Annotated in this window: 96 protein-coding genes (2 of these 96 running past the window's edge); 52 read left to right on the top strand and 44 right to left on the bottom strand. The window is 58.8% G+C overall.

Going from position 1 to position 115,343, the window contains the following annotated elements; genetic code table 11:
• From JWZ97_RS10960 to glgB, 8 genes are all read right to left on the bottom strand, one after another.
• Window positions 1-371: the 5' end (the start) of a FecR family protein gene (locus tag JWZ97_RS10960; RefSeq protein WP_205428918.1), read on the bottom strand. Its footprint begins 604 nt before the window's first position; only the first 371 of its 975 coding nucleotides appear in the window; it begins with the start codon at window positions 369-371; its stop codon lies off the left edge, out of view.
• Window positions 372-531: 160 nt separating this feature from the next.
• On the bottom strand, window positions 532-1,059 hold the full coding sequence (locus JWZ97_RS10955; protein ID WP_205428916.1) for an RNA polymerase sigma factor: 528 nt from the start codon (window positions 1,057-1,059) through the stop codon (window positions 532-534).
• A gap of 168 nt (window positions 1,060-1,227) precedes the next feature.
• Window positions 1,228-2,919, bottom strand: coding sequence for a hypothetical protein (locus tag JWZ97_RS10950; protein WP_205428914.1), 1,692 nt, complete (start codon window positions 2,917-2,919; stop codon window positions 1,228-1,230).
• 130 nt (window positions 2,920-3,049) lie between these two features.
• Entirely contained in the window at window positions 3,050-3,673 is a 624-nt protein-coding gene (locus JWZ97_RS10945; protein WP_205428912.1) for a urate hydroxylase PuuD, read from the bottom strand.
• Window positions 3,674-4,040: 367 nt separating this feature from the next.
• Window positions 4,041-5,093: a hydrolase gene (locus JWZ97_RS10940; protein WP_240342315.1), complete on the bottom strand. Its 1,053-nt coding sequence runs from the start codon at window positions 5,091-5,093 to the stop codon at window positions 4,041-4,043.
• Window positions 5,094-5,120: 27 nt separating this feature from the next.
• Entirely contained in the window at window positions 5,121-5,969 is an 849-nt protein-coding gene (locus tag JWZ97_RS10935; RefSeq protein WP_205428910.1) for a type II and III secretion system protein, read from the bottom strand.
• Entirely contained in the window at window positions 5,966-7,453 is a 1,488-nt protein-coding gene (gene glgA / locus JWZ97_RS10930) for a glycogen synthase GlgA (protein ID WP_205428909.1), read from the bottom strand. Before glgA ends, JWZ97_RS10935 begins: the two co-directional genes overlap by 4 nt.
• Entirely contained in the window at window positions 7,450-9,702 is a 2,253-nt protein-coding gene (gene glgB / locus JWZ97_RS10925; protein WP_371822624.1) for a 1,4-alpha-glucan branching protein GlgB, read from the bottom strand. Before glgB ends, glgA begins: the two co-directional genes overlap by 4 nt.
• A 101-nt stretch (window positions 9,703-9,803) precedes the next feature.
• On the opposite strand from glgB, the gene glgC reads away from it, so the two are divergent.
• Both glgC and malQ read left to right on the top strand, forming a co-directional pair.
• The gene (gene glgC, locus JWZ97_RS10920) at window positions 9,804-11,075 is read left to right on the top strand and encodes a glucose-1-phosphate adenylyltransferase (protein WP_205428907.1); all 1,272 of its coding nucleotides are present in this window, start codon (window positions 9,804-9,806) and stop codon (window positions 11,073-11,075) included.
• 115 nt (window positions 11,076-11,190) lie between these two features.
• A complete protein-coding gene (gene malQ / locus JWZ97_RS10915) occupies window positions 11,191-12,681 on the top strand; it encodes a 4-alpha-glucanotransferase (RefSeq protein ID WP_240342313.1) in 1,491 nt (496 codons plus the stop codon).
• Between the two features lie 19 nt (window positions 12,682-12,700).
• On the opposite strand, the gene JWZ97_RS10910 is transcribed toward malQ, so the two are convergent.
• Window positions 12,701-13,630 carry a hypothetical protein gene (locus JWZ97_RS10910; protein ID WP_205428905.1) on the bottom strand — a complete coding sequence of 310 codons (930 nt, stop codon included), beginning with the start codon at window positions 13,628-13,630 and terminating at the stop codon, window positions 12,701-12,703.
• Between the two features lie 61 nt (window positions 13,631-13,691).
• Window positions 13,692-14,123 carry a hypothetical protein gene (locus JWZ97_RS10905; protein ID WP_205428903.1) on the bottom strand — a complete coding sequence of 144 codons (432 nt, stop codon included), beginning with the start codon at window positions 14,121-14,123 and terminating at the stop codon, window positions 13,692-13,694.
• Between the two features lie 205 nt (window positions 14,124-14,328).
• Between JWZ97_RS10905 and groES the strand changes: the two genes are divergently transcribed.
• The gene (gene groES, locus JWZ97_RS10900) at window positions 14,329-14,619 is read left to right on the top strand and encodes a co-chaperone GroES (protein ID WP_205428901.1); all 291 of its coding nucleotides are present in this window, start codon (window positions 14,329-14,331) and stop codon (window positions 14,617-14,619) included.
• 47 nt (window positions 14,620-14,666) lie between these two features.
• On the top strand, window positions 14,667-16,304 hold the full coding sequence (gene groL, locus JWZ97_RS10895; RefSeq protein WP_205428899.1) for a chaperonin GroEL: 1,638 nt from the start codon (window positions 14,667-14,669) through the stop codon (window positions 16,302-16,304).
• Window positions 16,305-16,441: 137 nt separating this feature from the next.
• Here the strand turns inward: groL and JWZ97_RS10890 are convergent, their stop codons facing one another.
• Together JWZ97_RS10890 and JWZ97_RS10885 are read right to left on the bottom strand one after the other, a co-directional pair.
• Complete coding sequence (locus tag JWZ97_RS10890; RefSeq protein WP_205428898.1) at window positions 16,442-17,248, bottom strand: hypothetical protein; 807 nt, start codon at window positions 17,246-17,248, stop codon at window positions 16,442-16,444.
• Window positions 17,249-17,596: 348 nt separating this feature from the next.
• On the bottom strand, window positions 17,597-19,525 hold the full coding sequence (locus JWZ97_RS10885) for a hypothetical protein (protein ID WP_205428896.1): 1,929 nt from the start codon (window positions 19,523-19,525) through the stop codon (window positions 17,597-17,599).
• A gap of 551 nt (window positions 19,526-20,076) precedes the next feature.
• On the opposite strand from JWZ97_RS10885, the gene JWZ97_RS10880 reads away from it, so the two are divergent.
• The 3 genes from JWZ97_RS10880 (at window position 20,077) to JWZ97_RS10870 (ending at window position 22,830) form a co-directional block, all read left to right on the top strand.
• Entirely contained in the window at window positions 20,077-20,895 is an 819-nt protein-coding gene (locus tag JWZ97_RS10880; RefSeq protein ID WP_205428894.1) for a DNRLRE domain-containing protein, read from the top strand.
• Between the two features lie 161 nt (window positions 20,896-21,056).
• Window positions 21,057-21,932, top strand: a complete 876-nt coding sequence (locus tag JWZ97_RS10875; protein ID WP_205428887.1) for a VPLPA-CTERM sorting domain-containing protein — start codon at window positions 21,057-21,059, stop codon at window positions 21,930-21,932.
• Between the two features lie 52 nt (window positions 21,933-21,984).
• A complete protein-coding gene (locus JWZ97_RS10870) occupies window positions 21,985-22,830 on the top strand; it encodes a DNRLRE domain-containing protein (RefSeq protein WP_205428877.1) in 846 nt (281 codons plus the stop codon).
• Window positions 22,831-23,018: 188 nt separating this feature from the next.
• On the opposite strand, the gene JWZ97_RS10865 is transcribed toward JWZ97_RS10870, so the two are convergent.
• Window positions 23,019-23,822, bottom strand: coding sequence for a sulfite exporter TauE/SafE family protein (locus JWZ97_RS10865; protein ID WP_205428867.1), 804 nt, complete (start codon window positions 23,820-23,822; stop codon window positions 23,019-23,021).
• 249 nt (window positions 23,823-24,071) lie between these two features.
• Between JWZ97_RS10865 and JWZ97_RS10860 the strand changes: the two genes are divergently transcribed.
• Window positions 24,072-24,281, top strand: a complete 210-nt coding sequence (locus JWZ97_RS10860) for a molybdopterin-binding protein (protein ID WP_205428865.1) — start codon at window positions 24,072-24,074, stop codon at window positions 24,279-24,281.
• Window positions 24,282-24,417: 136 nt separating this feature from the next.
• On the opposite strand, the gene JWZ97_RS10855 is transcribed toward JWZ97_RS10860, so the two are convergent.
• The 8 genes from JWZ97_RS10855 to JWZ97_RS10820 all read right to left on the bottom strand — a co-directional run bounded on the left by JWZ97_RS10855 (window position 24,418) and on the right by JWZ97_RS10820 (window position 33,235).
• Entirely contained in the window at window positions 24,418-25,224 is an 807-nt protein-coding gene (locus tag JWZ97_RS10855) for a hypothetical protein (RefSeq protein ID WP_205428864.1), read from the bottom strand.
• A 56-nt stretch (window positions 25,225-25,280) separates the two neighbouring features.
• On the bottom strand, window positions 25,281-27,551 hold the full coding sequence (locus JWZ97_RS10850; protein WP_205428862.1) for a cytochrome c peroxidase: 2,271 nt from the start codon (window positions 27,549-27,551) through the stop codon (window positions 25,281-25,283).
• A gap of 19 nt (window positions 27,552-27,570) precedes the next feature.
• Window positions 27,571-28,446 (bottom strand): hypothetical protein, encoded by an 876-nt coding sequence (locus tag JWZ97_RS10845; RefSeq protein WP_205428860.1) that lies wholly within the window; start codon window positions 28,444-28,446, stop codon window positions 27,571-27,573.
• A 46-nt stretch (window positions 28,447-28,492) separates the two neighbouring features.
• Window positions 28,493-29,329, bottom strand: coding sequence for a hypothetical protein (locus JWZ97_RS10840; protein ID WP_205428858.1), 837 nt, complete (start codon window positions 29,327-29,329; stop codon window positions 28,493-28,495).
• A gap of 162 nt (window positions 29,330-29,491) precedes the next feature.
• Window positions 29,492-29,899: a group III truncated hemoglobin gene (locus tag JWZ97_RS10835; protein WP_205428856.1), complete on the bottom strand. Its 408-nt coding sequence runs from the start codon at window positions 29,897-29,899 to the stop codon at window positions 29,492-29,494.
• Window positions 29,900-30,230: 331 nt separating this feature from the next.
• Window positions 30,231-31,106 carry a hypothetical protein gene (locus JWZ97_RS10830; RefSeq protein WP_205428854.1) on the bottom strand — a complete coding sequence of 292 codons (876 nt, stop codon included), beginning with the start codon at window positions 31,104-31,106 and terminating at the stop codon, window positions 30,231-30,233.
• 654 nt (window positions 31,107-31,760) lie between these two features.
• The gene (locus JWZ97_RS10825) at window positions 31,761-32,495 is read right to left on the bottom strand and encodes an ABC transporter ATP-binding protein (RefSeq protein WP_205428852.1); all 735 of its coding nucleotides are present in this window, start codon (window positions 32,493-32,495) and stop codon (window positions 31,761-31,763) included.
• Window positions 32,492-33,235 (bottom strand): ABC transporter permease, encoded by a 744-nt coding sequence (locus tag JWZ97_RS10820; protein WP_205428843.1) that lies wholly within the window; start codon window positions 33,233-33,235, stop codon window positions 32,492-32,494. The genes JWZ97_RS10825 and JWZ97_RS10820 overlap by 4 nt, the downstream gene beginning before the upstream one ends.
• 161 nt (window positions 33,236-33,396) lie before the next feature.
• On the opposite strand from JWZ97_RS10820, the gene JWZ97_RS10815 reads away from it, so the two are divergent.
• From JWZ97_RS10815 to JWZ97_RS10805, 3 genes are all read left to right on the top strand, one after another.
• Entirely contained in the window at window positions 33,397-34,887 is a 1,491-nt protein-coding gene (locus JWZ97_RS10815) for a cell wall metabolism sensor histidine kinase WalK (protein ID WP_205428841.1), read from the top strand.
• 125 nt (window positions 34,888-35,012) lie between these two features.
• Window positions 35,013-35,462: a hypothetical protein gene (locus tag JWZ97_RS10810; protein WP_205428839.1), complete on the top strand. Its 450-nt coding sequence runs from the start codon at window positions 35,013-35,015 to the stop codon at window positions 35,460-35,462.
• Window positions 35,459-36,817 (top strand): sigma 54-interacting transcriptional regulator, encoded by a 1,359-nt coding sequence (locus JWZ97_RS10805; RefSeq protein WP_205428837.1) that lies wholly within the window; start codon window positions 35,459-35,461, stop codon window positions 36,815-36,817. Before JWZ97_RS10810 ends, JWZ97_RS10805 begins: the two co-directional genes overlap by 4 nt.
• Before the next feature lie 217 nt (window positions 36,818-37,034).
• Here JWZ97_RS10805 and JWZ97_RS10800 read toward each other — a convergent pair whose 3' ends face one another.
• Complete coding sequence (locus JWZ97_RS10800) at window positions 37,035-37,244, bottom strand: cold-shock protein (protein ID WP_205428827.1); 210 nt, start codon at window positions 37,242-37,244, stop codon at window positions 37,035-37,037.
• 399 nt (window positions 37,245-37,643) lie between these two features.
• Complete coding sequence (gene speA / locus JWZ97_RS10795; RefSeq protein ID WP_205428825.1) at window positions 37,644-39,527, bottom strand: biosynthetic arginine decarboxylase; 1,884 nt, start codon at window positions 39,525-39,527, stop codon at window positions 37,644-37,646.
• Window positions 39,528-39,599: 72 nt separating this feature from the next.
• Here speA and speE point away from each other — a divergent pair, with 72 nt between their 5' ends.
• The gene (gene speE, locus JWZ97_RS10790) at window positions 39,600-40,454 is read left to right on the top strand and encodes a polyamine aminopropyltransferase (protein WP_205428815.1); all 855 of its coding nucleotides are present in this window, start codon (window positions 39,600-39,602) and stop codon (window positions 40,452-40,454) included.
• A gap of 106 nt (window positions 40,455-40,560) precedes the next feature.
• Window positions 40,561-41,574, top strand: coding sequence for a GTP 3',8-cyclase MoaA (gene moaA, locus JWZ97_RS10785; protein ID WP_205428813.1), 1,014 nt, complete (start codon window positions 40,561-40,563; stop codon window positions 41,572-41,574).
• Window positions 41,575-41,588: 14 nt separating this feature from the next.
• Here the strand turns inward: moaA and JWZ97_RS10780 are convergent, their stop codons facing one another.
• From JWZ97_RS10780 to JWZ97_RS10755, 6 genes are all read right to left on the bottom strand, one after another.
• Window positions 41,589-42,590, bottom strand: a complete 1,002-nt coding sequence (locus tag JWZ97_RS10780) for a TraB/GumN family protein (protein WP_205428811.1) — start codon at window positions 42,588-42,590, stop codon at window positions 41,589-41,591.
• Between the two features lie 51 nt (window positions 42,591-42,641).
• On the bottom strand, window positions 42,642-43,070 hold the full coding sequence (locus JWZ97_RS10775) for an ATP-binding protein (protein ID WP_205428802.1): 429 nt from the start codon (window positions 43,068-43,070) through the stop codon (window positions 42,642-42,644).
• Window positions 43,048-43,422 carry an STAS domain-containing protein gene (locus JWZ97_RS10770; protein ID WP_205428801.1) on the bottom strand — a complete coding sequence of 125 codons (375 nt, stop codon included), beginning with the start codon at window positions 43,420-43,422 and terminating at the stop codon, window positions 43,048-43,050. The genes JWZ97_RS10775 and JWZ97_RS10770 overlap by 23 nt, the downstream gene beginning before the upstream one ends.
• Complete coding sequence (locus JWZ97_RS10765) at window positions 43,419-43,832, bottom strand: gamma-glutamylcyclotransferase family protein (protein ID WP_205428799.1); 414 nt, start codon at window positions 43,830-43,832, stop codon at window positions 43,419-43,421. Before JWZ97_RS10765 ends, JWZ97_RS10770 begins: the two co-directional genes overlap by 4 nt.
• Window positions 43,829-44,266 (bottom strand): hypothetical protein, encoded by a 438-nt coding sequence (locus JWZ97_RS10760; protein WP_205428797.1) that lies wholly within the window; start codon window positions 44,264-44,266, stop codon window positions 43,829-43,831. The genes JWZ97_RS10765 and JWZ97_RS10760 overlap by 4 nt, the downstream gene beginning before the upstream one ends.
• Window positions 44,267-44,345: 79 nt before the next feature.
• A complete protein-coding gene (locus JWZ97_RS10755; protein ID WP_205428795.1) occupies window positions 44,346-44,990 on the bottom strand; it encodes a DUF2231 domain-containing protein in 645 nt (214 codons plus the stop codon).
• A gap of 324 nt (window positions 44,991-45,314) precedes the next feature.
• Between JWZ97_RS10755 and phoU the strand changes: the two genes are divergently transcribed.
• The 12 genes from phoU (at window position 45,315) to JWZ97_RS10695 (ending at window position 57,414) form a co-directional block, all read left to right on the top strand.
• Entirely contained in the window at window positions 45,315-46,043 is a 729-nt protein-coding gene (gene phoU / locus JWZ97_RS10750) for a phosphate signaling complex protein PhoU (RefSeq protein ID WP_205428793.1), read from the top strand.
• A gap of 66 nt (window positions 46,044-46,109) precedes the next feature.
• Window positions 46,110-48,479, top strand: coding sequence for an outer membrane protein assembly factor BamA (bamA, locus tag JWZ97_RS10745; RefSeq protein WP_205428791.1), 2,370 nt, complete (start codon window positions 46,110-46,112; stop codon window positions 48,477-48,479).
• A gap of 140 nt (window positions 48,480-48,619) precedes the next feature.
• Window positions 48,620-49,138, top strand: a complete 519-nt coding sequence (locus JWZ97_RS10740; protein WP_205428789.1) for an OmpH family outer membrane protein — start codon at window positions 48,620-48,622, stop codon at window positions 49,136-49,138.
• Between the two features lie 52 nt (window positions 49,139-49,190).
• Entirely contained in the window at window positions 49,191-49,622 is a 432-nt protein-coding gene (fabZ, locus tag JWZ97_RS10735) for a 3-hydroxyacyl-ACP dehydratase FabZ (protein WP_205428787.1), read from the top strand.
• A gap of 5 nt (window positions 49,623-49,627) precedes the next feature.
• Window positions 49,628-50,398, top strand: a complete 771-nt coding sequence (gene lpxA / locus JWZ97_RS10730) for an acyl-ACP--UDP-N-acetylglucosamine O-acyltransferase (RefSeq protein WP_205428785.1) — start codon at window positions 49,628-49,630, stop codon at window positions 50,396-50,398.
• Between the two features lie 3 nt (window positions 50,399-50,401).
• Window positions 50,402-50,983, top strand: coding sequence for a ribonuclease HII (rnhB, locus tag JWZ97_RS10725; protein ID WP_205428783.1), 582 nt, complete (start codon window positions 50,402-50,404; stop codon window positions 50,981-50,983).
• 30 nt (window positions 50,984-51,013) lie between these two features.
• A complete protein-coding gene (locus tag JWZ97_RS10720) occupies window positions 51,014-51,649 on the top strand; it encodes an MOSC domain-containing protein (RefSeq protein WP_205428781.1) in 636 nt (211 codons plus the stop codon).
• Window positions 51,650-51,767: 118 nt separating this feature from the next.
• Window positions 51,768-52,127: an MbcA/ParS/Xre antitoxin family protein gene (locus JWZ97_RS10715; RefSeq protein ID WP_205428779.1), complete on the top strand. Its 360-nt coding sequence runs from the start codon at window positions 51,768-51,770 to the stop codon at window positions 52,125-52,127.
• Window positions 52,124-52,879, top strand: coding sequence for an RES family NAD+ phosphorylase (locus tag JWZ97_RS10710; RefSeq protein WP_205428778.1), 756 nt, complete (start codon window positions 52,124-52,126; stop codon window positions 52,877-52,879). The genes JWZ97_RS10715 and JWZ97_RS10710 overlap by 4 nt, the downstream gene beginning before the upstream one ends.
• Window positions 52,880-52,988: 109 nt before the next feature.
• Window positions 52,989-53,228, top strand: a complete 240-nt coding sequence (locus JWZ97_RS10705; protein ID WP_205428776.1) for a CopG family ribbon-helix-helix protein — start codon at window positions 52,989-52,991, stop codon at window positions 53,226-53,228.
• Window positions 53,218-53,502 carry a type II toxin-antitoxin system RelE/ParE family toxin gene (locus tag JWZ97_RS10700; RefSeq protein WP_205428774.1) on the top strand — a complete coding sequence of 95 codons (285 nt, stop codon included), beginning with the start codon at window positions 53,218-53,220 and terminating at the stop codon, window positions 53,500-53,502. Before JWZ97_RS10705 ends, JWZ97_RS10700 begins: the two co-directional genes overlap by 11 nt.
• A 117-nt stretch (window positions 53,503-53,619) precedes the next feature.
• The gene (locus JWZ97_RS10695) at window positions 53,620-57,414 is read left to right on the top strand and encodes a hypothetical protein (RefSeq protein WP_205428772.1); all 3,795 of its coding nucleotides are present in this window, start codon (window positions 53,620-53,622) and stop codon (window positions 57,412-57,414) included.
• Window positions 57,415-57,479: 65 nt separating this feature from the next.
• Here the strand turns inward: JWZ97_RS10695 and queF are convergent, their stop codons facing one another.
• A complete protein-coding gene (queF, locus tag JWZ97_RS10690) occupies window positions 57,480-57,869 on the bottom strand; it encodes a preQ(1) synthase (protein WP_205428771.1) in 390 nt (129 codons plus the stop codon).
• A gap of 200 nt (window positions 57,870-58,069) precedes the next feature.
• Between queF and smc the strand changes: the two genes are divergently transcribed.
• The 4 genes from smc (at window position 58,070) to ligA (ending at window position 64,867) form a co-directional block, all read left to right on the top strand.
• On the top strand, window positions 58,070-61,582 hold the full coding sequence (smc, locus tag JWZ97_RS10685) for a chromosome segregation protein SMC (RefSeq protein WP_205428769.1): 3,513 nt from the start codon (window positions 58,070-58,072) through the stop codon (window positions 61,580-61,582).
• 8 nt (window positions 61,583-61,590) lie between these two features.
• Complete coding sequence (locus JWZ97_RS10680; protein ID WP_205428760.1) at window positions 61,591-62,334, top strand: cell division protein ZipA C-terminal FtsZ-binding domain-containing protein; 744 nt, start codon at window positions 61,591-61,593, stop codon at window positions 62,332-62,334.
• A gap of 97 nt (window positions 62,335-62,431) precedes the next feature.
• Complete coding sequence (locus JWZ97_RS10675; protein WP_205428758.1) at window positions 62,432-62,806, top strand: hypothetical protein; 375 nt, start codon at window positions 62,432-62,434, stop codon at window positions 62,804-62,806.
• A 30-nt stretch (window positions 62,807-62,836) separates the two neighbouring features.
• A complete protein-coding gene (gene ligA / locus JWZ97_RS10670) occupies window positions 62,837-64,867 on the top strand; it encodes an NAD-dependent DNA ligase LigA (protein ID WP_205428756.1) in 2,031 nt (676 codons plus the stop codon).
• A 112-nt stretch (window positions 64,868-64,979) separates the two neighbouring features.
• Here the strand turns inward: ligA and JWZ97_RS10665 are convergent, their stop codons facing one another.
• Window positions 64,980-66,338 carry a DegQ family serine endoprotease gene (locus tag JWZ97_RS10665; RefSeq protein WP_205428754.1) on the bottom strand — a complete coding sequence of 453 codons (1,359 nt, stop codon included), beginning with the start codon at window positions 66,336-66,338 and terminating at the stop codon, window positions 64,980-64,982.
• A gap of 227 nt (window positions 66,339-66,565) precedes the next feature.
• Here JWZ97_RS10665 and JWZ97_RS10660 point away from each other — a divergent pair, with 227 nt between their 5' ends.
• Window positions 66,566-68,677, top strand: coding sequence for a cyclic nucleotide-binding domain-containing protein (locus JWZ97_RS10660; protein ID WP_205428752.1), 2,112 nt, complete (start codon window positions 66,566-66,568; stop codon window positions 68,675-68,677).
• Between the two features lie 97 nt (window positions 68,678-68,774).
• Here the strand turns inward: JWZ97_RS10660 and rpmG are convergent, their stop codons facing one another.
• Entirely contained in the window at window positions 68,775-68,930 is a 156-nt protein-coding gene (gene rpmG, locus JWZ97_RS10655; RefSeq protein ID WP_205428750.1) for a 50S ribosomal protein L33, read from the bottom strand.
• Window positions 68,931-68,941: 11 nt separating this feature from the next.
• Window positions 68,942-69,178 (bottom strand): 50S ribosomal protein L28, encoded by a 237-nt coding sequence (rpmB, locus tag JWZ97_RS10650; RefSeq protein ID WP_205428748.1) that lies wholly within the window; start codon window positions 69,176-69,178, stop codon window positions 68,942-68,944.
• A 119-nt stretch (window positions 69,179-69,297) separates the two neighbouring features.
• Between rpmB and gshB the strand changes: the two genes are divergently transcribed.
• The 13 genes from gshB to JWZ97_RS10585 all read left to right on the top strand — a co-directional run bounded on the left by gshB (window position 69,298) and on the right by JWZ97_RS10585 (window position 85,316).
• A complete protein-coding gene (gene gshB, locus JWZ97_RS10645) occupies window positions 69,298-70,248 on the top strand; it encodes a glutathione synthase (RefSeq protein WP_205428746.1) in 951 nt (316 codons plus the stop codon).
• A complete protein-coding gene (locus tag JWZ97_RS10640; protein WP_240342312.1) occupies window positions 70,245-71,117 on the top strand; it encodes an energy transducer TonB in 873 nt (290 codons plus the stop codon). Before gshB ends, JWZ97_RS10640 begins: the two co-directional genes overlap by 4 nt.
• Before the next feature lie 45 nt (window positions 71,118-71,162).
• Window positions 71,163-71,729 (top strand): YqgE/AlgH family protein, encoded by a 567-nt coding sequence (locus tag JWZ97_RS10635; RefSeq protein WP_205428744.1) that lies wholly within the window; start codon window positions 71,163-71,165, stop codon window positions 71,727-71,729.
• Window positions 71,722-72,210 (top strand): Holliday junction resolvase RuvX, encoded by a 489-nt coding sequence (gene ruvX, locus JWZ97_RS10630; protein ID WP_205428737.1) that lies wholly within the window; start codon window positions 71,722-71,724, stop codon window positions 72,208-72,210. The genes JWZ97_RS10635 and ruvX overlap by 8 nt, the downstream gene beginning before the upstream one ends.
• A complete protein-coding gene (gene pyrR / locus JWZ97_RS10625) occupies window positions 72,203-72,733 on the top strand; it encodes a bifunctional pyr operon transcriptional regulator/uracil phosphoribosyltransferase PyrR (RefSeq protein ID WP_371822623.1) in 531 nt (176 codons plus the stop codon). Before ruvX ends, pyrR begins: the two co-directional genes overlap by 8 nt.
• Window positions 72,730-73,710 (top strand): aspartate carbamoyltransferase catalytic subunit, encoded by a 981-nt coding sequence (locus JWZ97_RS10620; RefSeq protein WP_205428727.1) that lies wholly within the window; start codon window positions 72,730-72,732, stop codon window positions 73,708-73,710. The genes pyrR and JWZ97_RS10620 overlap by 4 nt, the downstream gene beginning before the upstream one ends.
• Window positions 73,707-74,888, top strand: a complete 1,182-nt coding sequence (locus tag JWZ97_RS10615; RefSeq protein ID WP_240342311.1) for an amidohydrolase family protein — start codon at window positions 73,707-73,709, stop codon at window positions 74,886-74,888. Before JWZ97_RS10620 ends, JWZ97_RS10615 begins: the two co-directional genes overlap by 4 nt.
• A gap of 526 nt (window positions 74,889-75,414) precedes the next feature.
• A complete protein-coding gene (locus JWZ97_RS10610) occupies window positions 75,415-75,792 on the top strand; it encodes a hypothetical protein (RefSeq protein WP_205428725.1) in 378 nt (125 codons plus the stop codon).
• 391 nt (window positions 75,793-76,183) lie between these two features.
• Window positions 76,184-77,260, top strand: a complete 1,077-nt coding sequence (locus JWZ97_RS10605; protein ID WP_205428723.1) for a hypothetical protein — start codon at window positions 76,184-76,186, stop codon at window positions 77,258-77,260.
• Between the two features lie 54 nt (window positions 77,261-77,314).
• Complete coding sequence (locus JWZ97_RS10600; protein WP_205428721.1) at window positions 77,315-79,165, top strand: long-chain fatty acid--CoA ligase; 1,851 nt, start codon at window positions 77,315-77,317, stop codon at window positions 79,163-79,165.
• Complete coding sequence (locus JWZ97_RS10595; RefSeq protein WP_205428720.1) at window positions 79,162-80,310, top strand: SDR family oxidoreductase; 1,149 nt, start codon at window positions 79,162-79,164, stop codon at window positions 80,308-80,310. Before JWZ97_RS10600 ends, JWZ97_RS10595 begins: the two co-directional genes overlap by 4 nt.
• 80 nt (window positions 80,311-80,390) lie before the next feature.
• Window positions 80,391-83,684 (top strand): non-ribosomal peptide synthetase, encoded by a 3,294-nt coding sequence (locus JWZ97_RS10590; protein ID WP_205428718.1) that lies wholly within the window; start codon window positions 80,391-80,393, stop codon window positions 83,682-83,684.
• 447 nt (window positions 83,685-84,131) lie between these two features.
• Window positions 84,132-85,316: a glycosyltransferase family 4 protein gene (locus tag JWZ97_RS10585; RefSeq protein WP_205428716.1), complete on the top strand. Its 1,185-nt coding sequence runs from the start codon at window positions 84,132-84,134 to the stop codon at window positions 85,314-85,316.
• A 1,318-nt stretch (window positions 85,317-86,634) separates the two neighbouring features.
• Here the strand turns inward: JWZ97_RS10585 and JWZ97_RS10580 are convergent.
• Together JWZ97_RS10580 and prsT are read right to left on the bottom strand one after the other, a co-directional pair.
• On the bottom strand, window positions 86,635-87,441 hold the full coding sequence (locus JWZ97_RS10580; protein WP_205428715.1) for a PEP-CTERM sorting domain-containing protein: 807 nt from the start codon (window positions 87,439-87,441) through the stop codon (window positions 86,635-86,637).
• Window positions 87,442-87,774: 333 nt separating this feature from the next.
• Window positions 87,775-90,570: an XrtA/PEP-CTERM system TPR-repeat protein PrsT gene (gene prsT / locus JWZ97_RS10575; protein ID WP_205428714.1), complete on the bottom strand. Its 2,796-nt coding sequence runs from the start codon at window positions 90,568-90,570 to the stop codon at window positions 87,775-87,777.
• A 1,900-nt stretch (window positions 90,571-92,470) separates the two neighbouring features.
• Here prsT and JWZ97_RS20360 point away from each other — a divergent pair.
• The 4 genes from JWZ97_RS20360 (at window position 92,471) to JWZ97_RS10555 (ending at window position 96,150) form a co-directional block, all read left to right on the top strand.
• A complete protein-coding gene (locus JWZ97_RS20360; protein WP_371822622.1) occupies window positions 92,471-92,986 on the top strand; it encodes a winged helix-turn-helix domain-containing protein in 516 nt (171 codons plus the stop codon).
• Window positions 92,895-93,317, top strand: coding sequence for a transposase (locus tag JWZ97_RS10565; RefSeq protein ID WP_371822621.1), 423 nt, complete (start codon window positions 92,895-92,897; stop codon window positions 93,315-93,317). The genes JWZ97_RS20360 and JWZ97_RS10565 overlap by 92 nt, the downstream gene beginning before the upstream one ends.
• 248 nt (window positions 93,318-93,565) lie before the next feature.
• Window positions 93,566-94,792: an FtsX-like permease family protein gene (locus JWZ97_RS10560; RefSeq protein ID WP_205428712.1), complete on the top strand. Its 1,227-nt coding sequence runs from the start codon at window positions 93,566-93,568 to the stop codon at window positions 94,790-94,792.
• Window positions 94,793-94,938: 146 nt separating this feature from the next.
• Entirely contained in the window at window positions 94,939-96,150 is a 1,212-nt protein-coding gene (locus JWZ97_RS10555; protein ID WP_205428711.1) for an ABC transporter permease, read from the top strand.
• Between the two features lie 191 nt (window positions 96,151-96,341).
• Here the strand turns inward: JWZ97_RS10555 and JWZ97_RS10550 are convergent, their stop codons facing one another.
• Window positions 96,342-97,046 carry an outer membrane lipoprotein-sorting protein gene (locus JWZ97_RS10550; protein WP_240342581.1) on the bottom strand — a complete coding sequence of 235 codons (705 nt, stop codon included), beginning with the start codon at window positions 97,044-97,046 and terminating at the stop codon, window positions 96,342-96,344.
• Window positions 97,047-98,299: 1,253 nt separating this feature from the next.
• Here JWZ97_RS10550 and JWZ97_RS10545 point away from each other — a divergent pair.
• Together JWZ97_RS10545 and JWZ97_RS10540 are read left to right on the top strand one after the other, a co-directional pair.
• Complete coding sequence (locus JWZ97_RS10545) at window positions 98,300-99,037, top strand: ABC transporter ATP-binding protein (RefSeq protein WP_205428709.1); 738 nt, start codon at window positions 98,300-98,302, stop codon at window positions 99,035-99,037.
• 219 nt (window positions 99,038-99,256) lie between these two features.
• Entirely contained in the window at window positions 99,257-100,660 is a 1,404-nt protein-coding gene (locus tag JWZ97_RS10540) for a DUF1302 family protein (RefSeq protein ID WP_205428708.1), read from the top strand.
• Here JWZ97_RS10540 and JWZ97_RS10535 read toward each other — a convergent pair.
• The 3 genes from JWZ97_RS10535 to JWZ97_RS10525 form a co-directional block, all read right to left on the bottom strand.
• Window positions 100,633-101,412 carry a PEP-CTERM/exosortase system-associated acyltransferase gene (locus tag JWZ97_RS10535; RefSeq protein WP_205428706.1) on the bottom strand — a complete coding sequence of 260 codons (780 nt, stop codon included), beginning with the start codon at window positions 101,410-101,412 and terminating at the stop codon, window positions 100,633-100,635. The genes JWZ97_RS10540 and JWZ97_RS10535 overlap by 28 nt on opposite strands.
• Window positions 101,413-101,690: 278 nt before the next feature.
• Complete coding sequence (locus JWZ97_RS20355) at window positions 101,691-101,804, bottom strand: hypothetical protein (RefSeq protein ID WP_371822620.1); 114 nt, start codon at window positions 101,802-101,804, stop codon at window positions 101,691-101,693.
• A 933-nt stretch (window positions 101,805-102,737) separates the two neighbouring features.
• The gene (locus JWZ97_RS10525; RefSeq protein WP_205428699.1) at window positions 102,738-103,418 is read right to left on the bottom strand and encodes a PEP-CTERM/exosortase system-associated acyltransferase; all 681 of its coding nucleotides are present in this window, start codon (window positions 103,416-103,418) and stop codon (window positions 102,738-102,740) included.
• A 763-nt stretch (window positions 103,419-104,181) separates the two neighbouring features.
• On the opposite strand from JWZ97_RS10525, the gene JWZ97_RS10520 reads away from it, so the two are divergent.
• Window positions 104,182-105,003: a hydroxymethylpyrimidine/phosphomethylpyrimidine kinase gene (locus tag JWZ97_RS10520; RefSeq protein WP_371822487.1), complete on the top strand. Its 822-nt coding sequence runs from the start codon at window positions 104,182-104,184 to the stop codon at window positions 105,001-105,003.
• Here JWZ97_RS10520 and recJ read toward each other — a convergent pair.
• The 4 genes from recJ to alaC all read right to left on the bottom strand — a co-directional run bounded on the left by recJ (window position 105,000) and on the right by alaC (window position 110,837).
• Entirely contained in the window at window positions 105,000-106,754 is a 1,755-nt protein-coding gene (gene recJ, locus JWZ97_RS10515; protein ID WP_205428688.1) for a single-stranded-DNA-specific exonuclease RecJ, read from the bottom strand. The genes JWZ97_RS10520 and recJ overlap by 4 nt on opposite strands.
• 10 nt (window positions 106,755-106,764) lie before the next feature.
• Window positions 106,765-108,216, bottom strand: a complete 1,452-nt coding sequence (thrC, locus tag JWZ97_RS10510) for a threonine synthase (protein ID WP_205428687.1) — start codon at window positions 108,214-108,216, stop codon at window positions 106,765-106,767.
• Window positions 108,217-108,279: 63 nt separating this feature from the next.
• Complete coding sequence (locus tag JWZ97_RS10505) at window positions 108,280-109,590, bottom strand: homoserine dehydrogenase (protein ID WP_205428685.1); 1,311 nt, start codon at window positions 109,588-109,590, stop codon at window positions 108,280-108,282.
• 62 nt (window positions 109,591-109,652) lie between these two features.
• Window positions 109,653-110,837, bottom strand: a complete 1,185-nt coding sequence (alaC, locus tag JWZ97_RS10500; RefSeq protein WP_205428684.1) for an alanine transaminase — start codon at window positions 110,835-110,837, stop codon at window positions 109,653-109,655.
• A 283-nt stretch (window positions 110,838-111,120) separates the two neighbouring features.
• Here alaC and recD point away from each other — a divergent pair, with 283 nt between their 5' ends.
• Complete coding sequence (recD, locus tag JWZ97_RS10495) at window positions 111,121-112,971, top strand: exodeoxyribonuclease V subunit alpha (RefSeq protein ID WP_205428682.1); 1,851 nt, start codon at window positions 111,121-111,123, stop codon at window positions 112,969-112,971.
• Here the strand turns inward: recD and JWZ97_RS10490 are convergent, their stop codons facing one another.
• Window positions 112,972-114,174 carry an ammonium transporter gene (locus JWZ97_RS10490; protein WP_205428680.1) on the bottom strand — a complete coding sequence of 401 codons (1,203 nt, stop codon included), beginning with the start codon at window positions 114,172-114,174 and terminating at the stop codon, window positions 112,972-112,974.
• A gap of 200 nt (window positions 114,175-114,374) precedes the next feature.
• On the opposite strand from JWZ97_RS10490, the gene JWZ97_RS10485 reads away from it, so the two are divergent.
• Window positions 114,375-115,343, top strand: the beginning of a protein-coding gene (locus JWZ97_RS10485) for a DEAD/DEAH box helicase (RefSeq protein WP_205428678.1). Its footprint extends 3,363 nt past the window's final position; only the first 969 of its 4,332 coding nucleotides appear in the window; the start codon lies at window positions 114,375-114,377; the stop codon falls past the right edge of the window.

Genomic DNA, 115,343 nt, shown 5'->3' with positions numbered 1-115,343 from the left:
CCGCGCGGGACCGTATAGCGGTCGTGAGTACCATACCAGCCGTCGGGGGAAAAAGCCGTCAGTCCTGCCACGAGCATTACGGTGGCCGCCATAGCCAGCCCGGCGTAACGCTGGGCCCGGTCGCGGCGGGCCGGTGGACGATGGCGCAGAGCCTCCCGGCGGACAGCCAGGTCGGCGTCGCGGAAGCTGTCCAGCCAGTCCAGGCGCGCCGAAATTTCGGCATAGGCGGCGCGATGTGCGGGGTCTTGCGCCAACCACGCCGCCAGCGCGCGCCGGTCCTGATCCGAACCGTCGTTCGAGGCGCGTATGGCCCATTCGATAGCTTCGTCTCTAAGCTCGTCGGAAATGGGGGAGTGGGGGGAAACTGTCATGCTGCCAACTGTCTTCTGGACGGATGAACGAACGGCCTCATGGAATAAGACGAACTCGCGGACCTGTCCCGCCAGGCGGCGCCCGCATCGCCGAACCCGTGCCGATCTCGGCTATGGACGGCCGACCCGACGGAAGGCTTATTTTCCCCGGTCCAGGCCGCTAGCCAAAGTTTTTGTGCTTGAGGAGATGGCGCAGCGCCGTTGCGACGTGGCGTTCGGAGCCGCGCACGGAGATGCCCAGGCGCTCGGCGATTTCGCCGTGCGACAGGCCTTCGATGCGGCGGAGTACGAAGGCGTAGCGGGTGGTTTCCGGCAATTCCTGCAACATGCGGCTCAGGCGTTCGAGGTCTTCCTGCCGGCTCCAATAGACTTCCGGCGTGGGATCAGCCGCGGGCGCTTGCTCCAGTTCGTCCGCTTCGTCCTCATGGTGTGCGACCTCGTGCCGGTAGCGGGCCCTCAGGACTTGCCGGCGGTGGTGGTCGACGGTGAGGTTCGAGGTGGTTTGAAAAAGAAAGGCGCGCAGGTTGTCGATGGATTCCGGTTCGGGGTGCTGCAGCAAGCGCAGGTAGGCGTCCTGCACCAGGTCCTCGGCGCAGTCCACCCCGGAACGCTGTCCGGCGAACGCCAGCAACTCCTTGCCATGTCGGCGGAACAGAAAATCGAAAAGATGATGTCTTCGGGTCGGCATGAGTCTGGCCGGAGCGGCTTGCTTGGGTCAGCACCAAGCAATACTCGTTCCCGGCGTTGCCACAGCCGCTCGCCTACGACCTTAGCGCATGAGGCCTGCTCGCTTTCGGCCATTTCCCGCGTCGGCGTGCGCCATATGCCGCAGCTCGTGCGGCCGGCCGCTCCTTCCCTACAAGCGTTCCAGATTCAGGGTTCGCATGTCTCCCAGCCAAGCCTGCTGCAGCCGTTGCCGGGTGGCGGCTGCCTGGGGCTGGTCGTCGCGCAGTTCGTAGACCTTGGTCAGCGCATACAGCGCCCAGCCGTTGTTGGGCGTGTTTTCCAGGGCGGTTTTGAGTACCTTTTCCGCCCGGGTCAAGTCGCCCGAGAGCAGAAATAGGGCGCCCAGGCTTTGCCTCACCGGGTAATACCAGTAAGGCGGTTCGGAATAATGGAGTTTGTCCTCCAGGGCGACGGCCCGCTCGAATTGCCGGACGGCCCCCGGCAGATCCTTGCGAGCCTGCGCGATGCGTCCGTTCAGCACATGCTGGGCGAGCTGCAATATGTCCTTGGCCGGTATCCCGCCGGCAGTCAAGTCGGCAAATTCGTTCTGCCGCGCCAGGTCGGCGATCGCTTGGGCTTCGGACTGGGCCGCGCGCGCATCGCCGTCGAGAACCCGGCCCACGCCGCGCGCGTAATGCCAGATTGCCCGCACGTAGGGGAATTCGGCGCCGGGATCGGCGAGGCCCAGCAGGGTTTGCGCGTCGCTGAATTGGGCGTGGGCGAAATAGGGCGCGGTCTTGATCGGCTGGACCCAGGCGATGTTCCGGGCCGCCGCGTCGGACACGATGCGTTCGAGCTTGTGGGCGGCGGCGATGGCGGTGGCGCCGTCGCCGGCCATCTGCGCGGATACCATGAGCGAGTGCACGTTGTGAGGATAATAAGCCAGCGGATAAATGCCTGTCGGATTGGAACGGGCGATATAGGCTTCATCCGCGAGGACCGCCTGCTTGTTCGCTTCCAGCGCTTCCCGGTACAGGCCGGCACGGAAAAAAGTGTGAAACGGCATGTGCACCAGGTGTCCGGCCCCGGGCATCAGCTTGCCCAGGCGCCGCGCGTAGGGCAGGGCTTTCTGCGGATCGCTGGAGGCTTCGGTGAGGTGGATGTAGTAGTGGATCGCGCCCGGGTGGTCCGGCGACCGCGCCAACACCTTCTCCAGCAATCCGATGATCTCGGCCGTACGGCCCTTGGCCTGGGAACCGCCCGCTTCCCAATAGTCCCAGGGTTGCAGGTCCATCAGCGCTTCGGCATACAGAACCGCGATTTCATCGTCGTCGGGATAATCCGCCGCGACCTGGCGCATCGCATCGGCATAGGCCTGGTCCAGGGCAGGGCGCTCGCCGTGTCCGTAGCGGGCCGCCAGGGCCTGAATCAACGCCCGTTCCTTGGCGCTCGCCTTGTCGGCAAGCGCTTGCGCCTTGTTGATCGCCTCCGACGCCGGGGCGATGGAGGCGGAGTCCATGGGGGCGTTGATGTTGGGGCCCTGCACCAGTGCCGCGCCCCAGTAAGCCAGGGCGCAATCCGGGTCCAGCGATTGCGCCTTGCGGAACGCCAGCAAGGCTTCGGCATGGTTGAAGGCATAGGCCAGGCGCAGTCCCTGGTCGAAATATCGCTGCGCCAGGGCCACGGAAGTCGTGACCGGATAGTGAAGATTACCCAGGTTGTCTGCGAGGACCGGTTCGGCAGCCGTGCCCGCGGCTGTCCCCGGTATCAGGCGGCCGAACGGCCCGACCTCGGTTTTCGCAGGTTTGTTTGCGCTGTCGGCCCAGGCCAGGTTGACGGCGAGGACCAGCCCTGCCGTGATGTAGCGAGTGTATGGCCTCATGATCGAATTTCTCCTGTGTTGCCGATCGCGCGGAAATTCGTCACGCGAGAGGCTTGCGGAATGCGAGCAGGCCGCCCGGATCGGGTGGTAGGAGGAGCGGAGCCGCTCCTCCGTGCTCATAATGCGGACATCAGCCGGCGTTTTGCGCCGCCACCATGAAATAAAGCATGGGGATGGATAACGCGGTGTTGAAACGGCTGGTGAGCATGGCGATGCGCGCCGCGGCTTTTTTCTCGTCGTCGGTGGCTTCCACCAGGCCCAAGGCCTTTTTCTGGTTGGGCCAGATGATCATCCACACGTTGTAGGCCATGATCAAACCCAGCCACATGCCGACGCCGATGTAGGTGGTCGAGCCGCCTTTCAGCAGGCCCAGCAACAAGGCCTGGACGACGTAACCCTGCAAGGTGGCGACGATCAAGCCGGTGACCAGGGTGGACAGGGCCGCCCAGCGGAACCAGAACAGCGCGGTCGGCGCGATGACCTTGCCAATGGCCGGTTTCTGCTCGTCGGGTATCTTGGGCATGGAGGGAATCTGCACGAAATTGAAGTACCACAGCAGGCCTATCCACATCACGCCGGAAATGACATGCAGCCAGCGGAAGAAGAAGGAGGCCCAGCTCAGGTTGAGCTGTATGCTGCCGGTGACGAACGCCAGCAGGGTGACCAGTATCGCGCCGAAAATGAGCGCGCGTTCCAGTTTGTCGAGTCCGAACTTACCTAGGCTTTCGATGAGCTTGATGATGACACTTCGCATGGCGAGTTCCTCCTGAGGATGGATTGTTTATTGTTGTTTCATAACAGCCGGAAATACGAGTGGACAGTTTGCAATAGCCCCGCTGGGGGACGTCGACCATCCTGACATAATCCCGTTGGGCTGGCCACAATTAGGGAACGGAGGCTGCCTCCGGCCGCCGTAAGCCGCAGCGAACCAGGGCGGAAAAGAGGAACCCCCGTTTCTAATAGGGGAAACGCATGAAGCTGGAGAAGCTTGTTTTCGGTTTTTCATCGGGGAAATCGACCGGCCGGAATGGCGCCATGATTTCCATTGGTTCGCGGCCATCGTGCTCAACCTGTTCACCACCGTGCTGGCTGTGGCGGACTCTGTTTTCCGGGACGCGGCGCTAGCGGTCGCGCTCAGCGCTGGCAGGGAGGTGTTGATCCAGGAAGTGGACGATGCGCGCGTCCAGCCAGTAGTGGGGCATGAGTCCGCCGCGCCGGCCCATGAAGCCCACGTGGCCGCCGTGCCGGCTGATTTCCAGCTGAACCGAGCGGGCGCATTCGTCGGCGTTCGGGATGGCATCGGCGGGCACGAAAGGATCGTCCTCGGCATGGAGCACCAGCGTGGCGGTGCGAATATGGCGGATAAAGGGCCGGCTGCTGCAGCGGGCATAATAGTCGGCGGCATCCCGGAAACCGTACAGGGGTGCGATGACGCGGCCGTCGAACTCCCAGAACGAGCGGGCGTCCGACAGGTCGCCGAGCGCCCTGAGCTTGCGCGCTTCCTCGCGGTTTCCGCTCCGTTCGAGATAATGCAGCTTGGCCGCCAGATAGTCGCGCAGTTCGGTCAGCAGGCGATCGCGATATAGCCTCGAAAACCCCGTATCCATGCGGTCCGCGCAGCGGTTCAGGAGGAAGGGCACGGAAACGGCGACGGCGGCCCGCAAGTCCGGCTGGCGTTCGCCCAACCATTTCAGCAGGACATTGCCGCCCAGGGAAAATCCCACCGCGCCGATCGGGAGGCCGGGATGCCTGACTCTGACCTGCTCATACAAATGGTGCACATCGTCCGTGTCGCCCGAGTGATAACAGCGCGCCAGCCGGTTGGGCGTTCCGCCGCAGCCGCGAAAGTTCAGCGCGACGCTCGAATAGCCCCGGCGGATGAGCGCCTGCTGCAGGCTGCGGATATAAACCGAGTTCGAACTGCCGGTGAGCCCATGCAGGAGCAGAATCACGCCCCGCTCGGGATGGCCGGCCCAGTCCAGGTCGACGAAATCGCCGTCTGGCGTTTCCAGACGGTCCCGTCGCCGGTTCAGGCGGGGCGGATGACGGAACAAGGACGATGCCAGGGTCTGCAAATGCGGATTGGCGAGTCCCCGGGCAGGAAGAAAGGGAGTAGGGGCGTGGTGGGCCGAATCGGAATGGGACATGCGAGCGTGGGCGGTCGCGCGGTTCACGCCGGCCGTTCCGCACAGACCGGGTCTTTAGCGACCCGCATCCAGGTCGTCCACTCGGATGAAGATCTTGCGGGTATCGCTGCGGGTCGAATAGCCGTGGCCCAGCAAGCCGTTTTGGGACCGTTCGGCGGAGCCGATCTCGCCGCCCAATTCCACCCATTCGCCGATCCTGGCCTGCAGGGTGGTCCGCGCGCTTTGGCTTTCGATGATGCCGCCGCCGCGCCGGCTGAGCCGGTCGGACCAGGGTTCGATATCCAGGTTGACCCGTCCGTCGCCGGTCAGGCGGGGTGTGACGGCGAAGCCGGTACTCACGTCGCGGTATTCGATGCCCTGGTTGAGGATCACGCCGCCATAGCCCGGGCTCGCATATTGGCCGCCGGGCAAGGGGATCTGCTCGCCGAACTGGATGTGGGCCGGCTGGCCTTCCAGGGCCTGAACCCGCTGGGTATTTTCTCCGGTTTCGCGGGTTTCGGTCTGGTAGACATGGCCGCGTCCGCCGATCTGTACGTCGGCGGGTCGACGCGGGTCGATCTGGATGGCGACATTGGCGCGTGCGTTGAGCCCTTCGCGCGTGAGGCCCATGCCTTGGGCGACGGTGATCATCAGCCGATGCTGGATGCGGTCGAGTTCGCCTATCAGGGCGCCGATTTCGGCCAATTTGCCCGGACTGGCCTTGACGATCAGGCCGGCGCGGCTGGGTATGACGGCATCGCCGGGTTCCAGCAGGGGCTGGACGATGGCGGCGATCTCCTCCGGCAGGCGGTGGCGCAGTTCTATCGTCGCCAGCTCCCGTTCTTGCGCATGGCTCACTCCCGGCACCGGACCGATCAGCAGGACCAGCAGGAGTCCACTGAGCCGGGCCGGGTATCGCTTCACGCGAGGGCCCCCCGGGCGAGCATGGAATGGCCGAGCGCCTGGCAGTCCTGTTCGGCCAGGGCGTAGACCGCCTCGTATTGGCGGGCGCTCTTGTGCCAGGAGAAGTCCTTGTTCATGCCCGTGCGTTGTATCTGTTCCCAGACCGGCTTGTCGTGAAACAGCTCGAGCGCCCGGTATACGGCTTGCAGCAGGGCCTCGTGCTTGGCTTCGGCGAAGGCGATGCCGCTGGCGGTGCCCGCGGCGAGGTTTTCCGCGCTGGCATCCTCCACCGTGTCGGCCAGACCGCCCACGCTGCGCACGATGGGCGCGGCGCCGTAACGCTGGCTGTACATCTGGTTGAGTCCGCAGGGTTCGAACCGTGAAGGCATGAGGAACAGATCCGCGCCCGCCTCGATCAGATGGGCCAGGGCCTCATCGTAGCCCAGGGTCAGGGCGATGCGGTCGGGATAAAGCCGTGTCCATTGCTCGAGCGCGTGCTCGTATTTGCGCTCGCCGCTGCCCAGGATCACCAACTGCAGCGGAAGTTCCAGGAGCTGGGGCAGGACGTCGATGACCAGGTCTATGCCTTTCTGCTGCACCAGCCGGCCCACCAGGGCGATGACCGCGACCTTGGCATCCTGCGCGAGGCCGGAACGCTTCTGCAGCGCGGATTTGACCCGTGTCTTGCCGCTCAGGTCGCTGGCTTCGAACGGGTGGGGCAGGTAAGGGTCGCGGGCGGGATCCCAAGCCTGTTCGTCGATGCCGTTGAGGATGCCGTGCAGCCGGTCTTGGCGCTGGGCCAACAGTCCTTCCAGACCGCAGCCGAATTCCTTGCCCTGGATCTCCCGCGCATAGGTGGGACTGACGGTGCTGATGCGGTCCGCGTAGACCAGGCCGCCCTTGATGAAGGAAAGCTGGTCGTAGAATTCCAGCGCGTGGTGGGACCAGAATCGCTCCGGCAGGCCTAGTTGCCTGAACATGGCGCGCGGGAAGTTCCCCTGGTAAGCCAGGTTGTGGATGGTGAACACCGTGGCCGGGCGCTTGGGCTCGTCGCCCAGCAGGGCGGGAACCAGGCCGGTCTGCCAGTCGTTGCAATGGACGATGTCCGGCTTCCAGCGGAAGCCGACCCGGTTCATGGCCACTTCCACCGCCACTCGCGAGAGCAGGGCGAAGCGTTCGGCGTTGTCGGTCCAGGACTTGCCCTCGGGGCTCAGGTAGGGGTTGCCGGGGCGGTCGAAGGTGCCGGGATGGGCGACCAGCCAGATCGGCACGTCCGAGCCGGGCAGCAGGCCTTCGAGGATGTCGAGCTGGCTATGAGCTTGCGGGACGTGGTGGGCGTGCAGCGGCCCGAGGCTCGCCAGGGTGTCGGCGTAGGCCGGCATGAGGATGCGCACGTCATGCCCGAGCGCCTTGAGCGCGATGGGCAGACTGCCGGACACATCGGCCAACCCGCCGGTTTTCATGAGCGGGTAGGCTTCGCTGGTGACGAAGAGGATCTTGGTCATTCTTCTTCGATGTCGGGTTCCTGCTCGTCCGTTAGCGTGGGTAGCGCCTTGAGGCGCAAAACGACGCCGCCCAGCGGGGGCAGGGTCATGACGATGGAATGGGGGCGTCCCATCCATTCCTTGGGATCCGATTGCAGCTCGACGTTGCCCATGTTGCTGCCGCCGTAGTATTCCGAGTCCGAGTTGAAGATTTCCTCGTACAAACCTTCTTCGGGTACGCCGATGCGGTAATTGGGGCGCGGGACGGGCGTGAAATTGAATGCGGCGACGACGAATTCGTCGCCGCTGCGGCGGATATAGCTCAATACCGATTGCGGCGCGTCGTGGCAATCGATCCACTCGAAGCCCTTGGGTTCGAAGTCCAGGTCGTGCAGGGCTTCGGTTTCGCGGTACAGGCGGTTGAGGTCGGCGACCAGTTTCTGCACGCCGCGGTGGTAGGGGTAATCCACCACGTACCAGTCCAGCGCACGGGCGGCGTTCCATTCCGTTCCCTGGCCGAATTCGCAGCCCATGAACAGCAGCTTCTTGCCGGGATAGGTGTACATGAGGGTGTAGAGCAGCCTCAGATTGGCGAAGCGCCGCCATTCGTCGCCTGGCATTTTCGACAGCATGGATCCCTTGCCGTGCACGACCTCGTCGTGGGAGAAGGGCAGGATGAAGTTTTCCGTGAAGGCGTAGAGCAGGCCGAAGGTGATCTGATCGTGATGGTAGTGGCGGTGGATGGGATCCTTGCTGAAGTAGACGAGGGTGTCGTGCATCCAGCCCATGTTCCATTTCATCGAGAAGCCCAGGCCGCCGGTCCAGGTGGGACGGGTGACCTGCGGCCAGGCGGTGGATTCCTCGGCCATCACCAGGGTGCCGGGATGCTGCTGATGGGTGACGGTGTTGAGTTCGCGCAGGAAGGCGATGGCCTCGAGATTCTCGTTGCCGCCGTATTTGTTGGGGATCCAGTCTCCCGCTTCGCGCGAATAATCCAGATACAGCATGGACGCCACGGCGTCCACGCGCAGGCCGTCGATGTGGAACTCCTCCAGCCAGAACATCGCGCTGGCGATGAGGAAGTTCTTCACCTCGTTGCGGCCGAAGTTGTAGATCAGGGTGCCCCAGTCGCGGTGTTCGCCGAGGCGCGGGTCCTCGTGCTCGTACAGCGGAGTGCCGTCGAACCAGGCCAGTCCATGCGCGTCCTTGGGAAAGTGTGCGGGAACCCAGTCGAGAATCACGCCGATGCCGTTTTTGTGACAGTAGTCGACGAAGTAGCGGAAATCGTCCGGCGTGCCGAAGCGGCTGGTCGGAGCGAAATAACCGGTGGTTTGATAACCCCAGGAGCCGTCGAACGGGTGTTCGGTGATGGGTAGCAGTTCGATGTGGGTGAACCCCAGATCCTTGACGTATTCGACCAATTGCTGGGCCAGCTCGCGATAAGTCAGGAATCCGCCGTCGTCGTCCAGGCGCCAGGATCCCGGATGCACTTCGTAAATGGACAAGGGCGTGTGCAGCCAGTCGCGGGTCTTGCGCTCGTCCAGCCAGGCTTGATCGCGCCAGGCGTAGGCCGTTGCCGGTTCGATGATCGAGGCGTTGTTGGGGCGCACTTCGAAACGCTGGCCGTAGGGGTCGGTCTTCAGGTGTATGGTGCCGTTTTGACGGTTGCGGATCTCGAATTTGTACAAGGTGCCGGCCGGCAGTTCAGGAATGAACAGCTCCCATACTCCGCTGCCTCCGCGTACGCGCATGGCGTGGGCGCGGCCATCCCAGCCATTGAATTCGCCGACCACGCTGACGCGTTCGGCATTGGGTGCCCAGGTGGCGAACAGTGTCCCTTTAATTCCGTCGACCGTGTGCGGGTGCGCGCCGAGCACGCGGTAGATGTGCCAGTGCTTGCCTTCGCCGAACAGGTGGATGTCGAAGTCGCCGATCTGCGGCGGGAAGGTGTAGGGGTCGATGTGACTCCGTTCCTCGCCGTCCTTGCCCACCCAGTGCAGGCGGTAGTGCTGGGGCAGGGTGTCGTTGTGGCCCAGGTTGCCTTCGAACAGGTCGGTACCGGGGATGCGATGCAGTTCCGGTCCCTGTTCGCCGACCCGGGCAGTTTCGGCCTGCGGCAGGATGGTCCGGACGACGTTGCCGCCGTGGCCGCGGTGTTTGCCCAGCACGGCGAACGGGTCGTGATGGCGCGCTAGTACGATACGTTTCAGTTCGGGATCCAACCCGCCGATGTCCTGATTTTCGGTGGCCACACGCTGAGTGTCGTTCAGGTTCACTTTGTTCAACCTCTAAGGTTAGAATGCCCGGGAATCGAGGGGCATGGTAGCAAACAGCCTCCCGCTTGTCTGTCCTGCACCCGAAGGAGTTTGCTATGCCAGAGTCCATGCACTCGTCCCGTTTTGTCAGCCGGCTCACTCGGCACACATTGGCATTGATCTTGGCGGGTGGGCGAGGTAGCCGACTGCATAAGTTGACGGAATGGCGGGCCAAGCCGGCGGTGCCTTTCGGCGGCAAGTTCCGCATCGTCGATTTTCCCCTTTCCAACTGCCTGAATTCGGGCATACGCCAGATCGGCGTGCTGACCCAGTACAAGGCCGACTCGCTGATCCGCCACATCCAGCAAGGCTGGAGTTTTCTGCGCGGCGAGTTGGGCGAGTTCGTCGACATCCTGCCCGCCCAGCAGCGCCTGCAGGAAAGCTGGTATGCCGGTACGGCCGATGCGGTCTACCAGAACCTGGACATCTTCCGCCAGCGCGATCCCGAATACATCCTGATTTTGGCCGGCGACCATATCTATAAGATGGACTACGGCTTGATGCTGGCTTACCACGTGGAAAACCAGGCTGACCTGACCATAGGCTGCATGGAAGTCCCCCTGGAGGAAGCCAAGGCCTTCGGCGTCATGCACATCGACGACGAGAAGCGCGTGCGGGCCTTCGAAGAGAAGCCCGATCATCCGCCCGCCATGCCCGATCGTCCCGATCATGCCTTGGCCTCCATGGGCATCTACATCTTCAATACCGGCTTCCTGTTCGAACAGCTCATCAAGGATGCCGATACACCCGGCTCCAGCCACGATTTCGGCAAGGACATCATCCCCGATGTGATCAAGAAATACCGGGTTTTCGCCTATCCCTTCCGCGATGTGCAGAGCGGCGTGCAGGCCTACTGGCGCGACGTGGGCACGGTGGACGCCTATTGGGCGGCCAACATGGAGCTGATCGGGGTCAACCCCGAGCTCAACCTGTACGATACCGAGTGGCCGATCTGGACCTACCAGGCCCACACGCCGCCGGCCAAGTTCGTGTTCGACGACGACGACCGCCGCGGCTTGGCGGTGGACTCCATGGTTTCGGGCGGTTGCGTCATTTCCGGCGCCGAGGTGCGTCATTCCCTGCTGTTCTCCAACGTCCGGGTCAACTCGTATTCCAAGGTGAGCGATTCGGTGATCCTGCCCGAGGTCAATATCGGTCGCCATTGCCGCATCACCAAGGCGGTGATCGACAAAGGCTGCAAGATTCCGCCCAACACCGTGATCGGCGAGAATCCGGAAGAAGACCGCGAGCGTTTCCACGTCAGCCCGTCGGGCGTGGTGTTGGTGACACCGGATCAGCTGGGCCAGCGCGTGCATTACGCGCGTTGATCCGCGTAACCGCCGACGATGCGAGCCGCTCGGCTCGTCCCGCAGAGACCGATCCTCCATCGGGGGTGGCCCAGCCATCCCCGGCTCCCACTCCCAAGCAAATCGACACACCGACGTGACACGAGCGCAGAGCATACTTGACCAAAGGCGCGCGGGCGTCCTGCTGCACATTACTTCCCTGCCCGGTGGAATCGGAAACGGTGATCTGGGCCACGACGCCCATGCCTTCGTGGACCTGCTGGCCGATGCCGGGGTGACCGTCTGGCAGACACTGCCGGTGGGGCCCACGCACGAGGACGGCTCGCCTTATCAATGCATGTCGGCCCACGCGGGCAGTCCGCTGCTGATCAATCTGGAATGGCTGGTCGATCGAGGGTGGCTGCCCGAACTGAGCGGGCCGGCGGAGGACGAGACGCCGGAAAGTTACCGCTATGCCCGCTTGCATGAGGCTTTCAAGGGCTTCAAACGCCATGTCGAAGACCCGTATTGGCCGGCTTACGGCGAATTCATCCGCGAGCATGCCGGGTGGCTGGAGGATTTTTCCCTCTACACGGCCTTGCGCGAGGAGTTCGCGCACCAGTCATGGCAACAATGGCCCGCGCCGTTGCGCGATCGCCAGTCGGCCGCGCTGGAGGCCGCCCGCGTGCGCCTGGCGGAGTCCATCGCGCGCAGCAAGTTCGAGCAGTTCGTGTTTTTCACCCAATGGAAAGAGTTGCGCGATCATGCGAGGGGACGCGGCGTGATCCTGTTCGGCGACATGCCCATCTTTGTCGCCAGCGACAGCGCCGACGTGTGGGCCCGCAAGGAAGACTTCGATCTCGACGAGAACGGCCATGCGCGCGTGGTCGCAGGTGTGCCGCCCGACTATTTCTCCGCCACCGGGCAGCGCTGGGGCAATCCTCATTACAACTGGGCCCGCATGCAGGCCGATGGTTTTAGCTGGTGGACGGAGCGCATGCATAGCCAGTTGGAGTTGTACGACTGGGTACGCATCGACCATTTCCGCGGCTTCGAGGCCTATTGGGAAATCGCCGCCGATCAGGAAACCGCCATGCACGGCCGCTGGGTCAAGGCGCCCGGCAAGGAGTTGCTGAAGTCCTTGTTCAGGGCTTTCCCGGGCAAGGGCCTGCCTCTGGTTGCAGAGAATCTGGGCATCATCACCCACGAAGTGGAAGCGCTGCGCAACCGTTTCGCCATACCCGGCATGCTGATCCTGCAGTTCGCTTTCGACGGCGGTCCGGGCAATCCCTACCTTCCGCACAACCACGCGGAAAACAACGTCGTGTACACCGGCACTCACGACAATGACACTACGCTCTCCTGGTACGAGGGCTTGAGCCCCGATCAGCAGCGCTACGTCTACGAATACCTGGGACGGCCCGAAATACGCATGCCGCTGGCGTTGATGCAAGCCGCGCTGGCGTCGGTGGCGCGCTTGGCTTTGCTGCCCATGCAGGACGTGCTGGAACTGGGGCGCGAACATCGTATGAATACGCCCGGTACGGTAGGCAACGGCAACTGGCGCTGGCGTTTCCATTGGGAGCAGGTGACCGACGATAAAATTTCTCGCCTGCGCCAGATGATAGGAATGTATGGCCGGGGCTGAACCCCGGCTCCCCTGACGCTCAGCGCTCGGCTTCGGCCAGGATGCGGCGGATGGCGTCGGATTGCTCCGCCAGCGCGGCCCGTTCGGCGCTGGTCGGCACCGGTTCGGCCTCCTTGCCCTGTGCGTAAGCCGGCGCCATGGCCATGGTGGCGATGGGCTGGAAGAAGGTCGCCGTCAGGCTATACGCGAACACCAGGGCAAACACATGGCGCCAATAGCCGATCTGCACCGGCAGGTCGGAAACCGCCCAGTCGATCGGATACAGCAGCAGCGCGTACAGCGAGATGAATCCCAGCAATTCGAACACCAGACACTGCAGGCGTTGACGCAGCAGGCGGTCGAATTGCCGGGCCAAACGCAACACGCCGCCGCGAGCGGATATCCAGGGGTTGTTGCTGGCGTTGTCGGCGCAATGAGCGGCCAGGATGGCCAGGGCGTCGGCTAGGACGATGCGTCCCGTGATCCAGGCCAAGGGCTTGCCGGCCGGATTCGCCTGCAAGCGGTAGACGAAGCCCGAGTAGTGCGCGGGAAGCGCGCTTAGCGCAGTGGCCAAGGTGTCTTTCAAGGGGTAAAACACCGCGCCCTTCTCGAAACGGTCGGCAGCCGCCCGTTTGGCCTGATCGACCTGCGCCCAACCGGCCGGCAGGTTGGCACCCCTCAGTTGCTCCGCCATCAGGGTCAGATGACCCGCCTCTACCTTGAACAGCAGTTCGGCCCGCAGTTTGTGCAACAGCAAGGCCGCGCCCGCGAATCCAAGCACCGCACCGACATTGGCGAAGGCCGCCGGGTTTTTGCTGAACGAGGCGAAAGCGATGAACGTGCCGGCTCCGCCCAGCGCGCCGAACAGGAGTGCCAAGGCGCCACCCAACAAGGTGATCAGGCGGTAGAGTACGAAAGGCATGGCGCTTTCGATGGCGCGGGTGGCGGCCAACAGGCTGAATTCCGGCATGAGCCTACTCCTCGGGTGCTCGCGTGACTGAACGAAGGCGGCCGGTGGGCCGCCCTTGGTTTTATTTCTTACCCACCGGCTTCAGGAAGCAAGCCGAGGCGGCCTGAGCCTTGGCCTCCTTCAGGGCATTGCGCAGCTTGGCCGATTGTGGCGGATCGCGGAATTCCGCCGCGCGCTCACCCGCCGCGCCGAAGTTGTACGTGAAGGTCTGGGCCTGGGCATAGTCCTCATGCCCCAGCTTTTCCGCCACCTGGTCCGCCGCGCAGGCGCAGTGATAGATGTTGTCCCGGTTCTGCAAACCGCCCGGTTGTTCTTGCGCGCATTCCAACACGAATTCCACCCGGGTCAGGGTCGGGTAGTCGTTGGCCGGTTTGCTCTCGGCAGCCGCTGCCGCGTCGGCGGCCGGAGCGGTCGTCTTGGGCGTGGATGCCGCGCAGGCGCTCAACAGTAGCGACGCGAGGACGGGAAGCAGATGGGGCGTGAGTCGTTTCATGAGGTCTGAGTTCCTTGAGTCATGGCTAGATCGAAGCCGGAGGATGATAGCCAGCGACTCGATGGCGCGCAATTCGGGCGGAGCCTTGCTTGACAAGCCTGCCTTGCCGGGTATTATTAGCACTCGCTCGCGTCGAGTGCTAATAATACCGATGGTTCGGGGTCTCGACGCAAACGTCCCGATTAAAACAATACAGGAGAAATCGATGGCTATTCGTCCGTTACATGACCGCGTGATCGTGAAGCGCCTGGAAGAGGAGCGCACCACCGCAGGTGGCATCGTCATTCCCGATTCCGCCACCGAAAAGCCCACGCGCGGTGAAATCATCGCGGCCGGCACCGGCAAGGCGCTGGACAACGGCCAGGTACGTCCGCTACAGGTCAAGGTCGGCGACAAGGTGTTGTTCGGCAAGTATGCCGGCACCGAGCTGAAGCTCGAAGGCGAGGAAATCGTCGTATTGCGCGAAGAAGACATCATCGGCGTGATCGAAGGCTGATCGGCCTACTACCCCCAGTTCATTCCAGATTCATATAGGTAACAAAAATGGCAGCTAAAGAAGTCAAATTCGGCGACGACGCACGTGCCCGCATGGTCCGCGGCGTCAACATCCTGGCCACCGCGGTGAAAGTCACCCTGGGTCCGAAAGGCCGCAACGTGGTGCTGGAAAAGAGCTTCGGCGCTCCCACCGTGACCAAGGACGGCGTATCCGTGGCTAAGGAAATCGAGCTGAAGGACAAATTCGAAAACATGGGCGCCCAGATGGTGAAGGAAGTCGCTTCGCAGACTTCCGACGTGGCCGGCGACGGTACCACCACCGCCACCGTGCTGGCTCAGTCCATCCTGAACGAAGGCCTGAAGGCCGTCGCCGCCGGCATGAACCCGATGGACCTCAAGCGCGGCATCGACAAGGCGGTAACCGCCGCCGTCGAAGCCGTCCACGAGATGTCCGTGCCCTGCGCCGACAGCAATGCGATCGCCCAGGTCGGTACCATTTCCGCCAACTCCGACGAGTCCATCGGCAAGATCATTGCCGAAGCGATGGACAAGGTCGGCAAGGAAGGCGTGATCACCGTCGAAGACGGCTCGGGCCTGGAAAATCAGCTCGACATCGTCGAAGGCATGCAGTTCGATCGCGGCTACCTGTCGCCCTACTTCATCAACAACCAGCAGAGCATGAGCGCGGAACTCGAAAACCCGTTCATCCTGTTGTACGAAAAGAAGATCTCCAACATCCGCGAAATGCTGCCGGTGCTGGAAGGCGTCGCCAAGGCCGGCCGTTCGCTGCTGATCATCGCCGAGGACGTTGAAGGCGAAGCGCTGGCCACCCTGGTGGTCAACACCATGCGCGGCATCGTCAAGGTCGCGGCCGTCAAGGCTCCGGGCTTCGGCGACCGCCGCAAGGCCATGCTGGAAGACATCGCCATCCTGACCGGTGCCACCGTGATCTCCGAAGACGTCGGCCTGAGCCTGGAGAAGGCTACCCTGGCCGAGCTGGGCACCGCCAAGAAGGTCCAGGTCAGCAAGGAAAACACCACCATCATCGACGGCGCCGGCAGCCACGAAAACATCGCAGGTCGTGTGGCTCAGATCCGCAAGCAGATGGAAGACACCACCTCCGATTACGACCGCGAGAAGCTGCAGGAACGTCTGGCCAAGCTGGCTGGCGGCGTCGCCGTCATCAAGGTCGGTGCGGCGACCGAAGTCGAAATGAAGGAAAAGAAAGCCCGCGTCGAAGACGCGCTGCACGCCACCCGCGCAGCCGTTGAAGAAGGCATCGTTCCGGGCGGCGGCGTCGCCCTGATCCGGGCTCTACAGAAGATCAAGGATCTGAAGGGCATCAATCACGATCAGGACGTCGGCATCACCATCGCCCGTCGCGCGATGGAAGAACCGCTGCGTCAGATCGTCACCAATGCCGGCGACGAGGGTTCCGTGGTGCTGAACAAGGTGGCCGAAGGCACCGGCAACTTCGGCTACAACGCCGCCACCGGCGAATACGGCGACATGGTCGCTTTCGGCATCCTGGATCCGGCCAAGGTCACCCGCAGCGCGTTGCAGAACGCCGCTTCCGTGGCCGGCCTGATGATCACCACCGAAGCGATGGTGGCCGAGGAGCCGAAGGAAGAAGCCGCAGGTCACCCCGACATGGGTGGCATGGGCGGCATGGGCGGTATGATGTAAGCCGTCCGAACGTCCGTCGGGCATAAGAAAGCCCCATCCCTGCAAAGGGGTGGGGCTTTTTTTCGCGTTATCGGTTTGCCTATGGCCGACCGTCCCTTGGCCTCAAGGGGGCTTCCGCGTGAGTCCGATGTCGCTTTTCAGGGCGTGTAGTCAATTACCAGGATCGGGCCCGTCCCTACCGAGGGGGACTGCAGTTGCGCCTCCTTGCTGTAGAAGGCCCGGAAGGTCGTCGATGACGATTCGTCGTCGTTGATGAGTATCCAGCCGTAGTTGCTGGAAGGGCTGCTCAACCACGCCTGCACATCGCTCACCATGTTTGCGTGCGACCAGGAATAAGTGGTGTTGAGCGTCTGGCTCACCGTCGTGGAGGCGCTGATCGTGCTGCTGTAATCACCGCCGGCCGTGCTCCAGGTGGGCGACGAATAGGAATAGGCATTCCAGGTCGCGTCCGTGCTATTGGCGGCAAACCCTCCACCGGTTCCGCCTATCGACGTGTAACCGCTTCCGGTTGATCCTTCTCCCCACATTCCGCTAGTGACCTTGTGCAGCTTGATCACTCTCGGTGTGGTGTCTCCACCACCCCCACCGCCGCCACCACCACCACCAGCGGATCCGGCGACTTTCCCCAGCACCAATTGCAGGGTGACGCTGTTGATCGACGAGGCGCCGGACAGGGCGCCACCCAAGACGTTCGTGTCGTAACCGGCCACGTCGAAATAGATGAGTGCCCGCCGTGGCGAACTGCCCCCGTTGCCTCCGGCAAAGATGCCGGGGCCGGCTCCATTACTGTTGTTGACGTTGTCCTGAAAAATGGAGGAGTCCTTAAGATAAACACCACTCCCGGTTGTTGCATAGATATAGGCCGTATCGGCGTGGGCTCCTATCGGCTGTAATAGCGATAAAGAGACGAGTGATGCGCCGGTAAAACTTGCCTGTTTGAACATGGGAATACTTCCTGAAGATGGGTGAAGAAAAATTTGCTACTGAGAAGAGCGATACCAAAAATACCTTCTGCCTTCCTTTTTATCTGTCCTGGTAATGCCCTCCTTCCGCTCTTGCGGTGTCCTATGATCGCTGCGCCTATCCCGCTCGCGAGTTGTGGTCGAGAGCACCCGCTCCGGGGTGCTCTTTAATCAGTGCGGATTTATTAACCCGGCCCAAATATGTCATTGTGGGAGCGGCCTTCAGGCTGCGATCTTCGCGGGCTAAAGCCCGCTCCCACAAATAACTAACCAGGGATATTTGGGGCCGGTTTAATAGCGTGGCGTGCGTCATCACCGCTGAAGCATCCGTCACATGGAAACAGGGCCGCCCTTGCGCCGCGTAAATCCGGCCAAGCCCGCGAGCGCGCTGCCGAAAAGCCAAGCGGCCGCAGGCACCGGTACCGGCGCGACGCCGCTCACTGCGTAGCCGCTGAAGCCGGTGACGGCGAAGCTGGCAAATCCGTTTTCATATGCCAGGTCCGTGTTCGCATACTTGTCCCAAGTGGCACCGTTGAAGTGCCAGACCGCGAGGTCGAGGAAGCGCTGTCCTGGACCGACCTCGAGCGACAGGTATGTCGGATCACCCTGCGCATAGCCGGTGGCGGAAAAATTCCACGCACTCAATATCGCCTTATCGGGATCGAGTAATCCTTGCAGCGAGTTCAACTGGCTGCCGCCCATGAGCGACGCGGTCAAACCGAGGTCGGTGGGGGCGCTGGCCGCCTGGAAACTCGCACCGACGGCTTGGCCGCTGGCGGTATCGGTGATCAATAGCCGCTGCGTGGTCGACAGGTCGATCGTTTTCTCCACTCCGGCCGTGCCGGCCGCGGCCGTCGAAACACCGACCGTATGAGTGGTCGGGTCATACACGCCGCCCAGGGCTTGCACGGTGCCGGCGCCGGTCCACGTCGCCGCGGAGATCGGCGCATAGCTGCCGTTGGCGGTGCCGGCCCCGGCGACCAGCCGGATCGTGCCGTCGTTGGCGAGCCCCTCGCCTCCCGTGGCGGTGACCGCGCTGCCAGTGCCGAGATCGACGGTCAAGAGCGAACTGCCATTGACGGTGATCGAGTTCGCGGCGACCGTCCCACCGTCGGTGACGCTGGCGCGGCCCGTCCCGGCCGATCCGATTCGAAGAACACCCGTGCTCGTCCAGGCCGAACCGGCCCCGTTGACCAGCGTCGTGCCCTCGGACCCGGCGCTGACGGCCAGTTGAGCATCGGCTTGAACGGATAGTGCCGCACCGTCGGTGACGGTGATGAGGCTGTTACTGGTGATGCCTGTCGCGGTCGGAGAGCCTCCTCCTATGAACAAACCGCCGGCGCCGACGGACCAACTGGAGCCGGGTCCGTCCAGCATGACGTGGCCCGAGGAGCCGGCGAACCGTCCCATTCTGCCGATGTAAGAGGCGACGGATCCGCTGCTGGTGATCTGCAGGGTTCCATTCCCTCTGAAGCCGACGTTCAGAGCGCTGGTGGAGGCTGCCGTCGTCGTCCAACTCGAACCCGTACCATCCACGGAGACCAGGCCAGTCGAGCCGGCGATCGCGCCTATGGTGCCCCCGGTATTGGCGATGCTGCCGCCGTGGGTGATCTTCAACAGCCCTGTGCCCGAATTACCGACTGTTGTAGCGGTGGTCCCTGTGATCGATGAGCCGACACCGTCCACGGTGGCGATGCCGGTGGCGCTGGTGCTGGTGTTGCCGCTGTTGCCGCCGAGTACGACGGTGCCGACGAAGTGGCCGCCGGTAGTGACGTTGAGAATGCCGGTGGAATTGGGGTATCCCCCGAAAGTCGCTACATTCGTGATGACGCTGCCGCCATGGGTGAGGTTGACGATCCCGGTACCGCCGTTGCCGGAGGCACCGCTGCCTTGGTCGCCACCGGCGGTTATGTTGCCTGTTGTATAAGTCGAACCGGCTCCGTCCACGGTGAGCGTGCCGGTGACGCCCGTGGTCCTGCCTATCCTGAGTTCTCCCTTGCCCGCGCTTCCGGCATCGATAGTCAGCCTGCCGTCGGCTGTGTTACCGACGAAGCCTATCGTGCTAGGGACCCAGTTCGCCGGGTCGGTGATGCCGGTCGCGGAGATGACATTCCCGGTGGTGACGAACGCCGCTTGCGCCGGACCGGCCATGATACTTGCCAGTGCCGCCGCAAGTGCGACTTGGCGGAACCGTCCGGCAGGCTGCGCCGAATCTTGCCTGCCGTTCACCGTGTGGGCTGATAATTTTGCTCGTTTCATAAGCATTTCCTTACGTCTTGTTAAAGGTTTAGGCATTCCGAACAGTTCGGAACGTGTGCGTATCCCTGTGTCGCCTTGGGGTTCCATCGCGGCTCGCCGTTGCGGATACGGCCATAGCCATCTTTTTTTACCCTTGAAGATAAGTCCCGGTATCCACGGGATCTGGAAAGTCCTCCTCCCGCGCGTCATAAGGAAACGTGAAGAAAAGGGGTGGCGATACGCTATATATCAAAAAATATTACGTCAACGATCTATTTCTGGAACAGGTTGTTTCCCAGTAGGAATCGGTGGATGCGATTTACTTACCATGCTCGATGAGTTTGCGGCAGAAGCCGGCAGGCACCGCCAATGCATGCGCTACATCGTGTGCCGTATGTGGACACCGAATGGATGTACGGAATGTTCGGTTGGCAGGAGAAACAATCTGTTCCGATATTACCAATTGAATCTATATCCCTATATATATAGCGTGTTTGCCGCGCCGCCATTACCGCATCCATGGCGGGTGGGGGAAACATTCCTAGACCCAACAGACATCAAGAGGATTTAACATGTTGAAACCAACAGCCGTCGCCGCGCTCGCGGCGGCAATCGTCGCGACAGGGCCGCAAGGCGCTTACGCCGCTACCGTTACGATCGGCGCACTCCATGACGCCACCATCTTTCAAAACAACGTCAATAACAGCAACGGCGCCGGTCCGGGCATTTTCGCCGGCAGCAACAGCAATCTATCCGCGCGGCGCGGCCTGATCAGCTTCGATATCGCCGGCAACGTGCCGACCGGGGCCACCATCACCGGTGTCGACCTTACCCTGTTCCTGGGCCAGTCGGCCGGCTCGGGCGGGAACGCGGGCGGTGGCGACCAGACGCCGCGTACGATTTCGCTGTACTCCATTACCAGTCCATGGGGCGAAGGCACGACCGGGTCTACGGCGACCGGCATCGGCGGAACCGGGCAGGGGTATACGGCCAATCCCGGTGATGCCACCTGGAATGCGAACTTCTACAACACGTCGACCTGGACGACACCCGGCGGCGATCATGTCGCAGCCGCCAGTGCCAGTCTGGTGGTGAACAACGTGTTCCAAGCGCCCTATACCTGGCAGTCGACGCCGCAGCTCGTCAGCGATGTTCAAGGATGGTTGGACCACCCTTCCGCCAACTACGGCTGGGAGCTGATCAATGCGACCGAGGCGGGTTTCCAAACATTCCGGGCTTTCTACACGAAGGAATGGAGCGATCCGACCATGCGCCCGCAACTGGCCATCAGCTACACCCCGGCGCCCGTTCCGGTACCTGCTGCGGTCTGGCTGTTCGGCACCGGGATCGCCGGCTTGCTGGGCTTCGCCCGGCGCAAAATCACCGGTTGACCCGGGAGTCACCGACCCGCCGCGCCGGAACGGCGTTGTGTGGGTAAGTGACTCGGCAGTGGGCGACGGGTTTGCGACTCGTCGCTCGACACGCGCATGAACCGAGTGGCGCAGTCACTCGCTGTCATGCGCTCCTAAATATCATCACTATCGAGATAACCATGATTGCCGATAGCCTGCGACGCCTGTCGTCGATAGCAAGCACGGGAAAGCCGCTGCCTTCCCGGACGACGTTCACCCTAGCGCTGGCTCTTCTAGCCGGCTCATCGCCCGAGAACGTACTGGCCGTCACCGTGACGGAGGGTTCGGGCAAGGTTTCCACGATCTTCGAGAACCAGCCGGATAACAGCATAGGCCGGGGCCCCGCCGTCTTTATCGGAGGTGACAGCCATGGTTCTCCCAGACGAGGGCTCATCGGCTTCAATATCGCCGCCGACATTCCCGCGGGGGCCATCATCACCAGCGTGCAACTGACCCTGTATCTGGCGCAGGTGGCGGGATCGGGCACCGGCAACGAGGATGCCTTCCCCAGAACTATCGAGCTTCATCGGCTAACGAATGACTGGGCTCATGGACCCACGGCCTTGGGGCTGACGCAAATCGACGGCACGGATCAGGGTTTCCCCGCCATCCCGCCTAGCCCCACCTGGAATGAACGACGCTATCAGCAGGGGCAGCCGTGGACCACGCCGGGCGGCGATTTCGTTCCGACGGCGAGCGCGAGCACCGCGGTGGGTGACGCGGTGAACTCGGCTTATACCTGGGGTTCGACGCCTGCCTTGGTCGCCGATGTGCAATCGATGCTCGATGAGCCCACCTCGAACCACGGATGGCTCTTGCAGAACACGGATGAGTACGGCTTGGACACCTACCGCGTGTTTTACACGAAAGACTGGAGCGATACGGCCATGCGCCCGCGCTTGCAAGTGAGCTATGAGATGGCGCCGGTTCCTTTGCCGGCGGCGGTTTGGTTGTTCGGCAGCAGCCTTGTCGGCCTGACCGGCCTGGCGCGCCGAAAAGCCGTACGCCAGCGGTAGCCGGCACAACATTCGGAGCAAGAAGCCCATGACCCTACGAAAGAAATATTTCTTGACGGCGCTTATTTTCCTGGCGTTGGTCGAGTCGTCGCCGGCGGCAACCATTACGCTGACGCCCAGCAAGGATGCGACGATTTTTGGAGCCAGCGTCAATCAAGGCTTGCCGAACACGGTTGGACAGGACCTCTACAACCATAGCAACGGAGCCGGACCGGGCATTTTCTCCGGAGGCAACGGTACCCTGGCTCCGCACCGGGCGCTACTCGCATTTGATGTGGCCGGGCAAATTCCTGCCGGGTCCGTGATAACCGGTGCCCAGTTGACGCTTCATATCGGCATTGTGGCGGGTTCCGGAGGAGCGCCGGGGCTGGGCGATCCGAATTCCCGCGTGATGGACCTCTTTCGTCTGACCACGGACTGGGGCGAAGGCAGCACGGGAGCAAATGCCACGAATATCGGCGGAACGGGGCAAGGATTTCCGGCCAACCCCGGCGATGCCACCTGGAATGCGGCCGCCTACAATTTAACCCCCTGGACCACGCCGGGAGGCGATTACGATCCCACGGTCAAGTCGAGCCTGGCGGTCGGCCGCGATTTCTACGCGGCGCAGACCTGGGGCTCGACACCCGGGCTAGTCGAAGATGTACAGGGCTGGCTGGATCAACCCTCGACGAACTTTGGCTGGATCCTGATCAACCAGGACGAAACCCTGCGGCAGACTCATCGTGCCTTCTACTCCAGGGAATGGAGTGATCCGTCGCTGCGCCCGCAATTGCAGATCACCTACGAGTCGGCGCCGGTGCCGGTACCACCCGCTTTATGGTTGTTCGGTACGGCGATTGCCACCTTGGCAGGCTTTGCCGGTGCCGGCTCACGAAGCGGAAAAGGCGCACGTTAGACCTCACCCTGCATCCGACAAACATGGGCCTTGCCTCGCCGAGACTTCCTGACTTTGTCACCAGATGAATTTTCCGGTCCGGTGGATGGGCGCCTCCAGCCCGGCGGCCATGAGTCGCGGCAGAACTGCCACGATGCTGACGAAGTCCAGTTCGGCGTCGTCCAAGAGCATGAGGAAATACGAGCCGATCAATGCCTGTGCTGAAACGTTTTCAGTGCGGAAATCAGCAAGATCAGGCCGAGCAAGGTCAACAGCAGGTTCGTCGGCAGCAGGCCCAACAGCAGACCACCTATGGCCGCTCCCAGGATCGAACCCGCCACCATCGAGAGGAACAGCGTTTGCTCATGGTGCAAGACGAGGAAGGCATCGGAGCGGGTATAGCGGGCAAAACCCACCAGCATGGTCGGGAGACTGACGGTCAAGGAAAGGCTACCCGCCAGTTTGACATCCAGCCCATAGAGCAAAACGATGGTGGGAATCAGCAGCTCCCCACCCGCTACTCCCAGCAAGGCCGCCACGATGCCGATGCCGACGCCGGCGAGGACTCCCGCCAAGAATTGTGTGGTGCTATCCGGAAATATGGGCGCTGAGCCGTTGTGCAAGTCGAACCAGGCCTCCGATAACATCACGATAGCCAAGCCTGCCAATAACACCATGATGCAGCGGTCGAGCCACAGCCGCGACATTTTAATGGCGTGCCCAGCCGCCCACCATGCCCCGACCAGGCTGCCGGCGAGCAGGTTCAAGCTCACATCGATATGAGCGAGTTGTTGATCGAGGGAGATGGCCTTGGCCCGAAAAACCAATGCCGCCGCGACGACGACCAGGCTCATGGCTTTGTTGAGGATGACCGCTTCCAAGGTTGGCAGCCTGAACATGCCGACCAATACCGGCAGACGGAATTCGGCCCCACCCAAACCAATCAAACCACCCAGGGCACCGATCAGCAATCCGGCGATTAACCCCAGGGAGGTACGGCTACATCTGCTCATGAGGTCTCCGTACCAATAAGTTCGCCTTCATAATTCAAATTCGCTGTGTGCAATTAGCGGTAAAGCCTATGGTTGATGCGTTTCCTGCGACTAGAGCTCGGCAGTCCGTATGACGCTCATCAAAACAGCGTCGCGATAAATGTTTTTCCGGTTCGCCGGTGCTTCTGAGATCGATGTTACTGGAACGCGGGGTGGTGAAAGCGTATAAAAGTAACCTTCCTGTAACGACCGTATCGAGGAGGTATTCTGATGAAGCTCAGCGCCCGTAACGTCCTCAAAGGCACTGTAAAACAAGTGACCCCAGGAGCCGTGGATACCGAGGTGATTCTCGAACTGTCTCCCGGTGTCGAAATCGCTTCGATCATAACCAAGACGTCCGCCGAAAGCCTCGGGCTGAAAGTAGGTGGTACTGCCTATGCCATCGTCAAGGCGCCCAACGTCATTATTGGCGTGGACTGATAAAGTTTCTTCCGGATTGATAAAGGCCGACTTGGGAAACCGGGTCGGCCTTTTTTCTGCCCCATGTTCCTGTAGGCTGCGAACCCACCTATTCCTGCCGGTCACACGAGATGCCACGACGTTTGCCGCTCTCAGATTAAGTCGGTGGAACCCGTCCAAAGGAGTCCATTGCGACTATCAGTTTCCTGAGGTTCGTCAAGCCCAGAGATGCGCCGATAAAAAGCCAGAGGGAAGCCGGTATCGGCACGATAGGGGTGGAATCCAGGGAAGACTGGATGGCCGTTCGAGCGACGAAGCGCGCGTCGGCGCCAGGATCGAGCGCGAACGCCCAGACGAACGACCCGGAGGTGGTATGGCTATCGTTGGCATGACCGATATAAGTGCCCGCGCCCGAATAATCCATCCCTGCGCCCTCGTCGATACTGTTCCAATAGTCCAAGAGGATGAAACTATTGGCATATGCGCCGACCGCTGAGGCATGCAGCGAATAATCCAGGGTGGCGTTGAGCGTATAGCGGTAAGGTCCGTCATTGCTGAAAGAAAAGACGAAATGGCCGGTATGCAAGCTATTCACGGAGCCATGGAGCGGGGAGTTACCACTCACGGCGAATGTGCCGGCGAAACGCCGGTTCTCCGGAAAGGTAAGCGCGAGTTTCGGATTATCGACCCGATAGACGCCGTCGCCGCTGCTATCAGCGTAGAAACTGTCCGGATCGACCGCCGGCACAAATGACGCCGTAAGCGTAAGGCCGGTCAGATCATCGGCATTGTCCGGATTGGAACTGGCGATACCGTCGATCGTAAAGCCGAGCGCCGCGGAACTGTCGTAGCGGGTATCGGCACAGGCGGCGGGGGCGATCACAGCCAGATTGGCCGCTAATACCACGCCGGTTAGAAGGTGCTGGCTGAAGTTTGGGCTCATGGTTTTGCCGGGTAGATTCATCGGGGCGATCCCTATGCGAGTGTTGATTTTTTCCTCGGCATCGGCGGTATCCCGGGCTAGGGGGTAGCCGATAGGAAGGCGGAAATCGGCGTGTTCGACCCCTCGGCGCCCACGGCGGGTATCGCCAGGCTCTGATCTAGGCCCAAACCGGGATTAAGCGGATTACCGCCGCTCACTCGCGCTTCGTCGCCTACTTGCCCGTGAGGCACGGTCAATTGCGGATGATCGAACGGCGCTCGCTGGTATCTCACCCGTTCATCCGTTAGCGCCAACAGAAAATTGATCAGGTCGGTGCTGTTCTGGCTCGAACTCAGCAAAGTGGAAAAGCTGCCGAGATGAAAGTGCAGCGTATCGCTGGTGAAATTGCCGTGTCGGCCATAAAACTCGACGACTTGACGCAAGCTCGCCATGCCGCCGTTGTGCATGTAAGGACCAGTCAGCTCGATGTTGCGCAGGGTCGGTATCTTGAAAGCCCCGTGGGTTGCCAGTGCCATTTTCGGGCCGGCCAGATTGGCCTGTGCCGCGGCCGTGGTCGGCACATAGGCCGTCACGGGATTGATGCAATCCTGATTGCGCAATACGCCCTCGCGGCTGCCGTCGGCAACCAGCCCATCGCCGGGTAGAAAGTAATAGGGCAGGCTAAGTTGAAAGTTGTAGGCCAGCGGACTGATGAAATCGCAGGCGCGGATGCGGTCCACGCCGGGATCGACAATGCTCGCCGGGTTTCCCAGCAGGTATTCGACATACTGCGCGCTGTAGGACAGGGGATGGCCGAAGTCGTCCGTGCCGTCCAAGCCGGCATCCGCGTCGGCTTCGGCGGCACCGATGTTCGCATAGCCCAGGTCCATGAGTTTGGGCAACTGCCGGATGTTGGTGTCGCGCGTCACGGTATTGCCGTATTGCGTCAGCCCGGCTCTGGCGGCGGCGCCGAAGGGGCCGAAGGCATTCGGGCCGTAGGCGATCGGGGTGGCCGGGGGACCGAAAGTGCGGCCCTGGTTCGGTGTCAGCAGGGAGGCGTTGGTGGTCACCGCCGCCAGCGTCAGGGTGGGCCCCGCGTGGCAAAGGTTGCAGTGGTTTTCGATGAACAGATTGACGCCGTTCTTGAGCGAGGCGGCCAGGGCGGCCGTCTGTTCCGGCGTCTCGCCGACGATATTGCTCCAGGTGGGCTTCATGTTTGCGTCGATGGGGCTCAGATCGAATGGCGACTGGTCGGACACGAGCGTCGATTCGTAGAGCTGGATGGCGATGCCGAAAAACAGCGCGAAATTGGCTTCCATCTGGTTGTAGGGGATGCCGCCGCCGGCCGGAGCCCCGAATGGGCCGATACCGCCATAAGCCCAGTATTTCGGGTTGAACGCCTGGGTCATCAGGCTCCTGTAGAGGGTATTCAAACCCGGTTTCGGCTGGCCGCCGGTGCTCAGACTGTAAGGTCCCAGCACGCTGTCTCGGGGGTGGACCTGCTGGTATTGTAAGGGCTGGCGCAATAACAGTTTGCGGCCGATGTCGGGCCAGATTCTGCCCGCGCAGCCCATTTCGGTGTCACCCTTGACCGGCGGGGCAAGCGCCTGCGAGGCCAGGGAGGAGTTGATCAGGTGCAGTCTTTGCCTCGCCACGGTCCCGGCAGCAGTTTTCACCCACACGCCGGCATCGGGATCCCGCTCTCCCCAAGGGCTGCTGCCGTTGAAGATGTTGTTGGCGCGGCCGTCCCAGAAATTGCGGTGGTTGAACACGGCGTTGATGACGGTGGGGGCGTTTCTGGCCGTGACTTTACGGACGCCGATGTGATTGACATTGAAGACTTCATCGGCGCTGCGCGAGCACAGGTCGCTGGTGCCGCTGAAAGGTGTAACCGCTTTGTAGCGGCCACCGAATGAGCCGGCCGATCCCACCACGTCGTCGGTGCTGTAGACCACCGGACTGGCATTGCTGGCGGGATCGCTGAACTGATGGAGGGGGAAATCCTCCGGACGCAGGACATGGTTGGGTCCGCCTCCACCCGAAGGGAGTATGTCGAATGCCTGGCCGCCGGCGTCGATGCCGTTCTGGCCTGGGTTGATCTGGTTCTTGATCCGGCTATCGACGCCGGCGTGAAAATGGCAGGAGGCGCATGCCTGTCCGTCGCTGCCCACGTTGGTGTCCCAGAACAAGGCCTTGCCCAGGGCGATCGCGGCACCCTTGTCGACGACGATGGGGTCGGCTCCGTCGGCCAGCCCCGGAACCGGGGGGGCGGGAACGCCGCGCAGGGACACCGGCACCGGGCCTATGGCGCCCGCCGTTTGCGCCGCCAGCAAGCCGCCGGCCAGTATCAGCTTAACCAGAGTACGCATGCTTGCCTCGTCTGCGGGTTCAGATCGGTTGCGCCGATCCGGCTCTTCCCGTCGACAGCCGCAGCAGGAACAGGCCGGCGCTGAGGAACAGCCAGGCCGCCGCGGGTACCGGCACGGCCGTGCTTCCTGCCGCCGCGCTGACGAATAGCTGCGAGTGACCGCCGGGTTTGGTGATCTGATTGACCAGATAGGTGACCTGGTCGTCGGCCGCGGAACCGAACAGGCTAACGATGCCGCCCGTGGTCACGGTGTCGAACAGACGGGTGTTGTCACCCAAATCCCAGAATCGCGGCGCACAGACATCGTTACTGCAATTGTTGGTGCCGTTGAAACTGCCTCCGGTGTAATGGAAAGTGCCCAGGGTCTGCAGGTCGTCCAGCAGGGTGCCGTATTTCCCGCCGGTGCCGAATACCGAATTCCAGCTGAGGTCGGGATTCGCCAAACCCAGGGCTCCGGCCGTTGCGGCGTCGAACCAGGTGTTATTTGCCAGCAAGGAAATATTGAAGGCGCCGGCGGCGGGAACATTGAACTGCGGGTTGTGGGCCGGTATGCCCGGTATGTCGAAATTGGTGTACCACTTGACCTGGACGTCGGTCACATGCCAGTTGCCGGCGCCATATTGGGCATCGAATCCCGACTTGAGGGCGGCTGTGTCGTAGGCCACCAGCAGATCCAGCGTCCTCGGGTAGTTTATGCCCTGGATGGGGTCGGGCAGGTTCGCCGAAATCTGCATGGCGCCGAATGCCGACATGTCGCGGCCGGCATAGGTCGGGTCGCTGGAAATAAAGGTATCGGCCACGGCCTCGATGCTCAGCGTGGCGTCGGCCCATACCGCCGCCGGCTGGCTTGCCAATGCCGAGACGAGCGCACATTTCGTGAAATAGGGTTTGCTCATGGATTATCTCTTGGATGGGTAATCAGGTCGCGGTTCCGGTTTGGATTCAGCGGCTCGCCAGATTTCGATATCTAAATGAGAGACCCAGCAGGGGGAGGGCAGCGCCGGGGAAAAGCAGGATCGCGGCCGGCAGCGGCACTGGGGAGGCGTTGGCGGCTGCGCTGACGAATAACTGAGGAAGGGCGCCGGCGGCGCCGCGCTGGTTCACCAGGTAAACGACGTTGGCGTCGGCCGCAGAGCCGAACAGCGAAACCGTTCCGCCGTTGGTCACGGTGTCGAACAGGCGAGCGTTGTCGCCCAAGTCCCAGAACCGGGAGTCGCAGACGTCGACGACGCATTTGTTCGCGCTGTTGAACGTTCCGCCGGTATATAAATAGGTGCCCAAGGTCTGGGCGCCGTTCAGCAGTCCGCGGTAAGCGCCGCCCGGGCCGTATACGCTGTTCCAATTCAAGTCGGTATTGGCCAGGCCAGGTCCTCCGGCCGCCGCCGCGTCGAACCAGCCATTATTCGCCAGCAGGGAAATATTGAAGGCGCCGGCCGCGGGTACGTTGTAGCGCGGGTTATTGGTGGGTATGCCGAGGATATCGTTGCTGGAGAACCATTTGACCTGGGCGTCGGTCACGTGCCAGTTTCCGGCGCCAAACCGGGTATCGAAGCCGGCTTTGACGGACGAGGCATCGTAAGCCACAAGCAAGTCCATGGTCCTGGAGTAATTGATGCCTTGGGCGGGGTCAGGAAGATGGGCCGAAATCATCATCGCGCCGAAATTGGATAAATCCCTGCCGGCATAAGTCGGGTCGCTGTTCAGATAGGTATCGGCCACGGAATAGACGCTCAGCGTGGTGTCGGCCTTGGCATGATGCGAATGGAAGATCGATGCCATGGCAACGACAGCGGCAAGCGCGGAGTGCGAGAGTCGTGTTTTATACATGAAGTGCCCTTTAGGTTTTTGTGTGTCCGCCTTTGCCGAAACCCGGAGCAAGAGACGTTTTAATCCATGGAGCGCATGAAGCCGCTCGTTCAATTCCCGGCTAACCCTATCCGCTTACAGGGCGGGATAGGCGAGGGGCGGTCCGGGAGGAATGTCGTAGCCGTGAAACATGCCGGCCTTGAAGGCTTCGGCCATGTGTTCCGTCTTGGCGATGGCCCTCTCGGCTGCCGCGGCCGGGAGCACTTCCAGGGCCGTTTCCCTGAACAAGGCGAGCCAGCGGTCGAAGTGTTCGGGACGGATGGGCAGGCGGGCGTGCAGGGAATAGGGCGAACCGCGGTAACAGTCGGTGTTCAGCAAGGTGCGCGACCAGAAATCCTCGACCACGCGGTGGTGCATCTCCCAGTCGTGTATCGCCGCTTCGAAGATAGGGCGCAGGCTGTCGTCGGCCATGGCCCGCTCGTAAAAGCGGCGGACCAAGTCGGCGATATGTTGCTCGCTGAGCGCGTCGTCTTCCGAGTTCATCGTCGCTACCTCCTGATGATGTGAATGAAGATGTTTGAACCCGGGCTATCGGATCGGCCTTTAACGTTCTTGAAATTCGAGTGGGCTGATGCGTTCTTCCCGTAACTCACCAGCGCCGAATCTTCCGTGCAGTCACCTGGCCGGTGTCTCCGATGCAAACCGCGCATCCCGGCGATTTGCCGCAGCGCTTCCCTGTGCGGCGTGCGTCCGTTGTTTATTACCCGAGCGCACCCTGGTGCTCGGCCACTTTCCTTGTGAATATGCCGGTCGGCACCCTTTCCAGCAGAGGACGGAAGGGCGAGGCGCCGAGCGGCAATCCGGTATTCCAGGTTCACGCCGCACGGCGCCGACCGAGTACGCTCAACCAGGCCAAGGCGCTGGCGAACAACCAGGCGGCGGCCGGTACGGGTACCGGAGCGGGACCGGCTGCGGCGGAAATGAAGATCTGAGGATGGGCGTCAGGCTTGGTGAGCTGGTTGACCAGATAAACGACCTGATCGTCCGCCGCATAGCTATGGAAGGACAGGAAGCCGCCCGCTAGGATGTCGTCGACCAGGGGCGTGGCGAGGTTCAAATCCCAGAGTCGGGGCGCACAGATTTCCCCGGCGCAACTCGTGGTGCCGTTGAATGTGCCGGTCGGATAATAAAAAGTCCCTAGCGACGTTTGGCCTGTGAACAGATTGCTCCAGGCGCCTCCGCCGTATACGGAGTTCCAGGTCACTTTCGGGCTCGACACGGTCAAACCGGTCGCGCCGGCTGTGGTGGGATCGAACCAACTGTCGTTGCCGAAGTAGGAGATGCCGAAATAGCCCGCGTGCGGCACGTTGAACTGGTTGTTGTTGGCCGGTACGCCCTGGATGTCGAAGTTGGTGTACCACTTGATCTGCACGTCGGTGACGTGCCAGTTCCCGGCGCCGTATTGGGCGTCGAAACCGGCCTTGATGGTAGCCGTATTGTAAGAGACCAGGTTCTCCATGGTCCGTACTTCGGAAATGCCTTGTAACGGGTCTGCCTGCGGGGAGGAGATCATCATCGCCCCGAAGCTGGACATGTCCGAGTTGGCTTGCTGCGTATAGCTGGTCAGAAAAGTGTCGGCGGTCGCCTGGACGCTCAAGGTCGTAGCGGCTAATGCCGAATCGACGGGGATGGCCAAGGCCATGCTGATCGCGACAGCGGCGGCGGAAGGGACGAACGGCTCTTTAATCACGCGGCTTACTCCTGTGTTGGTGGTTGAAACGAATCGAACGGCGGTTTGCCGTACGCCGGACGGGGTGGCTGATTTGCGAGCGCCGAGCAGGAAACAAGGCAAGGCCCTTAGGAACGCTGGGTGATGCGGGCGTGTCGGGCGCCAGGCGGTATGTGTCGTCCGGCGCGATGGCTTCGCATGCGCGATGCCGGCGGCGTTGCACCAGCAGCGGTCGGGGTTACTCATCGTTTTTAAGTTTTATAGTAAATAAAATATATCGAATAATGTGCCGAAGCGTCCGCTCAGCAGGGGCTGGCGCGGCCGTACTGCGGTCATGGCGCTTTTTATAGAGCTTTTCTGGGTGTTGTCACGGCCTGAAACGGCTTCGTTTAGTCCTGAGTGCCTGAGCTGGGCCAGATTATCGGTCGATTCGTTAATTCTTGTTAGATATAACGCTAAACCAAGGCTCCGGTCCTGGTCAAACGAGGCATGCGAAATTTATTGTTTACTGGTGCCAGTATCGGTCTGGCTGATCGCGGGCCGGGGTGGGCGTCGTACGCCGCGCGGTCGAAGACGGCACCGTCGTTTTGGCACGTTCGCCTAATGCAGGTGGCCAGGTGCGGCGCGACCGGGCGTCGGTGCAGCCGGCCGGACCTTATGGCTGCCGGTTCCTGCCTATAGCAAATGGCGGATGACGGGATGTTCCTGCAGGAGTCGCTGGCGAAACTCTTCGATCCAGCCGTCGGTTTCACGGTCCGTTCTGGGCGTGGCGATGGGGATTTCGGCGATGCTGCTCATCGGATGCGTGCTGAGGAAGACCAGCCGGTCGGCCAGGGCGATGGCTTCGCGCAGGTCGTGGGTGACGAACAGCACGGTGTGCGGGCGTTCGGCCCATACCGCCAGCAGTAGGGCGCGGACGCGCCGAGCAGTCGGGGGGTCCAGGGAGACGAAGGGTTCGTCCATCAACAGCAGATCGGGTTTGACGGCAAAGGCCCGCACCAGGGCGACCCGCCGGCTCATACCGAGGGAGAGGCGTTCGGGGTATTGGGACTGCGCGTGTTCCAGTCCCATGACCTGCAACAGGTGATCGACCCACTGGGCGTCCGCACCCGGCGGCAGCGCCAGGTCGATGTTTTGTCTGACCGTCCGCCAGGGCAGCAGGCGGGGGTTTTGGAACACAAAACTCGTATGCGGCGGCCGGCCTTCCGGTTCCACCCGGATGCTGCCTTCGTAGTGAGGATCCAGCCCGGCCACCAGATTCAATAAAGTGGTCTTGCCGCAGCCGGAGGGACCAACCAGACAAACGAACTCCCCTGCCGCCATGTCCAGACGCAGATCCTGAATGGCGAGATGTTCGCCATGGGGCCCGGCAAAGGCTTTACGGTCGATGTCTATGTGCAGCGTGCTCATCGTCTCCAGCTCCTGGCGCGGCGGTCCAGGGGTTTGAGCGCTAGCCATTCGATGCACTGGATGACGGCGACGAAAGCGACGGTATAGGCCAGGATGCCGGCCACGTTGAACATCTGGAAATAGAGATGGAGCTGGTAGCCCATGCCGTTGCTGCGGCCCAGCAGTTCGACCACCAGGATGATCTTCCAGATCAAGGCCAGGCCGGTGCGCGCCGCGCCGATCAGGAAGGGGAACAGTTGCGGCCAGATTACGTGGCGTAGGGTTTTGATGCGGCCGAACCGGTAGACTCGGGCCATTTCCAGCAGGTCGCGGTCCAGGGCGCGGGCACCTTCGCGCACGGTGACGACGACGTTGGGAATCTTGTTGATGACCACGGCTGCGATGGCCGCACTTTCTTCCAGGCCGAACCAGACGTAACACAGTATGATGGTCACCAAAGCCGGCGTGTTGAGGAAGACCACCAGCCAGCTATCGAAAAAGCGGTCGAGTTTCGCGTGCCGGCCGAGCAGGATGCCGATGCCCGTGCCCAGGCTCATCGCCAGCAAAAAACTCGCCGTCAGGCGCAGGAGGGTGATGCCCAGATGGTAAGGCAGCCGGCCGGATCGCAGTTCTTCGCCCAAAGCTTCCAATACGGCTGGCGGCGCGGGCAGGGCGGGGGAATCGAGGGCCGTTGCCAGCGTATGCCACAGCGCCAGGAACACGAGGGGCGATGCGAGCGTTTGCAGGGAAAGAGGGGGCATGAGAGGCGGGGCCATCCGGCGATATGCGGTGAGTGACTATCCTCCTGTCATTTTACGGTTTCCGCTGGTATTGTGGCGACGATAAAATTCTTTGCATCGCCCGACCTTATCACGGCTGTAACCCGATCGGGGCACCTCACTCTACCCGATCCTGCTTTTCCATGCGCATCATTCCCCTGAAAATTCGTTCGTTTTCATTGCGACATCTGCTGATACTGGGCTTCGGCCTGGCGGTGCTGCCGCTCACCTTGGCTGTCGTGTCGGTGGTGTTCGCGGTCGAGGAGTTGGCCGCCCTTTCGCGCGCAACGGTCGACCACGTGGCGGTGGAAAGTCGTCAAAGCCGGGTATTGCTGGATAATTTGACCGACCTCGAGCGCAAGGGCAAACAATACCTGGTGTTGCGGGACGTCAACGCGCGCGCCGCTTATGAGGCCGGACATAAAGAATTCGTCGAGACGGTGGGGGCGCTCAAGGCCCTCACCGCGCCGGAAAGTCTTTCCGCGCTGCTGCATGAGTTCGCGGGCGAGGAAGAATCCCTGTTCCAGTCATTGATCAACGCGCCTCCGTCCGAAAAACCCGGCAAGCGTCCCGCCGCAAGAACCGATACCGCCATGAAGCAGGCCGCCGACGCCTTTCAGCGCCTGCGCGCCAAGGCCTCCGAGCTTTCGCTCGGCTATTCCGCCCATGTCGATACGGAAGCCGAAGAATTGAGTTCGCGTCTGCTCTCGGTGCAGCAGCGCCTGTTGTGGCAGGCATCGACATTGGCTCCGGTCGGTCTGATCGTCATTAGCTTCTTCCTCTATGTGGTCTTGCGGTCGATACGCCAGATGGACCACGCCATCCGCTCGCTGGGTGTGGGAGAGTTCGCCAAGCCCATCAAAATCCGGGGGCCGCGCGATCTGGAGTATCTGGGGATGCGACTGGAGTGGCTGCGCACCCGGCTGCTGGAGCTGGAAGAGGCCAAGCAACGCTTCCTGCGCAACGTCTCGCACGAAATCAAGACGCCGCTGGCTAATCTGCACGAGGGTGTCGAACTCCTGGCCGACGAAGTGGTGGGGGAGCTCAGCCCGGAACAACGCGAAATCGTCCGCATCGTCACGCATAACGCGGAGAGATTGGAAAGCCTGATCGCCGAACTGATGCAGTACAGTCGCATCAACGCCCGCATCAACATGCGCCCGCCCGAGCCGGTGGACCTGCACAACGTGGTCGAACGGCTCATCGAGGATTACCGTCTGCAATTGAGGGCGAAAGACGTGACGGTGCGTGCCGGGCTGCATAAGCTCAGCCTGGTCGGCGACGAGGAGCAACTGAAAACTGCGGTTGATAACCTCTTGTCGAATGCCGTTAAATACTCGCCTTCCGGTGGGGGGATAGACATCGGTCTCAACGACGCGGGCGATGCCGTCGAGTTGGAGATCGAAGACGACGGTCCCGGGATTCCCCCCGACGAGCGCTCGAAGATATTCGAGCCGTTTTATCAAGGCAGCGCCGCGCGTGAGTTCGGCGTCAAAGGCAGCGGCTTCGGATTGGCCATCGCCGCCGAATGTATCGCTGCGCACCAAGGCGTCATTTGGGCGCTCGAACCTCGCGACGGACGCAGAGGCGCTCGACTCCGCGTGCACCTTCCCAAATATCCGAGCCGTACATGAATCCAGTCGGACGACACAGTCTCGTTTTATCCTTTGCATTGCTCAGCGCCTGCTCCTGGTGGAAAGACCGGGCGCCGCCTTCACCCCCTCCACCGCCACCCGAAGCCCGATATCGAAGCACCGAATTGGACGAATTGTTGCGCTACGGCGAGGAGCTGGCGGCCATGACCCCGGAAATTCGCGTGACCGAATGCGCGCGCGTGCGGGAGCTGGCCGGTGCCGAGCCCGGTGCCGGGGAGCAACTGCATATCCTGCAAATCCAGATGCTGGCCGATGGCTGCGGCGACCGGCAGGCTACGCTCGCCGCTTTGTCCGCTTTTCGCGACGGCCTCGCAGAACCGCCGGTGCGCAGCTGGCTGGCTTTTCAGGAGCAGGTTCTCAGCCGATGGCAGGCCAAGGAGGAGCAGGTCCGGAGTCTGGAGAAACAATTGCAGCAGACCCAGCAGTCCGTGCAGAAGAGCCGCAAGACGGCCAAGACGCGGGAGAGTGAACTTCAAGACCTCAAAGACAAATTGGATGCCCTCAAGTCCATTGAACGTGACCTGGGCGGTTCCGAAGGCGGGCGCAAGCCATGAATGAAATACGCAAGCGCATACTGCTGGTCGACGACGATCCGGACCTGCTCAGGCTGTTGACGATACGCCTCAGCTCGGCCGGCTTCGAAACCGAAACGGTGGACAGCGGTTCGGCGGCCTTGACCAAGGTGGCCATCTTTCGCCCCCATGTCGTGGTCACGGACCTCCGCATGGATGGCATGGACGGGCTGGCTTTGTTCGATGCCCTGCACGAGCGTTATCCCACGCTGCCCATCCTCATCATGACCGCGCACGGAACCATCACCGATGCGGTCGATGCGACCCGGCGTGGAGTCTTCGCCTTCCTGCCCAAGCCTATCGATAAGAACGAACTGGTCAGGGTGGTCGACGAAGCCACCCGGATCGGTCTCAACAGCGTGTGCGGCATGGAGGACGATCCCTGGCGCGCCAAGATCGTCACCCAAAGCCCGGCGATGGAAGAATTGCTGAGTCAGGCCAGGCGCGTCGCGCAGAACAAGGCCAGCGTGCTGATCGGCGGGCAGAGCGGCACCGGCAAGGAGCTGCTGGCCCGCGCGATACACGAGGCCGGTCCGCGGCGGGAAGGTCCCTTCGTGGCGGTGAACTGCAACGCCATCCCGGAAAATCTGTTCGAATCGGAGTTGTTCGGCCACAAAAAAGGCTCTTTCACCGGCGCCACCCGCGATCACATCGGTCTGTTCGGGGCCGCCGACGGCGGCACCTTGTTCCTGGACGAGATCGGCGACATGCCCAAGCCGGTGCAGGTCAAGCTGTTGCGTGCGCTGCAGGATCGCAGCATCCGGCCGGTGGGAGCGACCCGCGATGAGCCGGTGGATGTGCGCATCATCTCGGCCACCCATGTCGACCTCGAAAAAGCCATGGCGGAAGGCGAGTTCCGCGAGGATTTGTACTACCGGCTCAACGTGGTCAGCTTCGAGCTGCCGCCGCTGAGCGAACGCCTGGAAGATATTTCCTTGCTGGCGATGCATTTCTTGCGCGACTTGTCGGAGTCTTACGGCGATCGGGTCAAGGGATTTTCCCCGGAGGCCCTGGAATTCCTGGTACATGCCGAATGGCCGGGCAACATCCGCCAGTTGCGCAATGTCGTGGAACACTGCCTGGCCCTGGCCACGACCCCGCTCATACCCGTCACCCTGGTGCAGCGCGCGCTCAAGGGCGACGAGCCGCCGGATGGCCTGTTATCCCTGCAGGAAGCCCGCGACCAGTTCGAGCGCGATTATCTGGTCCGCTTGCTGCAGATGACCCAAGGCAGCGTCAGCCAGGCCGCCAAACTCGCCAAACGCAACCGCACCGAGTTCTACCGCCTGCTCAGCCGGCACGGCATCAACGCCGGTCTGTTCAAAACGCTGGACTGATCTGTTCCTGCCGAGGACCAGCATGACACCGGAAGAAGAAAAAGCCGGCTTCCCCTAGCGTCCCGTCGCCTAGCCCGGCCACGAGGCCGAGCTGAAAAAGCCCACCCCCGGCAAGCTCTGCAACCAGCACCTTGGCATGAGCTGAACGCTGAACGCAAAAAAGCCGGCCGTTATCAGCGGCCGGCTTTTTTATAAGCTGGGAGCTTCGTCGGCGGAATTACAAGGCGACGACGTTCTCGGCTTGCGGCCCTTTCTGGCCGTTGACCTCGTCAAATCGGACGCTCTGTCCTTCGCTCAGGGACTTGAAGCCCTGGCCCACGATCGAACGGAAATGCACGAATAAATCGCTGCCGTTTTCGCGCTGGATAAACCCAAATCCTTTGGCTTCGTTGAACCATTTGACGGTTCCGGTTTGCTGTTGTGACATATTGACTCTTTGAAAATAAGCGCGGAATGCGCAGGAAGGTTTCAATATTCCCCAATATTCCCGATGAAAGGACTTACTGAAAGAATAAGGGGGTATTGCTGAAAGGCGGGACAGTTGGAGCAGAAATGTACTTGGCTGACAAATAGAAACTACGCTGACTGGCTTGACGCGGATCATCTTATACCGATGCCTATACTACGCCGAAAATCCAGGAAGACAATCTTTTTCGGCGCCCGCCACGAATGGCATTGCCATCTACCCGGTTTTTCTATTCTCCACGGCGTAAGCCCGATCGATCGCGCGAATGCTTTCATCGACAGGGGGGGCGCGAGCGCCATAACCTGTTAAGGCCTGGCGCGGCAGGTAGTTGTCGCGCCAGAAGCGGCGGGTGCGGGCTGTTCATTCTTCGAGGTAGGTGTAAGCGCTCAAACCCGCGATCAACTCGCTTTCGTATAACTTGCGCTGCCCGGGGGCCAGACCGGCGTCGAGCAGCTTCTTGAGGTAGGCGCGTTTGAGTTCTTCCGGATCGATGTGGACGTAGCGCAGCAGGTCGTCGGCGCCGTCGCCGCGCATGGGCTGCGCCAGGCGGTAGCCGCCCTGGCCGTCCAGTTCGACGTTGACCGAGTGGGTATCGCCGAACAGGTTGTGCATGTCGCCCAGGATTTCCTGGTAGGCGCCCACCATGAAGATGCCCAGCAGATAGCCTTCGCTCGGTTTGACGTCGTGTATCGGGAGCGTGGTTTCTATGCTTTGCCGGTCGAGGTAGGCGTTGATCTGGCCGTCGGAGTCGCAGGTCAAATCTTGCAACACGGCACGCCGGGTGGGTTCTTCGTCCAGCCTTTGCAGCGGCATGACGGGGAAGATCTGGTCGATGGCCCAGGCGTCCGGCATGGACTGGAACACCGAGAAGTTGCAGAAGACCTTGTCGGCCAGGCGTTCGTTGAGTTCGTCCAGCACCTCACGATGCGCCCGCAAGCGGACATCCAGACGCTGGCGCACGGCGTGGCAGATGGCGGCGTTGATGCGCTCGGCTTCGGCCAACTCCTGCAGATTGAGCGTGCCGCGCACGTACATGGAGCGCGCTTCGGCCAGGTCGAACTGCGCGTCCAAATAAAGTGCCAGCGGCGGTTCGTCGGGCAGGCGGCGGAGCAGGGCGCACAAGTCCTTGAGCGGCTGGGACTGCGACTGGGTGGGTTCCGGCCACTGTTCCGGCGTCGATTCCACGTCGATGATATTGGTGATGAGCACCGCGTGATGGGCGCTCATGGCCCGGCCCGATTCGGTGATGACATTGGGGTGGGGCAGGGCGTGCTCGTCGGCGATCTCGTGCAGGGCGCGGACGATGGCGTGGGCGTATTCGTCGATGCTGTAGTTGATGGAGCAGTCGCTGCTGGAGTGCGTGCCCTCGTAGTCGACACCCAGGCCGCCGCCGACGTCGGTGTAGAGGATGGGTGCGCCCAGCTTGCGCAGTTCGGCGTAGTAGCGGCCGGCCTCGCGCATGGCGGTCTTCACATCGTTGATGTTGGCCACCTGTGAGCCCATGTGGAAATGCATGAGTTGCAGCCATTCCAGCCCGTCGTGGGCGCGCAGCACGTCGATGAGCTTGAGGATTTCATTGGCATGCAGGCCGAATTTGGATTTTTCCCCGCCGCTGTTCTGCCATTTGCCGGCGCTGATGCACGACAGCCTGACCCGCAGGCCCAACTGCGGCGGTATGCCCAAGGCTTTGGATTCGGCCAGGATCAGTTCCAGTTCCGAGAGCTTTTCCACCACGATGAACACATCGAGGCCCAGCCGGCGGCCGATCAGGGCCAGGCGGATATAGGCGCGATCCTTGTAGCCGTTACAGACGATCACTCCGCTCTTGGCCAGGGCGAGGATGGCGAGCAGCTCCGACTTGCTGCCGGCTTCGAGACCCAATGGGCCGTGGCCGTTGTTCAGCAGGCTCTCGATGACGCCGCGCTGCTGGTTGACCTTGATCGGGTAGACCGGTGTATACGTTCCGCCATAGGCCAGGTCTTCCCTCGCCTTGGCGAAGGCCTGATGGAGCAGGCCGACGCGATTCTTCAAGATGTCGGTGAAGCGCACGAGCACCGGCAGGGACAGGCCTTCCTTACGGATAGCCCGGGCGACTTCGTGGAGATCCACCGCTCCGGCTACTGGCGTGCGATTCGGGTAGGCGACCACATGACCCTGCCCGTTGATGTTGAAATAGCCATCGCCCCAGTGCTCGATCGAATAGGTCTCGCGTGCGCGTTGCAAATCCCAGGCTGATGCGGTCATAAAAATACGCTTTCAAAAGGGGCGAATTATGTGGAAAATCCCCGCGCTTTCCAATCACGCGGGTGTTTTTTCATGCTAGAAGCGAACAAGTGGTTCACCGAGGTTTATCCCAAAGACGGCGCGGCGCTGTCCATCGCCGTCAAGGCCAAGCTGCACGAGGAGCAGAGCGCTTTCCAGCATCTGGAAATCTACGACACCGAGGCTTTCGGCAAGTTGATGGTGATCGACGGCTGCACCATGGTGAGCAGCCGCGAAAATTTTCTCTACCACGAGATGATGACGCATCCGGTGCTGTATACCCACCCGAATCCCAAGACCGTGTGGATCATCGGCGGCGGCGATTGCGGCAGCCTCAAGGAAGTGCTCAGGCATCCGGAAGTGGAAAGCGCCGTGCAGATCGAGATCGACGAACGCGTGACGCGGCTCGCCGAGGATTATTTCCCGGAGCTTTGCGAGTCGAATAGCGATCCGCGTGCCCAGTTGCTGTTCATCGACGGCATCCAGTGGGTGAAGGACGCGCCCGACGGTAGCGTGGACGTGATCATCGTCGACAGCACCGATCCGGTCGGTCCGGCCGAAGGTCTGTTCAACGAGGCTTTCTACCGCCAGTGCCTGCGCTGCCTGCGGCCCGACGGCATCCTGGCGCAGCAGAGCGAATCGCCGCTGTTCCACCTGTCCTTGATCGATTCCATGCGGAATACGATGAAGGCGGCCGGCTTTACGAATACGCGCACCCTGTTCTTCCCCCAGTTCATTTATCCCACAGGCTGGTGGAGCGGCACCCTGGCCGGCAAGGGCGATCTTACCCGTTTCCGCGAGGCCGACGCCCGCGCCAAACCGTTCGCGACACGCTATTACAACGCCGATATCCACCGGGCGGCCTTCGTCGCGCCGGAGTTTTTTCGCCAGGCTTTGGGACAAGACTGACTCGACACGGTCAAATCGGGAGCCGGACTATTTCCGAGTAATTTTCTTTGATTAAGGGATAGGGAGTGGCAGAATGTGCGCCGCTTCTCCCGTACTCGTTTCGCTTATGAGCCAGTCTCTGCCGAATTCGACCAGCCAGTTGATCGACCGCTATGGGCGGCGGGTCGACTATGTGCGCATTTCGGTCACCGATCGCTGCGATTTCCGCTGTGTCTATTGCATGAGCGAGAACATGGAGTTTCTCCCTCGTGCCCAAATACTGACGCTGGAGGAAATTGAAACCGTCGCCCGCGCCTTCGTCGAACTGGGGGTCGGGAAGATACGCATCACCGGCGGCGAGCCGCTGGTGCGCCGGGGTGTGCCGGATCTGTTGCGCGTAATCGGCCGGCTGGATGGGCTCCGGGAGCTGACGCTCACCACCAACGGCTCGCAATTGGAAAACTGTGCCGAAGAGCTCCGCGCCGCCGGGGTGAGGCGCATCAACATCAGTCTGGATACCCTGGACGCGGGCCGGTTCCGCGCCCTGACCCGGGTCGGCGATTTGGGCCGCGTGTTGCGTGGCATCGATGCCGCACTGGCGGCGGGCTTCGAGCGGGTCAAGCTCAACGCCGTGATACTCAAGCATCGCAACCACGATGAAGTGACCGACCTGGTCGCCTTCGCCAAGGCCAAGGGTCTGGATATCAGCTTCATCGAGGAAATGCCGCTGGGCGTGGTGGACGGTCACGACCGCGCCGAACAGTATTACTCCAGCGACGACATCCGGCGCGATCTCGAACGCGTCTATCATTTGGTCCCCTGTGCGGCAACGAGCGGCGGGCCCGCACGTTATTTCGAGGTAGCCGGCAGTTCTATGCGGGTGGGGTTTATCTCGCCGCACAGCCATAATTTTTGCGGCAGTTGTAACCGGGTGCGCCTGACCGCGGAAGGGCGTTTGCTGTTATGCCTCGGCAATGAGCATTCGGTGGATCTGAAACGGGTGTTGCGCGCTCATCCGGGCGATGCGGCTCGGCTCAAGGCGGCCATCGTCGACGCGATGGCCATCAAGCCGGAGCGCCATTATTTCGATCTCCAGGGGCAGCCCGTCATTTTCCGCCACATGAGCGCCACAGGCGGCTAAGGGGGCACGGTCTCCTACGGCTGTGTCACTTTATAGCCCTTGTTTTCCAGCAGCTTGAGGATGCCCTGATCACCGCCCAGATGGCCGGCGCCTACCACTATGAAGTAGGTGCGACCGTCCGCCATAAGTTCTTCCAGCTTGTTGGCCATGGCGGCGTTGCGGTCGCTGAACATCAGCTTGTACAGCTTTTCGGACACGGCATCGTTACTGAAGCTCTGGCGTACGATGATGTCCATGGCTTCGACATCGCCTTTTCTCCAGGCGTCCAGCATGCTTTTGACCAAGTCCGGGCCGCGCTCGAATTCCGCCAGGGACTGTATCAGCATCTGTTCCTGCTCCTGGGCGGCCAACGCATCGAAAAGCTTGACCTGCTGATCCACGGATTCCAGTTCCAGTATGGGCTTGCGGGTTCCTGCCTCTTTGATGAAGTTCTGGTCTATGCCCAACTCCGGGCTGAGGCCGGCCTGCTTGTACATCAGGCCGGTCAGGGTCAGGATGGCCAGCCAGGGCTTTTGTCGGTGCAGGGTCTCTTCGGGCAGGCCCAGATTTTTCGCGATGCTCGACAGCTTCTGCCAGGTTGCCGGTTTGACGTGATCTTCCAGATCGGCGCCTTCGCCATAGAGTCCCGCCTGGGCGATTTTACCGGCGGCTCCCCCGTTTTCCTGGTTCTTGGGGTCGGCTTCCACGACTAGCACGTCGGAGGCGGCGAAAGCTTTCGCCACGGACTCCGGCAGTGGGTACATGTCCTGCGTGCCAAAATGCAGGGACCCGAACAGGTAGGCCGTGCCCTTCTCGGACGAGGTTTTCCACAGAAAAGGGCGCTGGTTATCCTGGCCACCCAGTTGCTGCGCCAAGTGGCTGGGCAGGCGTTCGGTGTTCAGCTCCTGGCAGGGACGGTCCTGGTAGAACACGCGGTTTTTGGCGTCGGTGCATTTGTAGACGCCGGCCTGGGCGTAAAAGGGCAGGGCGAACCACAGGCCGATCGCCAGGATCAGTCGGGAGATGCGCGGAGTCATGGGCCTATACCTTGGCTGTTCGGTTTGATGACGATCGGTGAGGGACGCGTTTCAGTCCAGATGTTTGCACATGTCCAACACGTTGCCTTGCTCGGTCTTGCGGTAGCACACGGAATCCATCAATGAGCGTATGAAGAACAGGCCGCGTCCGCTTTCGCATAAGCCGCCGGGGTCGAGCGGTGGGGTTTGCGACAGGTCGAAGCCGCAGCCTTGATCCATGACTTGTATGCGGAGATCGCGGTCTTCAAGATGAATGGATACGCGTACCGCTTGCTGGCCCTGTTCGTCGCCGGCATGCTGAATGGCGTTGACCAGGGCTTCTGTAAGTACCAGGTTCAAATCGTAGGCCAAGATGTCGCGGTCGCCAGTGTAGTCGGGCAAGCCGCGGCCGAGTTGTTCGGCAATGGCCCCGATCAGCCCCAGATAGCGGGTTTGGGGCGGTAAGGCGATGTCCAGGTCAATTCCCGGATTTCTCGTCATGGCTGGGTTCCTCCTCTTGGGCGCTGAGCAGCGCCGCGGCGAGGGTGGGGTAGGTCCGGAACACGCGATGGAGGCGCGTGAGCTCGAACATGGCTTGCACCCGTGGTTGTAAGCCGACCAGCACCAGTTTGCCCTGGCGCAGATTGGCATTCTTGAATCCGGACAGTAGGGCGCCCAATCCCGAGCTGTCAATGAAGCGCACTTCGGCGAGATTCAGTATCAACATCGGCGGTCCGGCTTCCAGTTGGCGCAGCAAGGTATCTTTCAGCTCAGTCGAGTTATGGGCGTCCAGTCGCTCCTCGTGGCAATGTAGCAGAGTCTTGCCATCGCGTATTTCGGTATCGATCTTCATAATTCGGTCCGTACGGCTCTGATTCGCAGAAATTCGTTCAGCGCGCGGGCGCGGAAATGCTCGTAATCCCAAGGTCGCCCGTCGAACAGGTCGTAGTGCTCCTCGCTTATCACGTAGACTTCGGCGCGGCGAGCTTCCCCCGCGGCGATCACCGTCACCGGGCAACGCCGGTAGAAGTCGTCTTCGTAAGCGTCCAACACGCTGAGTTCTTGCGTCCCGAGGTCCGTATATAGCACGCCTGAGGTCGACGCGCCCGGCTGACGGCGCAGACCGGGATATGCGTAGCCGCGCAAGGCGTAACAAGCATAGTCCGGCAAGGAGGCGGCGAGGCGGGGCGGCACGCGGCCGACGAGAGCCTGCATCAGTTCAGCGGCCTGCAGGGTGCCATAAGCAAAGAGTGCGTGGCTCACGGGGTGTCCGGCTTAGGAGGGGCCGGCGGCGCTTCGTCTTCCGGGATCAGACTCTCGACCTTGCGGGTAGCCGTTTCACATTCGGGTACGGCGTCGGCCAATTGCATGCGGGTCCAGAAGCTTGGAAGTTTGCCCGTCGCCGATTCGGACACCGCTTCATTGAGCGGCAAACAGGCATGGGCCATCTTGGCTTCCGCCAGCGGCAAGGAGTCTTGGTCGGCCGGGGTGGGGGCATCCGTGTGCGCCATGACGAACATCAAGTCATCTACCACCTTGTTGTGATGACGGAACACATGCTCCAGGTAGGCGGCGAACTCTTCCTCCGTCATGTCTATCGTGGCTCCGAGCGGTGTTTTGGTGCGTATCGTCGTGCACGCCGAGAGCAAGGCGACACCGATCAAGAACGAAATTTTGCGACTCGACGAGACCGCCATGCTGAGTGCCTTGACTCCGAAGGATACAGGCGATCAGTCTGTCCGCCCTTGACGATTCCGTCAAATTCTCTGTGGGCCTTTAAGGCGCGTCGGGGCCGGCGTGGTCATGATGATCGTCCGCTTCTTGCAAGCTTTGTACGCCCACGCCGTGTCCATAAACCATGTAGCCGCCGAGATCCGCTACCACGCCGATCAGGACGACCATGAGCGCGGCCAGGAAGAAATGCAGCGCGCGGGCCATGGACGAGCGCAGCCCGTGGCCTAAGGCCCGCCATAAGGCGAGGACTAGCGCCAGACCGGCAATGCTGATGCCGATACGTTTGTGCCATTCCATGGTTTCGTGGATCGCCTGACCATGCGGAACGATGCTTTCGGCGAATAATCCCGCTCCCACGGCCGCCACCGCCGAGATGGCGCCCAGATAAAGCGTCCAGTCCGCGGCGGAACGGAGGGCTGGTCTGCGCAAGACGAGACTCGCGATATCCAGCGCGAAAAATGTAACGAGCAACGCGATGGGAAAATGCACGATCATGGGATGGACGTTGCTTGCCAGCGTCGCGATGCCCGGGAATGGCGGCATTCCGCCACCCGAGGCGAGCAATCCGGTCACGGTTTCCAGAAAACCGTCGAGCAGCCCGACCAGTCCTGCGCCGTCATCGCTTCCTCCGTGGATCGAGGGTCTGCTGTAGAACGGAGTGCCGCGGAAGTTGCTGATCAGGTACATGGGCGTCTCGTTTGCAGGAGGGGGTCCGGGCGGGTCGCAACCCGGTACGGGCTTAGTCAGGCTCGAATGGCGACAAGTTTCGCAAAAAGAAAGCGCATGCGGAACCGGCGCCGCCGACAGGTGCCGATTTTCCGGGGCATGGGAAGTTCCGTTCCGGTGCGCGGGCGACCTGCGGTTGGGGCTTGCGCCGCCCAGGATGCGGGATCGACGTGTTTGGGCACCACCCGGACGGTATGCTATGCCTTTCGCGAATAGAGGGGAGTTGATAGAATCCGGCTTTATCTATCTCGGATATCCCCGAGCCTACACCCAGATAAACCGGACATGGCGACACTCAACGAGCGCGACAACCTCCATCAGCACATTTCCAGGCAATACGACCACGAATTGCTGGATATCCGCAGCAAGGTGCTCAGTCTGGGCGGATTGGTGGAGGAGCAGGTCGAGGCAGCCGTGAAGGCCGTGAACGACGGTGATGTGGAATTGGCGCAGCGGGTCATCACCGACGATTACAAGGTCAACGCGCTGGAAGTCGCGATCGACGACGAATGCACCCAGATTCTGGCCTTGCGCCAGCCCACGGCGCGCGACCTGCGTTTGGTGGTGGCGGTCATCAAGACCATCACCGACCTCGAACGCATTGGCGACGAGGCCGCACGCATCGCACGCCAGGCCATCGATTTGGCGGGTCATATTCCCAAGAAGAACCAACTGACCGACCTCGGCCATCTGGCTTCCCACGTCAGGGGGCTGCTGCGAGAGGCCTTGGATGCCTATGCGCGCATGGATGTCGATGCCGCTTTGCGGGTGGTCCAGGACGACCGCCAGGTGGATCAGGAATATGAAAGCATCATGCGCCAGCAGATCACCTATATGATGGAAGATCCCCGTTCCATTCCGGTGTGTCTGGATATCATGTGGTCCGCGCGTTCCCTGGAGCGCATCGGCGACCGCGCCTGCAATATCTGCGAGTACGTGGTTTATTACGCCAAGGGCAAGAACATCCGCCACATCAGCATCGAACAGGTCGAGCAGGACCTCCGGGGCGATTAGGCTCCGCCTCCGCTTACCTTTTCGCCGGGAATGGATGCCATCGCCCGGTTCACATCACCGTTCACGATGAAACGCACCCGTATTCCCTTCATACTCAGCATGGCTCTCGCGCTGACCTCGCCGGCCTGGACGGCGTCGTCCTTCGTTATCGAGGACATACGGGTGGAGGGCTTGCAGCGCATCTCCGCCGGCACAGTGTTCAACTACCTGCCGGTCAAAGTCGGCGACACCTTCGATCAGCGCCAGTCGGCGGAATCCATCAAGTCGCTGTTCAAGACGGGCTTTTTCAAGGATGTCCGGTTGGAGCAGGACGGGGACGTTCTGATTGTGCGGGTCGAGGAGCGCCCCTCGATCGCCGCAGTCAAGATCGAAGGCAACAAGGACATCAGCACCGAAGACTTGATGAAGGGCCTGAAAGGCATAGGCATGACCGAGGGCCGTGTGTTCGACCGGCAGATCCTCGATAAAGTGGAGCAGGAACTCAGGCGTCAGTATTACAGCCGCGGTAAATATGGCCTGAAGATCGATTCCGAAGTCTCGGACCTGTCGCGCAACCGGGTCGCGATCACGCTCAAAATTTCCGAAGGCAGGGTCGCCAAGATCAAGCAGATCAACATCGTCGGTAACAACGCCTTTCCCGACGGCGAACTGATCTCGGTATTCGAGCTCGGCACCCCCAATCTGCTGTCTTTCTATACCAAGAACGATCAATACTCGAAACAGAAGCTGGCCGCCGACCTGGAACGCTTGCGTTCGTATTATCTGGACCGCGGCTATCTCAAGTTCGACATCGAGTCGACCCAGGTTTCGATCACGCCGGACAAGAAGGAGATCTATATCACCATCAACGTCAAGGAAGGCGATGTGTATACGGTCGATGAGGTGAAGCTCACCGGCAGGACCATCGTTTCCCCGGACGAATTGGTGCCGCTGGTCCTGATCGGCCCCAGCGACACGTTTTCCCGCAAGGCCGCGACCGAGACTTCGAAAGCGATTTCCGACCGTCTGGGAGACGAAGGTTATATCTTCGCCAACGTCAACATGGTGCCTGACATCAACGAGGAGAAGAAGACGGTCAACATGACCTTCTTCGTCGATCCCGGCAAACAGGTCTACGTCCGCCGCATCACCATGCAGGGCAACACCAAGACGCGCGATGAGGTGCTGCGCCGCGAAATGCGGCAGATGGAAGGCGCCTGGGCGTCGACGGCCAAGATCGAGCGTTCCAAGACCCGTCTGGAGCGCCTGGGCTACTTCCAGGAAGTGAACGTCGAAACGCCCGCGGTGCCGGGCACCAACGATCAGATCGACGTCAACTACACGGTCAAGGAAAAAGCCTCCGGCAACCTCATGGCGGGCGTCGGCTTTTCCCAGTTGCAGGGCATCGTGTTCAACGCCAGCGTGACTCAGGACAATATCTTCGGTTCCGGTAAGCGGGTCAGCTTCACGTTCAACAACAGTTCGTACAACACCATCTACAAGATCGGCTATTTCAATCCCTACACCACGCTCGACGGCATCAGTTCCGGTTTCGATCTCAGTTACCGCCGGACCAACGCCGCGCAGATGAATATCGTCAGCTATTCCAGCAACGTGATGCAGGCCGGGGTGAATTTCGGCGTTCCGCTGGGCGAGTTCAGTAGCTTGCGGCTCAACCTGGATTACGAAAATACCCAGCTGAATGTGGGCGGCCGCACGTCCTTGGAAATTTCCAACCCCGATTACGCGTTTAACGGTATCGACAAGGGCTTCGTCGAGAAATACGGTGACCAGTTCAATGCCTTCACAATGGCGCTGGGATGGGCGCACGACACGCTCAACCGCGCCATCTTCCCCAATAACGGCGGTATTGAACGCGTCTCCGCCTTGGCGTCCATGCCATCCGTAAGCGATTTGGAATATTTCAAGGCCAGCGTGCGGGTGCAGCACTATTTCCCCGTCGCCAAGGATTTGACGCTGATGCTGGACGGCGAGGTGGCTTACGGCGACGGTTACGGCAGTACGGGCGACTTGCCCTTCTTCGAAAATTATTACGCGGGCGGTCCGCAGTCGGTGCGCGGATACCAGGCCAATACGCTGGGTCCGCGCGACACCCCGCCGCAAGGATTTTCCTCGCGCGCATTCGGCGGATCGCGCAAGATCGTGGGCACCGCCGAGTTGTTCTTTCCCGTGCCCTTCATGCAGGACAACAAGAGCGTGCGCCTGGGCGCTTTCTTCGATGCCGGCAATGTATTTGCGAGCAAATACGACTTGGGGGATATCCGCTACTCGGCGGGCATCTCGGCGAAATGGCTGTCGCCTTTCGGTGCTTTGGTGTTCAGTATCGCCCAGCCCCTTAACGCCAGCGGTGGCACTTATCAAGATTCGTCGGGGCAGCGCTTTAATTTCGACGATCAGGTCCAGCGCTTTCAGTTTTCCTTCGGCCAAGGTTTTTGATCGCCAGAAGCCCACACAGCGGCATTTGAGGTCGCGGCCGCGCCGTCTGATCTTGTATAATGCCGCCGAGTATCTCTTAGTTTCGTCCAGTTTCTTCGGCTAATTGGTTAGATTAACCCCGTTTATCAGCGAGATTGCACATGCCTAGAAAGAGTTTTTATTGCCTGCTGTTGGGAGTGTTCCTGAGCGCAAACAGTTACGCGGCCGATTTGAAGATTGGCTTCGTGAATGTGGCGCGGCTGTTGGAAAAAGCGCCGCAGGCCGAGCAGGCCAAGAAGGAATTGGAGCGCGAGTTCTCGCCCCGAGACAAGAAGCTCGCCGCCGAGGCCAAGGAAATCAAGGCGCTGGAAGACCGTCTGGCCAAAGATGCGGCAGTCATGAGCGAAGCCGAGCGCGACAAGCTGGATAAGGACATCCTCAATCGCAAGCGTGAAGCCAAGCGCACCCAGGATGAGTTCCGCGAAGATTTCAATCTGCGCCGCAACGAAGAACTGACCCAGTTGCAGAAGTCTATTTTTGAGGCGATCCAGTCTTTGGCCAAGGAAGGTGGCTACGATCTCCTGCTGACCGATGGTGTGGTATATGCCAGCGAAGGCATCGACGTGACGGCCGAAGTGGAAAAGAGACTGCTGTCCGGCTTTAAAGGCGGCAAGAAATAATAAGGCCGCCTAGCGTCTCGCACGTCCACCGACACTAAAACAAGGAAATACCTTGGATATACAAAAAATAAAGGAATTTCTGCCTCACAGATATCCCTTTCTGCTGGTCGATCGCGTCCTTGAGTGCGAGCCCGGCAAGCGTTTGCTCGGCCTCAAGAACGTGACCTATAACGAACCCTTCTTCACCGGTCATTTTCCCGAGGTCCCCATCATGCCGGGGGTGCTGATCATCGAGGCCTTAGCCCAGACGACGGGCTTGCTGGCCGGTGAATCCGCGCCGGATGTCTTGGGTAAGGGGCAGACCTATTATCTGGTCGGATTGGACAAGGTCCGTTTCAAGCGCCCCGTGGTGCCCGGCGATCAACTCCTCCTGGAAGCGACCTACGTGCGTCACAAGCGCAATATCTGGGCGTTTTCGTGCAAGGCCGAGGTCGATGGCGAGTTCGTCGCCAGCGCCGAAATCATGTGTGCGGCGGCGGAGTAGACTGTTTGATACATCCCACGGCCCTCGTCGACCCCAGTGCGGAACTGGCGGTCGACGTCAGTATTGGACCTTACAGTATCATCGGCGCCGGGGTGCGCATCGGATCGGGGACGACGATCGGGCCGCATGTGGTGATACGGGGGCCGACCCGTATAGGGAACGAAAATCGGATCTTTCAGTTTTGCTCGATAGGCGAAGATCCCCAGGACAAGAAATACCATGGTGAGGTCACCCGTCTCGAAATAGGCGATCGCAACATCATCCGCGAATACTGCACGCTGCACCGCGGTACGGCTCAGGACCGGGGCTTGACCAGCATCGGGAACGACAACCTGCTGATGGCGTACACCCATGTCGCCCACGATTGCGTGGTCGGCGATCATGTCATCATGGCCAACGCCGCCTCGCTCGCCGGGCATGTGGCGATAGAGGACCACGCCATACTCGGCGGTTTCTCCCTGGTGCACCAGTTCTGCAAGATCGGTCGGTACAGCTTCTCGGCCATGGGCAGCGTCATCTCCCGCGACATTCCCCCCTATGTCATGGTGGGTGGACGTCCCACCGAGCCGCACGGCATCAATAGCGTGGGACTCGAGCGGCAGGGGTTCGGCAGCGAAGCCATCCGCCAGATCCGCAAGGCCTACAAGATCATCTACAAATCCGGTCTCAAACTGGACGACGCCATCAAGGCGCTGGAAGAAATGGCCCAGGAAACGGACGAAGTAGCTTGTCTGGCCGAGTTTCTCAAAACCACCGGGCGCAGCATCATACGCTGAGCGATGAGGCCTGACGGCGCAAGCCTGTGCGCGGGAACGGATGAGGTCGGTCGCGGCTGCATAGCCGGTGCCGTGGTTGCCGCCATCGTCATTCTCCCGGTGGGAGAGCCGATCATCGGCCTGGACGACTCCAAGAAACTCAGCGCCAAGCGGCGCGAAGCACTCGCAGAGCTGATACGCGAGCGATCCGTGGCTTGGGCATTGGGCCGTGCCGAACCGTCCGAAATCGATCGCATCAACATCCTGCAGGCGTCCATGCTGGCCATGCGCCGCGCCTACCTGGCATTGCCGATCAAGCCCGACTGGGTCATGGTCGACGGCAACCGTTACCCGGACCCGCCTTGCCCGGGCGAGGCTATCGTCGGCGGTGACGGCAGCGTGGCCGAGATCTCCGCCGCGTCCATACTCGCCAAGGTGGCCCGCGACGCCGAGATGCAAACACTGGATGCGCTCTACCCCGGTTACGGTTTTGCCGAGCACAAGGGCTATCCGACTCCCGCCCACAAGTCTAGGCTCACGGCCTTGGGCCCCAGCCCGGTGCATCGTCTCAGCTTCGCGCCGGTGGCTCAGCGAACCCTGTTCTGAACTCCCCTCAACCCACGGCAGGCAAGCACCATGCAGATACTGGCGATCAGTCTGGCGACCGAAAAGACCGTCGAGTACCGGGGTAAGCCGGTCCGCACGGGCATCTACAAGATCCCGGTGACCGGACCTGTAATGGTCACGGCGACGGGCATAGCCGGCGACGTGCAGGTCGATCTCGAAAACCACGGCGGCGCGGACAAGGCGGTTTACGTCTACAGCGCCGTCAACTACCGCTGGTGGGAAGGCGAGTTGAGCCGGCCGCTGGCCAACGGATTGTTCGGGGAAAACCTCACGGTCAGCGGCTTGACGGACGACGAGGTCCACATCGGCGACACGTTCCGCATCGGGCCGATAGAGGCCCAGGTCACCCAGCCGCGCGTGCCCTGTTACAAGCTGGGCATCGTCATGAGCGATCCCGGCTTCGTCGCCCGCTTTCACCATTCCGGCCGGGTCGGATTCTATCTGCGCATACTCCGGGAAGGCCAAGTGGGTGTGGGCGATCCCATCGAGCGCGTCGGTGTCGACCCCGTGGGTCTGAGCATCCGCGACGCCATGCTGGCCTTGGGTCAGCATCCCCGCCAGCAAGAAATCATCGAGCAAGCGTTGAGCATTCCGGCCTTGTCCCAGTCTTGGCGGCACAGCCTGGAGAAGCGGCGCAAGCGGTGAGGGCTCCAGTTCAACTGGCGCATCTCTGATGAATCCGAGCGGTGCCGTGCTGCATTTGCAATAAAGTTGCTATAATAATTGCAAAATCTGTTGCGCGTGAAACGCCGGAGAGTCGACCATGAACACGGTACTCAAGATCAAGGCCCAGTCCTCGCAGGTGCTGGCGACCGCATTTCTCAGGGCGGGCAAGGAACTGGGTTTGAGCCAGGCGGCGTTGGAAGAAATCATCGACCGGAACCGCAGTTCCATCAGCCGTAACGGGATAGACCCGCAAACCAAGTCGGGCGAGTTGGCGCTGCTGTTCATCCGCGCCTACCGCTCGCTGTTCGCGTTGGTAGGCGGCGATGTCGGGCAAATGAAGCACTGGATGCACACCGCCAACCGCCACACCGGCGGTGTGCCGGCAGAGCAGGTGCGCAGCGTGCAGGGTCTGGTGGGCGTGGTCGAATACCTGGATGCGATGCGGGGCAAGATTTGAGCGCCGGAATCTGGTCTGCCTGCGCCGGGGCCGATTCCTGTGTCCCACTCGAAGGTTCATTGTTCCGCATCGTGGAAAGCCAGGTCCAAATCGCCACCCATCGCCTGGTTTCAACCCTGGAAGAGCAGGCCCTGCTGGAAGAGCTGCTGGAAACGGCCAAGCCCCCGCTGGCCGCGGGTACCGCGTCTCTCCATTACCTCTTGGCCACGCCATTCCGCTACCCGCCGTTGCGCCACGGCTCACGCTTCGGCCGGCGTCACGAGCCCAGCCTGTTCTACGGCTCGTTGGCGGTCGATACGGTCCTCGCCGAGGCGGCTTATTACCGCTTAGTGTTCTGGCAAGGCATGGAGGTAGCGCCCAAAGCCCCGCTGGCCACCCAGCACACCATGTTCGAAGCTCGTTATGCCTGCAGGCGAGGGGTGAGGCTCCACCAGCCCCCTTTCGACGCCTGGCGAGCCGAGCTGGTCCATCCCGCCAGCTATGTCGCGACCCAGGCGTTGGGCAGCGAGATGCGGGCCGCCGGTGTGGAAGCTTTCGAATTTACCTCCGCCCGCCATCCCGAAGGCGGGGTCAATGTCGCCCTGTTCACGCCGTCGGCCCTGGCCAGCCGCCGTCCGGAATCGACGCAGAACTGGCAGGCCGAAACCATCGGCGACCATGTCAGTTTCTACAGCCCAGAACAGGCGGCTTTCCACGGTTTCGAGCTATCCATTTTCCTGGTCGACGGCAAGTTGCCGATACCGGCTGGCTAGGGGCCGATCGCGGCACTTGAACGCATCGCATCCCGCAGCCCCCAAGTCAGTGTGAGACAGCGTGTTACACTGCCTTGCACTGCAAAACACGGTATCGAGGTAACCCACCATGAGTTCCTTAACGCTCAGAATCAGCGAAGACATCAAGCGACAATTGGAAGTCTTGGCTCAGGCGACCGGACGCACTAAATCCTTCCTCGCTGTCGAAGCGATCCGCGCTTATCTAAAAACGGAGGAGTGGCAAGTAGCCGAAATTCGACGAGCGATTGCCGAAGCCGACCAGGGTGATTTTGCGGAAGAAGAAGAGGTGCAGGGAGTCCGCGACAAATGGCAGAGAGATGCGGGTTAAATGGCTGCGCAAAGCGCTTTTTAACCTGGATTCCGCGGCGGAGTACATCGCACAAAATAACCGCATGGCGGCGCAAGCCATGGTGGCCGAAGCGTTCCGGTTGACCGGCTTGCTGGCCGATAATCCCGACCTGGGAAGACCCGGCCGAGTACCGGGAACCCGCGAGCTCGTGATGGCCCATTATCCCTACGTTATTCCTTATCGGATTCGGAACGGCAGTGTGGAAGTATTGCGGGTATTCCATGCCTCTCGGCAGTGGCCGGAGTCATTATGAAATATTCAACGTACAAGGGCGCTGTATTTACTCACTCACGGTAGGTTCTGCCGGCCTGAGGTGGTTATTGGCAGTAACGATAGTCGGGCCGATTTCCATCCACTGACTCTCACCATCATGCTTGATATCACCGGCAAGGACATTGCTGAACTCGACGATACAGACCTTCGAACGCTGGTTGCTCGATTGTGCACGGCAGAGCTTCGAGAATATGGTCTTCCCATCGCGGGCGTAACAGCGGGTGGCGATCAGAATGCGCCGGATGGTGGAATAGATGTGCGGGTAGTGCTTGAATCCGGCGTTAAGCCTACGGATTTCATTCCCCGTCCAGGCACCGGTTTTCAGGTGAAAGTGCCTGATATGGGATCGGCAGAAATATCGAAAGAGATGTGTCCAAAAGGACATGTCCGTCCGGTCATACAAGAACTGGCACGTGATGGTGGCGCCTATATCATCGTTAGCTCCAAGGGCTCGACCGCTGATCGCGCACTCCGGAACAGGCAAGCTGCAATGCGCAAGGCTGTTCGTGACGTACCGAACTCAGATAACCTGGTTTTGGACTTTTATGACCGGGACCGCATTGCATCCTGGGTCAGCCTATATCCCGGCGTCGCATTCTGGGTACGAGAACGCCTGGGTAAGCCGCTGAAGGGATGGCAGGCATACGGAAATTGGTCGGCACCCAGGGAGTCGCCAGGTAGCGAGTATCTACGCGATGGAAAATGCCGCATCTACGATGGTCGGACTAGCAAAGATGGGTCTTTGACTATCGAGCAGGGACTCTCTCGCCTACGCGACGCCTTGTCACGTCCGACTGGGACGGTTCGGCTGATCGGCTTGTCCGGCGTCGGTAAGACTCGCCTTGTACAAGCTCTCTTTGACGCAACAGTAGGCGACAATCCCGTCGATCCTTCCGTTGCGATTTATACCGACCTTGCGGACGCTCCCACACCTTCCCCGCGAGACTTGATCCAGCAACTGGTGCAATCTCGCCTACGGACCGTCGTCATAGTCGACAATTGCCTGCCAACGACGCATCGGGCACTTGCATCGGCATGTTCGGTTACCGAAAGTAGGGTCAGTTTGCTGACTGTGGAATACGATGTGGGCGAAGATGATCCTGAGGATACGGACGTCTTCCGGCTTGAGGCAGCCTCAGACGGACTCATCGAGCAACTGGTCGCTCAACGTGCGCCACAAGTCTCTCAAGTCGATCGCAAGCGTATAGCCGATTTCTCTGGTGGAAACGCTAAAGTTGCTCTCGCATTGGGCCGGACCGTCCGGCGCGGCGATAGTATCGCGAGCTTCACCGACGAAGAGCTGTTCAAGCGCCTTTTTCACCAGCGTCATTCCGAGGACAGGAGCTTGCTGCGGGCGGCCGAAGCGTGTTCCTTGGTTTATTCGTTCGATGGCGAAACGTCGACGGGAGTCGATGCGGAATTGCCGATACTCGCAGATTTGGCAGGATTATCGCTCGATGAGCTCTACCGACATATCGCCGAACTGAAAGCTCGAGACCTTCTGCAACAAAGAAGCAAGTGGAGAGCGGTACTGCCACATGCGCTGGCGAACAAACTGGCATCGCACGCGCTAGATCGATTAATGCCAGAGCGAATTTGCGATGTCTTGATTTCCAAGGCCCCCGATAGGCTCAAGCAGTCATTTTCCCGTCGCTTGGGGTATTTGCATGACAATCAAACCGCTCAAAAAATAGTGGGCTCGTGGTTATCCGATGGCGGATTTCTGTCGGATATCAATACGCTGGGACCCACGCAATTAGCCATGTTCCATAACGTGGCCCCGGTGGCTCCTGAAAAAACCATCGATGCGCTTGAGCGGGCATTGAATGGGCATTCCGCTAAGTTGCTTGATGACCTGAAAAACCTGGATCGTTATCCGATTGCAGTATTATTAAGGTCGCTTGCTTACGAGCCACAATTTTTCGAGCGCGCGTGCGAACTCCTGGCCCGTTTCGTGATCGCGGGACCACCGAACAATAATTACAACTCGACAAAAGGCCTGTTCCAAGAGCTTTTTCACCTCTACCTGTCCGGCACCCATGCGCCTGTGACTCTACGTTTGCAAGTTGTCGAGAAACTACTGAATTCGGAAGCCGTTGATAACCAAAACTGTGGTCTGATGGCGCTCGGTGAAATGTTGAAAACAGAGGGATTTTCATCGTTTCATGGGTTTGATTTTGGAGCACGCTCGCGGGATTACGGCTGGCATCCGCAGACTTTCGAGGAAATCTGGGATTGGTATCGTTCCGTACTACGTTTCGTATTAGATATAGTGGTTTCGAACATTTCTTTAATCGGCCCAATATCCTCAATAATTGCAAGAAAGTTTCAGAGCCTGTGGCTTACAGCCAACACGGCTGACGAATTGCAAGAATTCGTCGATGTTATGGCGGTTCGTGGATTTTGGCTTGAGGGATGGATAAGCGTCAGAAATACCTTGCGTTTCGATTCCAATGAGATGCCGGAAGAGGTTTTCAAGCGGCTGCTTGCTATCGAGGAAACCTTAAGGCCTACTGGATTGTTGTACGAGGCCCGCGCTTATGTTTTTTCCGGTGCCTGGGGAGAGCTTGATGTCGCCGACGGCGAGGAAGAAGCAGAGGATGAGCCCGACAAGGCCTATCAGAAAGTGGAGGAGCGTACGCGATCGATAGGACGTCGAGTTGCTACCCGTCACGATATACTCGATGCATTGCTCCCCGATCTTTTTACATGCCACAAGGTTGACCGGCGGTGGGCTTTTGGAATGGGGCTAGCGGAAGGCGCGGATGATATCGACGAGATGTGGCAAACTCTGGTCAAAAATTTGATGTCGATCTCCCTTGGCGAACGAAATATCCAAGTGCTGCTCGGTTTCCTTTCCGGGGCGGTCAATTTAGCCCCTGCCCGAGTTGCCGAATGGTTAGACGCCACGGTTACCGATCCCGCACTCGGCCCACTCTTCCCAATTCTCCAATGTGCGGTGCCTATCGATGAGGCTGGAATTAATAGACTGCTGGTTTCGGCCCAACTTGGTCTGGCTTCTGCCTCGGGGTTCATCTTCTTAGCGGATGGCCGAGTTTCTGACCCCATCGCTGCTTATGACCTTAGACGGTTACTCATGGCAATCTCCGCTTCGCCAGGCGGTTTGGAAGTAGCGCTCGATATCCTTTTCAGGAAATTGCATACGCCGAGTGAGCCAGGAATAACTGCGGATCCCGAATTAATCGAATGTGGAAGGCACTTACTATTGCGGCGCGACTACTCGGAGCTAACCGATATGGACGACTATAAACTAGCCGGTATCGCTAACTCATGTTTGGAGGGAGTAGACGCTAAAGAATGCGCGACTACGATTTGCAAAACTATGGTGCAGGTATTTTCATCCCATGTAATCTCGTTTTACAACTATGTCGATCTTCTCAAGATCTTATTCCGGGCGCAGCCGAATATTGCTATGACAATATTCGTAGGTGATCAGAGCATCTGTTGGCGTTTGGGCGATATAGGGGCGGCACGGGGGTATATCCTCGATGAAGTACCAGAGGACATCTTGTTCTCATGGGCCAATGTGGCCCCCTCAGAGCGCTATCCCGCATTGGCCTCCGCAATCCGGCTATTCACAGGGGGTGATAGTAATCGTGAGGCCTCATTGGCTCCACAAGCGATTGCATTGCTTGACCTTGCTCCGGATAAGGCGGCTATCCTATCCGGTTATGAAGAGCGCTTGTATCCCTCGAACTGGTCCGGATCGCTGGCCGATATTTTTGAGGCTCGCCGGTCTGCGCTTCAACCACTTGCCACTCACCAGGACCCTGTCGTAGTAAATTGGGTCAAAGAATGCGATCGCAAACTTAAGCGGTGGGCCGATGACGACCGATTACGGGATCGGGCCATAGACGAACGCTTTGAGTGACAGCTCCCTCTTCATTGCGCGAGGATTCGGGTGGACGAGGTTTGCCCGTCTATTTGCAAAATGGCTCAGGGCAGGTTCACCGCCACCGGTGGTTGCCAGTCGGCGCGGCGATGTTCGGCCACGACCGTGGTGTAGATACCGCCGCGGACGTTGAATTTTGCGGTGAGGCGCATGAAGCGGGGCTGGGTAGCGGCGACCAGGTCGTCGAGGATGCGGTTGGTGACGGCTTCGTGGAAGGCGCCCTCGTCCCGGAAGGACCAGACGTAGAGTTTCAACGCCTTCAGTTCCACGCACTTGGCTTCCGGCACGTATTCCAGGTGCAGGGTGGCGAAGTCCGGCTGGCCGGTCTTGGGGCATAAACAGGTGAACTCCGGCACGTCGATGCGTATGGTGTAGTCGCGACCGGGCTGCGGGTTGTCGAAGGTTTCCAGTTCTTTGCTGGGTTGGGTAGACATAGGTTTCCTGTAACAAAAGGTTTAAGCACATCTGAAACGCCAAACGCCCCGCGAGGGGCGTTTGTTTTTCAACGTGTTGGCTTAGTTCGATATAATACCGGTTCGTTCCCGCTCCAGCCAGACAAGCGCTTGTTATCTCCTAAAACTTACACTTTTCGCCGCCCTGCCTCGTGCCGTGGCGCTGCCCTGCGCTTGTCCTGATGCGCCTCGATAAGATCAGGCTGGCGGGTTTCAAGTCTTTCGTCGATCCCACCACCATTCCGCTGCCCGGCAACCTGGTTGCCATCGTGGGCCCCAACGGCTGCGGCAAGTCCAACATCATCGACGCGGTGCGCTGGGTCATGGGCGAGAGCTCGGCCAAGCATCTGCGCGGCGAGTCCATGGCGGACGTCATTTTCAACGGTTCGTCTGGCCGCAAGCCGGTCAGCGTGGCCTCGGTGGAGTTGGTGTTCGACAACGCGGACGGCACGGCGCCGGGCGAATACGCGCAATACCGCGAGATTTCCATCAAGCGGCAGGTCAGCCGCGACGGGCAGTCCAGCTATTTCCTCAACGGCGCGCGCTGCCGGCGCAAGGACATCACCGACCTGTTCCTGGGCACCGGTCTGGGTGCGCGCAGCTACGCCATCATCGAGCAGGGCACCATCTCCCGGTTGATCGAGGCCAAGCCCGACGACCTGCGCGAGGTGATCGAGGAAGCCGCTGGAATCTCCAAGTACAAGGAGCGTCGCCACGAAACGGAAACCCGCATGCGCCACACCCAGGAAAATCTGGAGCGTTTGCAGGACGTGCGCGACGAGGTGACCAAGCAGTTGGCGAATCTTCAGCGCCAGGCCAAGAAAGCGGAGAAATATACCGAGTTGAAGGCGGAAGAGCGCCTCTACCGCCTGCAGTTGCTGGCCATACGCTGGCGCCATCACGACCGGGTGATGGAGGGCCACCGCGAGGCTTTGCAGGTTTGCGAGCAGCAATTTCGCGAGCAGGTCGGCGAGGAAAACCGTTTGGCGGAAATGCTCGCTTTGGCCCGCGAGCGACAAGAGGCCCAACAAAAACAACTCCACGCCAGCCAAGGCGAATTTTACGAGCTGGGCGGCGAAATCGGCCGGCTGGACCAGGCCATCCGCCATGCCCGGCAAACGCGCACCGAGCTGATACGCGAGCGTGAGCGGCTGGGCGGCGAGCAGGCCCAGGCCATGGCGGAACTGGAGCAGGACAGGGAGCACCTGGACGAGGCGCGCGAAGAAAAACTCGGGCTGGAGGCGGCCCTGGACGAGGCGGCCGAGGCTGTCGAATCGGCCACCCAGGCACGCCAGGCGGCGGATCAGGCGCTGAGAGACTGGCGCAGCGAGTGGGATAGCCTGCGCGCCGAACTGGCCCGGCTGCGTGCCCAGGTCGAGATGCAAAAATCCAGGGCTCAGCAACTGGAGGATCAACGCCGTCAACTGGAGGTTCGCCGCGAGCGCATGCAGCAGGAGTTTGACGAACTGGACGGCGCGCTGGTCGAGGAGGAATTGGAACAGCTGAAAGTGGAACTGGCCGAGGCCGAAGCAGAACAGGCCGAGCTGCGCAGCCGGCTCGAACGGCTGGCCCAGGATGCCCGCGAGGCGCGCGAACAGGCCAAGGACAGCCAGCAGCAGCTCAACGCGGTACGCGCCGAACTGCATGCGGTTCAGGGCAAGATCAGCTCGCTGGAGCTATTGCAGCAACACGCCATGGGCAAGGATCGCGGCGCGCTCAAGCAATGGTTGGCTGGAGCAGGATTGGCGGAGGCCCGCCGGCTCGCCGAACACCTGGAGGTCAGTCCCGGCTGGGAGACGGCCCTGGAAACCGTGCTGGGCGCTCATCTGGAGGCGGTCTGCGTCAGCGACAGCGCGGCGGCATTCACGACCCGCGACGAGGCGACGCTGCCGGACTCCCTGGCCTTGTTCGAGACGGGACGGGAGCCGAAAGCGGCGAATTCCGCCGTAGCCCCGAGTCTGGCGGATTGCGTACGCGCGCCCTGGAGCTTGTCCTCGCTGTTGGCGGGCGTCTATCGGGCCGATGATCTGCAACAGGCCCAGGCGCTTAGCGCCGGACTGGCGGATCACGAATCGGTGGTGACCCCGGACGGCGTTTGGCTGGGTCCGGGCTGGCTATTGCTGAGCAAGCCGGACGATGGCAAGGCCGGCATGCTCAAGCGTGAGCGGGAGCTGCGCGAACTCAAGCAGCAGCGCGACGATTTGCATGCGCGGGTGGGCCAACTCGAACAGGCTCTGAGCCTGGCCGATGAAGCCCAGCGTCAGGCGGAGTTCGAGCGCGAGCAACGCCAATCCGAGTCCAACCGCCTGGGCGGCGAGATCACTCGCGTCAAATCGGCCCTGAGCGCCGCCAGCGCGCGCGCCGAGCAGACCCGAAGGCGCTTGCAGCAGCTGGAATTCGAGCTGGACGATATCCAGGAGAGCCTGGTGCAGAACGCCGAAGACCTGGCGGAAACCCGGACCAGCCAACGCGAACAGGAGCTTGAACTCACCGGATGCGAGCGCCAGGCCGAAGCCGGCGGCGGACGGCAGGGGGAGCTGGAGAATCTGGCCGGCGAGGCGGAAGCCGCCCTGCGCACCGCGCGAGACGGCTTGCAGGCGATCAAGAACCGCATCGAAAACCTGCGGTCCACCGAGACTTTGACCCTCAAGCATCTGGAGCGGGTACAGGGACATCAACGCCAGACCGCCGAGCGACTGGCCGAGATCGACCGCCGCCTGGAAACGGCCGGCGCGCCCATGGACGAAGAGGAGCAGATTCTGGAAGAGTTGATCGAAAAGCGCGCCGTGGTCGAGCGCGAGTTGGCCGAGTTGCGCAAGCGCGCCAGCGAAACCGAGGCCGAGGTGCGCAAGCTGGACGAGCAGCGCATGCGCCTGGAGCGGGAGCGCGACGCACTCAAGCAACGCTTGGAGCAGATCAAGCTGGATTACCAGGCCAACGACGTGCGCCGGCAGACCGTGCAGGAGCAGTTCGACGAATTGGGCGTGGCGCCCGAGCAGGTCTTGCCCGAACTGCCGGAAGAAGCCGAGGACAAGGCCTGGCAACAGCGGGTCAACGAGCTGGTCGATGAAATCAACCGGCTGGGCGCCATCAACCTGACCGCGATGGAGGAGTTCCAGGAGCAGTCGGAGCGCGCGCAATTCCTCGAACAGCAACATCAGGATCTGAGCGAATCGCTGGCCACCCTGCAGCAGGCGATCGAGAAGATAGACCGCGAATGCCGCGCGCGCTTCAAGGATACCTTCGACAAGGTCAACGCCGGCATCCAGCGCATGTTCCCCAAGCTGTTCGGCGGTGGCCAGGCCTATCTCGAACTGACCGAGCGCGATCTGCTGGAAAGCGGGGTCAGCGTCATGGCCCGGCCGCCCGGCAAGCGCAACAGTTCCATCCATTTGTTGTCGGGCGGCGAAAAGGCGTTGACCGCGGCGGCGCTGGTATTCTCCATCTTCGAGCTCAACCCGGCGCCCTTCTGCCTGCTCGACGAGGTGGACGCGCCGCTCGACGACGCCAATGTCGGGCGCTTCAGCCAATTGGTCAAGGAAATGTCCGAGAAGGTACAATTCCTCTTCATTTCGCATAACAAGGCAACCATGGAGATCGCCCAGCATCTCGCCGGCGTGACCATGAAAGAACCCGGCGTTTCCCGCATCGTCGCGGTCGACATCGATGCTGCGGTGGAACTGGCGGGAGTCTGAGGACAACAATGGACAGAGATACGGTGCGCATCATCCTGCTGATTTTGGGTGTCCTGGCCATCGCGGGCGTGTACGTCTGGGGCCGGTACAAAGACAAGCTGCTCGATTTCCTGCACAGACGGGGAGAGTTCGACGAGTTGGGCTACGACCTGGACGAAGACACGCAGGACGATGCGGAGTCCGAAGCCGAGTCGTCCTACGAGCCCATCCGCTTCGATGGTTTGCCGGCCGAGCCCGATCGCCCCGCCATGGCCCCCGGCGACGCTGACGAGGACGAGAGCGAATTCGCGCCGGAGTCCGAGCCGTCCCGGCAGGTGGCGCACGGCCATGGGCGCACCGCCTCCCTGGGAGCGCCCTTCCTCATCCAGCTCAGCGTGGTCGCCGGCGACGACGGATATTTCGACGGCGCGGAATTGCGCGACGCCCTGGTCGAGCTGGATTTGATTTATGGCGACATGGGCATTTACCACCGCTACGACCGCGAGTATCGCGAACCCTTGTTCAGCGTGGCCAGTCTGGTCGAGCCGGGCACTTTCCCCATCGACGACATGGAAAATTTCGAATGCCCCGGCGTGGTCTTGTTCTTTCAGCCTCCCCAAGTGAGCGACGCCCTGGAAGTGTTCGATGACCTGGTCCAAACCTGTCATTCGCTGGCGCTCAAGCTCGGCGGTGTCCAGTGGGACGAAAACCGTCAGCCGCTGACCGTAGAAAAAGTCGAGCGCATGCGGCAGCGTTTGGAACTGGCCTATTGAGCGCGGTTTTGTCGATGCTGGACCCGATAGACGTGGACGCGAGCTGGGCTGCGCTCGATGCCCGGAAACCCGATTAACGACCGGAGGTGGACGATTTATGACCAAGAAGACGCTGGCTGAGTGGTGGGAGGAAACCTACGGTTCGTCCGCTAAGCAGGCGGAGGAGGGCGATGCGGCTTACGACGAAGTGGAAGCGCTGTACGCCAAGCTGGGCAAGGAGCCCGCGGTGGACGCTTCCGTCGAGGTCATCCGCAAGGAGATGGCGGCCGTATACCGCGACATGCGATCCGGCCGCATCGATTGCAACGACGGTACCCGGCTGGCCTATGTGCTCGACCTGCTGCGCAAATCGCACGAGTCCACCGTGGTGAAGGATCGCCTGGGCATCCTGGAAAAAGCCGTAGGGGTGAAGCCGGACAACGGCGGTCCGGACTGGCTGGGCCTTCCCTTCGGCGACGCCGGGCCGGAATAGCCCGGCCTCTTACCGGTCACACCATCCATCATGTCCACCGAGCTTCCGCCCGAGGTCGTCCGACGCGCGGCCGAGCTGCGCAAGCAGATCGAATACCATAACCGCCGCTATTACCAGTTCGACGAACCGGTCATCGCCGACGCCGAGTACGATGCCTTGCTGCGCGAGTTGCAGGCTTTGGAGCGTGAGTATCCCGAGCTGCAGACGCCAGACTCGCCGACCCAGCGGGTGGGTGCCGCGCCTCTGGCGGCCTTCGCCGAGGTCAGGCACGAAGTGCCCATGCTGTCCTTGGATAACGCCTTCGAGGACGGCGACGTGCTGGATTTCGACCGGCGCATCCGCGAGAAGCTGGAGCGGGACGATACCGAATATCTCGCCGAGCCGAAGCTGGACGGGTTGGCCGTCAGCCTGCTGTACGAAGACGGTGTGTTGGTGCGCGGCGCCACGCGCGGCGACGGTCATAGCGGCGAGGATGTGACCCATAATGTCCGCACCATCCGCGCCATCCCCCTGCGCCTCAGCGGCAGCGGCTACCCGCAGCGCTTCGAGGTGCGCGGCGAGGTGTTCATGCCCAAGACCGGCTTCGAGGCCATGAACCGCAAGGCCCTGGAGGCCGGCGAGAAAGTCTTCGTCAATCCGCGCAACGCGGCTGCCGGGAGTTTGCGCCAGCTCGATCCGGCCGCCACCGCGGCCCGCCCCCTGGCCTTCTATTGCTACGGCTACGGCGTCTATCCTGCGGAGGCCCTGCCGGCCACGCAATACGAATTGATGGAACGGTTTCGGAATTGGGGCTTGCCCATCAATCCCGAGATACGGCAGATCAGGGGTGCGCAGGGTTGTCTGGATTATTACCGTGACTTGATGGCCCGGCGTCACGGCCTGCCCTACGAGATCGACGGGGTGGTCTACAAGCTCGGGCGTTTCGACTGGCAGGCGGAAATGGGCTATGTCGCCCGGGCTCCCCGCTGGGCGGTGGCGCACAAGTTTCCCGCCGAAGAGGCCACAACCCGCGTGCTGGCCATCGAGGTTCAGGTCGGGCGCACCGGCGCACTGACGCCGGTCGCCCGGCTGGAATCGGTGTTCGTCGGCGGCGTCACCGTCACCAACGCCACCCTGCACAATGCCGACGAGGTCAGGCGCAAGGATATCCGCATTAACGACTGGGTGGTCGTGCGCCGTGCCGGCGACGTGATCCCGGAAGTGGTGAAGAGCATACCGGAGCGTCGGCCCGCCGACGCCGCGGAATTCGTCATGCCGGCGCATTGCCCGGCCTGCGGTTCCGAGGTGGAGTTGGAGGAGGGCGAAGCTATCGCGCGCTGTTCCGGCGGACTGTACTGCCCGGCCCAGCACAAGGAGGCGATCAAGCATTTCGCATCGCGCCGGGCCATGGATATCGAAGGCCTGGGCGACAAACTGGTCGACCAGCTGCTGGAACGCAGGTTGGTCGACACCGTGGCGGATCTCTACCGGCTGACGGTCGAACAGCTCGCCGAGTTGGAGCGTATGGGCATCAAGTCCGCAGAGAACCTGGTCGCCGCGCTGGAAAAGAGCAAGGCGACCACCTTGCCGCGTTTTCTTTATGCCTTGGGGATACGCGAGGTCGGCGAAGTGACGGCGCGCAATCTGGCGCTGCACCTGCATGGCCTGGACTCCATCATCGCGGCCGACGAAGATGCGCTGCAGGCCATTCCCGATGTCGGTCCGACCATGGCCGCGCATATCGCCGCATTCTTCCGCCAGCCCCACAACCTCGAAGTCATTCGTGACCTGCGGGCGGTTGGTCTGCATTGGCAAGAAACCGAGGCGGGACCGGCGGGCGCGCAACTTCTGGCCGGCAAGACCTTCGTGCTTACCGGTACCCTGGAGAGCCTGACCCGCGACCAGGCCAAGGAGAAGCTGCAGGCCTTGGGCGCCAAGGTTTCCGGCAGCGTGTCCAAGAAGACCAGCTATGTCGTTGCCGGTACCGAAGCAGGCTCCAAGCTGGCCAAGGCTCAGGAATTGGGCGTCGAGATACTCGACGAAAGCGGATTGCTGGCCCTGTTGGGCAACGGCGAAATCTAAGGAGAGCCCAGTCCACCATCCGGTCGTGCGTCTGCACGACCGGATGGCGGGGCGCCTCTCAGGGCTTAATCCGTGAAGTGTGCGGAAGCAGTCGGCCCCCGCGTTTTCGTGGCTATCGGAGCATGACGAAGAATGCTCCGTCGCCGCGCTGTATGTTGAGCAGCAATTCGTTGCGGCCGTGAGCGGCCGTGCGCAAATCTTCCAGGGTTCTGACCGGCTGGCGATTGGCCATGGTGAGGAGGTCGCCGGGGCGCAAACCCGCGCGGAATGCATACGACGCACTATGGATCTTCTCCACAATCACGCCCTCAGTGGGTGCGTTCGGCGGCGCATTGCCGAGTATGGTTCCGGTCAGCTTGGGATGGATTTTCTTGCCGTCTTCCTGCGTGAGCTTGGGAGCCGCGATCTCGGCGGTGAGCGATGCGGTTTCGCCCCGACGCAGCACGTCCAGATGCACCTTGTCGCCGATTTGCAGCAGCCCCACGATATTGCGGACTTCCGCGCCGCTCTTGATCTTGCGGTCATTGACGGCAAGGACGATGTCGCCCGGCTCGATGCCCGCCTTGGCCGCCGGCGAGCCGGGCTGTATGGCGGTAATCACCGCGCCCTGAGTTTGGTTTAACCCGAAGGCCTGGGCCAGATCCGGGCTGAGGTCCTGGATGTTGACGCCGAGCAGGCCGCGCCGGATGACGCCGTGTTCGATCAGGGTGGTCTTGATGTTGGCCGCCATGTTGGACGGTATGGCGAAGCCGATGCCGACGTTGCCTCCGTTGGGGGCGAGGATGGCCGTGTTGATGCCGATCAGCTCGCCTTTCAGATTGACCAGGGCACCACCGGAATTGCCCGGGTTGATGGACGCGTCGGTCTGGATGAAGTCTTCGTAGCCTTCGATACCCAGCCCCGAGCGCCCCAGCGCGCTGACGATGCCCGAGGTGACCGTCTGGCCCAGGCCGAAGGGGTTGCCGATGGCGACGACGAAATCGCCGACCTGCAATTGGCTGGAGTCGGCGATCGGCAATTCTTCGAGGTTTTTCGGCTCCACCTTGATTACCGCCACGTCGGATTCCGGGTCTGTGCCCACCAGTTTGGCGCTCAACTGGCGCCCGTCATGCAGGGTCACCAGGATTTCGTCTGCCTTGTCGATGACGTGGTTGTTGGTGAGGATGTAGCCGTTGCGCGCGTCGACGATCACGCCCGAGCCCAGGCTGGAGGTTTCGCGCTCGCGTGGCGCGTTGGGGATCTCGAAGAAATGACGAAAGAAGGGATCGCGCATCAGCGGGTTGTCTTCCACCTGTATTTTGGTCTTGGTGGATATATTGACCACCGCGGGCGTGGCCTTCTTGAGCATGGGGGCTAGGCTGGGCAGGTTTTGGCCATCCACGCCCAGCGGCAAGGCGGCAGAGACGGGCGAACTGACGGATAGGAAGGCGCAGAGAGCGGGAACGATCAAACGGGCGGAAAGATGACGCATTTATGAATACCTCGGGGCGATGTCATGAGTGGGTCTAAGGTTGTCGCTCTATGCGCAAGGGTTTGTGGCAAGGCCGCCAAAGCCGGCTGCTATCGCTGACACGCTTTCGACTATTATAAGTAAGCCCGGTTCACCGCACACGGGCGGCCGCCTGCGCATACCGGGTAAAGGCCGCCTCAGGGACTTCGTTTTCACTCGCTTCTGTCAGCATGGGGGCTTCCATCGCTATGTCTTTCGCCGTCACCGCTCAAGATGCGCAGGATTTGCGCCGATTGATTCCGCTCAACATACTTTCGGCCGATCGCTTCGAAAAATTGTGCGCTGACATCGGTATCGAAGAGGCTCCGCGCGGTACCGTATTATTCAGCCAAGGCGACGCGAAAAACGAGTTCGTTTACGTACTGAGCGGAACCGTTTCCCTGCAGGCGGGAGGCATGGAGATGGAAACCATCAGTGGCGGCAGCGAATCGGCGAAATTCGCCCTGGCGCACCAAATTCCGCGCAAGGTATCCGCCATAGCCAGGGACAAGGTGCGCTATGTGCGGGTCGATTCGGATTACGTCAACCAGCCCAATCACCGGGTGGGCGGGGTTGCGACTTACGAGGTCAGCGATCTGCCCGAAGAGTCGACGGGGGACTGGGTCACCACCTTGCTAAAATCCCCCATTTTCCAACGGCTTCCGCCGGCCAATTTGCAACAGATACTCAGCAAGCTAGAGGAAGTGCCGGTGCAGGCTGGTCAGGAAATCATTCATCAGGACGAGCCGGGCGATTATTACTACATCATCAAGAAAGGCCGATGCCAGCTGACGCGCAAACCGTCACGGTTGGCGCGCGAGGTGAAGCTGGCGGAACTCAGGACGTGCGACACCTTCGGCGAAGACGCGCTGATCTCCGAGCAGCCGCGCAATGTGACCGTGACCATGACCAGCAAGGGGGCCTTACTGCGGTTGAACAAGACCGATTTTCTCAAGCTGGTGAAGGATCCGGTCATCACGATGGTTGATTTGGCCAAGGCACGCCATATGGTGAGCGAGGGAGCGCATCTGCTGGATGTCCGTTCACCGGACTTGTACGAGGAAGGCCACCTGCCGGGGGCCAGCAACATTCCATTTTTCCGCTTGCGGGTCGATCTGGGCGCCCTCGGACGTGATCGGCCCTACGTACTCGTATGCGAAACCGGCCGTTTGAGCGAGGCGGCGGCATTCCTGCTCATCCGCAACCATTTCGATGCGCTGGTCTTGAAGGGCGGCATGAGCGGCATTGGTGTTCAAGACCTGGAAACCGGCGCCGCCGCGGCGCCGCCTGCCGCCCATGAAATCGCTCCGTCGCGGCCGGCGTTCAGCGAGCCCGTTCAGCCCAGTGCTCCCGGGGAGAGCAGACGCCTGAAGGATGTGGAGTCCTTGAGTCAGGAGAACCACAGGCTGCTGGGCGAGTTGGATTCCGTCAAGGGCGCGTTGGCAGACCTACAGCGCGCCGGGACTGAAGGGCGCGAGGCGGAGCGGGCGTTGAACGAGCAGATCGCTCTCCTGAAACGTGAAACGGAAGAAGCCGGCTCCCGTGCCGCGGCTCTGGAACATGAGTTGAAACAGCGTGCGGATGCCCAGCCAGGCGCGACCGAATTGACTGAATGGCGCGATCGCTTGGCCGCGGAGGAGGCCAAGCGTGAGGGGCTGGAAGGCGAATTGGCGGAAGCCCGGACGGCACAGCATGATTACGAGACCGAGCGGCGGGCCTTGATCGCCGAAAAGGAAGCGCTCGAACAAGCTTTGCGGGCGCAGCGGGAAATCGTCATCGCACAGAAATCGGGTGGCCCGTCGGCTCATCCGGATCTCGAGGGCTTAAGGGAACAGCTTGCCGTCTTGGAGCGGGAAAAGCTGGATGCCTCAGCACGTCGACAGGAGTTGGAGGCTCAGGTGGCCGAGTTGAGTGCCGTGGTGCGCGAGTTCGTCGAGCGGCAGCAGGGTGGGGAAGATGAGAGCGAGGAAACGCTATCCTTGCGCGCCGAACTGGAAACCGTGAGGGAACAGGCGACCACGGACGTGATGGCCATGCACGCCAAGCTGCGCAGCTCCGAGAAAGAGGTGTCTCGCCTGAAAGGAGAGCTGGATGCCGCCCAGCAGCGCTTGCTGTCGTGGGAGGTCGAGCGCTTGGGCCAGGTTGAAGGGGGGCAGGTCGGACCGGGAAAGACAGCGAGTGCCGGCTGGGGGGCGAAAGCCTTATTTGCCCTCATCGGAATCGTGTTCGGCGCGGCCTTGCTGTCAGCTCTGGCCGTTGGCACGGGATACGGACGAGAACTGACCCGCCAATTGTTGACGGAGTTCGGAGTTCCGCAATAGCGGGGTATCTCCGCGAGAGTACCCAGGATTACCGTTTGATTGGAGACTGCGTCGGAGGCCCCCAGATTCGGAGCCTCAGCGTTCCGCAGGCTAAGACTTACTTGATCTTGCCTTCCTTGTAGATCACATGCTGCCGCACGACGGGATCGAATTTCTTGATCTCGAGCTTTTCGGGCGTGGTGCGCTTGTTTTTCGTGGTGGTGTAAAAGTGCCCGGTACCGGCGCTGGAAATGAGCTTGATTTTGTCACGCATGGTTGAACTCCTTAAACACTCTCGCCGCGCTTGCGGATATCGGCCAACACGCTGTCGATGCCGTTCTTGTCGATGATCCTGAGGCCTTGATTGGATACGCGCAACCGCACCCAGCGGCTCTCGCTTTCGACCCAGAAGCGGCGGTCGTGCAAATTGGGGTTGAAGATTCTTTTGGTCTTGTTGTTAGCGTGCGAGACGTTATGGCCTACAATACGTCGCTTGCCTGTTACCTGGCAGATTTTAGACATGGGTTAACCTCTGATCAGAGTCGTCTAGCGGGGATTCATTGAAACGCAGCTTTATAATGAAGGGCGGCGATGAAGTCAAGTTTGCCTAGTCCGCGACCAAACCACGAAAACACATCCGCATGAGCATCAAACTGGGGATCGTCATGGATCCCATCGGCGCCATCAACATCAAGAAAGACACCAGCTTCGCCTTATTGCTGGAAGCCCAGGCCAGGGGATTCGAGCTGTACTACATGGAGGTGAACGACCTCTATCTGCGCGACGGCCGTACCCATGCCCGCATGCGCCGGTTGGCGGTGCAGCGGGACGCATCCGGCTGGTTTTCCTTCGCCGGCGAGCAGGATGTGCCCCTGGATGCCTTGGATGTCGTTCTGATGCGGAAAGACCCTCCGTTCGACCAGGAGTATATCTACGCCACCTATCTGTTGGAGGCGGCGGAAAACCGGGGCGTGCGGGTGGTGAACAAGCCGCGCTCCCTGCGTGATGCCAACGAGAAGCTGTTTACCGCCTGGTTTTCCCATTGCTGCGCGGAAACCCTGGTGGCCAGGGAGTCTGCGCGTATCCGGGCGTTTCTCGATGAGCAGGGAGAGATCGTGTTGAAACCACTGGACGGCATGGGAGGGGCGTCCATCTTCCGGGTCCACAGGCGCGATCCCAATCTGAGCGTGATACTGGAGACCATGACCCAGCACAATCGCCGTTTCGTGATGGCGCAACGTTACCTGCCCGAGATCGTCGATGGCGATAAACGCATACTCGTGATCAACGGCGAGGCGGTGCCCTATGCGCTGGCGCGCATACCGGCGGAAGGCGAGAGCCGCGGCAACCTGGCGGCCGGCGGGCGGGCCGAGGGGCGAGAACTGACGGCCCGCGATCGCTGGATCGTCGAACAAGTCGGCCCGACCCTGCGTGAGCGAGGCCTGGTGTTCGTCGGCCTGGATGTCATCGGCGATTATCTGACCGAGGTCAACGTGACCAGTCCGACCTGCGTGCAGGAGTTGGATCAACGGTTCGGGCTTAATATCGCCGGTTTGCTGATGGATTATATCGAGACCACGGTGCGGACTTGACGGCAGCGCTTATCGTGAATGGCGCCAGCTGGAAATCGACCGACCGTTTACTGGTCATGCTGGTGGCCGCGGCGATTTTGCATGCCGTTTTGATTCTGGGCGTGGGCTTTGATCTGCCGAAGCCTGAGAAGATACGCAAGTCCCTCGAGATCGCCTTGGTGCATACCCCTTCGCCGGTCGCGCCCGAGAAGGCGGATTATCTCGCGCCGGAACATCAGTTTGGCAGCGGAGAAGCGGAGCACAAGGCCATACCCAAGGCGGAGCCCGTCCCCAAGACCGGCAAGGGACGCAACATCGCGCCCGCGCCGAATCTGGCGCGGGCCCCCGAAGCGCGCCCTAGGCCGGTGCTCGGGCAAGCTAAGTCCGAAAAAAAAGTGGCGGAGGATAGCGGCAGCGAAGTGCGGACCGACGTCGAGCGCCCGCATATCACCGCCGACATGCTAAGCCAACAAATTTCGGAATTCAGTGCCGAATTCAGCAAGTCGCAGACGGCGCAGGCCCGCCATCCGCGCACGGTATATATCAATTCGGTCAATGCCCACAAATACAAGGCGGCCGCCTATGAACAGGCCTGGCAGGACAAGGTGGAGCGCATCGGCAATCTCAATTACCCCGACGAGGCGCGCCGGCAGAATTTGTCCGGCAGCCTGCTCTTGAGCGTGGGCATTAAGGCCGATGGCAGCCTGCACAGCGTTCAGGTGCGGCGGTCGTCCGGTTATCCCGTGCTCGATGATGCGGCCGTGCGTATCGTGCGTCTGGCCTCGCCATTCGCGGCGTTTCCGCCCGAACTGAAAGACGACGCCGACGTGCTGATCGTCACCCGAACCTGGAAGTTTCTCGGCGATAATCGTGTCGAAACCGCTCCGTAACCATTACCGCCTTGCTAGGCCGATTTTCTGGCCCATACTACGTTCATGATCGAAGTCGACGTCAATCTGACCAATCATTTTCTCATCGCCATGCCCGGCATGGCCGACCCCTTTTTCGCCAAAACCGTGACTTATCTCTGCCAGCACAGCGAGGAGGGGGCTTTGGGCATCATCGTCAATCGTCCCTCCGATCTGACGCTGAGCGATATCATGCAGCAAATGAATATCGAGGTACGCGAGCCGGAAATGGGTAACACGCCGGTTTATTTCGGCGGGCCGGTGCAACCCGAGCGCGGTTTTGTGCTGCACGATGCGCCCGGCCAGTGGGATACCACCTTGCAGGTTACCGAGGGAATTTCCCTGACGACGTCGCGCGACATACTCGAAGCCATGGCGCGTGGCGAAGGCCCGAAAAAGGTCCTGGTGGCCTTGGGTTATGCCGGTTGGAGCAAGGGGCAACTCGAGCGTGAAATCGTCGAAAACGCGTGGCTGAATGCCCCGGCCGACAAAAACATCATATTCGAGCACCCCTCCGCCCAGCGCTGGAGAGCCGCGGCCGAGTCGGTGGGGATAGACATTTCCCTGCTCACCACGCAAGCCGGCCATGGCTGAAACGACCCAGCGGCACGATCCATTCGCGCCCGTGGTTGCCGGGCAAACCTATTTGGGCTTCGACTTCGGCAACAAGAGCATAGGCGTGGCCGTGGGCCAGCGTGTCACCGGCGGTGCCACCGCGCTCGAAACCATCCGGGTACAGAGCCAGGAGATCAAATGGCAGGCCATAGGCCGACTGGTCGAGACGTGGCGGCCGTGTGGTTTCGTGGTGGGTCTGGCCTATCAGCTGGACGGCACGGAAAACCCGATCACTCAGCCCACCCTGCGTTTTTGCCGGCAGTTGGAAGGCCGCTACCGCCTGCCCGTGTATACGATCGATGAAACCTACACCACCTTGGAATCGCGCGACGTGTTCTATGACAATCGCATGAAACAATCGTCTACTTTCGTCAAGTTCAAAGATGCCATCGCCGCTCAGCTCATATTGCAGACCTGGCTGCGCGTGGCAGCCCATCGGGAGGCCGGCGATGCTGCCTGATGCGAGTCTGAACATCTCCGTTCTGCTGGACAGCCTGGAGTCCGAACTGCGGCGGCAGATCGCCGTGCGCGGCCTGACCGACCCGGTCATGATAGGCATCCACACCGGCGGTGCCTGGGTTGCTCGCATACTGCACGAGCGCCTGGGTTTGAGAGACCCTCTGGGCTTGCTCGATATTTCGTTTTACCGCGACGATTTCTCCCAGATCGGCATGCATCCCCAGGTGCAGTCCAGCAAATTGCCGTTTCGCGTCGAGGGCAGGGATGTCATCCTGATCGACGATGTTTTCTATACCGGGCGCACCGTACGGGCGGCGCTCAACGAAATCTTCGATTACGGCAGACCGGCACAGGTGCTGCTGGGCGTGTTGATCGAACGCAATGGCCGGCAGATACCCCTACAGCCGGATTGCGTCGGGCAGCGGATCGAATTGTCCGGAGGGCGGCGCATCAAGCTGACCGGGCCCGAACCCATGGCCTTGAACATCCAGCAGGCCGGGCCGGACAGGAGGGCGTTGGCATGAGCCAGAACCTACAGTTCGACGAAACCGGCCGGCTGCGCCATTTCCTGACCATCGAAGGACTCAGCCGGGAGTTGCTGATCCGTATCATGGATACCGCAGAATCCTTCGCCAGCGTTACCGAGCAGCAGGTCAAAAAAGTCCCGTTGTTACGAGGCAAGACGGTCGTCAATCTGTTTTTCGAAAATAGCACACGGACCCGCACGACCTTCGAACTGGCCGCCAAGCGGCTCTCGGCCGACGTTCTTAATCTCAACATTGCGACATCGGCGACTTCCAAAGGCGAAAGCCTGCTCGACACCATACGCAATCTTGAGGCCATGCACGTCGATATGTTCGTGGTACGCCATGCCGAAAGCGGCGCGGCACACTTCATCGCCCGCCATGTTGCCCCGCACATCAGCGTGGTCAATGCCGGCGACGGCCGACATGCGCACCCGACCCAAGCCATGCTGGACATGTTTACGATCCGCAAGATCAAAGGCGACATTGCGCCCCTGAAAGTAGCCATCGTCGGCGATATCTTGCATTCGCGTGTGGCCCGCTCGGAAATCCATGCACTCAATATCTTGGGAGCTGCCGAGGTGCGCGTGGTCGGTCCTCGTACGCTGATGCCGGTCGGTATCGAAAAACTGGGTGTGACCGTCTTCAACGACCTGGATGCCGGCCTGGACGATGTGGACGTGGTGATCATGCTGCGTTTGCAAAAAGAACGCATGAGCGGCGCTTTCCTTCCCAGCGTGAACGAATATTTCGCCAGTTACGGATTGACCGAAGCCCGATTGGCCAAGGCAAAGCCCGATGCCATCGTAATGCATCCCGGCCCCATCAACCGCGGCATCGAAATCGACTCGCGGGTCGCCGACGGCCCGCAATCGGTCATACTGCAGCAAGTCAGCAACGGCATCGCCGTCCGCATGGCGGTGATGTCCATGGTGCTGCGCGGCCAGGATGACCTCGCCAGGGCAGAAGCAGCATGAGCGACCAGCGTCTGATCATCCAGGGCGGTCGGGTCATCGATCCGGCCGCCAATTTCGACGCCATCGCCGACGTCTATATTGCCGACGGCACTATCGTCGCGGTTGGCCATCGGCCGGACGGTTTTCTCGTTGAGAAGGTCGTCGACGCTAGCGGCAAGATAGTTTGTCCGGGTTTCGTGGACCTGTGTGCTCGGTTGCGCAATCCCTCGCGGATCGCCGAGGAAATCAAGTCCGCCGCCTCGGCCGGGATAACCGACTTGTTCTGTCCTCCCGACATGGACCCCATCATCGACACGTCCGCCGTGGTCAATCTGATCCGCGAAAAAGCCGAAGAAGCCGGCTATTGCCGGGTGCATCCGATAGGAGCGCTGACCAGAGGGCTGAACGGCAAAGATCTCAGCGAAATGCGCGCGCTCAAGGAGGCCGGTTGCCTGGCGGTCAGCAACGGCGAGGCCCCCATGGCCAACACCCTGGTCATGCGCCGCGCGCTGGAATACGCGGCAGATTGCGGTCTGGTCGTCATCATCCGGCCCAACGATCCCTGGCTCAGTGCCGGCGGCTGCGCGCACGAAGGTGCCGTCGCCACCCGCCTGGGACTTCCAGGCATTCCGGCTTCGGCGGAAACGGTCGCCATCGCCCAGACCCTGGCCTTGGTCGAGGAAGTGCGTGGCCGCGTTCACTTCGGCCAGTTGAGTACCGCCCGTTCTGTGGAGTTGATTGCCGAGGCGCAAGCGCGTGGGTTGTCCGTCACCGCTGACGTCGGTATACACCATCTGCATTACACCGAAGAGTCGCTCGACGGCTTCAATGCGCAAGCTCACGTCATTCCTCCCTATCGCACAGAAGCCGACCGGGATGCCCTGCGTGCCGGAGTGAAAACTGGCGTCATCAGCGCCATTTGTTCGGATCATCAGCCGCATGGACTTGATGCGAAGTTGGATTCGTTTCAGTCCATCGCTCCCGGTTTGCCGGCGCTGGAGCTGCTGCTACCCTTAACTTTCGGTTTGGTGGATATAGGCGTGCTCGACTTGCAAACAGCCCTCGGCTGTTTGAGCCATGGTCCGATTCAAGTGCTGGCTAAAGCCGGAGGAGCACTCACATCCGGAAGTCATGCCGACCTATGTTTGTTTGATCCCAGCGTGGGGTTTCACGCTCAAACATTCGTTTTGTCTGGCTAGTGTTAGCGTACACTGCACCGACAGGGCAAACGCCTTTCCATTGTTTGTGTCACATAAGGTACCCCTTGATAAGGAAGTTTTCTCATCTTAAGGGGAGCTCGAAAAACCTCGGTTGCCCGCCATGCACCCGGTAAAGTCCGAACCATCGCCTACAAGTTGTACTGCGTTACCGTTATGAACCACGCCTAAAGACGTCCAAGTCCCCGAGGACCGGCGATCAAGACCGATGTGTTTGCGGCGGATTTGCGCACGGAGAAGAGCGACCGGATGGGCGATCCGCTGCTGGCATTCGAAACGCACATTGACTTTGCCGCCTTGGCGGCGGAAGTGGACGAGTGGAGCCCCGTCCGTCGAGCACGCTGGCAGGTCGTTTGCCGTTTCCCATCAAGGTCCTGTTACGCCCCTGTTTCTCAAGCAGGTGAACATCTCTCGGGCGAACAGATGGAATACCAAGGGCTGGTCCGGATGAATTCCCGCGTTTCTGCGGCTCGAGCGATACGGCCGGCATTCCGGAGCGTACCACGGTGTGATCTTCGAGAACCGCATCAGGAAGGTCGGGACTCAGGCGACGCTCGAGGAGATCGAGCGGCATTTGCTCAAACACGGCTACATCGCCCGCGACGGTCATGTCACCGACGCTACCCTGGTGCCCGCACCGCAGCAGAATTACAGCCGGGGAGGACAAGGCGCAGCTTCGGCAGAACGCCGGTCGGCCGATTGGAAGCCGGCGAAGCGGTGGCAAAAAAACCTGGACGCCGCCTGGACCCAGAAACACGGCAAGAGCCACCACGGCTACGACCCCCCATCTACATCGACAAGCGCTACAGGCTCATCCGCAAGATCGAGGCCGGTACCGCCGTCGCCCACAACAGCTAACATTTCGAAAAGCGGCTGGATTACCTGAAGCCGGCAGGGCGTCGTGGCCTTTTGAGGCCCAGTCTCGCCCGGGAAACTCCCAACGCGGGAAGTCGGGGGGCTGACAAGACGACGGAATCGCCCCGAAGGGCATTAAAGCGGAGCGAGCACCGGTATGCTTACGCAATTTAAGCCCGATTTTCATGAAAATTGGAGTTTTTCGAGGTGCCCGATTGTGGTTGCGTTATCTGGCTCCTAAGATGAACGAAGCCGAACATGGATTCACTCCATCTTTCCGCTGGGTAATGTCGTTACGCTATGCCTTTTTCCATGAGGGGAAATGGTGCCAAGAACCTTAATATAACGGCATGGTTCTGTTGGGCGCGGCGCCGATAATCCGTCGAGATCTCGGCAGTTGCGGCTAAGTTATGAGGAAAAATATGCGTCATTGCAAAAAGTGCTTAATACCGGATCAGGTCCCCGAGGTAGTGCTTGATGCCGCGGGGATATGCAATTATTGCGCGTCAGGCACCCAGCATGCCGATGTCGAAAATCAAGCGCGCCAACGCCGAGCATTCGAAGCGGATCTCGAAGAAACCCTAAGGAACTGCCGTTCGCTTGATCGCGATTATCATTGTCTGGTGCCCTTCAGTGGAGGGAAGGATAGTTGCTTGTTGCTTTACAAGCTGAAGGTTGAGTATGGGCTGAAAGTGTTGGCTTTCACCGTCAATATAAACTTGCCCGGCATTGCTTATAAAAACATAAAGCGAACGCTCGAGAAGCTGGACATAGATCATGTGTCCTATTCGCCGTCGCCTTCCTTTTTGAAGGCGCTTTTTCGACACCTGCTACAAAATCAGGAGGAGCGAGGTGCCGTCTATACCGTTTCGTACGTGTATGCTCCATTGTTCGAGGGTGAGGCGATAAAAATTGCCTTACAGAAAAATATCCCTTTGGTGTTGGCGGGATATTCTCCGGGACAGCCGGAGCCCGATCGCATGTTGTACGAGTTTTCACGAAAGCTTATCACTCAAACCGATTGGACGCCGCCCGAACTCAAAAAATGTGGCAGCTTCAATGACGCCCAGTTGGAATATTTTTTCAATCCACTCAAGTACCCGCGCGGCACGGATTTTCCGCGCTATCTCGCTCCTTTTCACGCCTGGAGCTACGACCAAGATCAAATCATGAAGCAGGTGGTCGAGTTAGGTCTCGTCGCTACCAGTGCGCACGCTAGTCCCATATTCAGTAATTATCCGATCAATTGGTTGCTAATGTATTCGGATCTCAAAAACTTTGGCTACAATCCCTATGCTCCGGAGTTTTCTGCGTTGATCCGGGAGGGTAAGGCAAGTCTCACGTACTGGAAAATAATGGCTCCGTTTGTCGACTTTATGATTCGCAACAAAGTCCTTCTAGGGAGAAATGTGAGTCATAGCTTAAAGTGGCTGGGTTTGTCAGCGGATCAGTTACACATTACCCTCCCGCGGGGCGCGTATGATCCTGTTATCTTATAAGCTTGAATACCCATCCTGTATGTGTTTCCTACGTTTTTGTCAGAGTAAACTCATATGAGTTTCATCACCCCGAATTTTTCAGGCACCCTTCCTGGTCTTTTGGAAGACAGGGCTTCGGAAACACCCAATGGGGTCGCGCATTGGGGTACGGATCACCAGGGGGTGTGGCGTGCTACGACATGGGCCGAGTATCGCAGTAAGGCGGCACGTCTAGCTTTGGCGCTGAGACGTCTCGGCATTGAACGGGGCGACAGAGTTGCGATCATGGCCCCGCCTTGTCCAGCCTGGGATGTCGCGCAGCTGGCCGTTCTGGCATGTGGTGCGGTCGTGGTTGGAGTCGATCCCCACGAATCCGCAGAAGCGGTCGCGGACATCCTGGCTAACAACCACATCTGCGCGCTGATCGTTAAGGATCCTGGCATGTGTGCCAAGTGGGAGGGATGTCTACAATATGAACCTCGGCTTTTGCTCAGCATGGAGAGTGCTGGCGAAACGCATACTAAGGCTGACAAACTGCACTTTATTCAAGACTTGTTGAGTACGGTGTCGGCGGGTCAACTGGATCAATGGAATTTGGCAGAATCCGACGATCCAGCGGTCATCGTATTTACATCCGGAACCACTGGGGCGCCCAAAGGGATTCTGTATACGCATCGCCAAATTTGTTTGGCTTGCCGATCTATTACCGCAGCCTTCCATGATATCGGTGAAGGTAGCCACTTGGTATGTTGGCTGCCTTTGTCCAATTTGTTTCAGAGAATGATCAACTTTTCTGCGATCGTGCGGGGGGCATCCAGTTTTTTCGTCGAAGACCCCCATCAGGTGATGAATTACCTCGGAGAAATAAATCCCTGCCTTTTTATAGGCGTCCCGCGATTTTTCGAAAAATTGTACACGGCTATGTTGGAAAATGTGGCGCGGAATCCGCGCTGGCGGCGTGCTGTAGTTGAATGGAGCCTGTCTTTCGGCGAGCATTGCGCGCGCACCAGTCGAGAAGGGAGAGGGCTTTCCATTTTTGCCAGGCTTGTCCACCCACTTGTCGATAAACTTGTGCTGAGCCGGTTTCGAGGTATTCTGGGTAATAACCTGCGTTACCTGATTAGTGGTTCTGCACCCATGCCGCCATGGCTACTCGAACGTTTTCATGGAATGGGGCTGTTGATTTTAGAGGCCTATGGCCTAAGTGAGAATGTCATTCCAATCTCGGCCAATAGGCTCGACGCATTTAAGTTCGGCACCGTAGGCAAAGTAATGGATGGTAATGAAGTCATACTATCCGAAGATGGTGAGTTATTGGTTAGAGGTCCTGGCGTATTCGCTGGATATCTCGATGACCCATCGCGCGCCATGTTCTCCAACGGGTACCTCGCAAGCGGTGACTATGCGGAGATCGATAGCGAGGGATACGTTCGGCTTACAGGCAGGAAATCGGACATATTTAAAACATCTACGGGACGTCGCGTAGCACCGGCCCAAATCGAGGCTTTGTTGTTGAGCATACCTTATGTGGAAACCGCAACAGTATTTGGCGCCGGTCGAAAATTCCTTGTGGCACTCCTGTGTTTATCGCGCGCTGTCCTCGAAAGCCGGGCAAAGTCATTCGGAATTCAAGTGCCCGGCGATGCCGATATGTTCTCCGGCGAGATTGTAAGGATGGTCGTTCGCGATGTTGCATGTGCCGTGGAGCCGCTGGCCAAACATCAGCGGCCTGCCGGTATCATTCTCAGTGGAAACCCGTTGACGATCACTGGAGGCGAACTGACCGCAAATCTTAAGATGCGCAGGAAAACGATCGAAGGCAACTACAAGTCCTATATCGACGGGCTTTATGCGCGTTTGGAGCACCCTGAATCCATGGAAACAGTCATGATTGAGTCTTCCGCTATCGCACTTTGTTCGTTATGAGTACGTACTTCATCACAGGTGCAACAGGCGTCGTCGGCAGTGCTTTGGTTCCGGTGCTGCTGGAGAATCCCGGCCATTCCGTATCACTGTTGATTCGTGCGGAGTCCTCGGCGCGGCTGCACCAGCGGCTGGACGATTTGTTCGCATACTGGAATTGGGGGCACGATAAACATGATCTCCGCGCCAGAGTTCATCCGATCGCTGGTGACGTTTGTCTGCCACGTTTCGGCATTTCTCCGGATAATTATGCTGAACTTGCGCGCGCGTGTACGCACATCGTGCATTGTGCCGGCAAAGTGCAGATGAATCTGCCGCTTGAGGAGGCCCGGGCGTCGGCGATCGATTCTGCGCGGAATGTGGTCGATCTGGCTAGGGCGTCCATGGTGAACGGCCAATTTAACAAGGTTGAATTTGTTAGCACCATAGGCGTGAGCGGGCGGATGGGAGGGCTTGTTCCGGAAACGTGGATTACCAAACCGCGCCGTTTTCATAATTCGTATGAGCAGGCGAAGGCGGAAGCCGAGCTTTATATTCAGGATCAGGCGGATCGAGGATTACGGGTCACAGTTCACCGTCCGAGCATGGTTGTGGGTAATTCGGTAACAGGTGAAATCATTCATTTCCAAGTTTTTTATCACCTTTGCGAGTTCCTGTCGGGCAAGCGCACGTTCGGCGTTTTTCCGCACCTAGGCGAGTCATGCCTGGATGTGATCCCGGCAGACATCGTTGCCAGAGCGATCGCCTGGGCGAGCAAATGCGAGGAAACTTCAGGTCGAATTTTGCATTTGTGTTCAGGGCCAACAGGCTCGATCAGGCTCACGGATTTAAGAACTCAGGTCAGGGCTGCTTTTCAGGAATATGGCGAGACACTTCCGTTCCTTTCTCTTGGCTTGCCAACCGGCGTATTTCGGGCATCGCTCCCAATATTGCGCATGCTGGCTTCGGACAAGATGAAGCGCGCGCTAAACGCACTGCCCATATTCTTGGATTATCTGGCAGAAAGTCAGCAATTCGAGAACGAAAACAGCAAGGCATTGCTAAGCGGCGCAGGGATAGAGATTCCGGCTATAAATAGTTACCTCGATAAGATGCTTTCGTTTTATCTGTCTAACCGCCGTCCTGCCTCAGGTGCTCACACGGGTTAGGAGTTGACTCGGAACCGCGATCGGCGTTCCGTTTCCTTTTCCTAACAGGGGACGCGTTCCTGACGATAGGGATCTTTCCTGTGAAAGAGATCGACATGAATCAGTGGGATACCGTTTTGCATGCCATCCGCGCCGCCGCCGCCGAGGCGCCAACTGCCGTTGCGGTCATCGGCGACGACGGCACCGTAACGTACGGGGAGCTTCTGGCACGTGTAGAGGTCTTAGCTGCCCACCTCCGCGACGCGGGTATCGGGACGGGTAAGGGTGTTGGCGTCCTGTGCGAACGTAGTGTGGCGTGGATAGTATCCATGCTTGGTGTTTGGTGGGCCGGTGGGGTCTATGTTCCTATGGACCCTTCCTATCCGGCTGAGCGGCTGAACTTTCTCGCACACGATGCCGCTCTTGACGTGGTATTGACCTGCAAGGCTCTGGTCGGTCAAGTCCCTGAGTCAGTAAAAATCAGTATCGCCGTTGACGAACTTTTGTCGCCTTCCGAATCCTCGGTGGATGAGCTGCCGCATGGGAACGACGTTGCCTATCTCATATACACGTCCGGCTCGACGGGTACGCCCAAGGGCGTTTTGGTGGAGCATCGTTCGCTCGTGAGTTTCGTACCGGCGATTAACGAGATCCTAGGTATGCAGGGGAGGGATCGGCTTTTGCAGTTTGTCTCACCCAACTTCGATCCTAGCGTGATGGATGTTGCGCTTACCTTGGTATCGGGAGCAACGTTAGTCCTCCGCTCTCCACGCATGGCCGACTCCTTCTCCCGCTTTCTCGATGGATTGAGGCAGAGTCGCGTGACCATGGCGAGTCTGCCGACCGCTTTTTGGCACGGCCTGGTAGACGCGCTGGATGAATCGTTCGAGCTATCACTGCCTGCCGAGCTTCGCTTGATTTACTTTGGCGGGGAACGGGCGGATCCCGAACGTCTTATTCGCTGGCGGGAGAAGTTTGGTGATCGAGTGAAGCTTGTCAACGTCTACGGACCCACTGAAGTGACAATTGGTGCTACCGCCTGGGACGCCAGCGAGTGGTTACGCGGTCACGGCGGTTTGTCTGAGGCTCCGATCGGCGTCCCGCTACGCACCGTCGAAGCGCACGTTTTCGACGAGGCCGGCCGCGAGTGTCCCGTGAATGTAGCGGGCGAACTCTATCTTGGCGGGGTTCAACTTGCGCGTGGCTATCACCAACGGGTCGAAGCTACCGAGAAGGCATTTGTCACACTCAACGGTGAACGACCAAGTACACGCCTTTACCGGACGGGTGATCGAGCGGTATGGCGCGATGACGGCATGCTTCGGTGTTTAGGGCGCATCGACGACCAGTTGAAAATCCGTGGTTACCGCATAGAGCCCGGAGAAATAGAGGCCGTTCTACGTAAGCAGCCCGACATTAAGGACGCTGTGATTGTTGGACATCGCGACACGATCGGTGAATTGCAATTGGTGGGGTATGTCGTGTCATTTGCGGAGCGCGCGTTTAATGTCCAATCACTGATGCAGGCCATCCGCCATGAATTGCCGGCGCACATGGTGCCGGCAGTGCTTACTCCGATGGACCGTTTGCCGATTACGCCCAACGGCAAGGTCGATCGTCATAAGCTGCCGCCGCCCAACTGGGGGGAACTTCGTTCGCGGGGAACACCACCTAAAGGCGAAATCGAGCAAAAGCTCGCGGCCATTTGGGCAGAGTTGCTTCACGTGCCGCAAATCTATCGCGAAGACGATTTCTTCGACGATTTGGGGGGGCATTCGCTCTTGGCCGTACAAATGCTGACCTTGGTCGATCGGCGTTTGCGCGCAAATCTCGAGCTCGAAGCGGTGCTAACGCACAAAACGCTGGCCGGACTTGCTTCCGTCATCGCCGAATTCCTGTCGAGTCCAAGCCCGGAGTTGCCTCGCACGGCCCCGGCAGCTTCTGCACCGATACGGCGTTTGTCCCTATTGCAGACGGATTTCATGCAATACGAGGCATTGCAGGCGCTACTGGGCCTCGGTGTGAATCCCTTCGTCGCTCCCGTTTGTCTGAGGCTCCGTGGTCCTCTGGATGTGGCCGCACTTACGGCGGTGCTCAACGATATTGTGCAGCGGCACGAGGTGTTGCGGGCGATATTGCCCAGAACGCCACGCCCAGGTTTTTGGCCGATATCTTGGGTTGTCCGTCGACTTTTCGATCAACCGAGCATCAGCCGTTGGATGATACGTATTGGTGCCCGTCAGTTTCTCCGGCGCGACTGGTTGAGATCGGCGCCTGCGGTGAAAATTATGGCCGAGATGCCGGTGTGTCTTGAGGTACAGACGTATGTACGGCTGAGTGATGCCTTGGCGGCGGCGGATCGCGATTTCTGGCCGTGTTACTCCCGTATGCCGGGAGCATCATTTCGCGCACGTCTGGTTGGTCTGGGCGAGCACGATCATGTCCTGTTCATTGCCGTGGATCATATGGTCTTCGACGGGTATTCCGTTCAGGTTCTCATCAATGATCTGACGGCATTTTATCGTTCGCGAGTGTTGGCGGAGGCGGCTCCGCCCGCGCTGGCTATGCAATATTTTGATTGGGTCGCACAAAGCCTTATGGAGGCACCCAAATTAAGCGTCAAGGCTTTGGAACATTGGCGCACGGTTTATCGTCGGGTCGGGCCGGTTACCTCGGTTACCCTGCCTTTTCATCACAGTGTCTGGCCTCCCCGCGGGTTTCGCGAGCGCTGGCATCAACAGCGGGAGGTTCTTGCGGGGGACGAATTTGCACGCGTGCGCAAGTTTGCGGCGGATCACGGGGTGACCGTGTTCGTATTGATGATGTCGATATTCGTCGCCGCTTTGAGCCGTAGGGCAGGTGCGTCAACCGTCTCGGTCATGACGAACGTGGCGAATCGGAACAATGCCCATGCTCGGGAAATGATAGGGTTGATCGCCAATATTTTCCCAGTAGTGGCTGAATGTAGTGGAAAAACGCTGAGCGACGTGATTCAACAAGTAAAGAGGGCCGTCGCTTTTGGGGTGGAATCCCAGGCCATCCCCTGGCCTTCGCTACGCTCGCAGATGATGGCCGAGATTAATGACGCGCAGTTTCCGCGCAATCCGTTACTGGCTCCTCAGGTTCTCTTCGACTTTTATGCGCTTCGTCCGGCACAAGAGATGGTTCCTGGACTTAGTTTCGAGGAGGTATACATCCCGGACCCTGGAGGCAGTTGGTTACTGCAATTCATTGCTGTCCAGGAAGGACAGTCTCTAAGTATTCATGTAAAACATTCTCCCGATCTCTACGAGACGGTCGAAGTGGATCATCTACTCCGAGATTTTGTCGCTGTGCTGTCAGCGCTGCCGGAGTCTTCATCCATCCCCTTATCGGCACTCTCATTCGCTACGTGAAGGATGTCATCCTAGCGCACGTTAATAGGATTACTCGCCTTCAAGCAGTGGACCGAACGGTGCTATGCTCTAGCCGGGAAGGATAAAGCGAAATACACGTGTTAGTCTCGCGCCAACATAGGTCAGCTCAATTACTCAGTAATTCGCGAACAAGGCATACCATGAAAATTAAATACTTTTTTCCATTATTGTTCTGCTATCTGATCCCGACGCTCATTATCGGGTACGGATTCGTGATCCCAGGCACCTGCGTAGAAACGACCCAATCATTGAGTCTAGGTTTTTTATCCGGATGGATTAGCGCCGTGATCGCCTATGCTATAGGCGTATTCGTTGTATATAAAGATATAAAGTCCACCCAGCCTCAACACGGTGACATCAGTCGATTTGCCAGGCGCAATCGATAAAAATCGTGGGCGCGAACTGCGTTAACTCCAAAAGAGCAGAATGACGAAAAATCTATTGGACGAATCTATGACAGATGCGAGTCAGCTCGGGCGCCAGGATAAAAGCTCACTGAGCATTTGCATGGTCGCCGATGATTTTTTGCCGGGCAAGACGGGTGTTGGTGTGCACGTGCAGTCTATCGCTAAGGAGTTGATTCGGCGGGGGCATAGGATAAGTGTAATCACGACACGCCGAGGGGAGCAGCCGGCTTTCGAGGTTTGGAACGGTATCAGGATTTACCGTGTATTTTCCGTATGCATATATGGAATGTATCAGGCATTACCCAGCGTGTCGCAAGTGCATGGCATCCTGAAGGAAAATGCGGTCGATATTGTTCATTATCATTATTTGAGCTTGCTTCTAACACAAGCTTACAAGGCGGCCAAAAACTTACAGGTCAAGCACATCTATACGTACCATATGCCGGTTGACATTATTACGCAGCAATTTCTGACTAGGCCTTTTCGCGGCTTGATTTTCAAATTGCATGTGGATTACTGTAACAAATTCGATCTAATTTTAGTGCCTTCGCTGGGCTTGATTAAGCAGATCAGGGAAAGTGGGATCACGACACCAGTTCACTTTCTTAGCAACCCCGTCATGCTCGGTCTTCCCAATGAATCGACCGTGGCGCCGAATAAGGACAAGTTTGTAGTGCTATATGTCGGCCGGTTGAGCCCAGAAAAGAACATTCCATATCTCGTGAAAGGCTTTTCTTTGTTGCAGAAAATACATGGAAATTGCGAGCTTTGGATTATCGGAGAAGGCGATAGAGAGGGGCAGTTGCGCAAGATTTCCGAAGAACTCGGCATTGCGGCGCAGGTAAAATTCTTGGGCTTCGTACAACATGATGACTTAGCACAGTATTATGCGACAGCGGATGTTTTTGTCTTGCCGTCGTTGGTGGAAACGCAAGGGATTGTGGCGATGGAGGCCATGCTTTTTGCCAAGCCAGTAATTGTAACGAATGCCATTGTAGGCGCGCGCGAGCTGGTAGATGACGGTGGCAACGGTTTTATAGTTGATCCAGGTAATATCGAAGATTTGGCGGATAAACTCATACGGCTCAAGGAAGATCCGGAGCTGCGTAATGCCATGGGTGAGCTTGGCTTTCGCAGGTCCGAGCATTATGGAGCTTCTAGGGTCGTCGAAGCGTTGGAGCAGTTTTATTTGGGGCTGTTTTAACTATCCCCGAGTAATGGGCCTGCGTTAGGAGCGTCCAGTACGGACGTGGCGCGCGGTATTGTGAGGCAGTTGCTTTTTTAGGCTGGTGGCCTTGCCAACGCCTGCGTGTGCAAGCTCTCTCATATGGTGGCCGATGCGCAAAAACATACCCGTATAAACCAACCAAAACACTATCGTCGAAATCCAACCAACGATGTGTAAAGGGGCGTCCTTCAGTAGTACGCTAACCAACGATTGGCCGACAATGGCACTTGCCACAAACTTCCACCCAACTGCGAAGGACAAAGGGAAATAGCGGTATAGAAAATCCCGTCCCCGTCCGCCGCCGTTGCAATAGAACGTGAATAACAGGCCAAGGAATGTGAGCGCAAGCGTGAATATCGTATCCGCAAAATCCCAGCTTGTTAGAGGTCCGATCGGTGGCCAAAGGCGAATCGCCGTAACCTGGAAATAGTCGAATCCCGTAATAGCCAAGAAGTAGAAAAATACGCCGGTTTCCGATAGCTGCTTTCGCGCTAACTTGGTTTTCAGGTACCGAGTATCCCAAACGAAGCGATGGTCAAGTGGCATAACTGGAATTAGATATAAGTAAGAGGAATAATTTGTTTATTCCGAGACGATTATATTAGATCTGGTGAGAGCGATAGGCAGACTTAGGGATGATCTAGGTCCTGTTTTGCAGGCACTGTACCCTGGCTATTATTCAATATACGGGATAATAAGCGCTTCTCCATGGTAACTACGAGTTGTCTGTGGTAGAGCAGTGAGTAGGTATTTTCTTTCTCCCCGATACGGAGCTCGCAGGTCCACACCGTGGTACGGCCCGGAATGCTGGCCGAATCGGGCAATCCGCAGAAACGCGGGTAACTCATCCGATCCCGCCCTGGATATTTCATCCGCGCGTTGGAGGGATTGTTCACCCGCTTGAGAAGCAGGAGGCGCGCACCATCGTCTTGGTGGGAAATGGCAGACTACTGCGCTGCGGGCTCCCCGGACGGGGCACCACCCGATCCACTTCTGCCGCTTAGGCGGCGGAGTCAATATCCGCTTCGAATGCCAAGAGAGGTTCGCCCATCTGGTCGATATTCTCCTAACGCAAATCCGCCGCAAACAAATCGGTCTTAATCTCGCTGTTCGAGGGCTTCGACGGTTTGGGCCCTCTCATGGCGCCGAGTCCTACCGATTGATTGACGATGGAGACGATTTTAACGGATGCACGGCAGGAAACTAAGGTTTTTCGGGGTACCCTAGACAACAAAAAAGGAGGGGGTTTTAGCCCCCTCCTTTCTTCGCATCGCCAGACTAACCAGCAGGCAGTTTAGGCGTTGGCTAGCTTCCTTCTGCGAGCGCTAGCCCCCATGCCCAGCAGGCCCATGCCGAGCAGGGACAGGGTGGCGGGTTCCGGGACGGTGGTGATGTTGTCGATCGTCAGGTCGATGGACAGGCCGGTACCCAGCGGGTTCAGTATGACTTGCAGGGCGCCGACGTTGTTCAGGTCAGCCAAGCCAGCCGAGCCAGCCCCACCGTTGGCGGCAACAAATGCGGCATTCTCGAAAGCCGCGAAGGCGAGAGAGAAGGTCTGGTTGCTGACCGGGACCACCGTATCGATCCTGATTCTCGAGAAGTGAGTCGCATCCGTGTATACAATCACGTCAGCCGTAAAGCCTTGATCGGCGAAAATCACATCGAAGCTGAACAGGCTGCCGGTGTCCCACAGATTGATACCGCCCAAACCGGTGGGGTTCAAGATGCCGCCGTCCGCGCCTTCAACACCAACGTTACTGCCGTCCCACTGAATCTGGGCCTCGGCGCCGGCTTGCGTATCCTGGCTGAAGTTGTATACGCCGGCGGTGACGCTGGCGCTCGCGTTAACATTGGCCGGATCCGGAGAGTTGATCAGGTTTACCGAGATGTCACGATTATCGCCAATGATCGAGTTCAAGGGGCTCGGATAGGGATTCGGGTCATTGACCGTACGGCTTTCGGCCACACCATTTGTGGTGACGTCAAAGAACTTGGCTTGAGTGACGGAAAACAGATCGATGACCCTGTCCGCGCTTGCGTTTACAGACACAGCCATTGCCATAGCAAAGGCCGTGCCCAGGAGAAGGGGTTTCTTGTTCATAATAGTACTCCTAAAGTGGTTAGATTCTGGTGCAAGTCAAGCGACAAGCGTTCGCTGCGTCTTGCGTTTATAAATCCAGAAGATTTAGAACCGGCTCATCATCCATCGCTCGGGATGCTTGAAACCAATTCGAAGCCTTAGTCTTAGCGATCTATATGAAGCACGAGTTGTGCCATGGCTAAATTTTTCTAATTATATCAATTAGTTAATTGATTATTCTCGTGAGCCTTAGTGCCCAGAACGGCGTTTTGTAAAAAAAACTGACACTCTCAAGCGACCTCGCCACGCTATGTACTCGACGCCGATTGGTATGGCATGCTGACTTCTAAAGCGTTACCTTTTTTTGAGCTTGGTGAGCAGTGCCTCCGCTTCTTTCCGCTCGTCAAAGTCGTCCTTTCTGCTCAATAAATCGTTCAAGGTGTTCAGCGCATCCTCCTTGGCGCCCTTCTTTTCCTGAGCGATTGCTAAGTGATAGCGGATCAAGGGATTGCTCGGTGCGAGCGCAGCGGCCTCCTGGATGACGCTCAAGGCGCGATCGGCCTGCGATTTTTCAATCAACACCATGGCCAGGGTATCCATCAGACGCGGAGATTTCGGTGCTTTGGCGACGGCCTCTTCGGCATACTCCAGGGCTTTGGTTGGCTCCGACTTCCTCAGGAGCCAAGCCAGGTCGTTCAGGGCGAGGATATAATTAGGATCGATCTTTATGGTTTGCTCCAATTGTTCAATGGCCGCTTTATCCTTGCCGAGCTGTGTATACAAATTAGACCGCGCATAGTGAATGAATGCATCGTTGGGATGTTGTTTGTTCCATTGTTCCAAGGTTGCCAAAGCACGATCCCGGTCTCCAGCCAACCATTGTGTTTGAGCGAGTTTGGTGACCGCCGAGGTACTAGGCGCTTTCTCGAACGCTTTTTGATACGGGGTGATCGCATCCTTGGGGCGATTTTGTAGCACAGTGAGATACCATCCTTGCAGACTCAACACATCGGCATTTTCGGGTTCATCGTTGACTAGGGCAGTCAGTTGTTTTTCCGCTTCTGCGTTTTTCTGCTCCTGAACCAATAGTCTGACCATTGCTATCCGGGACCGGAAAAGCTTGGGGTCGAGAGTTAATGAACGCATCAGCGCTGTTCGCATGCCTTTGGCATCACGGTTATTCTCATATGCAGCAGCCAGCAACAGGTGTGCAGCAGCAGACTGGGGCGCCTCTTTGGCCAATGCTTTAGCCGTTTCCAGCGCTTGGGTTGCGAGGTTATCTTCCAGCTGCGCCTCGGTCAGGGTGGCCAACAGATCCTGACTATCCGGATATCTCGGGCGCACTTCCACCAGCAGGGTTTGGCTGCGACGAGGCTGCCCGAATCGCAAGTAGTGACGGGCAAGTAATATCCGAGGCGGCAAGACATCCGGATGATCTTGCACGATTTGCGTTAACTTGGCCTCCATATCCGACGGCTTGCCTTCCAAGCTGTCCAATTGGGCCAGCCTGAGTTGAATATCGAGATCGTTTGGGTGCGCGTGCAACGCCTCTTGGTAATAGTTACGGGCCACATCGAATCTTTTATCTTTTAAAGCTAGTTGCGCGAGTCTGTCCGACGCCATGGAGTTACCCGGTTCAAGGGTCAATGCTTGTTTAAAGGCTTGCTCGGCATGTGTCTGCTGACCTTGGCCTAAATGCGATAAACCCTCCAGGTTCCAAGGGCCTGGGCTCTTCGGCAAACGTTCCTTGAGGGCCTGAATAGTTTCCCCAGCCTTGGCGTATTCTTTTGCGCTAATCTGAGATAAGGCCAGCAAAATAGCGGGTTGGGGAGACTGAGGATCAATTTGAATGGCCGCCTCGAACTCCTTTGAGCTTTTTTCCTGATTACCGCTACGCATCAATCCCATCCCTAAGTCGATATGGGAGTCGGCAGTATTCGGGTTCAAATTGACGGCTTTTTCCAAATACTCGATTCCCTTCGTTTCGTTTCCCTGGGCCAGCTCGATATTGCCTATTAACCTAAGGGTTGCAATATCATCCGGAAATTGTGCCAGTACCGGTTGCAGGGTTCTCTTTGCTCCTTCTGGGTCATTTAGGCGATATTTGATCGTTGCCAATAGTTTATAGCCATTTACCGATCGTGGAATAATAGACAGGTATCTATTTATTTCATCCTCTGCTTGTGCCAAATGGTTTTGCATTAGATGAGAAAGGCTCAAGAAATAGTGTGTTTGTGCGTATTTGTCATTCAGTTTGAGCGACTGCTCGAAAGCCCCTTGAGCTTCCGCAAATTTATTTTGAGCATATGCCAGGGCGCCGTCGGCAAAATGAGTCAAAAACAAATTTTGGGCTTGTTTTTTTAGTATTTCAATATCCTCCTTTGCTAAGTCGAGTTTCTTCAAGTCAACTCGGACTATGGCGCGATTGGCACGATCAAGTTGATTTAAGGTCCGCCTCTCGATGGCTTTTGTATAACTGTCCTCTGCTTTTGGAAAATCACTTTTCGCTCGATACAATTCTGCCTGTAAACTCCATGCCCTGGCTTCGTTGGGTGCCGATTCCACGGCTTCTGTTGCCAATTTTAGAGCATCGTCGATTCTATTCTCGGCTAGAGCTATACGGGACAACCCAAGCTTAGCGAACGCAGAATTAGCGTCGATGGATAATGCCTGGTGATATTCGGTACTGGCTTGTTGCGGTTTGCCGAGAGCCAGCCACGCGTCACCACGATACGCCGTAAGCTTTGCGCCGTCGGTTGCTGAAAAAGTAGGAGGAATAGTGATTTCATCCAGTATTTGTTGATGCTTGTTTTCAAGTTGGAGGGCTTCAGCTAAAGGGACCAGAATCGCTTCCTTCGCTACGCCCAGCTCCAGTGCTCGTCGCAGTTCTTTTTCCGCATCCCCGCCATTACCAAGCGTTACATCGATTTCTCCTAATAGTCGCCGTGCTTCAGCGTTGTCGGGATTTTTTTGTAATGCTCCCTTTAATTCGATAACTCCCGTGCGAAGGTCGCCGGCGTCGAGAGACTCTTTTGCTTTGGCGAGATGCTCAGTATCCGTCAAATATTTATCACAACTGGTGATTGTTATTCCGATAAAACAAGCGATGGCGGCGGCCGAGTTATATTTCCGAAACAGTTTTTTCTGCATTCGAGCACTCCAAAAAATGACTGCTATTGTAGGTAAATATCAGTCAGTGTTAGTTTTAATTAAAAGAGTAGCGTAGCGCACTAAAATCAGATGAATCTAAGATTCAGGCTATTTGAATTCCGTTATTGGACTAAACTAAACTCAAGTGCGCGATGTATTAGTGCAATAATCGGGAATTTTTAAATAAGAAATTTAATAGGGTGATCATCAAAGCTGTTTCGGAAGATTGCCCTTCTCCTTCTATAAAAAAGCGATAGAAAGTTGTATAAATAAGCCAAATTCCTCATTAGAGCGTAAAACGGTAAATGGGGATTTTTCTTTGAGCAGATAATCTGGCGAAGTCCGGTTTGAATATGGGGGAGAAACGAGGCCCGCTCCTTCAGTGGTTTCGTGCTCAAGCATAGTTTGGATTTTTTCTGCAAAAAGGGAAGGCCTGGGCTCTTTTGATGCGACGCCGCTGGTGCACCAATATCGGGTTAACGATCTGTGCTCAAATAGCGTCATAGCGAATCATGCGAAGAAGCAGCATATTCTGCCGACGCATACTCACCTTAGCCGCCCCGGAAGCGCTCATTGTGGGCTAACTCAACGACTGCTTACAATCTCTTCCGAAAATCTCATAACCGAAGCCGTGCCGAAACGGCCAGATTTCAGTTCTCGGTGCAGGAGAGAAGCATGCCACCACGCTACTGAGCGATTCTTCGCGAAGGGATGCTCACCAGCGGTGTTTTTATCCCTATTAATGCTTATATCATAGGCACTTGACGTTTCCGTGGGTGACAGTACCTGCTACAACGCGTTCTAGCGGTCTTCGGCGTCGAAAAATCGTTGCCTTGTTGGCTGGCCGCGAATTCGTCAGCGAAGATTAGTTGACCTGGCTTCAGCAGCAACGCTTTCCATTTCATCAGCGCCTCTAGCGCAATACCCTCACCCCCGTCCTGGAACAAGCTTATTCGTGCGGACCGGCTGTTTACCACCCTCCAACTCGGCCAAGCCATGGACCTGATCGGATAGCGTCTCGTCTGGGAGGCTTCGTCTCCGTGTCCGCGCTGCGTCTGCCTAACGGCGACTTTCTTATCATCACCAACTCGCTCGCGCCGCAGCCCCAGACATTGGGGTCTATGTCCGCCGTTGGGAGATCGAAACCCTGTTCGGCTGCCTGAAATTCCGGGGCTTCAACGTCGAGGATACCCGCCTCGTCCGTACCGAACGCCTCAGCAAAATGCTCACCTTGGCCTTCGCCTAGTCTTATCATGCCGGCGAATTGCACCGCGAGCAGTCGCCCATTCTTTTAAAAAAACCTTCAGCGACCGCTCAAGTCCATTTTCCGCCACGGACTCGACTTCCTACGCCACTGTCTGCTCAAGCTAGCCGAACGATGGGTTGATTCCCTCTGGTGCTTGAGAGTTTTGTCTCGCACTTAGCAGGTTGCCATACGCGCTGAGTACCGCAGTCAGGGGGGGATCAGGCCATGTTAATCGCGGCATTGAGACACCAATCCGGTTACGATCTTGGGGGGGGCGTCTCCACACGAAAGGTATGTTCATCCCTAGGGGCGTCAAGAGTCCCTGACACGACCCTTAGTAGCTAGCGTGATTCGGTTGTCATCATCTCTCGCAGAGGAAGCATTGATTGCAGACGCGCATGCGTCAGCGTCATCGGCCAGGCTATTAGCCCGGCCAAATAATACCGATACCGTACGTAGTCTTGTAAAATTTGGGCATGGAAGCAGAACGAATCGATGCTCGAAAACTGGATCCTGCGGCACGGTAGCAATGACGTCGTACGGTCATCCGCTCGCACCGGCGCGGGCATAGTCAGACGGCGATCGCGAAGGAACTCGGGTTACGCCGCCCCGCGGTAACAAGACTGGTTGCTAAAAGCCGAAACGGGGTATGGCGTGCAAGAGGCCAAGCGAGGTCGGCCCAAAGGCAACGGTCGCCGCCTCACGCCCGCTCATGGAAGCATTCTCCAGAAAGACCTGGTGGACAAAACGCCGGATCAAGTGAAACTGCACTTTGCCTTATGGAGTGCGCAGGCGGTGCTGGCGCATATACAGGCCTGTTTTGGCGCGAATCTCCCAGTGCGCTCGGTCAGAAACTATCTGAAGAGCTGGGGATTCACGCCGCAGCGCCCGCTCAAACGCGCCTTCGAGCAACGACCGGCGGTGGTACAAAAGTGGCTCAGCGGGCGGAAGTCTGTCGGGGCGATGAAACGGCGGTCAGTTCGGTCGAGCATTATCCGCGCGGTTACGCGCCGCGGGGGAAAACGCCGGTGCTGGGGCTGCCCCAGTCCAAGCGGGAACGTATCAATCTCACTCGGCCATTACCAACCAGGTCAAGATGCGCTTCATGATGTACCGAGAAACGCTCACGGCCGACGTCTTCATCCAATTTCTTCAGCGGCTGGTCCGTGAAGCGGGGCGGAAGGTGATTCTAGTCCTCGATAACCTGCGGGTTCATCACAGCCAGGCGGTCAAAGAACGGCTGGCCGGCAAGATGGACCAGATAGAGCTGTTTTTCTTGCCCAGCTATTCCCCCGAGCTCAATCCGGATGAATACCTCAACGCCGACATCAACACGCGGATGAGTGCCGCCGAATCCGTGCGCGACGGGGCTCACTTGAAGCGCAAGGTGACTTCGCACTTGCGCTCGATCCAAAAACGGCCCGCCCGCATCCGCGCTTATTTCAAGTGCCTCCTATCAAGTATGCCGTTTAGTGCATACGATATTTTATGGCCGGGTTAATATCTTGCTTTCCTGCTGGCGTACATATAATCTCATGACAAATCAGCAGTAAAGCCCATACACGACATGGCTCTGTGTTTCTCGTGCCGGATGCGCGGTATGCACGGCTTTTCGCGCCGGATGATGTATGCTAACTTTTACTTGCGGTATCGTATTTTGCGACCAGCTGTCGATGTATTACGATTCGCTTTCAATATTCACCCTCGTTCCGTTGGTAATTGCAGCTCCATTGTGCTCCGGGTTTGGTAATGACTCAATTCAAGCTGGCAATACGTAATGTGATTCGCCACAAGCGCCGCAGCGGGGTCGCCATCATAGCGATTGCCTTTGGAGTGATGGCCTTGCTGTTATCAGGCGGGTTTATCGAATGGATACTCTGGTCGACACGCGAGTCATATATCGAGTCCCAGTCCGGTCATGTTCAGCTTACCAAGCGCGGTTACTTTGACAAAGGAGCTGCGGCTCCGTTTGAGTATTTGCTCCCGGTGGATTTGCCAATACTAAACACAATTCGACAAAGTGCGAATTTTAAGGCCATGGCCCCACGGTTATCATTTGGTGGCTTGATAAGTCATGGCGATACCTCAATTTCATTTTTGGGCGAAGGGGTAGACCCGAAATTAGAAGCGAATGTAAGCCACGAACTTCATATTATTAAGGGCGCTGGATTTTCGAGCGAAGAAACTGCAGGCATATTGATAGGAACAGGCCTCGCGAAAAGTTTAGGTGTAGAAGTTGGCGACCCCGTTGTATTAATGACTAACGCGGGAGACAAGGGGTTTAATGCTATCGAAACGCCGGTCGACGGGATTTTTCTGACGGCAGATAAGTCTTACGATGATTCTGTTGCGAGGATACCTATTGGATTGGCTAGAAAATTGTTGCGCATATCAGGGAACCAAGTTTGGGTTATTCTCCTTGATAAAACGGAGCATACAGGACACTTTACCGAGTCGTTGAAACGATTGATTGCTGAGTTAAGGATAACGGACCTCGAAGTTGTTCCTTGGAATGAGCGTGCCGATTTTTACAACAAAACCGCTCGTCTTTTTACCCGACAAATGTCGATTGTACGCGTTATTATCGGCGTTATCATCGTTTTAACGATTTCAAATGTTCTAATTATGAGCGTATTCGAGCGTACGCGAGAAATTGGAACCGTTATGGCTCTGGGATTAAAGCATAGAAATGTGATGCATTTATTTGTAGCGGAAGGAACTGTTCTGGGCTTATTCGGGGGTGTGGTCGGTGCGGTTGTCGGGGTTTCTCTAGCGGAGATCATCTCGAAAATAGGTATTCCTATGCCTCCTCCGCCAGGAATGACGGTTGGTTACACGGCTGAGATTCGCGTAACGACCGAGTTGGTCGTCGGTTCGCTGGTCTTAGCTTTAGGGACGACGGTGGTTGCAAGCATTTATCCTGCATGGAAAGCCGCTAATCTTCAAATTGTGGACGCTTTGCGCCATGGCCGGTAATTTAAGTTAAGAGTTAGCCGAGGGAGTGAAATGCCATTAAACTAGAGTGGCATGACGAATATTCCGCTTTATGGAGAGGACATAATTGAAGGCGGAGAGTCACGTTTGTTATCGTTCTCACGGTCCAAAATACGAGGTATAACGATTTGTTTCGACTCGCTTTCCGTAACATTTTCAGGCATGCGGGCCGTACCCTGCTGACTCTGACAGCCATTGCTCTTGGCGTGGCCGGCATTATTCTAACCGGTGGTTTTGTGGAGGACATATTCATCCAATTGCGCGAAGCTACCATTCATTCGCAGTTGGGTCATATTCAGATTTATCACTCAGGGTATTACGAGGTCGGCCAGCGCGACCCATTCAAATATCTCATGGAGTCGCCCGGTATATTGCTGGATCGGTTGAAAGGGACTCATGACGTTAACGATGTGATGACGCGTCTTAATTTTTCCGGTTTAGCCAATAATCGCAAGGCGGATCTTCCTATTATTGGGGAAGGAATTGAGGCTAATAAAGAAAACCGCCTTGGTACGTTTTTGTCCATCGTGGAAGGACGCCAATTGGTGGACTCGGACGCTACGGGGATTTTACTAGGGAAAGGTGTAGCCAAGTCTTTAAATTTAAGGCCAGGAAATTTTCTTACGTTGCTCGTGAATACGCCTGAAGGGGCACTGAATAGTCTCGAATTTGAAGTGGTAGGTATTTTCCAAAGTTTTTCGAAAGAGTTTGATGACCGAGCGGTCCGGATTTCGTTGCAGGCGGCACAGGACCTGTTGGCTACGACGGGAGTGCACAGCGTGGTGGTTTTGCTAAATGACTCTGTTCGCACCGATGCAGTACTTGCGGAGATGAAAACGTATCTTCCTGGGATGGGGTACGAGGCTAAGGCATGGTACGAGCTGGCCGATTTCTATAGCAAGGTCGTTGACTTGTATAAAAGCCAATTTGGCGTTCTGCAACTGATCATACTTATCATGGTTTTGCTGAGTGTCGCCAACGGCGTAAATATGGCGATCTATGAACGAGTCGGAGAAATAGGTACATTAATGGCACTCGGAAACCGTCGTAGCTATGTGTTTCGATTGATCGTAAGTGAGTACACGCTATTAGGCCTTATAGGTGCGGGTCTTGGCGTTGTCGTGGGTATTGGCGCCGCTTGGGCGATCTCGGAAATTGGCATTCCCATGCCTCCCCCCCCGAATTCGGAGTTGGGGTATTCAGCCTATATTCGCATCGTGCCGGAAGTTATCGTGATTGCTGCGTTGGTCGGATTTGCCGCGACCAGCGCTGCGGCAGTAATTCCTGCCATTAGAGCGTCCCGGCTGCCCGTTGTTGACGCTTTGCGTAATAACATTTAGCTGGGGCAGTGTCATGTTATCTCAACTCAGTTGCCGCAGACCTAAATCATAAATATAGCATGCTCATACTTAACGGAATGGGAAAAGATTTTTCCGATTAAGCGCCAATATTACAGCAAATAATAGCGCTTGGGGCCAGTAAGCTGTCGTGGCAGAAGAGGTGGGGTATTCTAATCCATTCACTCTCACAACTATTCCAGTTTTTTTAGGTAGTCTTTGGTGAAGATTTTATCAGGTAATTCGCGGCGTTTCATATCAGAGTATACCAACAACGACTGTTCGTTGCTTAAAGCATCAATCAAGAGAAGCTCTGTAGGCCGTATTTCGCCCTCCATCTGTTTAAAATTGCGGTAATGGGCGGTCTTTATAAGGTGATTTGAAAGCGAGTAGAACTCGGCTTTAAACGGCCGATAGCTGGTTTTATCAATCCAGTAAAGTACTCGGTGATAGGTTACGGTTCGATCAACGGCATTAAGTTCAAGGACATGATACGATGTGTTATTGATCGTATCAGTGCGTAACAGCGTAGGAGTGTAGTCGCCGGTAAAATTGGCGCGCGCCATATCACCATTTGCCACTTGTCCGGTTAGTCTCTGTGAAAGCGGTAGGCGTACTGGCTGAGACACAGAGGGCATGAAGACCCAGAGATCGCGACCCTTCATCAGCAAAATCTGTCCCCGGTCGCTCGCCGGTTCAGTTGTGTGGACAATCGTATTTTCGTTGCCTTTTGAGAGGACTTGATATTCGTGGACATCTGGCTGGGAGTCGGCCGAGGTCGTGGTTATTACCACTTTTACCTGAAAGTCGGTGGCAGGAAAACGAATGTGATCTGCTTTTGTAACTAATTCGACGGGATCTTCAGCTGCGGCAGGGTGTATAAAAATAGCACCTAGCATCAGCGCCACGGCGATTCCAAAAGATAACCTGACGAATCGGTGCGGTACGTTTTTTTGTGAATGCCTGATAATCATGAAAAGCCTTTGAAAAGTTGGATTTTAATGTGTTGAAGCAAGCTGTTCGTCGTAACGCTTCTGTTCTTTGTGCCTACGGTTAGCTAACTAAATGCCGCACTATTAAGTTCCTAGCAGACAGCCAGTTGGTGTCTGAGCCGAAAACGGTCCCGATCTTGTATATCGCCTGTTCTAGTTCTTTCGGCGTGAAGGATTAGGGTGGCAGTCATTCGAGTTTTATCTTTTTCCATAGAATTTCGATCCGGTTCAACTTCGGGTTGTACTGCGGCGGGAAGCAAAACGTCATACCTTTATACATCAATGGTTTCAAATTCGGTTCCTGCGCTTTCGCTGTCCAGATCAAGGCATTGTTCAGAATCGCCACCATCGGCTTGCTAATCCGCTCGACAACGTGGTCCGAACTATGACCACCAAGTAGTCACGCTCCAGACGCGTTAACAGCGCTTCATTCTCTACCAAATTGCTAAATTGCTGGCATTGGTCGTCCATTAGTTTGCTCGGCGCCCCGATTCCTGGCCGGTCCGGCACGCTTACCATACCGGATTTCAGCTACTTGCGCCGCCGAATCCGCGTCGCTTCACGGTGCAGGACCTGCTGCTGCCCCGCGAATTGGACGCTGTGCCTGGGCGGCCAGCACAACACAATCGTCTCCGCCCTGATCACGCTAGTGCCAATCTTCGCCCTTTTGATGATCCCGAACATGCATTCACGCCCGTCGTCTTTCAGCGCAAGCAGTGCAATCCGTGCCACTGCTCGCTCGATCATTCTTGGCCGAGCAGGTCGCGAGTTTACGGCAAATCAACTTGACGCGAAGCACATAACTAGCCACTATTTTCCGTACAAAAACGTACCTAGAATCGGGATACATGCTCCCTCAGTATGTACGCTATTTAGGGGGGGCAGATTAATAGTTTCGCCATTGGCATGCTCCATCAGTTCTTTTGGTAGCTAATGAATCAACTTGTTACGGCTCTTTGCGTAGGGATTTTTCGTGAATGTGTATGTAGATTAACGGTAAGTCTAGCACGTTAGTTTGTCGTGACCAGCGTGGAAAGGGCAAGTAATGACGGGAAGTTGCCGGAATCCATCGTTTTTTCCGTGGGGAAATTGGTATCGGACTGCTTTCTGACAGAATTTATGCTATGTTCAAGCAAATGTTGTTCAGTAACTAGGTTAATATGGAAGTCGTTAGGGTTTTTCATGCCTCCAAAAGCTATTTGCTAGGTAAGCAACGGGTTGATGCGCTGGTCGACGTGTCGTTATCCATTGAGGCTGGTGAGTTTCTTGCAATCGCAGGCCCTTCCGGTAGCGGCAAGTCTACGCTACTTAACTTGATAGGATGTATCGATAAGGCGTCGAGTGGCCAGATATTTATCGGTGGCATGGAGGTTAGTCGTTGTGGGGCCAACCAACTTGCTGATATTCGATTGCATACCATTGGTTTCATATTTCAGACTTTCAATCTTTTGCCTGTTTTATCGGCTTGGGAAAACGTCGAATATCCCCTGCTATTTCGAAAGGATATGAGCCGCAAGCTCCGATCCGAACGAGTGAAATATTATCTCGATATGGTTGGATTGAGCGTTTACGCCGGGCATAGGCCGAATGAGCTAAGTGGAGGGCAGCGGCAGCGTGTTGCTATAGCTAGGGCTTTAGCTGGTAATCCGCGAATTGTGCTCGCGGACGAACCGACTGCGAACCTTGATTCCAAAACGGGTCAGGAGGTGCTGGAGCTAATGAAACAAATCAATGAAGCCGAACAGACCACATTTATTTTTTCAACCCACGACCCACGTGTTATGGGTATGGCTCACCGAATTGTGAAAATTTCGGACGGGCGCCTTGTTGCGAGTGATCAAGCCGCGGATACCATACGGGGCATATACAGCCCGTTTTTGGGTGATGTTGAGCACTAAGCGTATGGATGAAATCGAATTTCAGATGTTCTTAACATACGTTTATGCCCGCAAATACGATTCAGGCGTTATCCAGCGGAAATGGTCGGTGATCTGGCGAGGAGGGTCGCTCGGGTACTCCGGTAAAACCCCTGTCCGGAAGGTAAATTAGTTCTACTAAGTAAGTGCTTTTTGAGAAGTTCGGTTGTACTCTAACAGTATCGTAAGCTATCGATTCGCATGATGATCATCGCCAGCAAATTTCATGTGAAGCACTTACTCTTGATTGCAATTAGCTTTGCTTCGATTGCCGCCGCCGAAGAACCGAAAAGTTTTGGTGATCTGTTCGAGATCGAAAAAGAGAAAAGCGAGTCGTCGGTCGGCGGGAAAAATTCCTCTTCTGTTCGAGAAGATGACTTCACCTTGCCGCCGATCAAGGGTTTCCTCCAAAGCGAGTTGGCCTATACGTGGCCAGGTCCCGGTCATTGGTCGAAATTCAGGAACATATTTGAAGTCGGCAGTAAGGGGGAAGTGGGTAAAAGTGTAAATTGGGTTGCGAATATTCGGTTTACATATGACCCAATTTATGATCTTACCAATTATTACTCTTCCTCGGTCCGCAATGATCAGCGCTTTGATTTCTCGATACGAGAAACTTACTTGGATTTTTCGGCGGGTGATTGGGATTTTCGCGTTGGCCGCCAACATATAATTTGGGGAGAGATGGTTGGTCTGTTTGTTGCTGATGTGGTATCTGCCAAAGATCTTCGCCAGTTTATTCTCCCCGATTTTGATCTCCTGCGAATACCTCAATGGGCCATTAGGAGTGAATACTTCCATGCAGACTTGCATGCCGAGTTTGTTTGGGTGCCTGTGCCAACGGTTAATGATATCGGCAAGGTAGGTTCCGAGTTTTATCCGTTTACTACCCCTGATATTTCGGGATTTCGTACGATTACTTACGACGACAAAGCGCCATCGCAAACCTTGGGCAACTCTGCTTATGGGGTGCGTACTTCGTATTTGAAGAATGGCTGGGATGCCTCACTTTTTTACTATAGCACACCGGAACTTTCTCCTTCGTTTCGCAGAACTGTAAGGGAGTCGGAAGCAGTGATTACCTTTACTCCGATCCACAAGCGCATACAGCAATTCGGCGTAACCATGGCGAAGGACATTTCGCGTACCGCGGTTTTTAAGGCGGAAGCTGTTTATTCTATGGGTAGGCCACTATCTGTTACCGATCAGCGGGATAGTGATGGTTTAGTTGGTCAGGATATCCTAGATTATATTGCTGGTATTGATTATACGCTTGAGGAGTTGGAAAATACTCGCTTTAATATTCAGTTCTTTCAGAGCGTAATTACGGACTGGCATAGAGACGTCGTTGCGGACAGGGTTGATTCGGGAGTCTCATTTTTATTCAGTACGCGAGCACTACATCCTAAGCTAGAGCCGGAGGTGCTTTATGTGCACGGCTTCAATCATAACGATTGGATGTTGCAAACTAAGCTCACTTGGGAGTTTACGACGAATTGGCGGTGGGTTAACGGGATAGACGCTTTCGGTGGTGGTCGGCAAGGCGTTTTTGGTCAATATAATGAAAAGGACCGGATTTACAGTGAGCTGCGCTTCTCGTTTTGATCCAGTTCCGGGGAGATATGGGTGAATTCTTCCACTCCCTTTGTTATATCGGTTAATAGTTCGTGGATTTCGGAGGAAAGGTGTTTCTCCAGGCTTTCCCGGGTGATCTGGAAAGGGCCGCGTAACCCGCGGTGTTCTACCGCGGCTCCAATTTGTTCAAAATGAATACCGAAAGCCTTAAGTCGTCGTGCGAGGCTAGGCTCCATCATGGCGAATGCCCGCTCCATGCCAAGATTTAAACCTACTGCGGCGGCAGCGAGATAGAGTCCAAGAGCAATATGCGGAATGCTTCGTCGATCAAGCTGTGATGAGGGTTGTGATTCGATACTTTCTGGGACAGTAGGATAGGGGGTGGTGCTTTCGCCCGCGCGGCGGCGAAACGCGGAAATTACTGCCAAGCGGGAAATTTCGCCATAGCTGCGGGGAGGAAGGCTGTCCATGTCGACAATGTTGCGATCGACAGTACAATATCGCTCGAAAGGCAATTCGTGACGATGGGATGATAAGTTGCTGGTAACCAGTCTTACGGTCCCCACGTACTTTTGACTTTCCTTATGCCGTAGAAGACAAAGGTAAGAGCGGTGGTCGTATTCATCTATTTCATAGCCATCCGGAAAATCGGCTTTATTTTCGAAGCCGAGCTCCTCGCAATACACCTGATAGCGTATCTGAAATCCGAGCTTCCGTAGGTCTTCTGTAATCGCCGGTACGATTTCAAAGTATTTGTTAAAGCTTTCGCGTATCGAAGGCATGAGCATTCTCCGGGTCCTCTTCATGTCTGGTTGTGTTGAGAAAAGCGTGCTTTTTCCGATTTGTCAACCGACGGGCACCTCGAAAAACCTCGCACTTCGACAAGCTCAGTGCGAACGGACCTATGAAAATCAATTTGTTCCGTTCGTGCTGAGCCTGTCGAAGCATGAGCGAACAGGTTTTTCGAGGCGCCCCGACGATGGTGCGCACGTTATGGATGAGGTTGTCCCCATCGTTCAGACAGTCTAATGGGGTTGTAAGCTCTGAACGGGGTTGTTGTTCAGCAATCAGGCGTTTTCTCGTCGATGCGGGAATGTAGTCGTTTCCCGTTGTACCAAGTGATATAGGTTGCCAGTCTGGGCTTGAGGTCGGTACCGTTCTCCGCTGGATTCAGGTAAATGTGCTCGTACTTCAGCGTTCGCCATTAGGAGTTCGACGAAGACGTTATCCAACGTCTGGCCTTTGCCGGTCAAGTACTAATGGCGATGCCGTGGGCCTTGAGCGTGTTTGTGAAGGCTTCCCCGGTAAATTGGGCGCCTTTTGGCCCATGTTGAAAACTCGGGGTGGCCACAGCTTGCCAAGGCGCTCTTGGAGCGCCGACACACGGACTGCGGTCTCCAGAGTGTTGATCCAAGCCAATTCAGCGCGCGCCGGGAATACCCGTTCAGGATTGCGGCCAGATACACATCTCCCTTGGCCATGGGCACATAGGGGTGATGTCAGTCGACCCGACCTGGTTAAGGCGCTCAAGGATCTTGCCTTGCAGTAGGTGCGGTTTTTTGGGGTGCTGTGCGGATGAGGGTGGGTGGTATGTATCGGGCTTAGTTCCGCTGAGGCAAGGGTCATGACGCCCATTCAGCCGGTTGATCCGTTTTCGGTTGATGGTATGGTCCCTATGTCGTCGCGGTTCGCGCAGGATTTGGGGGGATCCCATTTTGCCGTCCGGTCGAAGCGGATGCGATGTTCTGCACGTGCTCTCGCTTATGTTCCCGGAAGTCGAGGAGCGGTTGAATGATGATGCGCTAAGTGGGGCTGTCAACAGGGCTCGGGGCATTTCAAGCGGGAACTGTGCCACGTCGTGTGTCAATGTCGCGAAAAACCGGCTTTTTGAAAAAAATGTGGGCTTGCCGGATTGCGTTTCGAGGCACGGTAAATGGAGGTTGAAAGGTGAGTTGCTGGGCGGTGTCTATCAGAAATAGACGAATTGCTGGCTATTGTCGCCGGGGCTGCTGTAGATTCTATAACCCACGTTTCAAATTTTTTCACGGTATTGGTCGTTTGGGTCCGCAGCAAGCGACGAAATGTGTAAATGTTTCGTGCATAAGAACTATGCGGCCATGACCCGAGGATGGAAGTAATCTGAGTAGTGGTAGTAAGTTCCGTGCTGCTTGAAGCATTGCAAAGCAATCTCGGAGGTGAAGCCGTTTTGAAAGTCGTTAAGCCGCCCTAGATATGGATAACGGGATCCTCGATATTGAGACTTCGGGCCAATTTGCTTTACTACCAGCCCTAGCTTATCGACCACTCTGCCCAGCGATCGTTGGCAGAAGAAAACAACGTCCATCGCCCCCTTCTGTCTCGAATAGCTAATACCGCTGTGGATGGCTTTCATTAAGATGTGGCACTCAAACTGTGCATCGGTGATTGCTCCATTCTTGGGGACTTGGAATCGACGCAGAATTGCTAGACGAGAAAATTCGGCGCTTATTCCTCCGTGCGTTGGAATATGCTCGGGATATATTGAAGCATGTTTGCTGAGCGGTAGTTCATTGAAGCGATTGAAAACTATCCTATATGTGCCAATCCATGACTGCGTAGCCCTGCAGCGAATCAGGAAATGGGCCGATGTATCGTCATACTCGTCAACTTCTAATTGATCGACGAATTTTTTCGCTTCTTCGTACCCTTTTTCAAGGCAGTAGACGTCATACCGAAGCTTAAAGTGTATCCTCTTGCTTTCGGGTGTATCTGCCAAAACAATGTCGTATCCATTCTCATGAGAGTTCATGCGCTCTTTCTCTCAGTTGGTTACAGAGGTGAAAAACCTAACGGGGTCTCGGAAGCCCTGAATTCAGGTTTGCTCGAATTAATGTCTTGCTGTGCGATGCGAAAATTCGGGTAGCTGGCCTATCAATGTGCTAGCGCCGCTATGGCTGCATGCGATTGCGTTGGGGTGGTTAGGCGGCCAAATCATCTGTGTGTTATTGCAGCGATCAGATGACCTCTTATGAACCAGTTGGACGACGTATAACGCAGGAGCTGCTTTTGATGCATTATAAGGTATTCCCTGACAAGCCTCTGCTTGGTAGAACATATGCCGCGAAATCCAAGTTTACAAGTGAGGGTCCGTTTCATTGGCTTAAAAATTCCCGTTAGCAGTACCGCTGGCTGTCTTAAATAAAAGCAATAAATAGGCCATATTTTGTCGGTTGGCCGTGTGGTACCAAAGTGGGAGGGCTTTTATGTCGTTGCAACCGGATACCCCGGGGTCGCAGGGCGCGATAGCTGGCCGACAAGGTCGACGATTGCTGTCGAGTCTCGAAGCGATGTGGAAGTGAGACATTTGGGCCGTGAGCAAGTCGATGGCGTGAGACGTGGCAGATTGAACATAGCTTCGGATAAGTCTGTCGTTCATGAGTGACAGTGTGCGTCGGCGAATCTTTGGCCATCTCAGATTTTGACAGGTTCCCGCCGCAAGATGTTGGAGAAGTGTGGGTGTGCATCAATCAGCTGTTAGATGTTGTAGGCCGGCTGTTTGGGGTGTGAGTACGATGTTCGAGGGTAATGATTATATGAGTGCGACTACACGGACCGTTTTCTGTTTATCCGGGCACGACGCCACGGGGGGGGCTGGTCTTCAGGCTGATATTGAAACGTTGAAGGCGCTCGGATGCCATCCGTTGACCGTGGTGACGGCCTTGACTTCCCAGGACACCGTTAACGTCGAGGCCGTTTGGCCGCAACGCGAGTGCGACTTCATGGCCCAGGCAGAATGTTTGTTGAACGACATTCAACCGGTCTCGGTAAAAATCGGCTTGTTGGGTAGCGCCGACATCGCCAGAGCTGTCGCCGAGATTCTTCGTCGTCTGCCGCATGCTTGCGTCGTTTTGGACCCGATCCTGGCGGCGGGCGGCGGCAAGCCCTTGGCCCGTGCCGAGCTGATGGATGTTATGCGGGCCGAACTGTTTCCCCGGGTGACGGTACTCACTCCCAACACGATAGAAGCCCGCGCATTGGTGGGGCGCAAATCCCTTGACGAATGCGCCGAAGAGTTGAGACGGCTCGGTTGTAAGAATGTGCTGATTACGGGTACGCACGACACCGGAGAGGTGGTGATCAACCGGCTTTACGGCCACACGGCGCGGGAGTGGTCCTGGCCGCGCTTGCCGCATACTTATCACGGTTCCGGATGCACCTTGGCGTCCGCTTTGGCAGGCTTTTTGGCGTTGGGCCAGCCATTGGAAACGGCAGCCTACTCGGCTCAGCGCTTTACCTTCGAGGCCTTGCAGGCGGGCTACCCATTGGGCCGGGGGCAGTACATGCCGAATCGCGCCGCGCCGCGTCCCGAGCTGTGGGAGCACGACGCGGGCTAGGCGTCCGCCCCGCAGCTTTCCATGTACTCGATTCGCAGCTGCACGCTGCGTTGGTCGCGGAATTCGTTGACGTCCAGCCGATAGGCGGCCTTGAGGCGCCGGCAGCCCAGCCAGTTTTCCGGGTGTTCGACGAAGAAGGCGATGCCGTCTATCGACCGTTGCCGATCCGGGGTTTGCAACACCAGCTTGAGGTGTTTTTCCCCGATCACGCGGGCCTGAACCACGTCGAACTCACCGTCGAAGAGAGGCTCGGGAAAGCCTTGGCCCCAGGGGCCGGCGTTTTGCAGCAGCTCGGCGGCTTCCAGGCGTAATTCCTCGTTTCCGAGTTCGCCGTCGCTGTGTAGGGCATGGGCGAGGTCCAGGCCTTGCAGGTGGCGGCCGACTTCTTCGTCGAAGACCGCGGCGAAATCTTCGTAGTCCGTTTTTCTTAAGCTGAGTCCCGCCGCCATGGCGTGGCCGCCGAAACGGCTGAGCAATGCCGGGTGGCGCGCGGCGATGTCGCTCAGCACGTCGCGGATGTGCACGCCCGGTATCGAGCGCGCCGAACCCTTGATGCTGCCTTCTCCGGCCGGAGCGAAGGCGATGACGGGACGGTTGAGGCGATCCTTCAGGCGGGCGGCGAGTATGCCGATGACGCCCTGATGCCAGGACGGGTCGAACAAGCAGATACCCGACAGTGCTTCGGGGCTGCACGCGAGTTGCTGATTGTCGAGCAGCGCAAAAGCATCCCGTTTCATCTGGTCCTCGATTTCGCGGCGTTCCTTGTTCAGTGTGTCGAGTCGGACGGCGAGTTCGCGTGCCTTGTCGGGATATCCAGACAGCAGGCATTCGATGCCCAGGCCCATGTCTTCCAGGCGGCCGGCGGCGTTGAGTCGGGGCGCGGCGGCGAAACCCAGGTCGGCGGCGCTGATCGCCTCCGGTTTGCGCCCGGCGACTTCCAGTAGGGCGTTGATGCCGGGGCGTGCGCCGCCCGAGCGTATCCGTCGTAATCCTTGATGCACCAGGATACGGTTGACATGATCCAGGTTCACGACGTCGGCCACCGTGCCCAAGGCGACCAGATCGAGCAATTGTCCGAGATTGGGTTCGCTTATGCCCGACAGCGCAAACCAGCCATCATCTCGTAGGCGGGCCCGCAGGGCCATCAGCACATAGAACATCACGCCTACGCCTGCCAGGCTTTTGCTGGGAAATGAGTCGCCCGGCATATTGGGATTGACGATGGCATCGGCTTCCGGCAATTCGGCGCCGGGCAGGTGATGATCGGTGATCAGCACGCGCAGCCCCTGGCTTTTCGCGGTACGCACGCCTTCCAGGCTGGAGATTCCGTTGTCCACGGTCAGGAGAATGTCGGGTTGTCGCGCAACGGCGACGTCGACGATTTCAGGCGTCAGGCCGTAGCCGAACTCGAACCGGTTGGGCACCAGGTAGGAAACCTGTGTCGCTCCCAGTGCCTGCAGGCCCAACAGGGCGACCGCGCAGCTAGTGGCGCCATCGGCGTCGAAATCGGCGACGACGAGGATATGCAGCTTGTCTCGTAAGGCACACGCCAACTGTTCGACCATGTCGTCCATACCGGACAGCAGCCGTGGCGAGGGCAGTCTGGCGAGTGTGCGATCGAGCTCTTCGGGCTTGGTCAGGTCCCGTGCCCGGTAGACGCGCTGCAAAATCGACGGTAGCTGGGAAAACGGGGCGATTTCGGGGGCGAGCGGTCGGCGAAGTATCTTTTTCGGTACGGGGTGGTGGAGCATGCGAGACAGCTTACGATCCGGCGGTGTGTTCGCTCGTCGCGTGGGCGGCGATATAGGCCTTCAACTGATCCACGTCCTTATCCATGACCTCGAAGCGCTGCGGTAGGTTTTCTATGCTCTCCAGACCCACGGGACGTTCCGGCTTGCGCCCCAGGGCCTCGACGATCGTTTCCTCGAACTTGGCGGGCAGCGCGGTTTCCAGGCAGATGAGCGGCAGGCCGGGACGGCGCCGCTCCAGCCCCACTTTCAGACCGTCGGCGGTATGCGTGTCTATCATCACGCCGTATTTTTCCCAGGTTGCCCGTATTGTGGTCAGGCGGTCGGCGTGCGTGCTGCTGCCGGAGGCGAAGCGGAACTCAGGCAGGCTATCCCAGTATTCCGTGGATTTGATGTCGAATTCCCCACCCGCGTCCACCCGGCTCCAGAAGCGCGAGACCCGGGCGGCGTCGCGTCCGACCAGATCGAACACGAAGCGCTCGAAATTCGAGGCCTTGGATATGTCCATCGAAGGCGAACTGGTCTGATAAGTATTTTCCGTGCCGCGCGGACGATAGACGCCGGTGCGGAAGAATTCGTCCAGCACGTCGTTCTCGTTGGTGGCCAGGATCAGCTGGGCGATGGGCAGGCCCATCATGCGGGCGATGTGGCCGGCGCAGATATTGCCGAAATTGCCGGAGGGCACCGAGAAGGCGACGTCCTGGTCGTTGGAGGTCGTCGCGGCGAAATAGCCTTTGAAGTAATAGACGATCTGCGCCGAAACCCGGGCCCAGTTGATGGAGTTGACCGTGCCTATCTTGTGGCGCGACTTGAAGGCATGATCGTTGGACACGGCCTTCACCAGATCCTGCGCGTCGTCGAACATCCCGCGGACGGCGATGTTGTAGATGTTCGCATCCTGCAGGGAATACATCTGTGCGCGCTGGAAGGCGCTCATCTTGCCGTGCGGGGACAGCATGAACACGCGGATGCCCCGCTTGCCCCGCATGGCGTATTCCGCCGCCGAACCGGTGTCACCCGAGGTGGCGCCGAGGATGTTGAGTTCCGCGTGCTGCTTGTCCAGTACGTATTCGAACAGGTTGCCGAGCAACTGCATGGCCATGTCCTTGAAGGCCAGGGTCGGTCCGTTGGACAACTCCAAAAGATGCAGGCCCGGCTCCAGCGTCCGCAGGGGCGTGATCTGGGCCGTATCGCTGCCGGCACGGGCGTTGCGGTAGACCTCGGGCGTGTAGGTCTTGTCGACGATGCCCTTTAAGTCGTCCGCCGGAATATCGGTGATGAACTTGGACAGCACCGCGAACGCCAAGTCCGCGTAGGACAGCGAACGCCAGGCGTCCAGTTCGGCGCGGCTGACTTGCGGATATTCTTCCGGCAAGTACAGGCCGCCGTCGGGCGCCAGCCCGCCCAGCAGGATTTCGGTAAAAGTCTTGGCCGGGGCCTTGCCGCGGGTAGAAATGTATTTCATGGCGATGTTCGATGGCTGATGGAGACGGGCGATGCGATACACCCGTCTCCGGGGGGATGCGGTCTAACCCAAAGTCTCCAAGCGGATGCGCTTGATCGGCTTGTTGATGCTCGCCAGGGCTTCGATTTCGGCGATGGCGGCATTCAGCTCGCGTTCCTGCACCTTGTGCGTGAGCAGGATGATGGGGATGTGAGTTTCGCCGGTCAACGGCTCCTTCTGGATCAGGGCTTCGATGCTGATCTGATGCTGGGCCAGGATGCGCGTGATGTCGGCCAGCACGCCGGGCTTGTCTTCCGCCGACAGCCGCAGGTAGTAGGCTGTTTCGACTTCCTCTATGGGCAGCACCGGAATGTCGGAGATGGCCGACGGCTGGAAGGCGAGATGAGGCACGCGGTTTTCCGGATCGCTGGTGAGCGTCCGCACCACGTCGACGATGTCGGCCACCACGGCGGACGCGGTGGGATCCGCGCCGGCCCCGGCGCCATAGTAAAGCGTTGGACCTACCGCGTCACCTTCGACCAGCACCGCGTTCTTCACGCCGTCGACATTGGCGATGAGGCGCCGTGCCGGGATGAGCGTCGGATGGACGCGCAGTTCTATGCCTTTCTCGGTCCTGCGGGCGATGCCAAGCAGCTTGATGCGGTAACCCAGGGTCTCGGCATAGGCGACATCCAGTTGGGTGACGCCGGAAATGCCTTCGATGTAGACCTTGTCGAACTGCAAGGGGATGCCGAAGGCGATCGAGGCCAGGATGGTCAGCTTGTGCGCGGCGTCCACGCCTTCCACATCGAAGGTCGGGTCGGCTTCGGCATAGCCTAGGGCCTGCGCCTCCTTCAGCACGTCGGCGAAGTCGCGGCCCTTGTCGCGCATCTCCGTGAGGATGTAGTTGCAAGTGCCGTTGATGATGCCGGCCAGCCATTCGATCTTGTTGCCGGTGAGGCCTTCGCGCAGTGCCTTGATGATGGGGATGCCGCCGGCGACGGCCGGCTCGAAGGCGACCATCAGGCCTTTTTCGCTGGCCTTGGCGAAGATCTCGTTGCCGTGCTTGGCGATTAGCGCCTTGTTGGCGGTCACCACGTGTTTGCCGTTTTCCAGGGCCGTCAGGATCAGTTCCTTGGCCGGATGCTCACCGCCTATCAGTTCGACCACGATCTCGACTTCCGGATCGTTGACGATTTCGTAGGGGTCTGTGCTCAGCTTGATGTCGTGGGTGTCGCAGATTCGGGGACGGCTCAAATCCCGAGCCGAGGCGTGGGTGACCAGGATTTCCCGGCCGGCGCGGCGGGTGATTTCACCGGCATTGCGCCGCAATACGTTGACGGTGCCGCCGCCGACCGTGCCTAATCCGAGCAAACCAACTTTAACGGGCTTCAAAGCGCTGTCCTCTTGTCGTTCGTAGGGTAGGGTACGTCCGGCGTACCGCAGGAATGTGAAAACTAGGCCGCGCTGTCCTTGCGGAACATGGCCCGGATGCCGCGTATCGCCTGGCGGGTGCGGTGTTCGTTTTCGATCAGGCCGAAACGCACGTGGTCGTCGCCGTATTCGCCGAACCCTATGCCGGGCGACACCGCGACTTGGGCTTCCAGCATCAGCTTCTTGGCGAATTCGAGCGAACCCAAGTGCTTGTATTGTTCGGGGATCGGCGCCCACACGAACATGGTGGCCTTGGGCGGCGTCACCGCCCAGCCGGCGTCGTTCAAGCCCCTGCACAACACGTCGCGGCGCACGCGGTAAGTGTCGCGGATCTCGGCCACGCAATCCTGCGGGCCTTCCAGCGCCGCAATGCCGGCGACCTGAATGGGCGTGAAGGTGCCATAATCCAGGTAGGACTTGATGCGGGCCAGGGCGGCCACCAGCTCACGGTTGCCGCACATGAAGCCCACGCGCCAGCCGGGCATGTTGTAGCTCTTGGACAGGGTGAAGAATTCCACCGCGACGTCGGTGGCGCCCGGCACCTGCAGGATGGAGGGCGCGACATAGCCGTCGAACACCAGGTCGGCATAAGCCAGATCGTGCACCACCCAGATCTTGTATTCGCGGGCCATCTCGACGACCTTCTCGAAGAACTCCAACTCCACGCATTGGGTGGTCGGATTGCCCGGGAAGTTGAGGATCAGCATCTTCGGCTTGGGCCAGGAGTTCTTGATGGCCTTTTCCAGTTCGGCGAAGAAATCCACGCCCGGCACCATGGGCACATGGCGCACGTCGGCCCCGGCCAGCACGCAGCCGTAAGGATGGATGGGGTAGGCCGGATTGGGCACCAGCACCGCGTCGCCCGGACCCAGGGTGGCGAACATCAAATGGGCCAGCCCTTCCTTGGAACCTATGGTGGCGATAGCCTGGGTGTCCGGGTCGAGTTCCACGCCGTAGCGCGTCTGGTACCAGTTGCAGATGGCCCGGCGCAAGCGCGGTATGCCCTTGGAAACCGAGTATCGATGGGCCGTGCCTTTCTGGGAGACTTCGACCAGCTTGTCGACGATGTGTTGGGGCGTGGGCCGATCGGGATTGCCCATGCCGAAATCGATGATGTCGACGCCGGCAGCCCGTTCCTTGGCCTTTAATTCATTGACGATATTGAAGACGTAAGGCGGTAGTCGTTTGATGCGTTGGAACTCTTCCATCCTGGGCTCTTGCGGATTATTTATTTAGGAGTGTCGTGGGTGTGGCCGGGACCGCGGGGGCCTGGGAACGTGTTCGTAAAGCTACGGCGCGACTGTGATGGGACGCTCGCAGCGTTTTGCAAACGGATTGTAAGCCCGCACCGCGCTCGAAATTCAAAAAAAGGGGATAAAAGTACTGTCGTGCCGGGCTACTGTCAACGCACCCGCCCGAGATTTGGGCGCGCGGGGACGAGAGGATACCTATTAATATACGTAAACATCGCGAACCTTAACCCTTTGTGACATGCCGACGCCCACTTTGTCGTATCCATCCGATGACACCCTGCTCGATCAATCTTTGGGGCCCCGCGCGCTGGACCTGGCTTTCGGCGATTTTTTGCGGCGCCTGGATCCGGAGCTGGAACCCTCGGTGCGCTTGGCGGGCATACTCGTCAGCCGGCGATTGAACGAGGGCCACACCTGTCTGGAACTCGCCCAATTCGCCGGACGAGCAAGCCTGCCGGGTTTGCCCGGCGCGCCGCTTTTGGATGCGTGGTTGGACACGTTGCGCGCAAGCGCCTTGGTTGCCGAGCCGGGGAAAGACGCTCCCCTGGTACTGGATGGCGGCCGCTTGTATCTGCATCGTTATTGGCGCTACGAAACCGACATAGCCGTTCGCCTGAGCGATTTGATGGCGAAATCGCCCGCCGTGGACGAGGAACTCTTGAGGGACGGCTTGCGGCGTCTGTTTGCCGATAGCAGTTCCGGGACGGAGGCGGACCGGCAGCAAATCGCCGCCGCCTTGGCCTTGCTCAAATCATTCGCTCTCATCAGCGGGGGGCCGGGTACCGGCAAGACCTATACCGTCACGCGCATCCTGGCCTTGTTGATGGAGCAGTCGCCCGACGAAGCGCCACGCATCGCCCTGGCCGCTCCCACCGGCAAGGCGCGGGCCCGGCTGGCCGATTCCATCGAAACGGCGCTGTCGACAGGACTGCCGTGCAGCGAACCGGTCATCTCCCGCATACGCGAGGCCGCCCGCAATGCCCGTACCCTGCATGGCTTGCTGGGGGCGTTTCCCGGCCGTAGTCGCAGCCGTTACCATTCCGGCCATCTTTTGCCTTATGACGTGGTGGTGGTCGACGAAGCCTCGATGATCGATTTGCCGATGATGGCGCGGTTGCTCCGGGCCTTGCCCGAATCGGGCCGGCTGATCCTGCTGGGCGACCGCAATCAGCTGCCGCCAGTGGAGGTCGGCGCCTTGTTGGGCGATCTCTGCGCGGCGGCCGGCGATGCCGGCTATTCGGCGGAACTGAGTGAGCGCTTGCAGGTGCTGACCGGACGCGGCTTCGAGGCGCGAACGACCATGACGGGGCCGCTCATCCGCGACAGTCTCGCGGAGTTGCGCAAGCCTCGCCGTTTTGCCGCGGGGAGTGGCATCGCGGCCATGGCCGAAGCGATACAGCGGGGCGAGTCGGAGGCCTGTGCCGCGGTATTGCGGGAGAGCGAGGACATGCAGTGGCATAAGCCCGCTTCCGGCGAATTCGAGCCCTGGTTGGCCGACATCGTGCGCGACGCCATCCTGCCCTGCCTGCAGGCGGTAACGGTAGCCGAGGCCTTGGCGCGCTACGGCGCCTTTCGCATCTTGTGCGTTTTGCGCCAGGGGGGCAGGGGGGGGGAATCCGTCAATCCCGCGGTCGAAAGCATTCTGAGCCGGCTGACGGCCAGCCGGTACGGCTTGGGCGAGTGGTACCGGGGGCGGCCGGTCATGATTACCCGTAACGATCCGGCTTTGGGGCTCAACAACGGCGACATCGGCATCACTTGGCCCGATCCCGAGAGCGGTCAGGCCCTGCGCGTCTTCTTTCCGAATGAGCGGGGGCCTCTCAAGGCCTTTTCTCCGGCCCGGCTGCCCGCGCACGAAACGGTTTATGCGATGACCGTGCACAAGAGTCAGGGTTCGGAATTCGAGCACGTTCATCTCATTCTGCCCGACCATCCCGTACCCTTGCTGAGCCGGGAGCTGATCTATACCGCCGTCACCCGCGCCAAGTCCCGGCTCAACCTGTACGGCTCGGAGGCCGTGCTGGGGGCGGCCATCGCCCGGCGCATGGAGCGCGGCTCGGGGCTGCATGCCCGATTGGGAGGGGGCTGATCACCAGCCGGCTTCTTTTTCCGGGGTGGCGGATATCTTGTGCAGGCTGAGGTCGGCGCCTTCGAATTCCTGCTCCGGATCCAGGCGGATGCCGAGGGTGAATTTCAGCATGCCGTAGACCAGGAATCCCCCGGCACAGGCAATGAACACGCCGGTCAGGGTGCCCAGGACCTGCGAGAAAATACTGACCCCGCCCAGGCCGCCCAGGGCTTGCTGGCCGAAGATGCCGGCGGCGATGCCGCCCCAGGTTCCGCCCAGACCGTGCAACGGCCATACGCCCAGCACGTCGTCGATCTTCCAGCGGTTTTGCGTCAGCGTGAAGAAATAGACGAACAGCGCGCCGGCGATGGCCCCCGTCGCCAGTGCACCGATAGGGTGCATCAGATCGGAGCCGGCGCAGACGGCGACCAGTCCGGCCAGCGGGCCGTTGTGCAGAAAGCCGGGGTCGTTGCGGCCCAGCATCAAGGCCGCCAGGGTGCCGCCCACCATGGCCATTAGGGAGTTCACGGCCACCAGGCCGCTGACGGCGTTCAGCGTCTGGGCCGACATCACGTTGAAGCCGAACCAGCCGACGGTCAAAATCCAGGCTCCCAGAGCCAGGAAGGGGATGCTGGAGGGCGGATGCGCCGACATGCCACCGTCGCGGTGGTAGCGTCCGCGACGCGGCCCCAGCAATATCACGGCGCCTAGGGCGATCCATCCGCCTACCGCGTGCACCACCACGGAGCCCGCGAAATCGTGGAAGCCCGCACCGAAAACCTGTTCCAGCCAGCCCTGCAGACCGAAGTTCTTGTTCCACGCGAGGCCTTCGAACAAGGGATAGACGAAGCCTACGATGACGAAGGTCGCCGCCAGTTGCGGGTTGAAGCGTGCGCGCTCGGCGATGCCGCCGGAGATGATGGCCGGTATCGCGGCGGCGAAGGTGAGCAGGAAGAAGAATTTGACCAAGTCGTAGCCATGGTGCTGGGTCAGATGTTCCGCGCTGCCGAAGAACTGGACACCGTAGGCTAGGTAGTAACCGATCAGGAAATACGCCACGGTGGACACGGCGAAATCGGAGAGTATCTTGACCAGGGCATTGACCTGGTTCTTGCGCCGCACCGTGCCGACTTCCAGAAAGGCGAAGCCCGCGTGCATGGCCAGCACCATGATGGCGCCCAGCAGGATGAACAAGACGTCGGCGCTGTTGTCTACCGTTTCCATGTGATACCTCGATAAATGGATGGCGACTTGCTACAAGATTCGGACCATTTTGAATTTCAGCCGCACGCCTTGGATTTTGGAGCGAGTCGCGCGCATTGGTCGTGCACGAGACCGAATCTATTTGGTGCATTTCAAGAGTGCTGCACCAGAGGTGTGCGGAGCTCCGCGTCTTGTAGTCTTAACCCGATATTTCCTACCGCATGATCCTCGATTTGTTTCATCCGGCCGTTGCCGACTGGTTCAGGCAGACTTTCCCGGCGCCCACGGACTGCCAGCGACAGGCTTGGGCCGCCATCGCCGAGGGGCACCACGCGCTGATCGCCGCCCCGACCGGCTCCGGCAAGACGCTGGCGGCTTTTCTTTCGGCCATCGACGATTTGGCGCGCCGGGCGGCCGGAGGCGAGCTCCGGGAGGCGACCTATGTGCTCTACATCTCCCCGCTCAAGGCCTTGAGCAACGACATCCACAAAAACCTGGAACAACCGCTGGACGGCGTGAACCGTCGCCTGTTCGAACGGGGGCACGGCGAAGTCGCCCTGCGTTCCATGGTGCGCACCGGCGATACACCCGCCGTGGCGCGGGCCGCGATGCTGAAACACCCCCCGCATATCCTGGTGACCACGCCCGAGTCGGCTTATCTGCTGCTCACCAGCGAGAGTGGCCGGCGCATGCTCAAAACGGTGCAAACCGTCATCGTCGACGAGATCCATGCCATCCTGGGCAGCAAGCGCGGCGCGCATCTGGCCTTGTCGCTGGAGCGGCTGGAGCGCCTGGTTGAAAGGCCGCTCAACCGCATCGGCCTGTCCGCTACCCAGAAGCCCATCGAAGAGGTCGCCCGTTTCCTCACCGGCGGGATGGACTGCCGCATCGTGGACACCGGCCATCTGCGCCGCCTGGACCTGGCCATCGAATTGCCCGACGCGCCGCTGGAGGCGGTGCTGTCGCAGGATGCGGCCAAGTCGATCTACGACCGCATGGCGGCGCTGATCGAGGCGCACCGCACCACGCTGATCTTCGTCAACACCCGGCGCATGGCCGAGCGACTGGCCCGCGCCTTGAGCGAGCGTCTGGGTGAGGAACACATCACCTCGCATCACGGCAGCCTGGCGCGGGAACAGCGCCTGGACGCGGAAAGCCGCCTCAAGTCGGGAAAGCTCAAGGCCTTGGTC

The sequence above is a fragment of the Methylococcus sp. EFPC2 genome (assembly GCF_016925495.1).
Classification (GTDB): domain Bacteria; phylum Pseudomonadota; class Gammaproteobacteria; order Methylococcales; family Methylococcaceae; genus EFPC2.
This window is presented reverse-complemented; position numbering and strand designations above follow the sequence as displayed.

What these genes read in the sequence shown, in the direction of transcription:
- speE (WP_205428815.1), top strand. Translation starts at nt 39,600, where the DNA reads ATGCTAGAAGCGAACAAGTGGTTCACCGAGGTTTATCCCAAAGACGGC.
- JWZ97_RS10840 (WP_205428858.1), bottom strand. Translation starts at nt 29,329, where the DNA reads ATGGCATCGATCTTCCATTCGCATCATGCCAAGGCCGACACCACGCTG.
- JWZ97_RS10950 (WP_205428914.1), bottom strand. Translation starts at nt 2,919, where the DNA reads ATGAGGCCATACACTCGCTACATCACGGCAGGGCTGGTCCTCGCCGTC.
- JWZ97_RS10820 (WP_205428843.1), bottom strand. Translation starts at nt 33,235, where the DNA reads ATGCCCCCTCTTTCCCTGCAAACGCTCGCATCGCCCCTCGTGTTCCTG.
- JWZ97_RS10945 (WP_205428912.1), bottom strand. Translation starts at nt 3,673, where the DNA reads ATGCGAAGTGTCATCATCAAGCTCATCGAAAGCCTAGGTAAGTTCGGA.
- JWZ97_RS10780 (WP_205428811.1), bottom strand. Translation starts at nt 42,590, where the DNA reads ATGACTCCGCGCATCTCCCGACTGATCCTGGCGATCGGCCTGTGGTTC.
- JWZ97_RS10955 (WP_205428916.1), bottom strand. Translation starts at nt 1,059, where the DNA reads ATGCCGACCCGAAGACATCATCTTTTCGATTTTCTGTTCCGCCGACAT.
- JWZ97_RS10705 (WP_205428776.1), top strand. Translation starts at nt 52,989, where the DNA reads ATGAGTTCCTTAACGCTCAGAATCAGCGAAGACATCAAGCGACAATTG.
- JWZ97_RS10560 (WP_205428712.1), top strand. Translation starts at nt 93,566, where the DNA reads ATGACTCAATTCAAGCTGGCAATACGTAATGTGATTCGCCACAAGCGC.
- JWZ97_RS10545 (WP_205428709.1), top strand. Translation starts at nt 98,300, where the DNA reads ATGGAAGTCGTTAGGGTTTTTCATGCCTCCAAAAGCTATTTGCTAGGT.
- JWZ97_RS10760 (WP_205428797.1), bottom strand. Translation starts at nt 44,266, where the DNA reads ATGGCGGTCTCGTCGAGTCGCAAAATTTCGTTCTTGATCGGTGTCGCC.
- rpmB (WP_205428748.1), bottom strand. Translation starts at nt 69,178, where the DNA reads ATGTCTAAAATCTGCCAGGTAACAGGCAAGCGACGTATTGTAGGCCAT.
- glgC (WP_205428907.1), top strand. Translation starts at nt 9,804, where the DNA reads ATGCCAGAGTCCATGCACTCGTCCCGTTTTGTCAGCCGGCTCACTCGG.
- JWZ97_RS10525 (WP_205428699.1), bottom strand. Translation starts at nt 103,418, where the DNA reads ATGAACTCTCATGAGAATGGATACGACATTGTTTTGGCAGATACACCC.
- JWZ97_RS10755 (WP_205428795.1), bottom strand. Translation starts at nt 44,990, where the DNA reads ATGTACCTGATCAGCAACTTCCGCGGCACTCCGTTCTACAGCAGACCC.
- JWZ97_RS10620 (WP_205428727.1), top strand. Translation starts at nt 72,730, where the DNA reads ATGAGCCAGAACCTACAGTTCGACGAAACCGGCCGGCTGCGCCATTTC.
- rpmG (WP_205428750.1), bottom strand. Translation starts at nt 68,930, where the DNA reads ATGCGTGACAAAATCAAGCTCATTTCCAGCGCCGGTACCGGGCACTTT.
- JWZ97_RS10715 (WP_205428779.1), top strand. Translation starts at nt 51,768, where the DNA reads ATGAACACGGTACTCAAGATCAAGGCCCAGTCCTCGCAGGTGCTGGCG.
- JWZ97_RS10605 (WP_205428723.1), top strand. Translation starts at nt 76,184, where the DNA reads ATGCGTCATTGCAAAAAGTGCTTAATACCGGATCAGGTCCCCGAGGTA.
- JWZ97_RS10805 (WP_205428837.1), top strand. Translation starts at nt 35,459, where the DNA reads ATGAATGAAATACGCAAGCGCATACTGCTGGTCGACGACGATCCGGAC.
- JWZ97_RS10700 (WP_205428774.1), top strand. Translation starts at nt 53,218, where the DNA reads ATGCGGGTTAAATGGCTGCGCAAAGCGCTTTTTAACCTGGATTCCGCG.
- ruvX (WP_205428737.1), top strand. Translation starts at nt 71,722, where the DNA reads ATGGCTGAAACGACCCAGCGGCACGATCCATTCGCGCCCGTGGTTGCC.
- JWZ97_RS10800 (WP_205428827.1), bottom strand. Translation starts at nt 37,244, where the DNA reads ATGTCACAACAGCAAACCGGAACCGTCAAATGGTTCAACGAAGCCAAA.
- JWZ97_RS10720 (WP_205428781.1), top strand. Translation starts at nt 51,014, where the DNA reads ATGCAGATACTGGCGATCAGTCTGGCGACCGAAAAGACCGTCGAGTAC.
- moaA (WP_205428813.1), top strand. Translation starts at nt 40,561, where the DNA reads ATGAGCCAGTCTCTGCCGAATTCGACCAGCCAGTTGATCGACCGCTAT.
- JWZ97_RS10580 (WP_205428715.1), bottom strand. Translation starts at nt 87,441, where the DNA reads ATGAACAAGAAACCCCTTCTCCTGGGCACGGCCTTTGCTATGGCAATG.
- glgA (WP_205428909.1), bottom strand. Translation starts at nt 7,453, where the DNA reads ATGACCAAGATCCTCTTCGTCACCAGCGAAGCCTACCCGCTCATGAAA.
- gshB (WP_205428746.1), top strand. Translation starts at nt 69,298, where the DNA reads ATGAGCATCAAACTGGGGATCGTCATGGATCCCATCGGCGCCATCAAC.
- JWZ97_RS10660 (WP_205428752.1), top strand. Translation starts at nt 66,566, where the DNA reads ATGTCTTTCGCCGTCACCGCTCAAGATGCGCAGGATTTGCGCCGATTG.
- alaC (WP_205428684.1), bottom strand. Translation starts at nt 110,837, where the DNA reads ATGGAAGAGTTCCAACGCATCAAACGACTACCGCCTTACGTCTTCAAT.
- JWZ97_RS10535 (WP_205428706.1), bottom strand. Translation starts at nt 101,412, where the DNA reads ATGCCTTCGATACGCGAAAGCTTTAACAAATACTTTGAAATCGTACCG.
- JWZ97_RS10855 (WP_205428864.1), bottom strand. Translation starts at nt 25,224, where the DNA reads ATGAATCTACCCGGCAAAACCATGAGCCCAAACTTCAGCCAGCACCTT.
- phoU (WP_205428793.1), top strand. Translation starts at nt 45,315, where the DNA reads ATGGCGACACTCAACGAGCGCGACAACCTCCATCAGCACATTTCCAGG.
- JWZ97_RS10490 (WP_205428680.1), bottom strand. Translation starts at nt 114,174, where the DNA reads ATGGAAACGGTAGACAACAGCGCCGACGTCTTGTTCATCCTGCTGGGC.
- JWZ97_RS10770 (WP_205428801.1), bottom strand. Translation starts at nt 43,422, where the DNA reads ATGAAGATCGATACCGAAATACGCGATGGCAAGACTCTGCTACATTGC.
- groES (WP_205428901.1), top strand. Translation starts at nt 14,329, where the DNA reads ATGGCTATTCGTCCGTTACATGACCGCGTGATCGTGAAGCGCCTGGAA.
- JWZ97_RS10845 (WP_205428860.1), bottom strand. Translation starts at nt 28,446, where the DNA reads ATGAGCAAACCCTATTTCACGAAATGTGCGCTCGTCTCGGCATTGGCA.
- JWZ97_RS10550 (WP_240342581.1), bottom strand. Translation starts at nt 97,046, where the DNA reads ATGCTAGGTGCTATTTTTATACACCCTGCCGCAGCTGAAGATCCCGTC.
- JWZ97_RS10815 (WP_205428841.1), top strand. Translation starts at nt 33,397, where the DNA reads ATGCGCATCATTCCCCTGAAAATTCGTTCGTTTTCATTGCGACATCTG.
- JWZ97_RS10665 (WP_205428754.1), bottom strand. Translation starts at nt 66,338, where the DNA reads ATGCGTCATCTTTCCGCCCGTTTGATCGTTCCCGCTCTCTGCGCCTTC.
- JWZ97_RS10520 (WP_371822487.1), top strand. Translation starts at nt 104,182, where the DNA reads ATGTTCGAGGGTAATGATTATATGAGTGCGACTACACGGACCGTTTTC.
- speA (WP_205428825.1), bottom strand. Translation starts at nt 39,527, where the DNA reads ATGACCGCATCAGCCTGGGATTTGCAACGCGCACGCGAGACCTATTCG.
- JWZ97_RS10835 (WP_205428856.1), bottom strand. Translation starts at nt 29,899, where the DNA reads ATGAACTCGGAAGACGACGCGCTCAGCGAGCAACATATCGCCGACTTG.
- JWZ97_RS10880 (WP_205428894.1), top strand. Translation starts at nt 20,077, where the DNA reads ATGTTGAAACCAACAGCCGTCGCCGCGCTCGCGGCGGCAATCGTCGCG.
- rnhB (WP_205428783.1), top strand. Translation starts at nt 50,402, where the DNA reads ATGAGGCCTGACGGCGCAAGCCTGTGCGCGGGAACGGATGAGGTCGGT.
- JWZ97_RS10875 (WP_205428887.1), top strand. Translation starts at nt 21,057, where the DNA reads ATGATTGCCGATAGCCTGCGACGCCTGTCGTCGATAGCAAGCACGGGA.
- JWZ97_RS10890 (WP_205428898.1), bottom strand. Translation starts at nt 17,248, where the DNA reads ATGTTCAAACAGGCAAGTTTTACCGGCGCATCACTCGTCTCTTTATCG.
- JWZ97_RS10600 (WP_205428721.1), top strand. Translation starts at nt 77,315, where the DNA reads ATGAGTTTCATCACCCCGAATTTTTCAGGCACCCTTCCTGGTCTTTTG.
- JWZ97_RS10825 (WP_205428852.1), bottom strand. Translation starts at nt 32,495, where the DNA reads ATGAGCACGCTGCACATAGACATCGACCGTAAAGCCTTTGCCGGGCCC.
- recJ (WP_205428688.1), bottom strand. Translation starts at nt 106,754, where the DNA reads ATGCTCCACCACCCCGTACCGAAAAAGATACTTCGCCGACCGCTCGCC.
- JWZ97_RS10675 (WP_205428758.1), top strand. Translation starts at nt 62,432, where the DNA reads ATGACCAAGAAGACGCTGGCTGAGTGGTGGGAGGAAACCTACGGTTCG.
- JWZ97_RS10595 (WP_205428720.1), top strand. Translation starts at nt 79,162, where the DNA reads ATGAGTACGTACTTCATCACAGGTGCAACAGGCGTCGTCGGCAGTGCT.
- ligA (WP_205428756.1), top strand. Translation starts at nt 62,837, where the DNA reads ATGTCCACCGAGCTTCCGCCCGAGGTCGTCCGACGCGCGGCCGAGCTG.
- JWZ97_RS10695 (WP_205428772.1), top strand. Translation starts at nt 53,620, where the DNA reads ATGCTTGATATCACCGGCAAGGACATTGCTGAACTCGACGATACAGAC.
- JWZ97_RS10850 (WP_205428862.1), bottom strand. Translation starts at nt 27,551, where the DNA reads ATGCGTACTCTGGTTAAGCTGATACTGGCCGGCGGCTTGCTGGCGGCG.
- bamA (WP_205428791.1), top strand. Translation starts at nt 46,110, where the DNA reads ATGAAACGCACCCGTATTCCCTTCATACTCAGCATGGCTCTCGCGCTG.
- queF (WP_205428771.1), bottom strand. Translation starts at nt 57,869, where the DNA reads ATGTCTACCCAACCCAGCAAAGAACTGGAAACCTTCGACAACCCGCAG.
- JWZ97_RS10740 (WP_205428789.1), top strand. Translation starts at nt 48,620, where the DNA reads ATGCCTAGAAAGAGTTTTTATTGCCTGCTGTTGGGAGTGTTCCTGAGC.
- prsT (WP_205428714.1), bottom strand. Translation starts at nt 90,570, where the DNA reads ATGCAGAAAAAACTGTTTCGGAAATATAACTCGGCCGCCGCCATCGCT.
- JWZ97_RS10865 (WP_205428867.1), bottom strand. Translation starts at nt 23,822, where the DNA reads ATGAGCAGATGTAGCCGTACCTCCCTGGGGTTAATCGCCGGATTGCTG.
- JWZ97_RS10635 (WP_205428744.1), top strand. Translation starts at nt 71,163, where the DNA reads ATGATCGAAGTCGACGTCAATCTGACCAATCATTTTCTCATCGCCATG.
- JWZ97_RS10680 (WP_205428760.1), top strand. Translation starts at nt 61,591, where the DNA reads ATGGACAGAGATACGGTGCGCATCATCCTGCTGATTTTGGGTGTCCTG.
- JWZ97_RS10540 (WP_205428708.1), top strand. Translation starts at nt 99,257, where the DNA reads ATGATGATCATCGCCAGCAAATTTCATGTGAAGCACTTACTCTTGATT.
- JWZ97_RS10615 (WP_240342311.1), top strand. Translation starts at nt 73,707, where the DNA reads ATGAGCGACCAGCGTCTGATCATCCAGGGCGGTCGGGTCATCGATCCG.
- JWZ97_RS10905 (WP_205428903.1), bottom strand. Translation starts at nt 14,123, where the DNA reads ATGAAACGACTCACGCCCCATCTGCTTCCCGTCCTCGCGTCGCTACTG.
- JWZ97_RS10885 (WP_205428896.1), bottom strand. Translation starts at nt 19,525, where the DNA reads ATGAAACGAGCAAAATTATCAGCCCACACGGTGAACGGCAGGCAAGAT.
- smc (WP_205428769.1), top strand. Translation starts at nt 58,070, where the DNA reads ATGCGCCTCGATAAGATCAGGCTGGCGGGTTTCAAGTCTTTCGTCGAT.
- recD (WP_205428682.1), top strand. Translation starts at nt 111,121, where the DNA reads ATGCCGACGCCCACTTTGTCGTATCCATCCGATGACACCCTGCTCGAT.
- JWZ97_RS10860 (WP_205428865.1), top strand. Translation starts at nt 24,072, where the DNA reads ATGAAGCTCAGCGCCCGTAACGTCCTCAAAGGCACTGTAAAACAAGTG.
- groL (WP_205428899.1), top strand. Translation starts at nt 14,667, where the DNA reads ATGGCAGCTAAAGAAGTCAAATTCGGCGACGACGCACGTGCCCGCATG.
- JWZ97_RS10910 (WP_205428905.1), bottom strand. Translation starts at nt 13,630, where the DNA reads ATGCCGGAATTCAGCCTGTTGGCCGCCACCCGCGCCATCGAAAGCGCC.
- JWZ97_RS10775 (WP_205428802.1), bottom strand. Translation starts at nt 43,070, where the DNA reads ATGACGAGAAATCCGGGAATTGACCTGGACATCGCCTTACCGCCCCAA.
- JWZ97_RS10585 (WP_205428716.1), top strand. Translation starts at nt 84,132, where the DNA reads ATGACGAAAAATCTATTGGACGAATCTATGACAGATGCGAGTCAGCTC.
- thrC (WP_205428687.1), bottom strand. Translation starts at nt 108,216, where the DNA reads ATGAAATACATTTCTACCCGCGGCAAGGCCCCGGCCAAGACTTTTACC.